General features: G+C 66.7%; 96 protein-coding genes, 1 tRNA gene, 1 other RNA gene, 3 pseudogenes and 1 CRISPR repeat array (1 of these 102 running past the window's edge). Of the genes and pseudogenes, 29 read left to right on the forward strand and 72 right to left on the reverse strand.

Annotated features, from left to right (window positions below; genetic code table 11):
• The first annotated feature begins 426 nt into the window (after positions 1–426).
• Positions 427–946: direct repeats of the CRISPR family, unit length 29 nt; unit sequence CGGTTCATCCCCGCGCATGCGGGGAACAG.
• 76 nt (positions 947–1,022) lie between these two features.
• From cas2e to ACT54L_RS22675, 10 genes and pseudogenes are all read right to left on the reverse strand, one after another.
• Positions 1,023–1,250: pseudogene (cas2e, locus tag ACT54L_RS22630) on the reverse strand (type I-E CRISPR-associated endoribonuclease Cas2e); the annotation flags it as partial.
• A gap of 15 nt (positions 1,251–1,265) precedes the next feature.
• Positions 1,266–2,006 (reverse strand): type I-E CRISPR-associated protein Cas6/Cse3/CasE, encoded by a 741-nt coding sequence (gene cas6e, locus ACT54L_RS22635; protein WP_476087923.1) that lies wholly within the window; start codon positions 2,004–2,006, stop codon positions 1,266–1,268.
• Positions 2,003–2,698, reverse strand: coding sequence for a type I-E CRISPR-associated protein Cas5/CasD (gene cas5e, locus ACT54L_RS22640; RefSeq protein WP_476087924.1), 696 nt, complete (start codon positions 2,696–2,698; stop codon positions 2,003–2,005). Before cas5e ends, cas6e begins: the two co-directional genes overlap by 4 nt.
• Positions 2,691–3,767, reverse strand: coding sequence for a type I-E CRISPR-associated protein Cas7/Cse4/CasC (gene cas7e, locus ACT54L_RS22645; RefSeq protein ID WP_476087925.1), 1,077 nt, complete (start codon positions 3,765–3,767; stop codon positions 2,691–2,693). Before cas7e ends, cas5e begins: the two co-directional genes overlap by 8 nt.
• Positions 3,764–4,285 (reverse strand): type I-E CRISPR-associated protein Cse2/CasB, encoded by a 522-nt coding sequence (gene casB / locus ACT54L_RS22650; protein WP_476087926.1) that lies wholly within the window; start codon positions 4,283–4,285, stop codon positions 3,764–3,766. Before casB ends, cas7e begins: the two co-directional genes overlap by 4 nt.
• Positions 4,282–5,772 carry a type I-E CRISPR-associated protein Cse1/CasA gene (gene casA / locus ACT54L_RS22655; protein WP_476087927.1) on the reverse strand — a complete coding sequence of 497 codons (1,491 nt, stop codon included), beginning with the start codon at positions 5,770–5,772 and terminating at the stop codon, positions 4,282–4,284. Before casA ends, casB begins: the two co-directional genes overlap by 4 nt.
• A gap of 445 nt (positions 5,773–6,217) precedes the next feature.
• Positions 6,218–8,704: a CRISPR-associated helicase Cas3' gene (cas3, locus tag ACT54L_RS22660; protein ID WP_476087928.1), complete on the reverse strand. Its 2,487-nt coding sequence runs from the start codon at positions 8,702–8,704 to the stop codon at positions 6,218–6,220.
• Positions 8,705–8,883: 179 nt separating this feature from the next.
• Positions 8,884–9,258: a hypothetical protein gene (locus ACT54L_RS22665; protein ID WP_476087929.1), complete on the reverse strand. Its 375-nt coding sequence runs from the start codon at positions 9,256–9,258 to the stop codon at positions 8,884–8,886.
• A gap of 261 nt (positions 9,259–9,519) precedes the next feature.
• Positions 9,520–9,738: a hypothetical protein gene (locus tag ACT54L_RS22670; RefSeq protein WP_476087930.1), complete on the reverse strand. Its 219-nt coding sequence runs from the start codon at positions 9,736–9,738 to the stop codon at positions 9,520–9,522.
• An 11-nt stretch (positions 9,739–9,749) separates the two neighbouring features.
• Complete coding sequence (locus ACT54L_RS22675) at positions 9,750–10,109, reverse strand: hypothetical protein (protein ID WP_476087931.1); 360 nt, start codon at positions 10,107–10,109, stop codon at positions 9,750–9,752.
• Positions 10,110–10,196: 87 nt separating this feature from the next.
• Between ACT54L_RS22675 and ACT54L_RS22680 the strand changes: the two genes are divergently transcribed.
• A complete protein-coding gene (locus tag ACT54L_RS22680; RefSeq protein ID WP_476087932.1) occupies positions 10,197–10,457 on the forward strand; it encodes a helix-turn-helix domain-containing protein in 261 nt (86 codons plus the stop codon).
• Positions 10,458–10,459: 2 nt separating this feature from the next.
• Here the strand turns inward: ACT54L_RS22680 and ACT54L_RS22685 are convergent, their stop codons facing one another.
• From ACT54L_RS22685 to ACT54L_RS22735, 11 genes are all read right to left on the reverse strand, one after another.
• A complete protein-coding gene (locus ACT54L_RS22685) occupies positions 10,460–10,765 on the reverse strand; it encodes a hypothetical protein (protein WP_476087933.1) in 306 nt (101 codons plus the stop codon).
• Between the two features lie 135 nt (positions 10,766–10,900).
• On the reverse strand, positions 10,901–11,449 hold the full coding sequence (locus ACT54L_RS22690) for a PWWP domain-containing protein (RefSeq protein ID WP_476087934.1): 549 nt from the start codon (positions 11,447–11,449) through the stop codon (positions 10,901–10,903).
• Between the two features lie 554 nt (positions 11,450–12,003).
• Positions 12,004–13,338: an McrC family protein gene (locus tag ACT54L_RS22695; protein WP_476087935.1), complete on the reverse strand. Its 1,335-nt coding sequence runs from the start codon at positions 13,336–13,338 to the stop codon at positions 12,004–12,006.
• Positions 13,335–15,524 carry an AAA family ATPase gene (locus tag ACT54L_RS22700; RefSeq protein ID WP_476087936.1) on the reverse strand — a complete coding sequence of 730 codons (2,190 nt, stop codon included), beginning with the start codon at positions 15,522–15,524 and terminating at the stop codon, positions 13,335–13,337. The genes ACT54L_RS22695 and ACT54L_RS22700 overlap by 4 nt, the downstream gene beginning before the upstream one ends.
• Before the next feature lie 50 nt (positions 15,525–15,574).
• Positions 15,575–16,660, reverse strand: a complete 1,086-nt coding sequence (locus ACT54L_RS22705; protein ID WP_476087937.1) for a phospholipase D family protein — start codon at positions 16,658–16,660, stop codon at positions 15,575–15,577.
• Between the two features lie 234 nt (positions 16,661–16,894).
• Entirely contained in the window at positions 16,895–18,490 is a 1,596-nt protein-coding gene (locus ACT54L_RS22710) for a hypothetical protein (protein ID WP_476087938.1), read from the reverse strand.
• 52 nt (positions 18,491–18,542) lie between these two features.
• Positions 18,543–19,418, reverse strand: a complete 876-nt coding sequence (locus ACT54L_RS22715; protein WP_476087939.1) for a hypothetical protein — start codon at positions 19,416–19,418, stop codon at positions 18,543–18,545.
• Positions 19,419–19,449: 31 nt separating this feature from the next.
• The gene (locus ACT54L_RS22720; RefSeq protein ID WP_476087940.1) at positions 19,450–19,932 is read right to left on the reverse strand and encodes a hypothetical protein; all 483 of its coding nucleotides are present in this window, start codon (positions 19,930–19,932) and stop codon (positions 19,450–19,452) included.
• A complete protein-coding gene (locus tag ACT54L_RS22725; RefSeq protein WP_476087941.1) occupies positions 19,929–21,077 on the reverse strand; it encodes a restriction endonuclease subunit S in 1,149 nt (382 codons plus the stop codon). The genes ACT54L_RS22720 and ACT54L_RS22725 overlap by 4 nt, the downstream gene beginning before the upstream one ends.
• Entirely contained in the window at positions 21,074–22,699 is a 1,626-nt protein-coding gene (locus ACT54L_RS22730; RefSeq protein WP_476087942.1) for an HsdM family class I SAM-dependent methyltransferase, read from the reverse strand. The genes ACT54L_RS22725 and ACT54L_RS22730 overlap by 4 nt, the downstream gene beginning before the upstream one ends.
• A gap of 9 nt (positions 22,700–22,708) precedes the next feature.
• Complete coding sequence (locus tag ACT54L_RS22735) at positions 22,709–24,853, reverse strand: DEAD/DEAH box helicase family protein (protein WP_476087943.1); 2,145 nt, start codon at positions 24,851–24,853, stop codon at positions 22,709–22,711.
• A gap of 394 nt (positions 24,854–25,247) precedes the next feature.
• On the opposite strand from ACT54L_RS22735, the gene ACT54L_RS22740 reads away from it, so the two are divergent.
• The 5 genes from ACT54L_RS22740 to ACT54L_RS22760 all read left to right on the forward strand — a co-directional run bounded on the left by ACT54L_RS22740 (position 25,248) and on the right by ACT54L_RS22760 (position 29,591).
• Positions 25,248–26,336 carry an IS110 family RNA-guided transposase gene (locus ACT54L_RS22740; protein WP_476087944.1) on the forward strand — a complete coding sequence of 363 codons (1,089 nt, stop codon included), beginning with the start codon at positions 25,248–25,250 and terminating at the stop codon, positions 26,334–26,336.
• Positions 26,337–27,017: 681 nt separating this feature from the next.
• Positions 27,018–27,242 carry an antitoxin MazE family protein gene (locus ACT54L_RS22745; protein WP_476087945.1) on the forward strand — a complete coding sequence of 75 codons (225 nt, stop codon included), beginning with the start codon at positions 27,018–27,020 and terminating at the stop codon, positions 27,240–27,242.
• Entirely contained in the window at positions 27,239–27,601 is a 363-nt protein-coding gene (locus ACT54L_RS22750) for a type II toxin-antitoxin system PemK/MazF family toxin (RefSeq protein WP_476087946.1), read from the forward strand. The genes ACT54L_RS22745 and ACT54L_RS22750 overlap by 4 nt, the downstream gene beginning before the upstream one ends.
• A 109-nt stretch (positions 27,602–27,710) precedes the next feature.
• Positions 27,711–27,935, forward strand: coding sequence for a hypothetical protein (locus ACT54L_RS22755; RefSeq protein ID WP_476087947.1), 225 nt, complete (start codon positions 27,711–27,713; stop codon positions 27,933–27,935).
• A 21-nt stretch (positions 27,936–27,956) separates the two neighbouring features.
• Positions 27,957–29,591 carry a recombinase family protein gene (locus ACT54L_RS22760; protein ID WP_476087948.1) on the forward strand — a complete coding sequence of 545 codons (1,635 nt, stop codon included), beginning with the start codon at positions 27,957–27,959 and terminating at the stop codon, positions 29,589–29,591.
• A gap of 345 nt (positions 29,592–29,936) precedes the next feature.
• Here ACT54L_RS22760 and ACT54L_RS22765 read toward each other — a convergent pair whose 3' ends face one another.
• Entirely contained in the window at positions 29,937–30,947 is a 1,011-nt protein-coding gene (locus tag ACT54L_RS22765; protein ID WP_476087949.1) for a hypothetical protein, read from the reverse strand.
• A gap of 481 nt (positions 30,948–31,428) precedes the next feature.
• Between ACT54L_RS22765 and ACT54L_RS22770 the strand changes: the two genes are divergently transcribed.
• Positions 31,429–32,325, forward strand: coding sequence for a hypothetical protein (locus ACT54L_RS22770; RefSeq protein WP_476087950.1), 897 nt, complete (start codon positions 31,429–31,431; stop codon positions 32,323–32,325).
• Positions 32,326–32,519: 194 nt separating this feature from the next.
• Here the strand turns inward: ACT54L_RS22770 and ACT54L_RS22775 are convergent.
• The 15 genes and pseudogenes from ACT54L_RS22775 to ACT54L_RS22845 form a co-directional block, all read right to left on the reverse strand.
• A pseudogene (locus tag ACT54L_RS22775) lies at positions 32,520–33,640 on the reverse strand (IS3 family transposase).
• 115 nt (positions 33,641–33,755) lie between these two features.
• On the reverse strand, positions 33,756–34,751 hold the full coding sequence (locus ACT54L_RS22780; protein ID WP_476087951.1) for a DNA cytosine methyltransferase: 996 nt from the start codon (positions 34,749–34,751) through the stop codon (positions 33,756–33,758).
• A gap of 81 nt (positions 34,752–34,832) precedes the next feature.
• A complete protein-coding gene (locus ACT54L_RS22785; protein WP_476087952.1) occupies positions 34,833–35,303 on the reverse strand; it encodes a very short patch repair endonuclease in 471 nt (156 codons plus the stop codon).
• Positions 35,304–37,157, reverse strand: coding sequence for a DrmB family protein (drmB, locus tag ACT54L_RS22790; RefSeq protein WP_476087953.1), 1,854 nt, complete (start codon positions 37,155–37,157; stop codon positions 35,304–35,306).
• Positions 37,154–40,582: a helicase-related protein gene (locus ACT54L_RS22795; RefSeq protein WP_476087954.1), complete on the reverse strand. Its 3,429-nt coding sequence runs from the start codon at positions 40,580–40,582 to the stop codon at positions 37,154–37,156. Before ACT54L_RS22795 ends, drmB begins: the two co-directional genes overlap by 4 nt.
• Positions 40,579–42,324 carry an ATP-binding domain-containing protein gene (locus tag ACT54L_RS22800; protein ID WP_476087955.1) on the reverse strand — a complete coding sequence of 582 codons (1,746 nt, stop codon included), beginning with the start codon at positions 42,322–42,324 and terminating at the stop codon, positions 40,579–40,581. The genes ACT54L_RS22795 and ACT54L_RS22800 overlap by 4 nt, the downstream gene beginning before the upstream one ends.
• The gene (locus ACT54L_RS22805) at positions 42,324–45,059 is read right to left on the reverse strand and encodes a hypothetical protein (protein WP_476087956.1); all 2,736 of its coding nucleotides are present in this window, start codon (positions 45,057–45,059) and stop codon (positions 42,324–42,326) included. The genes ACT54L_RS22800 and ACT54L_RS22805 overlap by 1 nt, the downstream gene beginning before the upstream one ends.
• Positions 45,060–45,469: 410 nt before the next feature.
• Complete coding sequence (locus ACT54L_RS22810; protein ID WP_476087957.1) at positions 45,470–46,396, reverse strand: hypothetical protein; 927 nt, start codon at positions 46,394–46,396, stop codon at positions 45,470–45,472.
• 117 nt (positions 46,397–46,513) lie between these two features.
• Positions 46,514–48,010: a hypothetical protein gene (locus tag ACT54L_RS22815; protein WP_476087958.1), complete on the reverse strand. Its 1,497-nt coding sequence runs from the start codon at positions 48,008–48,010 to the stop codon at positions 46,514–46,516.
• A complete protein-coding gene (locus ACT54L_RS22820; RefSeq protein WP_476087959.1) occupies positions 48,010–48,186 on the reverse strand; it encodes a hypothetical protein in 177 nt (58 codons plus the stop codon). Before ACT54L_RS22820 ends, ACT54L_RS22815 begins: the two co-directional genes overlap by 1 nt.
• A gap of 69 nt (positions 48,187–48,255) precedes the next feature.
• Complete coding sequence (locus ACT54L_RS22825) at positions 48,256–48,462, reverse strand: helix-turn-helix domain-containing protein (RefSeq protein ID WP_476087960.1); 207 nt, start codon at positions 48,460–48,462, stop codon at positions 48,256–48,258.
• A 198-nt stretch (positions 48,463–48,660) separates the two neighbouring features.
• Positions 48,661–49,914: a tyrosine-type recombinase/integrase gene (locus tag ACT54L_RS22830; RefSeq protein ID WP_476087961.1), complete on the reverse strand. Its 1,254-nt coding sequence runs from the start codon at positions 49,912–49,914 to the stop codon at positions 48,661–48,663.
• A 168-nt stretch (positions 49,915–50,082) separates the two neighbouring features.
• Positions 50,083–50,172 (reverse strand) — tRNA-Ser (locus ACT54L_RS22835).
• A gap of 922 nt (positions 50,173–51,094) precedes the next feature.
• Positions 51,095–51,958 (reverse strand): 2,3,4,5-tetrahydropyridine-2,6-dicarboxylate N-succinyltransferase, encoded by an 864-nt coding sequence (gene dapD, locus ACT54L_RS22840; RefSeq protein WP_476087962.1) that lies wholly within the window; start codon positions 51,956–51,958, stop codon positions 51,095–51,097.
• 45 nt (positions 51,959–52,003) lie between these two features.
• A complete protein-coding gene (locus ACT54L_RS22845; RefSeq protein WP_476087963.1) occupies positions 52,004–53,623 on the reverse strand; it encodes a peptide chain release factor 3 in 1,620 nt (539 codons plus the stop codon).
• A gap of 119 nt (positions 53,624–53,742) precedes the next feature.
• Here ACT54L_RS22845 and ACT54L_RS22850 point away from each other — a divergent pair, with 119 nt between their 5' ends.
• Positions 53,743–54,144: a hypothetical protein gene (locus ACT54L_RS22850; protein WP_476087964.1), complete on the forward strand. Its 402-nt coding sequence runs from the start codon at positions 53,743–53,745 to the stop codon at positions 54,142–54,144.
• 58 nt (positions 54,145–54,202) lie between these two features.
• Here the strand turns inward: ACT54L_RS22850 and fdxA are convergent, their stop codons facing one another.
• The 4 genes from fdxA to ACT54L_RS22870 form a co-directional block, all read right to left on the reverse strand.
• Positions 54,203–54,538, reverse strand: coding sequence for a ferredoxin FdxA (fdxA, locus tag ACT54L_RS22855; RefSeq protein WP_476087965.1), 336 nt, complete (start codon positions 54,536–54,538; stop codon positions 54,203–54,205).
• An 82-nt stretch (positions 54,539–54,620) separates the two neighbouring features.
• Positions 54,621–54,914, reverse strand: coding sequence for an RNA-binding S4 domain-containing protein (locus ACT54L_RS22860; RefSeq protein WP_476087966.1), 294 nt, complete (start codon positions 54,912–54,914; stop codon positions 54,621–54,623).
• On the reverse strand, positions 54,915–58,253 hold the full coding sequence (locus ACT54L_RS22865) for a helicase-related protein (RefSeq protein WP_476087967.1): 3,339 nt from the start codon (positions 58,251–58,253) through the stop codon (positions 54,915–54,917).
• A 315-nt stretch (positions 58,254–58,568) separates the two neighbouring features.
• Positions 58,569–59,297, reverse strand: a complete 729-nt coding sequence (locus ACT54L_RS22870) for a class I SAM-dependent methyltransferase (RefSeq protein WP_476087968.1) — start codon at positions 59,295–59,297, stop codon at positions 58,569–58,571.
• 160 nt (positions 59,298–59,457) lie between these two features.
• Between ACT54L_RS22870 and gloB the strand changes: the two genes are divergently transcribed.
• Genes gloB through ACT54L_RS22885 form a run of 3 tightly spaced genes read left to right on the forward strand, consistent with a single transcriptional unit; the run spans position 59,458 to position 60,903 of the window.
• Positions 59,458–60,231: a hydroxyacylglutathione hydrolase gene (gloB, locus tag ACT54L_RS22875; protein WP_476088103.1), complete on the forward strand. Its 774-nt coding sequence runs from the start codon at positions 59,458–59,460 to the stop codon at positions 60,229–60,231.
• A 2-nt stretch (positions 60,232–60,233) separates the two neighbouring features.
• Positions 60,234–60,659, forward strand: coding sequence for a cupin domain-containing protein (locus ACT54L_RS22880; protein WP_476087969.1), 426 nt, complete (start codon positions 60,234–60,236; stop codon positions 60,657–60,659).
• A 43-nt stretch (positions 60,660–60,702) separates the two neighbouring features.
• Positions 60,703–60,903, forward strand: coding sequence for a hypothetical protein (locus ACT54L_RS22885; RefSeq protein WP_476087970.1), 201 nt, complete (start codon positions 60,703–60,705; stop codon positions 60,901–60,903).
• A 404-nt stretch (positions 60,904–61,307) separates the two neighbouring features.
• Here the strand turns inward: ACT54L_RS22885 and ACT54L_RS22890 are convergent, their stop codons facing one another.
• Entirely contained in the window at positions 61,308–63,317 is a 2,010-nt protein-coding gene (locus ACT54L_RS22890) for a c-type cytochrome (RefSeq protein ID WP_476087971.1), read from the reverse strand.
• Positions 63,318–63,451: 134 nt separating this feature from the next.
• On the opposite strand from ACT54L_RS22890, the gene ligA reads away from it, so the two are divergent.
• Positions 63,452–65,899, forward strand: coding sequence for an NAD-dependent DNA ligase LigA (gene ligA, locus ACT54L_RS22895; protein WP_476087972.1), 2,448 nt, complete (start codon positions 63,452–63,454; stop codon positions 65,897–65,899).
• Between the two features lie 239 nt (positions 65,900–66,138).
• Positions 66,139–66,636, forward strand: a complete 498-nt coding sequence (locus tag ACT54L_RS22900; RefSeq protein WP_476087973.1) for a ferritin — start codon at positions 66,139–66,141, stop codon at positions 66,634–66,636.
• Between the two features lie 25 nt (positions 66,637–66,661).
• On the opposite strand, the gene recR is transcribed toward ACT54L_RS22900, so the two are convergent.
• A complete protein-coding gene (recR, locus tag ACT54L_RS22905; protein WP_476087974.1) occupies positions 66,662–67,267 on the reverse strand; it encodes a recombination mediator RecR in 606 nt (201 codons plus the stop codon).
• A gap of 384 nt (positions 67,268–67,651) precedes the next feature.
• Between recR and ACT54L_RS22910 the strand changes: the two genes are divergently transcribed.
• Complete coding sequence (locus ACT54L_RS22910; RefSeq protein WP_476087975.1) at positions 67,652–68,854, forward strand: HPP family protein; 1,203 nt, start codon at positions 67,652–67,654, stop codon at positions 68,852–68,854.
• Position 68,855: 1 nt separating this feature from the next.
• Positions 68,856–69,266 carry a group III truncated hemoglobin gene (locus ACT54L_RS22915; protein ID WP_476087976.1) on the forward strand — a complete coding sequence of 137 codons (411 nt, stop codon included), beginning with the start codon at positions 68,856–68,858 and terminating at the stop codon, positions 69,264–69,266.
• A 216-nt stretch (positions 69,267–69,482) separates the two neighbouring features.
• On the opposite strand, the gene ACT54L_RS22920 is transcribed toward ACT54L_RS22915, so the two are convergent.
• The 4 genes from ACT54L_RS22920 to ACT54L_RS22935 all read right to left on the reverse strand — a co-directional run bounded on the left by ACT54L_RS22920 (position 69,483) and on the right by ACT54L_RS22935 (position 72,834).
• On the reverse strand, positions 69,483–70,376 hold the full coding sequence (locus ACT54L_RS22920) for a type 1 glutamine amidotransferase (RefSeq protein WP_476087977.1): 894 nt from the start codon (positions 70,374–70,376) through the stop codon (positions 69,483–69,485).
• An 85-nt stretch (positions 70,377–70,461) separates the two neighbouring features.
• Positions 70,462–71,376 (reverse strand): DMT family transporter, encoded by a 915-nt coding sequence (locus ACT54L_RS22925; RefSeq protein ID WP_476087978.1) that lies wholly within the window; start codon positions 71,374–71,376, stop codon positions 70,462–70,464.
• A 47-nt stretch (positions 71,377–71,423) separates the two neighbouring features.
• Positions 71,424–72,176: an SDR family NAD(P)-dependent oxidoreductase gene (locus ACT54L_RS22930; protein ID WP_476087979.1), complete on the reverse strand. Its 753-nt coding sequence runs from the start codon at positions 72,174–72,176 to the stop codon at positions 71,424–71,426.
• 166 nt (positions 72,177–72,342) lie between these two features.
• The gene (locus tag ACT54L_RS22935; protein WP_476087980.1) at positions 72,343–72,834 is read right to left on the reverse strand and encodes a MarR family winged helix-turn-helix transcriptional regulator; all 492 of its coding nucleotides are present in this window, start codon (positions 72,832–72,834) and stop codon (positions 72,343–72,345) included.
• Between the two features lie 352 nt (positions 72,835–73,186).
• Between ACT54L_RS22935 and ACT54L_RS22940 the strand changes: the two genes are divergently transcribed.
• The 3 genes from ACT54L_RS22940 to ACT54L_RS22950 are packed head-to-tail and all read left to right on the forward strand — an operon-like array spanning position 73,187 to position 75,623.
• Complete coding sequence (locus ACT54L_RS22940; RefSeq protein ID WP_476087981.1) at positions 73,187–74,002, forward strand: creatininase family protein; 816 nt, start codon at positions 73,187–73,189, stop codon at positions 74,000–74,002.
• On the forward strand, positions 73,999–75,033 hold the full coding sequence (locus ACT54L_RS22945) for an Ldh family oxidoreductase (RefSeq protein ID WP_476087982.1): 1,035 nt from the start codon (positions 73,999–74,001) through the stop codon (positions 75,031–75,033). Before ACT54L_RS22940 ends, ACT54L_RS22945 begins: the two co-directional genes overlap by 4 nt.
• Positions 75,034–75,038: 5 nt before the next feature.
• The gene (locus ACT54L_RS22950; protein WP_476087983.1) at positions 75,039–75,623 is read left to right on the forward strand and encodes a DNA-3-methyladenine glycosylase I; all 585 of its coding nucleotides are present in this window, start codon (positions 75,039–75,041) and stop codon (positions 75,621–75,623) included.
• 6 nt (positions 75,624–75,629) lie between these two features.
• On the opposite strand, the gene ACT54L_RS22955 is transcribed toward ACT54L_RS22950, so the two are convergent.
• Positions 75,630–76,505, reverse strand: a complete 876-nt coding sequence (locus tag ACT54L_RS22955; RefSeq protein ID WP_476087984.1) for a LysR substrate-binding domain-containing protein — start codon at positions 76,503–76,505, stop codon at positions 75,630–75,632.
• A 99-nt stretch (positions 76,506–76,604) separates the two neighbouring features.
• Between ACT54L_RS22955 and ACT54L_RS22960 the strand changes: the two genes are divergently transcribed.
• Entirely contained in the window at positions 76,605–77,579 is a 975-nt protein-coding gene (locus ACT54L_RS22960) for an NAD(P)H-dependent flavin oxidoreductase (protein ID WP_476087985.1), read from the forward strand.
• Positions 77,580–77,685: 106 nt separating this feature from the next.
• Here the strand turns inward: ACT54L_RS22960 and ACT54L_RS22965 are convergent, their stop codons facing one another.
• Positions 77,686–78,132: a GNAT family acetyltransferase gene (locus ACT54L_RS22965; protein WP_476087986.1), complete on the reverse strand. Its 447-nt coding sequence runs from the start codon at positions 78,130–78,132 to the stop codon at positions 77,686–77,688.
• A 2-nt stretch (positions 78,133–78,134) separates the two neighbouring features.
• Positions 78,135–79,166 carry an L-threonylcarbamoyladenylate synthase gene (locus tag ACT54L_RS22970; RefSeq protein WP_476087987.1) on the reverse strand — a complete coding sequence of 344 codons (1,032 nt, stop codon included), beginning with the start codon at positions 79,164–79,166 and terminating at the stop codon, positions 78,135–78,137.
• Between the two features lie 221 nt (positions 79,167–79,387).
• On the opposite strand from ACT54L_RS22970, the gene ACT54L_RS22975 reads away from it, so the two are divergent.
• Positions 79,388–81,184, forward strand: coding sequence for an acyl-CoA dehydrogenase (locus ACT54L_RS22975; protein ID WP_476087988.1), 1,797 nt, complete (start codon positions 79,388–79,390; stop codon positions 81,182–81,184).
• A gap of 251 nt (positions 81,185–81,435) precedes the next feature.
• Here ACT54L_RS22975 and ACT54L_RS22980 read toward each other — a convergent pair whose 3' ends face one another.
• On the reverse strand, positions 81,436–81,846 hold the full coding sequence (locus ACT54L_RS22980; RefSeq protein ID WP_476087989.1) for an HIT family protein: 411 nt from the start codon (positions 81,844–81,846) through the stop codon (positions 81,436–81,438).
• Positions 81,847–81,973: 127 nt separating this feature from the next.
• Between ACT54L_RS22980 and ffs the strand changes: the two genes are divergently transcribed.
• The 4 genes from ffs (at position 81,974) to ACT54L_RS23000 (ending at position 84,817) form a co-directional block, all read left to right on the forward strand.
• An RNA gene (gene ffs, locus ACT54L_RS22985) (signal recognition particle sRNA small type) lies at positions 81,974–82,072 on the forward strand.
• Positions 82,073–82,205: 133 nt separating this feature from the next.
• Positions 82,206–82,430: a hypothetical protein gene (locus ACT54L_RS22990; protein ID WP_476087990.1), complete on the forward strand. Its 225-nt coding sequence runs from the start codon at positions 82,206–82,208 to the stop codon at positions 82,428–82,430.
• A gap of 89 nt (positions 82,431–82,519) precedes the next feature.
• Positions 82,520–84,400: a DNA polymerase III subunit gamma/tau gene (locus ACT54L_RS22995; RefSeq protein WP_476087991.1), complete on the forward strand. Its 1,881-nt coding sequence runs from the start codon at positions 82,520–82,522 to the stop codon at positions 84,398–84,400.
• Positions 84,401–84,496: 96 nt separating this feature from the next.
• Complete coding sequence (locus ACT54L_RS23000) at positions 84,497–84,817, forward strand: YbaB/EbfC family nucleoid-associated protein (RefSeq protein WP_476087992.1); 321 nt, start codon at positions 84,497–84,499, stop codon at positions 84,815–84,817.
• Positions 84,818–84,929: 112 nt separating this feature from the next.
• On the opposite strand, the gene ACT54L_RS23005 is transcribed toward ACT54L_RS23000, so the two are convergent.
• On the reverse strand, positions 84,930–88,748 hold the full coding sequence (locus ACT54L_RS23005) for an AsmA family protein (protein ID WP_476087993.1): 3,819 nt from the start codon (positions 88,746–88,748) through the stop codon (positions 84,930–84,932).
• A gap of 201 nt (positions 88,749–88,949) precedes the next feature.
• Entirely contained in the window at positions 88,950–90,362 is a 1,413-nt protein-coding gene (locus ACT54L_RS23010; protein ID WP_476087994.1) for an FAD-binding oxidoreductase, read from the reverse strand.
• Between the two features lie 277 nt (positions 90,363–90,639).
• Between ACT54L_RS23010 and ACT54L_RS23015 the strand changes: the two genes are divergently transcribed.
• Positions 90,640–91,110, forward strand: coding sequence for a thioesterase family protein (locus ACT54L_RS23015; RefSeq protein ID WP_476087995.1), 471 nt, complete (start codon positions 90,640–90,642; stop codon positions 91,108–91,110).
• Positions 91,111–91,305: 195 nt separating this feature from the next.
• Positions 91,306–91,476, forward strand: coding sequence for a hypothetical protein (locus tag ACT54L_RS23020; RefSeq protein WP_476087996.1), 171 nt, complete (start codon positions 91,306–91,308; stop codon positions 91,474–91,476).
• A gap of 359 nt (positions 91,477–91,835) precedes the next feature.
• Here the strand turns inward: ACT54L_RS23020 and ACT54L_RS23025 are convergent, their stop codons facing one another.
• The 7 genes from ACT54L_RS23025 to ACT54L_RS23055 all read right to left on the reverse strand — a co-directional run bounded on the left by ACT54L_RS23025 (position 91,836) and on the right by ACT54L_RS23055 (position 100,674).
• Entirely contained in the window at positions 91,836–92,783 is a 948-nt protein-coding gene (locus ACT54L_RS23025) for a 50S ribosomal protein L11 methyltransferase (RefSeq protein ID WP_476087997.1), read from the reverse strand.
• 32 nt (positions 92,784–92,815) lie between these two features.
• Positions 92,816–94,033, reverse strand: a complete 1,218-nt coding sequence (locus ACT54L_RS23030) for a GGDEF domain-containing protein (protein WP_476087998.1) — start codon at positions 94,031–94,033, stop codon at positions 92,816–92,818.
• Positions 94,034–94,183: 150 nt separating this feature from the next.
• Positions 94,184–96,613 carry an ATP-dependent helicase gene (locus ACT54L_RS23035; RefSeq protein WP_476087999.1) on the reverse strand — a complete coding sequence of 810 codons (2,430 nt, stop codon included), beginning with the start codon at positions 96,611–96,613 and terminating at the stop codon, positions 94,184–94,186.
• 113 nt (positions 96,614–96,726) lie between these two features.
• Positions 96,727–97,380, reverse strand: coding sequence for a hypothetical protein (locus tag ACT54L_RS23040; RefSeq protein WP_476088000.1), 654 nt, complete (start codon positions 97,378–97,380; stop codon positions 96,727–96,729).
• 167 nt (positions 97,381–97,547) lie between these two features.
• Complete coding sequence (nikR, locus tag ACT54L_RS23045; protein ID WP_476088001.1) at positions 97,548–98,069, reverse strand: nickel-responsive transcriptional regulator NikR; 522 nt, start codon at positions 98,067–98,069, stop codon at positions 97,548–97,550.
• A 98-nt stretch (positions 98,070–98,167) separates the two neighbouring features.
• Positions 98,168–99,175 carry a Bug family tripartite tricarboxylate transporter substrate binding protein gene (locus tag ACT54L_RS23050; protein ID WP_476088002.1) on the reverse strand — a complete coding sequence of 336 codons (1,008 nt, stop codon included), beginning with the start codon at positions 99,173–99,175 and terminating at the stop codon, positions 98,168–98,170.
• Between the two features lie 359 nt (positions 99,176–99,534).
• Positions 99,535–100,674, reverse strand: coding sequence for an alpha/beta hydrolase (locus ACT54L_RS23055; protein WP_476088003.1), 1,140 nt, complete (start codon positions 100,672–100,674; stop codon positions 99,535–99,537).
• Positions 100,675–100,823: 149 nt separating this feature from the next.
• Here ACT54L_RS23055 and ACT54L_RS23060 point away from each other — a divergent pair, with 149 nt between their 5' ends.
• The gene (locus tag ACT54L_RS23060) at positions 100,824–101,894 is read left to right on the forward strand and encodes an AI-2E family transporter (RefSeq protein ID WP_476088004.1); all 1,071 of its coding nucleotides are present in this window, start codon (positions 100,824–100,826) and stop codon (positions 101,892–101,894) included.
• 6 nt (positions 101,895–101,900) lie between these two features.
• Here the strand turns inward: ACT54L_RS23060 and ACT54L_RS23065 are convergent, their stop codons facing one another.
• The 9 genes and pseudogenes from ACT54L_RS23065 to ACT54L_RS23105 form a co-directional block, all read right to left on the reverse strand.
• Positions 101,901–102,683: an SDR family oxidoreductase gene (locus ACT54L_RS23065; protein WP_476088005.1), complete on the reverse strand. Its 783-nt coding sequence runs from the start codon at positions 102,681–102,683 to the stop codon at positions 101,901–101,903.
• A complete protein-coding gene (leuD, locus tag ACT54L_RS23070; protein ID WP_476088006.1) occupies positions 102,673–103,347 on the reverse strand; it encodes a 3-isopropylmalate dehydratase small subunit in 675 nt (224 codons plus the stop codon). The genes ACT54L_RS23065 and leuD overlap by 11 nt, the downstream gene beginning before the upstream one ends.
• Positions 103,344–104,768 carry a 3-isopropylmalate dehydratase large subunit gene (gene leuC / locus ACT54L_RS23075; protein ID WP_476088007.1) on the reverse strand — a complete coding sequence of 475 codons (1,425 nt, stop codon included), beginning with the start codon at positions 104,766–104,768 and terminating at the stop codon, positions 103,344–103,346. The genes leuD and leuC overlap by 4 nt, the downstream gene beginning before the upstream one ends.
• 10 nt (positions 104,769–104,778) lie before the next feature.
• On the reverse strand, positions 104,779–105,777 hold the full coding sequence (locus ACT54L_RS23080; RefSeq protein WP_476088008.1) for a Bug family tripartite tricarboxylate transporter substrate binding protein: 999 nt from the start codon (positions 105,775–105,777) through the stop codon (positions 104,779–104,781).
• A 973-nt stretch (positions 105,778–106,750) separates the two neighbouring features.
• Positions 106,751–108,127, reverse strand: coding sequence for an MmgE/PrpD family protein (locus ACT54L_RS23085; protein ID WP_476088009.1), 1,377 nt, complete (start codon positions 108,125–108,127; stop codon positions 106,751–106,753).
• A gap of 38 nt (positions 108,128–108,165) precedes the next feature.
• The gene (locus tag ACT54L_RS23090; RefSeq protein ID WP_476088104.1) at positions 108,166–108,624 is read right to left on the reverse strand and encodes an NAD-binding protein; all 459 of its coding nucleotides are present in this window, start codon (positions 108,622–108,624) and stop codon (positions 108,166–108,168) included.
• A pseudogene (locus ACT54L_RS23095) lies at positions 108,601–109,080 on the reverse strand (NAD(P)-dependent oxidoreductase); the annotation flags it as partial. The gene ACT54L_RS23090 and the pseudogene ACT54L_RS23095, both read right to left, overlap by 24 nt.
• 27 nt (positions 109,081–109,107) lie before the next feature.
• Positions 109,108–109,902: an SDR family oxidoreductase gene (locus ACT54L_RS23100; protein WP_476088010.1), complete on the reverse strand. Its 795-nt coding sequence runs from the start codon at positions 109,900–109,902 to the stop codon at positions 109,108–109,110.
• 3 nt (positions 109,903–109,905) lie between these two features.
• The gene (locus tag ACT54L_RS23105) at positions 109,906–110,715 is read right to left on the reverse strand and encodes an N-acyl homoserine lactonase family protein (protein WP_476088011.1); all 810 of its coding nucleotides are present in this window, start codon (positions 110,713–110,715) and stop codon (positions 109,906–109,908) included.
• Positions 110,716–110,929: 214 nt separating this feature from the next.
• Between ACT54L_RS23105 and ACT54L_RS23110 the strand changes: the two genes are divergently transcribed.
• Positions 110,930–111,340 (forward strand): carboxymuconolactone decarboxylase family protein, encoded by a 411-nt coding sequence (locus ACT54L_RS23110; protein ID WP_476088012.1) that lies wholly within the window; start codon positions 110,930–110,932, stop codon positions 111,338–111,340.
• A gap of 987 nt (positions 111,341–112,327) precedes the next feature.
• Positions 112,328–113,044, forward strand: coding sequence for a GntR family transcriptional regulator (locus ACT54L_RS23115; RefSeq protein WP_476088013.1), 717 nt, complete (start codon positions 112,328–112,330; stop codon positions 113,042–113,044).
• On the opposite strand, the gene ACT54L_RS23120 is transcribed toward ACT54L_RS23115, so the two are convergent.
• The 3 genes in view from ACT54L_RS23120 to ACT54L_RS23130 are tightly spaced (each overlapping or abutting the next) and all read right to left on the reverse strand, a layout consistent with a single transcriptional unit that may run on beyond the window.
• Positions 113,023–114,120 (reverse strand): DMT family transporter, encoded by a 1,098-nt coding sequence (locus ACT54L_RS23120; RefSeq protein WP_476088105.1) that lies wholly within the window; start codon positions 114,118–114,120, stop codon positions 113,023–113,025. The two genes, ACT54L_RS23115 and ACT54L_RS23120, sit on opposite strands and share 22 nt — an antisense overlap.
• A complete protein-coding gene (locus ACT54L_RS23125; protein ID WP_476088014.1) occupies positions 114,003–114,860 on the reverse strand; it encodes an ABC transporter permease in 858 nt (285 codons plus the stop codon). Before ACT54L_RS23125 ends, ACT54L_RS23120 begins: the two co-directional genes overlap by 118 nt.
• Positions 114,857–115,343, reverse strand: the 3' portion of a protein-coding gene (locus tag ACT54L_RS23130; RefSeq protein ID WP_274776939.1) for an ABC transporter ATP-binding protein. 293 nt of this gene lie beyond the right edge of the window; the window shows 487 of its 780 coding nt (coding positions 294–780); the start codon falls outside the window, past its right edge; its stop codon occupies positions 114,857–114,859. The genes ACT54L_RS23125 and ACT54L_RS23130 overlap by 4 nt, the downstream gene beginning before the upstream one ends.

Genomic DNA, 115,343 nt, shown 5'->3' on the forward strand with positions numbered 1-115,343 from the left:
AGGGCAGTCAATATACGAGCGAGCAGTTCCAGCGACTGATGGCCGACCATGGCATCACCTGTTCGATGAGCCGGTCGCATCAGCGAAGGGAGTTTTTCAGGTTTGACCTGACGGGTTCGGAATGACTGGGATGGGGGCGCAAAGCGGACGTCGCTGAAAGGGCTGTGAACGAGCAGCGGAGAGTCAGAGGCGGAAGCAGTGTGAGGCAGCAAGAATGCTGTCTCGTTTTGAGACTAAATTCTGAGACGCGTAACGGCTTGAAAAGGCTGAGGCTGCCATGCGTCTCATAATTTTTGAATTTCGAGACACATCGTATCGGCTAGCCGTGCTTCAATGTGTTTTTCGATGCTGAGATGCTCCTGAAAGATGTTGTCTCTTCCGGAGCGGGGAGCAGTGCTAAACGTGTGTCTAGCCTCTGACTTGGACAGGCTCACCCCCGCGCATGCGGGGAACAGGTCAGATCCTCAGCCACATTGTCGATGGAGATCGGTTCATCCCCGCGCATGCGGGGAACAGCGGGGCTTCAAGCTCCGCCTCATCAACGACAGCGGTTCATCCCCGCGCATGCGGGGAACAGCGCGACGCTGCGGCCCGGGGCGATCCCTGCATCGGTTCATCCCCGCGCATGCGGGGAACAGTGGTCCGGCATCGTGGCGCGGAAGACGGTCAACGGTTCATCCCCGCGCATGCGGGGAACAGTCATCGTCGCCGCAGGTAAGCACATCCGCTCCCGGTTCATCCCCGCGCATGCGGGGAACAGACCACACTCCACACCGCGCGGCCCATCACCATCGGTTCATCCCCGCGCATGCGGGGAACAGGAGCCGGCGACGAAGATCTGTGCGAGCGTCGTCGGTTCATCCCCGCGCATGCGGGGAACAGGTGGGCGCCAACGTGGGAGGCACCGCCGCCGAGATCGGTTCATCCCCGCGCATGCGGGGAACAGTCCAATTGGAGGGCATTGAATTACATTGAGAATTTCGAGCCTGGTCAATCTACCGATTTTTCGGAGCGGATAATTCTCACTCTTGCGGGCTGAAGGCCACCAGCTTGAGGCCGTCAAAATCGACGGGCATGCGGCGATTGGCGCCGACCGTGAGGAAGTCGAATCCCTGGTCAGTGGCGGCACGCCAGACCATCACTGCGTCGCCGTGCTCGATAGAGGCAACCACCTGCTCCCAGATGCGCTCTCGTGTGCGAGCCGAATAGTCTCCCACATAGACCCCGGCGCGCACCTCCCGCAGGCAGGCCGCGAGATTACCGCCTCAGGCGCGCCGCACCAGCATGAGGCCACATCCGAACGCCTTGGCGCGGCCGAAGCCCTTCCCAAGGCCGTCGAGGAGAAGGGCTGGATCGCGCACCTCAATCTGTCCGGACAGCTCAAGCACACCGAACTGGGGCTGGCGGGCACGAGATCCGGCATGAGCGGGGAGGGGAACCACCGAATAGTCAGAGACCGCCGCCTCAACCACCGTAAAGCCAGCCTTGGTGCCCTGTTGCTCCAGCCACTGGCGCCCGGCCGTCTGGGCCGCATCCATTCGCGCCGCGCGGCGATCGCCGCTGGTCTTGCCCGAGGGCAAAGCATGGATGGCATCCATCACCACATCCACCCGCGCCCCCCGTGCCTTGGGGTCGGCCGAAGTCTTGCGGGTGCGGGTCGCGTTGGCGCGCAGAATGAAGGCGAGGCGGTCCCCTTCGCGCAGGTCGGGCGCGAAATCCTTTGTCTCCGGCGGTTCGAACAGTCCAGCGCCATCCGCTGCCGGCGCGCGGGAGGACAGCACGAGAAAGCGGCCCTTTCCTTCCGAGCGCCAGAGAAAGTCGCGCTCCCGCTCCGGAGTGTCGGCGAAGACGGACCAGATCAGCCGATGGTGGGCATCCATGATGCGTCCTTGCGCCGGATCATGCAGGCGGTCGCGTCCCGGCTCCGGCAGCGGATCGATCAAGGCGCGGATGGCGCTGGCCGCGGGCGTCTTCGCGATGGTGAGACGCGACAGATAAAGGGTCATCCTGCCGTTCCCCCCTCCGCCGGCCGATGCATAAAGACGCGGCGGGCGGCGAAATGCCACTTGCCACGGTCGATGGCCAAATCGTTGCGGCTGTCCTCCACGTCGTCCGGCTCGATCCGCTCGTCCGATGCCACAAGGGCCAGCCGTGCCGGCTTTTGAAACGGCGGCAGCGTGGCCTGCTGGAGGGCCGCGACCACATCGTCCGCCTGGACGCGGCGCGGTGCCGGCGGAGCCGAGAGCGGGCAGGACTTGCGGCCGAAATACAACGTGAAGGCCGGGCGCTGGAGCGCTTCGGCGAGGCCCTCCAACGGCGCCCCCCAAAGTGCCACCGCATAGGCGACACCGACGCGATAATCCCGCAGTGTGATGGTGGTGTTGAGGCCCAAACGCCCTGCGGTCGCGAGGGCGGCCGGGCGGCTGTCGGGGCGCTTGGCGGCGGCCGTGGGCACCGTCTGCACCGTGTGATAGTCGCGCATTGGCTCCCCCGCATCGAGAATGCCCACGGCCACGCGCAATGTCTCGAGACGCGCCAGAGCCTGCGCATCGTCGCGCCGAATGCCCTTGGCTGCGGCCAGCAAGCCCAGCACGGCGGACCGCCCCGGCCAGGCGAGGGTGCCGCGCCGCTCGTGGCCAGCCAGATCGCCCATGGCGGCCATGGCGGCGCTCAAGGTAAAGACGAGATACTCAGTCATCCCGGCGCACCGCCGAGGCGGCAAACGCCACGATCTCGTCCAGCGTTCCCTCGCCTGCGGACACGTTCATGACCGCCCGCCGCTCGGCAGCGGGGCCATAGGCGGCGTCGATCCGATCCGCCATGTCCTCCAAGGCGCCGATGGACGCCTCAAGCAGATGGTCGCCGGCGATCGCCTTCAGGAAGGCTCCGGTCAGGTCGCGCGGCGCCTCTGCTCCGATCTCGGCCCGGATGTAGCCGGCGCGGGGATGATGGGCGTGGCTGTTCTGCTTACCGCTGGGCGTCGCCGTGGCCAGGGCCCGAACGAGTGCCTCGACACCCTTGCGGGCCAGGGCCGCATCGTTCTGCAAGTTCTCCACCAGAAGATCACAGTTCACGCAGGCATAGAGATAATAGACGCCCGAGCCGAACGCATGCTCGCCGAGATGGGCGCCGCCGGCATCCTCATCGCGGGTCTTGAGATCGTCCACGGCGGTGAAGAAGTCATCCTCTGCTTCCGCCCGGTGGGTGGTGATGGCATGGCCCACCTGGACCGCCGCTTCCCGGCTGAATTCAGGATTGTCAGCCAGCATGCGCCCGAACATGGCGATGTCCACCGCGCCATCGGCGCTGCGGAGGACCGTCTTGGCCAGATCCTTCTCGGTGGGCAGCTTTTTGCCAGCGACGGCGCTCTCCGCCAGTTCCAGCGCCAGATTGCGCTCGTCGGGCGAGATGAAAGCCAAGGTCGTGCCTTGCACCCATTCCGGGCGCTTCTTGTCCTGCGGCGTGATCTTGCCGAACGCGGCGGCGACCTTCTCAGCGACCTCGCGCGCCTGGTCGGGGACGATGCCCTTCGCCTCCAGATGCTCCCGGATCACATTGCCGATGAGCTTGGTCCGCTGGGCGAGATGGCCGGCCAGCCCTTGCTGGAACGCCGGCGACAGGCGCACCGCCCGCTTGATCGACTGGCTCGACAGCCGCAGTCGCCGCGTCCCGCCGAAACGGGCTTCCTTGGGAAACCCCTGGTCGTCGCGGTTTGGATTGGACGGGGGGTAAACGGTCAGCAGATGCAGTTGCAGAAACGTCGTCACGCGGTTTCCTCCAAATGGGCGCTGGCTTGCGACGTCTCGGCCGACGCCTTGCCGAAATAGTCGAGGCACCAACGGATGCGCACGCGCTCATTCCACCCCAGGAAGTCCTCGCTGAGAGCGGCAATGTTGCAGGCGTGCTCGACCCGTGGCAGAGCGCGTCGCAGGGCGGTCGCCAGTTCTCCAGGATCGCAGGAGCGGATCAGCCGCTGAAAGCGCAGCTCCGAAAGGGCCGGGCTTTCCCCCATGCCAAAGAGCCGCGCGATCCTGCGCGGATCATGCCTCTCAACCGACGCCAGCACCGGCAGCAGGGCAGCAAAGGTCGTGGCATCCACGCGTCGGTCGAGGGCGTCGTAGAGTGCGATGGCGTTCGGCTCGGCCAGAGCGTCAACGGCATGAACCGCGCGCCGCAGCCGGGCGCGAAGCCCGCGCGCAAGGCCCGTGTCCGTCTGCGGACGCAAAGTCTCGTGCCACCAGCTCTGAATGATCGAGCCGGCCTTCTTCTCCGCTTTGTCCGTCATGCGGCCTCCCGGCTTTTCCTTTCGCGCGGCGGCAGGCCGAGCTTGGCATAGGCCTCCCCGCCCGGCTTGCGCCAGCCCGCAAAGACCGCGCGCAAATCGCCGTGCTCCCGCACGATCTCGTTCATGTCCTTGGGCCTTTTCTGGTCGAGACCCAGCAGCGCTTCCTGCTCGAATATACGCAGCGCAACCCGTTCCATGGCGCGGACCCAGGCGCTTGCAATGTCCACCGGCGGCTCGCCGCGCAGGAGGGCGGTGACACCGGCCTCGAACGCCGCCTGGGTGTCGATGAAGAAGGTCTCGCGTAGTTGCTCCAGCGCACTGCCCTCACCGACAGAGGATTTCAGCGCGCCCCGCAACACCGAGCCGAATGTCTCAGCGGTCTCGATCATGGCCGTGAGTGTCAAAGCCGCGTCGCTGTTGAGCGGGAGAAGCGGCTGGCGTGACTGGATGAAGTCGCGCGGCTTCATGTTGTCCATGGACCAGCCAGCAACAAGGAGGCTCGCCGCGGAGCTTTCTTCCAGCGGGTCGCGGCTGGCATAGTCGTCCACGGCAGGGGCACGGCGCCCCAGGTCCGCCCGATGGTCGGGCATGGCGGTCACCACGCCGAGCCAGTTTCGATAACCAAATTGTCCGGCGCGCGGATGGAGCGGCAACCACTCGGCCCCCGCCTTCTGCTTGTAGTAGGGGGTTAGCGGATGGATCCAGCCGGCATAATTGGTGCCGTATGGCCGCTGGATGACGCCCGTTACATGTTCCGCCTCCGACACCAGACGCAGCCGGCGTGGCATGCCGAAAAAGGCCTCGGCCGGGTGACCGTGGCGAGGGTACGTTTCCGATCCCTTCGTCTCGGACGTTCGCGTGGGTTTCGTCCACGGGAGGACATCAAGGGAGGCTGGCTTGCCATAAGGCACGTTCGCCCAGACCAGATCCCACAGCCGGCCTGTCCCGGGATCGACCAGCGTTACCAAGGGGCCGCCGCCCCGCATGGACGTGCGATTGCCCGCCCCTCCGGAGGGGGCGTGGGCCTGGAGGAGATACAGCGCCATGGCCGCCATTGGCAGGTCGAGCCTGGGGTAGCGATCCCGCCGAACCATCAGGTCGGCATTGTTGCGCGCGGTATTGCCGCCGGCTGAATCGATGAACAGCATATCCGGCGCATTTGGCTCGCCTTGCAGCGGCTCAAGGTCCTGGAGGAAGAGCGGCCCTTCGCCGACCATGTTGAACGCCGGGGCGAAGGGGGCGAACGCCATGCGCAGGCGCTCGGCATCCGGCTCCCGGCGCGCGATCCAATCGTCCAGATCGGCCGGCGGGTCGGCCAGAAAGACCAGTCCGATCAGCAATTCCAGGCAGGCAATGTTGAGATCCGCGCGGGGCCAATCGGGGAAGGCGATGAGCGGATCCGCAAGGTCATGAGGGCGGATCAGCGACCGGCCGCCATCACGGCGGCGCACGGGAATCCAGGGATCATCGATGAGATTGAGGGGCACGCGATTCTCCCCGAAGCGGCCAAGCTAGCTAAATCGCGTAAGTTGTGTCCGTCAACCCAAGGGCGAGAGGGGGAGGGCGGGCAGACTGGAACATGAATGGGGAATTATGCGCCATGTGCTGGGAAGGGCGGCGAATGGCTTGCCCCATCCTGAGCGAAGGCTGTAAAACCCTCGCTCAGGAAGGGCCTGCACAGGTATTTCAAGCATTGTGCCAACCCCTCTGCTTCTCGCCGCGGCAACGGCGGGTTGACCTCGACTTTTACGGCGGGCCGGATTTCCGAGCCCGCCGTAACTGCATTTGGGGCGTTCAAACCAAAAATGTCCAGCATTTTTTAAGAGTGACGTGATGATCAAATTCACTTGTGATCCCCGCAAATGCGAGGAACGCTCTTCTACCGAGTGGCGTGAGGTTCATATTCACGGGCCATCCCCGCGAACGCAGGGATTAAATCAATAGGCCTTCAAATGGGTCGTAACGCAAGCCCTCCGTGATCGCGCCGTTCTCACCCACGGGGCACAGAGTGGCCGTGGCCTGACGCCAGTCCGGCCACGCCTTCTTCACTTCGGCGATCTCCGGGGCATTCTGGTCGGGCAAGGCCAGCCGCGCGAGCTTTCCGGCGTCGGCCTGCACCTCCGACAGCATCCATCCTTCAGCGGAAGCGCTGTCATAGCCGTCCGCCCAGGGCACAAGGGCCCCCTCTTGCCGGCGGGCCAACACCAAGGTGCGTGTCTCTCGGCCCAGGCGGGTGGGAAAGTGCGTATCGTCGGCGCCCGCGCCCGCGCGACGATAGCCTGCGGCAAAATCCATCAGATTGTGATCGGCCCGGTTGGTCTCGGCATAGCCCTTGCCGATGCGCTCACACTCCGCCGCTTCCAGAGGCGGCGGCACCGGCTTTGCCTCCGAGCGCACGGCCTCGATCAGGTCACGCAGGCCACCGGGTGCAACTATGACGCCGGTGCGGAAGAGCACCTCTGCCGTGCGCCATTGATCAGGCACCGGATAGACCCAGGCACCGCTCCCCAGCACCTGGGTGAGCCAGCTTTCATTCAAGACGTCAGCCGGATCGGGAGAAAGCACATGCAACACCGGCTCGGCCGTCGGGCGCTGCTGGCGTGGGCGCTCCTGCATATGGCGCCACAGGCGGCCGGCCCGCTGGATCAGCGCAGCCACCGGCGCGAGATCCGACACCATGACATCGAAGTCGAGATCAAGGCTGGATTCCACAATCTGGGTGGCGACCAGCACGCGGCCAGCCCCACCTTCCCGTCGACGGCCGAAGCGGGTCAGTTCCTCCGCTTCGATCCGCTTGCGATCGCAAAGGGCAAAACGGGCGTGGAGCAAGGATGCGGGCACGCCACGCGCTCTCAGGGCCTCAACCGCATCAATAGCCTCGTCGACCGCATTTCTCACGAAGACGCAGGCCGCTCCTCGCGCCGCTGCGGCTGCCAGAAGGTCGATGGCCTCCTCCGCCGCCGCCAATCGCGCCACTTTCACGGGTCCTTTCGGGCTCGGCGCCGGATGGGCGTTCCGCCAGGCCTCGCCCCCCGGTATGGACAAGGCCGGATAAGAGCGGTCCGCATTCGCCTCCCAGTCACGTCCCGCGCCATCGGCAAAAGCGCGGCTGAGGGCGGCGCGATCCTCAAGGGGCAAGGTGGCCGTGAGCAGGATCGCCGACCCGCCCTGCGCCGCGTGGGCGCGCAGAAGCGCGGCAAGCAATTGCGCCATGTAATTGTCACCAGAGACCTCGTGCGCCTCGTCGACGATGAGAATCTTTGAAGACAGCCCCCACAGGCGCAAAGTGCAAAAGCGGGTGGGCATCACCGCAAGAAGCGCTTGGTCGATGGTTCCGACCCCGACATCCGCCAGTAGGGCGCGCCGGCGGTTGTCCGCCAGCCATGGCGAGCAGGTGACGTCATCGCTCGGGGACGCTTGGCCCACCAGATCGCGAAAGGGATTGGACAGGCTGGCGCGTCCGTGGGCGAGCGTCAGCGATGGTGTTTCGAGCATCCGCCCGATGGCGGATCGGGCACGGGCGAACATGGCATCTGCCGTCGCCATGGTTGGCAAGGCAAAGTAGAGGCCCCGTCCTTTGCCCGCCGCAAGCATGCGCTGTGCAAGGATCAGCGCCGCTTCCGTCTTGCCGGAGCCTGTCTCGTCTTCGATGAAGGCGAGCATCGGCCCTTCGGGAAGTGCAATGTCGCGCGCCGCCTGCTGCATCGGACGCAAGGTGAAATCAAAGAGGGTCTCTTTGCGCACGCACGCCGGTTGTAAGCCTGCCTTCTGAACCGCATGGGCCGCCTGCGTGCGGGCAAGGGCCAGATATTCCGGCAAGCCAATGTTGGGGGCGCGCGGAGGAAACCAAGCGGGATTTGAACCCACCCAGTCCGCCGCAACCGTCAGGCCGGCGAGCCACCAACTGAGCCGTGTCGCTTCACGCGCCGAGAGGCCGGCAAGGGATGCCTGCGGCCAGAGGGAGGCGAGGTCCTCAATCACACGCGGAATGTCACGCGCGGCCTCCGAGCCTGAGGTGGCGCAATAGCGTCCGAAGTATCTCACATCCTGTTTGGAGGGCCGCCCGTGGTGGCCGGCGATGGCGGACACCACGTCTCGCCACACGGGCAGACTGGCTCCGAGGCGTTGCCTCAAGGCCGCATGGCCCCACAACCAGGCTTCGGTCAACTCCCAGTGACGAAGATCCTGGTGCCGGGCCGCCCCTCGGATCATCTTGCGAAAGCTGTCTCCGATCTTGCCGAGGTCGTGGAGCGCGAGGAGGAGCGTTATGGCGCTCTTGAGCTCAACGAAGAATGGACTCTGCGCCAACAGCCGTTCACCGACAGCTGCCACGTCGAGCATGTGATAGACAGCCGGATGCTCAGGCCCTGTGTCCGTCGCGCTCTTGCCCGGCCATCTGGCAAGATAGTCTCGCACCATAGATGGCCCCCATTTGTCGCGCGCTGGCAGACGAGCCAACCCCAGAATTCTATCAGCCTGTGATTCGGCGAACGGTCACAGAGCAAAGTAAACATCGGCATACTGGAACGGGAGTCGCGACGTTGTGGCCTGAGCCAAGAGCGGACGCCGCCCGCTCTTGGCTCATTTAATCCTTCCCTTCACACAAACCCCCATTTCCGCTTCGCCAACTGCGTCTCCAGGCTGTCCGGGTTAGCAAACGTCCATCCCTTGTCGATGAGGCGCTTGGCGGTCAATGCGTTGCCTTTGATGGCGATGATGAGGAGGGCGGCGAGCTGGATGCCGAAGCTGAGGGTGAAGGCGATGAAGACCTCCCGGTCCGTCTCGGCATTGGCAAGGTCCATGGCGAAGGGGGAGAGCAGGCTGATGGCGAGGAAGAGGGCCGCCCAGCCATAGAGCTTGCGCAGCATGAGCGGGATGCCGAAGAAGCCGGCGAAGAGGAACAAGGTCCAGCTGAAGCCGACCTTGATGGCCTTCAGTTCTCCGGTGCGGGGATTGATGAGTTGCACTTTCATGGGGTCTCCAGGGGGTGATGGGGGTATGAAAACGGGTGCCGACGGTGCCAGTGCTTGGGGCTGCGGCAGCGACGGCAAGGGCGCGGCACAGGCGGCAAGGAAGCGGTCGGCATCGATGCTGAAGGGGGGCGATGGCGCCTCAGCGGGCATCGCTGCCGCGACCTGAGAGAGATCAGGAACTTGCCAGCCGCGCAGAGCGAGGCGGAGGGTCGGGGCTGAGGGCTCGGCAAAGCGCCAACCTTGCATCAGGTGGCGCCGGCCTCAGTGCCCGTTGAATTCGCGGCCGAAATAGATCGCGAAGGCCAGGATGATGCCGTTCGCGGATGAACCGCGCAGGCCGCCGCCACGGCCGTCAATGGCGAGGAAAAGCACCGTCCAGCAGAGCCAAAGGCCAAAGCCCAGGGCGAGGATCGGCCAGTTGAAGCCGATGCCGACGCGCGTATGAGCCCCCGTGAAGGGATGAACCAGTCGAACATGCATGGCGTTGCCCTTCAGTGAGCCCGTTTGGCTGCGGGAGACAGCCACGCGAGGTCTCCGAGCGTGGCGAAGCGCCAGCCGCCCTTGCCGTTCGGCAGTTGCAGTGCCCGGAAGGCCAGCTCCAGCCAAGGCTTGTGGTGCACGAAACGGTAGGTGGCGAAGCCCGAGCAGACCTGCGCTTCCCAGCCGGGAAAACGGTTCTCGATGTCGCCGAGATCGGCCGCAGTGGGCGTGCGCCAGACGGGACCATCGGGCGCGAAGGCTTCCACGTGGAGAGCGATGTAGGTGCCGCGCCAGGTGGTGTGGGGAACGAGGCGGGTGCGCCCCGTGACGAGGAAGGAGGGATGCTGTGCCATGCGACGTGCGGCGTCCATGCGCCTTTCAGTTGTGGCGAAGCTAGCGAATAATGAGGGCTATGGCCAGTGGTTTGATAGGCGCCGCAATCCCCAGCATGCGCGCCCATGAAGGGACGTGCCGTTCTGGCCTGGAATGTGCGGGCCCTGCGGGTTGAGCGGGGATTGTCGCAAGAGCGCCTGGCGGCGGATGCCGGGATCGATCGGGCGTATCTGGGCGGCATCGAGCGGCAGGTGGAAAACCCCACCATCGATCTCCTGGACCGCCTCGCTCAGGTGCTGGACGTGACCTTGAGCGACCTGGTGCGCCTGCCGGCGGAGGGGGCGACGCCTCCGGTGCCGCTGAAGCGCGGGCGCAAGAAGGCCTGAACTTACAGGCGGCTCTGGCCTGCCCGTCGCAGGCAAAGGTCGGCCCGGACCTCGTCCGCAAAGCGGGCGATCAGCGCGGCTTCGAGATCCGACAGCAGGCCCATGCGGCGCGAGACCATCACCGGCAGAATGCGCGCCTTGGCCTCAAGGCCGAGCGATGTGCATGCCTCGCGCCCTGCGATGCGCTCCAGCGCCCGTTCGGCGCGCCGCAGATGCCTCATGCCAAGGGCGCCAGCATAGCGCCCATCTGTATCCGGATCGGCCTCATAGCCGGCCTGGAGCGCCGCCACCGCCTGCGCATAGAGCACGCAGTCGCGAATAAGGGCGCAATCTTTCGCGGCCTGCCTGCGGCGCCGACGGCGCCTGTTTCTCTGTCCCATGTGAGGCTCCCTTTTGCACGGTCGAAGAGAGGGGAGACGCCGCGATGCGGCGCCTCCACGTCGTCAGCCGGCATGCATGGGGTGCAGAAGGGCGAGCTCGGTGATCTGGCGCGAGAGGTGGCCCATTTCCTCGTAGTCGATGTAGACGCAGCTCGCCCGTCCCTCCACAAGGGTGATGACCTTGGCGGGCCACCAGCCCTGGAACTCGCCTTCCGAATAATCGGCCATGAGCACGACGTCGCCGACAGCGATGGCGCGCCAGAGGCGATCATCGACTTGTTTGGTGTCGACCTTCTCGGCAAGAGGGGTGGCCGTCGCGTTTCCGGGAGCGGGCGGCTTGGCCGCCACGGGCGCCTCAATGGTGGCACGCTGCGCGTCAGGGACGGGCGCGATGTTCTTGGCGGCAGCTTTACTCTCAGCCGCCTCCGCCGTGGCAGCGACAGCCGCCTCTTCAACAGAGGGCGCGGCGCCGTCAAAAGCTGCCTGAGCGGCCTCCGATGCCTCGCCAGCGGCCGGCAGTGCCTTTTCGTCGACAGGCGTGGCCGTCGCGCCTTTCTTCGCCTCAGCGGCCTTCGGAGCGGTCTTGACGTTGATACGCCTGATCGAAGCCATGATGTGTCCTTTCATAGAGGGCTTGCGCCAGCAAAAGGTATCATAACACTACAGGAATGTCAAGCGAACCGTTGCCACACCACGATTTCGGGCACGAAACCGCTCCAAAAACGCAAGGTGCGCTGGAGGGCTTAGAGACGCGTTTTTGGTGGGATTTGGCGCCGATACCCCCTCGGCACCTGGGTGGCATATGGCGCCCAATTGCTTCACGCGGTGCGAAAGGGCTGCGCTTCAGCCGTGGCGCCGTGCGTCTGGCTGCCGCCAGTTCAGACGGCCCTCGCGCGCGCGTGGTCAGCGTTTTTGAGATGTGGGGACGAATGAGGGGAAGGGAAGCGGCTAAACTTCCAAGTCATTGAAAAATAAAGGATATTTCCGTGAATTGGCGGGCCGCGTCAGAACCAGATGAGAACTACGTCTTCGCCATAGCCCTCTAAAGCCCGCTTTTGGACTTTGTGCTCCGTCAGCTTTGGAGCGCGAATATGCCCTAAGCTGACGCTCATTATGGGGCATCTGCTCTCCCGGCTCGTCGACTTAAAGCCCGCCATTGGCAGATTTCAGCCGGGAACGAGCGGATGCTCTGCCTTCCAAAACTGGAACATCGCCGCGAGGTCCGCCACGATTCCAACCTCGTGTTGCGCGACGTCGATGCTCCGTAGATGCAGCCGATCCATCCTTCCGTGGATCAGGTAATCCGTCGCGAACGGCGCTGATCCAAGACCTAAATGGTGCGGATAGAGGAGAAGGAGGTCGGGGCAGGCATAGAGCCGCCCATAGGCCATCATCTGATAGACATCGGTCTGACTGACGCCGTGCTTGGCATCCTCGATCGCAGGAGACAGACGCTTCCATTTCGTATCCACGATCGCGATCGGCGCGTTGCTTTGCCGGTCCCGAACAATGATGTCGGGCCGGGTCTGGAATCGACGGCGCCCTTGGCCTCCCTCCTCGATCAGGCAAAACAGCCGGCCTCCCTGCATCTGAACAGTGAACCCGGCAGGAAGCAGGCTCCTTCGCATTAGAATTGCGATATAGGCCTCGAACAGGTCGTTCATCGGGAAGAGGAGCGTGATCCCTTGTCCGGCGGACCGATCATGATGGGTCGCTTGCCAGTCGCGCTTCAGGAACAGCCGGGCGAGCCCGAACAACGCCTCCCAGCGCCGATTGGTCCGATCGATGCGCACCGCGTGCCAAGGCAAAGCGGCGACGGTCACATCAGCGATGTCGGAGAGCACGAACCGCAATTCGTCGAGCTTGCGCACAGTCTCAGCAGCACGGGCATGGCCGCGCAGGGCGAGTACGCACGCTTTCATGATCTGCAACAGCGGAATGTCGCTCGCCAGCGCGTCGAAGCGGCAGGCGAGTCGGTCGGGTCGCACCGCATGTGCAGTGAACTGCCGCACCACGTTCAGCCGACCACGCAGTGCGGGAAGATCGTCTTCGTGCTGGAGATAGGCCCGGGGAAGCCCCCGGCGCGTTTCAGTGAGGAGCTTGTCCGCGAATAGGCGTATCAGAATGTCGAGGAGGCCCTCTCTCTGCCTCGCCATCGCCGACGCAGCACCGTCGCCGATGTCGAGGCCCAATGCCACGTCGAGCATACGCACCAGCCGTTCGCGGACGGTACGTCGCCCCTCGTCCGACGCGGTGTCAAGCCGATCGATCTTAGGAAGGATCTCGAGGCTACACCCGGGCGTTGCGATCACGCCAACCATCTGACCGACCGTCAGGTGCCGGAAATGATCCCGCAGAATGGAGGTGCCCTCTTCCCCGCCAAGGGGATGGGCGCGCGCCGCAGCGATCATTGCATTGGCCTGCGTCCGGGTGAAGCCTCCTTCTCCCGGTCGATCAAGGACTGCGATGCGTCCCCACTCGCTGACAGCAAGATGGCTCATTCGGTCGACGCGCCAGCGCTACTGCCCCCGTTCAGCCGTTTGAAGGCGTCCTCCGGAAACGGGTCGCGCACAAACCAGCTATCGCGGTCGTCACCCTCAAAGCCCGGGGGTGGGGCGATCTTACGCGATCCGATGAAGCCATCGCCGAGGACAGCCTCAATGCGTCCCCAATCTTCGAAGAAGTATTCCTGGAGAAGGGGAATGACCTTATCGCGCATGACGAGGTCGATCGTCTCGCGATTTTGACACCCCATGAAGAAGGCATGGCCGATGCGATGTTCGCGGTCGATCAGATACTCGATCCTATCGTTGATGGCGGTAAGCGCCGCTCGCAGGTCGATCCCGTCTACGGTGCCGAGCAGGTCGACGCGCGGCGCCATCTCCCGAAACGTGAACCGGCGCCTGAGCGCGGTGTCGAGCAGCGCAATCGAGCGATCCGCAGTGTTCATCGTTCCGACGATGTGAAGATTTGCCGGGACACCGAAATCGCGCCTCTTCGAATAAGGCAAGGTGAGGCGTAGCGCGTTGGCCATGCCGAGACGCTTGTCGGGCTCGATCAGTGTGATGAGTTCGCCGAAAACCTTTGAAATATTCGCCCGATTGATCTCGTCGATGATCAGCACGAACTGCTCCGGCTCGTTGGCCACCGCTTCTGCCGGGGTGGCGTCCTCGCCACCGGCGATCAGGCGTGCCAGCGCCGACAGGTTCACCCGCTTCGTAGCGATTGGATAGAGCGTGCGCATTGTGAAGCTGCCATCGACGATCGTGTCGAGCGGCAAGGGTTTCTCGAGCGTGAGCAACCAGCGCACGTCGCGGCGGTGTGCGTAGAAGCCCTCGGGCTCGGGAGCATAACGATAGTCGCCAGTGACCTCGGCAACGGCCCGGAATGCGGAGTTGCCGTAGGGCACGATAACGATGTCGCCGATCTTCATTTCGGCACGGAACAGCGAAGTCTGCGTCCAGTTGCTCGGGGTCGGGTCATCCGGTTTCTTGTCCAGCCACTCCGCCTTAATGGCGTCGAGGGACGAAAAACGCTCAGCGCTCCAATCGATCGTTCCGCCCCAACCGAGCGCGATGTATCGATTTGCCATCGCCGCGTCATAGACTTCGTCTTCGCCGCCAGTCGCGCCCTGGCTCATCTTCCAGAAGCGGCGGCCGGAAAAGTCGAAGCCGGCCGCGCTCGCTGCTTGCACGGGTCGAGTCCGGGCCTGATCGGCAAGTTCACAGATGTCGTGGAAGACGCCGGCCCAGGCCTTAAGGCGGAAGCCTGCCGAGTTGTCCCCTGCTTCGCCGGTCTCCGGACGCAAACCCTCGACGAAGCTCTCGTAGTCATAGTTCTGGTGGAAGGTGACAAAGGCGATCCGCTTTTCCGCTTCGAGCTGCCGATATCGGTGGAGCAGTGCTTGGCGGCCTTCAGGCGATTCGTCGGACGCCACAGTGCCATCGCACAGCAAGACGGCCTCATAGGCAGTGCGGTAGGTTTTGCCCGTTCCGGGAGGACCGTAGAGGATCAGGTTGGTCGGCGACTGTTTCGGCTTGGTCACGCTCTCGGTCTCCGTCGCCAACGAGTAGGTCAGCTTCCGCGTCGTGCTCAGCTTCGGCCCTTCCGCCGCCGGCGCCGGGACGTTCGCGAGCTGCAAGAATAATCGACCTTCGAGCGCCTGGCAGATGTTCGGCCAGGCCATGTGAAGGCCCATCTCGTTATTCAGCGCACCGATGGTGAGGCTGACGGTCGCATCGCCCCGGAGGCGGGCCGGCCTGATGTAGTTTTCCAGGACGTACCGGCGGATTTCGTCGGCCTGGCTTTCGCCACCATCATCTTCGTCCGCGACGCCTGCGATCGAATAATTGGGATCACGCCCTTCACGAAAATAGCCATATTGTCGCAGGTTGGCGATCATGTTGCCGAGCTGGCCCCTGGGATCTTCGGCTTGGGGGACGACCGCGCGCACGATCGCCATGTCAGGATCAGGATCGCTTGCTAGCGTCGTCAACTGCGCGAGCAATCTGTCCCATCCTCCATCGTCGAACACCTCGTCCAGCGTGGATTGGGAATAGCCGAGACCACGCAGTCCGCGCTCGGCCCGCAGGCTGCGGCGCACGCGCGTATCAATAGCCTTCTTCGTTAACGGCTCTCCCTTCCAGAGCCGCTTGCCAAGCCAGTTCTTGAACTCCTGTTCTTTCATCGCTACTCCGCAGTGATAGGCAAGCAACGCGATTATCGCCGGTCGGATCTTTACGCCACAAGATTGGCATTCACCGATCTATCGGAATCGACATCGGCGAGTAACTGGCCGAGATGCACGGGGCTCTCACACAGTCGGTAGCCGATTTCATCAGGTCCGGCGACTGAGTCGAGGTGCATGAATATCTGTTCGAGAAGCTCATCCTCGGCGCGGGCGCTCTGCCGCGGGGTGTCCGTCAACCCGATACGCGATCGCAACTCCGGGGACCGTTCGGCGAATATCGACCATTCGTCCTGATCGAGCTTCACCTCGAAGAATCGCGAATAGCACCAGTAGGAATATGCCCCGCGCGCGCCACGGTGCGCGCAGAGGAACAGCCTGGGCCAGGCGTTTGCGTCCGCATCCGACCAGCCGGTAAACAAATTTCCCTTCGGCCAGTTCGGCAGGCGGGCGATCTCTTCCTTCGTCAACTTCGGCTTGCCGCGCTTGCCCTCGACCGCCATCGCTGCCTCGGCTGCGTGCTCGACATCTTCGCGATCGGCCTCGCCCGACGAGAAGACCACGCCGATCCCTCGATAGCGGTCCGGGTCAGCCGCGATGGTCCGCAGCAGGGTGTCGGATGCAGCGGTTGAGGGCGTGCCTTTAGGGGCACCGGGCCGCGGTCGCTTTACCCAGGCTGCGCGAGCTGTGGCGAGGGCCTGGGGATCGACTACGTCGGCTTTCCCCCAGATTGCCTCGAACCACTTCGCGCCTTTGCGGAACACGGTCGTATCGTTCTGATGAAATGTGCCGCACTCGGTCAGCGCGGGTGACTCGGCAAAGCCAATGCCACGATTCGAGGCATTGGCCGAGGTGACGACTATGCCGGCACTTGAAAGGTACAGTTTCGCGTGTAATCCCCTTAGATGCTTGAGTTGGGGATTGTCGGGCGCCCCGAGCAGCACCAGTTCCTCGGGGTTGGTGCCGCCCATCGAGAGGTCGCAGATGATCCGCGCCTTGGAGGCACGCTTCTTGGAGCCGAACAGCGCTTTGAGCGCGCCATCACCCCAGAACGCGACGGCGCATCTGACGTCGTCACCCGCGATAACAGTCTGGACTGCGCTGCGCACCTGCTTGTGATCGAGGAACTGCGCCATTTTCCCTCCCGTGCCGTTCGTGAAGTCCGCAACCCGCCCGCAAAGTCGGGAATAAGGCCGCCGGGTCAGTCCGGCTTCTTGCTCTGCTCGACAGCTATCCACTCAACATTATTCCGGGAGACGTCGCCGGCGTCCATCACGTTGAGCTGCCGTTTGAGCATCATACGGGTAACTCAGGATAACCTGCATCGTTTGATGCAGGACTTAAACAGTCATCAGCTGTGTGTGACCAAATCAACTTGCACCGTTTTTCCGATGGGCGGGCATGTCAGCAACGATAACCTGCTGCGTCTGATCATCCCAGCCATAATAAATGCGTAAGCAATTCTCGGGTGCACGCGTATTTCCACCCGTTTTCACGTGCCAAGCTGCAGTTAAGCGCTGCGATTGCCAATCGAACGTGAACTCATCGCCGCCACACGCGGCGTTCCGAATTCCGTCTTCAATGGGCTCGTCGCGGAGCGATCCGCCCCCCTCCAGGAGGCGCGTGCGACATTCGGTGGCCAACCACAGCAGGCAGCGTGCGGCCTGTTCGACATCAGCATACAGAGCCTTTTTGCAGCCACGTCTTGCTGCGCTTGTAAGGGAAACGCGTCCCACCAGTGCAGAGTCACACCAATCTTCGAAGTATTCCCAATTTTTTGGAAGGGCTTGGGCGTCGTTGCCAACCCCGCCGGCATCGGACAACCTTTGCAGGAGCATTTGGATCTGGGCCGTCGCGTTCCGTTCGCGGCTTTCGGCTTCTTCGGCGCGAAGCTGCGCTTTGCTCGCCTCCTCCAGCGCGTATTGCTCCATATCTTTGGCTTCGGTCAGTTCCTTCGTGATTGCGGCGATCCGGCTTTCTGCTGCCGACAGCTTCTCGGTATCGCTTGCTCCACTACTCACAAGGCGTTCTTGTTCCGCTTTCCGGGTGTAGCTGCGGAGTTGGGCGAATGGCAGGATGTCTTGCCCTAGGCGGACAGCTCGCGTGCTGTACTGTGCGACGCGCCCGCGGATCTGCCGATCCACCAAGTTCGCGCCGTCAAAGTTGGCTAATCGCGCGCCGAGCCACAGCGGGTGTCCGAACGGATCAGCATCATCGTCGAACCCGGGCATATAGATTCGAACGGCTCGGTCGAACACTGACAGCCGCTTGCCGAACTGCTCTGTCAACGCCCACGACGTTTCCGGCAGGATTGCCACAACGTGCGCCAGCCCACAGAGACCCGCCGCGAGCTTCTCGATATCGAGTGTCAGTTCCGGATTGGCCCTGTCCATCACCGAGACGGTGACCACCGGCAGACGGCGGGCTGGAGAGGCCAGTAGGTCCAGAAAGGTATCCTGCGCCTGTTGGTCTCCGACGTACCAAGGAAGCGAGGACAGCGCCTGTCCTCCGCTTGTCAGGCCTATCGTATCAATGAGTTGCCGAACGTAACCGGGCGCCGCCGGGGCAATATCAAGTTCGGCCTCTCCACTGCCGACGATCAATCGGGCTGCAAAGCGCGGGGGGTGGTCCGGCGTCCGCCACAGAATCGCTTCCGACGTCCAGATGCGCCCTGCGATCTGCTTATCGGGGTCTTCTTGACGCAGTGCCCAAGCGTGGATTTCCGGAAGATCGACCTCCACTGCACTGCTGTTGCGACCTGCCACCAACAAATCGAAACCGCGCCCCGCCATGGCATCGCTCGGGAGCTTTCCGCCGCTGCGCCTCTGCGCCCATTTCAGGATTTCGCTACGCGCCCGATCAATCGCGCCATCGTCTTGCGGAAGGTCGGCGGCAATGTGGAGGACTTGATGCTCGCGGATCATGCGCGCGGATAGCGGCGCCAATGCATCCCGAAAGTTCCTCATCTCACTTCCCCCTCGCTCAGCCAGTTTGTTAGTTTCCTTATAGGTAAACCGATCATCCCCCGTCGTCACAGAGATCATGAGCGCAGGCGGACAGACCGACGAACACAAGAGCCGCTAGAACGGCATCCTCCCGCCGCAAGTCGCGTTTTACACAATCGGGATCGCCGGGGTGACGGATGTTGGGATAGGTGTTGGCGAAGGTGTAAGCGCGCTCGAAGATGTTCGCAAAATCGTTGCTGGGGAAACGGTTTCCGTTCCGCATCCGCGTTAAGGCGCGGCTGAATTCACGCTCCCGTCCCGCTGATGCCGAGGTCAGCATGTTCTCCGCCAAAAGCGATGCCGTGCGGATTGCCTCCTTCGCATTGATCTGGCTCCAATCGACAGACTGACGGTGCCAGGCGTTTTCAAACCCAGTCAGCGCCTCCGCCAATTGCGGACTAGACGCGGCACGAACGAGCAGGCTGCGATAAAGCGCGTCAACTTCTCCATGGAGTAACGGCAGCAGCCTCACGGGCTCGACATCAATGCGGTAGGGGAGTGCGTGGCGTCGGATGAATTGTTCGAGGCGGGTGCGGTACGCTTCCTCCAAATCAGGGTTGCCGTATTCTTCGAGTGCGACCGCGATGTCCGCCAGAAGGATTGCGATGGCACGTCCGTCGATGAAGAACTCTGGTTTGATACGGCGCAGGGCCGCACGGGCATCTGCAACGCTATCAAGAGAGGTCGCCGCGTCCGCGTGAAGCGTATCAAGCGTGGGATACCGGCCGGCTTCAACAAATATCTGTGCCATGCCGCGCGGGCGGACCAGCAGGGTGCGAACGACTTCGACCGGTAGGTCGGAGTGGGCATGCCCGAATTGGGCGAACAGGGGCCGCCACAGCTCTGCTCCGACATAGCGCCAAGCAGCTTGCAGGCGATCGGTCGTCATCCAAACACCTCGGTGGCAAGAGGGGCGTGCATCATTCGCGGAACTTCCACAGGTCGACGGCGCTCGCTTCACGGCTGAGCATGGTGCGGAGCATGGTCATCATGGCGTCGATGTTGATGGTGCCGACGGTTTCCGCCTGTTCCCGCTCGTCCCAGTCGTCGATGGCCCATAGGGTCAGCAAGACGGCTTCCTGTTGGGGCAGTGCCTCGATGGCGGCGCGGAGGAAGGGGGCGATCGTGCTATCGGAGGCGTAGGAGACGCCCGGCAGTTCTATTTCGTCCGGATCGCTGAACAGCCCGTCATCAAACGGGCCATCCTGCACCTCGACGCAGATTTCATCCCACAGGGTGCGGCAGGTGTAATCATCGCCGAAGATGCCGGTGGCCGGGATGCGCCGCAGGCGCCAGATCAGGCGGGAGGTGAGTTGGCCGAAGCGCAGGGCGGCGAATTGCAGGGCGGCGTGGCGGGTGGCCTCAAGAATGGCGTCCTCGGGCGCGGAGTCGGGGGCGTTCATCCGAACACCTCGGCGGAGAGCGCGGCGGCCATGGCCTCGGCCTTGGCGGCGGCGGCGTCCAGCGCGCGGGCGAGCGCGTCCAGGCGGTTGGCCTGTTCGGCGAAGGCGGTTTGCAGGGGGAGCGGGGGAAGCACTATCGGAAGCTTTGCGAACCTGCTGGCTCCAAGGTGCGCAACATTCGACGTCTTACTTGCGATCTTTGACAGTTGCCCATCTCGGTACATTCGCAAAAATGCTGCCAGAGCGAACTCTGGAAGAATTTGTGCTCGGTCGCATCTGAAACGAACAAGGGTGTTCTGAAAACAGCAGTCTTCCACCTCACTTCGCCACATTGCCGGGCGACCCACTAATTCGATGCTCTGACCCTCGTTCAGCAGAATATCGCCATAGGACAGTCGATACGTTTCAAAATCCCGATTGTCGAAATCCATCGAAAGCAAGTCTGAAATATCGATCCGGTCTTCAAAGACGTTCGCAACACGTACATATGGCCGCGTGAAATTGCCCGACTGATATCTGGGAGCCCGTTGACGCCCGAGCTTCACTTCTCCTGCATCTCCAACCGTCGTAACCGCCCACCCCTTCGGATTGGTCGCCGGGTCGCCGAACATGTCGAGAAAGAGGGCGGGGATGATGGTGCGGGCCTTGGCGCGAGCGGCGTCGGCGCGGCGCCTGATCTCTGCCGCCCGGTCCAACAGCCCCACGATCCGACGCTGCTCGTCCAGCGGCGGGAGAGGGATTTGCAGGGCTGCGAGGTCACCACGGTTAATTGCCGTGAACGTACTACCATTACCTTTTCGTTCTAATGCAGGCCGTGCGGCGATAACGGCCCAATGAACAAACCCACTATCCGCCTTAAGAGGGTTAGGTCGAATCGCCGCTAATCCTCGCCCGATGCAACATTTTTCGGCTGCGAGATTGGTAGGTCCAACGGGAGCTCGCACAGAGATCAGTATATCCCCGACCTCGGCCAGCTTGGCTGGTGCCGTGCACCATTTTGTAGGTTTCGGGTAAACGTCGCCAAACTCGGCTTTACCCTGAAAAAAGGGGAGACCTTGTCCCTGACTATTATAGCTGCTGCCGGGGGGCGACTGTCCGGCAACGATGGTCGCAATGCTTCCGAGCTCGACAAGATGGCGCTTCACGTCACCGGCTCCCCAAGCTCAGCCGCCAGAGCCTCGATATCGCCGAGGATCGCCGCCGTCTCGTCGCGCAGCTCCGCCAGCAAGGCGCGGGGATCGCGGTGCTCCGCCGCCTCGCGGCTCTCGGGCCGGTAGCGGGAAGCGGAGAGGTTCCAGTCCTCGCGCTCGATTGTTGCGGCGTCGGCGAACCACCAGTTTTCCGTCCAGGGTTGGCTCTCGTCCCGCGCCAGCCAGTCCTCCCGCATCTCGCCGCGGCTGTTGAAGGCGGCGATGAGGCCAGGGAGATCGTCGGCTTCGATGGGCTGGTCGTGGTTGGCGTCCAGCTTGAAGCCGTCATTGCTGGCGTGGAGGAACATCACCTCCTGCGTGCGCCCGCCGCGCGCGAACACCAGCACGCTGGTCTTCACCCCGGAATAGGGCTGAAACACCCCGCCGGGCAATGACAGCACCGCCTCCACCCGGTTGTTCTGCATCAGCATGCGGCGCAATTCCTTGTGCGCCCCGGTGGAGCCGAACAGCACGCCCTCCGGCACGATGACGCCGCAGCGCCCGCCCGGCTTCAGATTGTCGATCATGTATTTCACGAACAGAAGTTCGGTGGCGGTGCTGGTGCCGATCCGCACATCATCGACGATGCGGTCGCGGTCGATCCGGCCGGAGAAGGGCGGGTTGGCGAGGATCACGTCATAGCCGTCGAGCGGCAGGTTCCGCTCCATCTTCGCCTGCCGGTCGAAGGAGGAGGTGAGCACGTTCCGCTTCAGGATGCGCACATCCGGCAGGCCGCGCAGCGCCAGATTCATGCTGGCGAGGCTGACCATTTTGGGGTCGACGTCATTGCCGTAGAAGGTTTCGGCCTGGAGCTTGCGCCATTGCGCGGCGTTCAGCCGGTCGCCAAAGCCGCGCTCGAAACTCTTACCCTCCAGCTCCGCCACCTCCCGCCCATTGGCCGAGGAATTGGCGAGTCGGATATGCTCATAGGCCGCCACCAGGAATCCGGCGGTGCCGGCGGCGGGGTCATAGACCGTCTCGCCGATCTTCGGGTCCACCAGATCGACAATGGCGCGGATGATGTGGCGCGGGGTGCGGAACTGGCCCAGCTCGCCCGCCTGCTTGATCTGGCGCAGCACATGCTCGAACAGGTCGCCCTTGGTGTCGGGGTCCGCGTCCTCCAGTTTCAGCTCGTTCACGAGCGTCACGATCTGGGTGAGCACGGTTGGCTCGTCGATGACAAGGCGCGCCTGCGCCATGAAGCTGAGGCCGAACTCATCGCCGATGGCGGCGAAGAAGGGAAACACCTCGTCTCGGACGAAGGTGACGAGCGGCTCGCCCGACATGGCATTGGCCCAGCTGGACCAGCGCATGCGTTCGCGCGGGATGCTCTCCACTCCCTTGGCCGGGGCGTTCAGCGGGTTGCGCAAGGTCCAGTCGCCGGAGAACAGCGAGGTGTAGCCGCGCCCCGTGGCCCTGGACTGGCGCACATTGGCGGCGTCGATGCCCTCGATCATGTAGAAGAAAAACAGGAAGCTGAGCTGTTCGGCGTTGGACAGCGGGTCGGGATAGCCGCCACCGTAAAGATAGTCGCGGATCTGATCGACCTTGCGGCGCATATCGGGCGTAAAGGGCATACTCGGCCTTCAATTGGCGGGTTGGTCTGGGTTTTCCGGATCGGGCGTGCGGCCCGTGCCATCGATGCCGAACACGCTCGCGTTCAGGCTGGAGAGCACCCGCTCCAGCTCGCTCTCGCCGCCGAACACCGCGCAGCCACGGGCAAATCCGCCATTCATGGCAAGCGGCGGCTGGTCAAAGCGCCAGCTTTCGAAGCTGGTGAGTTCGGCCGCATTGGCCTTGATCTGCTCCTTGATGAGATGCAGCAGCCGCAACTGGTCGGTGTCGAACGACTGGCCATCCAGCCAGGTCTCGAACGCTGCCCCAAGAGCCTCGGCGCGGGCTTCCTCCGGGTCCATGAACGCGCGCCCGGTTTCATCCACCGTCACCCATTCGCGGGTGGCGGGGTCGATCTCATCATGCACATCCAGCGTCAGCATGCGGCGCGGCTGGCCCTGCGGCCGTTCCGCAGGGCGCACCACAACCGCCCCGCCTTCGCCCGGCGCCTCGTCATCACCATGGCGCAGGGTGACGCCGGTGAAATCCCACAAAGTGAAACGATCCTTACCCGGCGCCTGCCGTGTGCCCCGGCCGCGCATCTGCTGGTAGAGGATCGAAGAATGGGTGAAGCGCGCCATCACCAGATTGCGGACCTCCGGGCAATCGAAACCGGTGTCCAGCATGTTCACGCTGACGAGGATCTGCGGAAACGGTTCGTTCTTGAACCGCTTGATCTTGGCGTTGCCGTCCACGCTGTCGTCCGGCCCCATGCCTGACACGACGAAGTCGGCATAGCGCGTGGTGGGGCTCGGCTTCTTGTCGGCGAAGACATCATCAAACATGCGCGCCAGCGTCTCTGCATGGCGCTTGGTGACCGCGAACACGATGGTCTTGCCCCATTCCGGCGCACGGCGAATCCCGCTCGGCGCGGTATAGCCGTTCTCCAGCACCTCGCGAAACTCGCGCACCATGGCGCGGTTGCGCTCGGGGATGGTGAACTTGCGCTCAAGCGCGGTGGGGTCGACGGTGAGCGGATCATGATCCGCAAACAGGGCTTCCAGTTCGGCGCGGGTCTCCGCATCCAGCGCGCGCCAATCAATGTCGGTGCGCGCAACCGTGAAGCCGTCGGTGGCCGCCGTGCGGGCGGTCATGGCGCGATAGATCTCATAGGGAACGAGATGGCCGTCCGCGATCGCCTCGGCCATGCTGTAGCTGTAGGTCGGGCGATCCACCTCGAAGAAGCGCAGGGTATCGCGGATGGCGGCGCGGTCCTCCTCGTCCACATCCGGCGCGTCCCGCATGACGCAGGGTGTGGCGGTGAGGCCGATCTTGATGCCGTCAAAATGGTCCAGCGCACGGCGCCACTGGCCGTAAATGCTGCGGTGGCATTCATCGATGAGGATGAGGTCGAAATAGCCGGCGGAATATTTCTCATACTCGTTCACGAGCGTCTGGAGCGTGACGATCGTGACCCGCTTTTCATCCTGAAAGCGGCGCCCGGTACGCGGCACGCGGTAGCACGGGAGATGCGGCAGATGCTCGGCGAAGGCGTCCTCCGCCTGAATGGCGAGGGTGTTGCGATCGACCACGAACAGCGCGCGCGTTGACCAGTTGGCATCGAACAGGCGCTTGATCAGCGCGGCCGCCGTGCGCGTCTTTCCGGTGCCGGTTGCCATCTCGACCAGCATTTTCCGCCGTCCGCTGACGATCCCTCGGCAGAGGGTTTCGATGCAGGCGCTTTGATGGTGGCGCCCGCCGCCGCCGGCAATGCGGCTGTCGATCGGGATGTCGAGCGGATTGCGACGGATGTCGCGCGCTGCCTTTCGGCGCACGAGATCATCCTGACTGAAAACGGTCTCCACTCGGCGGAAGTGCGCATCCTGCCCCTTGTCGCAGAACCAGATTTCTTCGCCGTTGGAGAGAAAGATAAAGGGCACGCCGAGCAGATCGGCATAGCGCCGCCCCTGCGCCTCACCCGCCGTCAGGCTGACACTCGTGCTCTTCGCTTCCAGCACGGCAACCGCACGGCCGAGGCGATCGAACAGCACATAGTCCGCTCGGCCGCCATCATCGAGCGGGTATTCATATCTGACGCTGCGACCGTCCGTCAGGCGCCATGCGGCATCCTTCAGGAGCTGGTCGATCTTGATCCGGGCGAACGCTTCGTTGGTCAATTCCGTGTCGCCCCGATCTCCTGTTGCATAGCAGTCCTCATGCACCGACTCGGCGCGTCGGGCGCACATTTTCCGCCGTCACATCGCTGCGCGCGGTGCGGTGGAAGAGCGCACATGCTGCACCCGCAACGCATCCAGGTCCGCATGAAATCCCTTCAACAGCCGGCAAGTCATCCGTGCATGTGTTGAAGGTATCGCGACGATCCACCCCCGCGCCAGTGGGGCCGTACGGCGGATTTCCCTTAGGGCGGTCGGCGGCGATTTCAAAGGGCACCGGCGTAGGGGCTTGAGTGCCGCCCGTAATCGGCGGGCCGCGCCAGCCCCGGTACCCTCGCCTGCGAGCGACGCCGCAACCGCTAGACTGCCCACCGTCACACCACGCAGGAGGCGGCTGATGGAGTATTTTTGCGGGCTGGACGTGGCGATCGAGGAAACGGCGGTGTGCGTCGTCGACGATCGGGGCGAGGTGCATCTGACGGTGAAGGTCGCGACCGAACCGGAGGCGCTGGCGGCGGTGCTCAAGCCGTTCGTCGGACGGCTGCGGCGCGTCGGGCACGAGGCCGGCGCACTTTCGCCCTGGCTGCACCCCGAGTTGCTGAAGCTGGGCCTGCCGGCGATCTGCCTGGAGACCAAGCACGTGCGCGCGGCAATGTCGGCGCAGCGCAACAAGACCGACGAGAAGGACGCGCTCGGCCTCGCACACATCATGCGCACCGGCTGGTTCCGCCAGGCACATGTGAAGACGGAAGGCTGCTATCGGATGCGCCTGCTGCTGACGCACCGGCGCAATCTGAAGCGCAAGTTCCTCGATCTGGAGAACGCCATCCGCCACTCGCTCAAGAGCTTCGGCGTGAAGCTGGGAGGCACCTCGCGGGGCAAATTTGACCAGGCCGTACGCGAGGCGGCGGCGGACGATCCGCTCACTGCCGAGTTGATGGACGCCATGCTGACGGCGCGCGCGGCGCTGTGGAAACAGTATGTGCGGCTGCACGATCTGGTCGTGAAGATGGTGGCTGGCAGCGAGCTGTGTCGCCGTTTCATGGCGATCCCCGGCGTCGGTCCGGTGACGGCCCTATCGTTCATGACCGCGATCGACGACCCGTCGCGCTTCCGCCGCTCGCGCGACGTTGCAGCGTACTTCGGGCTGACCTCCCGGCGCTGGCAGTCGGGCACGTCGATCGACGTGAAAGGGCGAATCTCCAAGGCCGGCGACGCCGATGTCCGATGTGCGCTCTACGAGGCGGCGTCGGCGCTGATGACGCGGTTCAAGGGGCGCGACAAGGTCCAGACCTGGGGCAAGGAGATCGCCAAACGCTCCTGCCACCGCAAGGCGGTGGTCGCGGTGGCGCGCAAGCTGTCGGTGATCATGCACGCCATGTGGAGCGACGGAACCTTCTACGTCGGCGATCCGACGGCGAGCGAAGCGGACCGCGCCGCACGCGCCCAGATCAAGGACGGCAAGCTGCTGGGGGCGCACGCATGACCGGCCCACGACGAAACAACCGCAGCGCGACCGCTCGATAACGGTCGCCGACTGATCACGCGAGCTCCGCCACGGCGGATGAGGACCGATGCAGACCATCAACGACGGGACGCACGATATCTTGCCTGCGGCCGTACCGGCGGACAGCCGGTCGGACCGCGCCCGAGTGCCTGTGACGATGCCCCGTCAGACCGATGGAAAAATGCACCTCGACGGTTCGGGCGCTGCCAAAGGGCAGCCGGAATACCCCGTCGACGAGCGCGGAAGAGTGCAAGGCACATCGCAACTCGAAAGCCGCAAGGAGAAAGCGTGTCATGGCGAACGACAGAGTATATTCTCGTATCCTGAAGTATAAATGACGATGCCTAGAAGATCGGCGAAAACACAACCGATTAAGAGGGCAGGATAAAAGCCCACACATTGCGCGTTGGGTCGGTCGTTGTTTTTCCGTGACTTAGCGTTCGCGGGGGCAATGTACGGGGAGATTTCCCAATGTGCCCTGAGGCGCGGAAACCGTAATTTTCACCGTGTCTTCAGGGAGATGTCCAAAAGGTGCGTTCCGCCGAACGTGCGCCATGGCTCCCAGCCTTCAGGAGCCCTGTAGAAGCCGTTTTCCATCCAGACGGACTGGTCAGAAGGGCCTCCCTATGCTAGTTACATGTAACTTTTGAGGAGGCTGCCATGTCATCCGCACCCGGGCCCAAGCCTTCGCGCGTGAAGGTCGGTGAGCATCGCGCGCGATTGCGGGCCCAGGGGCTTCGGCCGATCCAGATCTGGGTGCCGGATGTGCGGGCACCTGCGTTCCGAGCGGAAGCGCGGCGCCAGTCGCTGGCCGTCGCGTCGAGCGCGCAGGCCGGCGATGATCAGGCCTTCATCGATGCCGTGTCCGACTGGGGCGACGAATGAGGCGCGGCGAGGTGTGGACCGTTGCCGGAGGGCAGGACTATGCGGGCAAGCTGCGCCCGGTGGTCATCGTGCAGGACGACAGTTTCGAGGGAACGGACTCTCTCACCATCTGTGCCTTCACGACCGACGAGACGGATGCCCCGCTGTTCCGTCTGGTTGTCCAGCCGAACGAGAGAAATGGCCTGCGCGCTGTCTGCCGCCTGATGGTCGACAAGATCACGACGGTTCCGAAGGCGAAGTTCGGGCAGCAGGTCGGTCGCCTGGACGACGAGGACATGGTCCGGCTCAATCAGGCGATGATCGTCTTCCTCGGGCTGGCCGCGTCGCCGCGGGCGAGCCGGAAAGGGAGTGAGCCATGATGCGCATCGCCCCCGCTGTTCGAGCGTCACGCGACGCGGGGCGAAACGGTGGGCTGTGGCGTGGATATCGGCCCTTCGTCCGCGCGCGGTCCCGGGCGAAGCTGGCGTCATGGCGAGAACGCGACGACATCCTCCTTCTGGCGCATCCGTCGAGCTTGAGGCGCTGCTGGGTTATGCGTGGCCGTTTGCGGGCCGACCACCGAAGCACGATCCCGCAACCTGGATCGTCACCGATGACTGGCCCGAAGCTGTGCCGGTCACAGAGGCCGAGATCGAGGTCTTCGAGCGTTGGTTCGGTGACCTGTTCGATGATCTGCTCGGCCGGGACAAATGATCCTCTCGGGAGATACCAGTCATGACCGCACCTTTGCGCGCCGCCCTCTATCTGCGCGTCTCGACGGTGCGCCAGGCCGAGCACGATGTCTCAATTCCCGACCAGAGACGCCAGGGGGAAGCCTGGTGCTCCGCGCGGGGCTACCAACTGATCGACACCTATGTGGAGCCGGGCGCATCGGCCACCAATGATCGCCGCCCCGAGTTCCAGCGGATGATCGAAGCGGGCACGTCCAAGCCCGCGCCATTCGACGTGGTGATCGTCCACTCGTTCAGCCGCTTCTTCCGCGATCATTTCGAGCTGGAATTCTACGTCCGCAAGCTGGCGAAGAACGGCGTGAAGCTCGTCTCGATCACGCAGGAAATGGGGGATGACCCCATGCACGTCATGATGCGGCAGATCATGGCGCTGTTCGACGAGTATCAGTCGAAGGAGAACGCCAAGCATGTGATGCGGGCCTTGAAGGAAAATGCCCGGCAAGGCTTCTGGAACGGCGCCCTGCCGCCGATCGGCTATCGCATCGTCGCGGCCGAGCAGCGCGGGGCAAAGACCAAGAAGAAGCTGGAGATCGACCCGCTCCACGCCGAGACCGTGCGGCTGATCTATCGTCTCGCCCTTGAAGGCGACGGCACCACCGGCCAGATGGGCGTCAAGAACATCGTCTCGTACCTCAACAAGCGGCGCATCTTCACCCGCGACGGTGGGCGCTGGGGCATCGGGCAGGTTCACCGCATCCTGACCCGCCGCACCTATATGGGCGAACATGAGTTCAACAAGCGGTCCAAGACCAAGGAGCTGAAGCCGGTCAGCGAGATCGTTGTCGTGCCGGTGCCGCCGATCATCAGCCGCGAGACCTTCGACACCGTGCAGGGGCTCCTCAAGGCGCGACATCCCAGGGTGACACCATCCGCCGTGATCAGCGGCCCGACCATGCTCACCGGCCTGATCCATTGCGCCAAATGCGGCGGCGCCATGACCATCCGCACCGGCAAGGGCGGACGCTACCGTTACTACGCCTGCTCCATGAAGGCGCGGCAGGGGCCGACCGCCTGCACCGGCATGGCGGTGCCGATGGAAAAGCTGGACGATCTTGTCGCCAGCCATCTGGAGGAACGCCTGCTCCAGCCGGAGCGGCTGGAAGCGATTCTCGCCACAGTGCTCGACCGGCGGCAGGAGCGATCCGAGCGCCAGCTCGAGCATATCGCCGAGCTGAACAGGCGTGCAGCCGAGTCTGAAGCCCGCCTCAGGCGGCTTTATGACGCCATAGAGGCCGGCGTCGCCGATCTGGACGACCCGGCACTGAAGGACCGCATTGCCAGCCTGAAAGCCATCCGCGATCAGGCTAAGGCTGATGCCGAACGCGCCGAGGCAATGCTCCAGAACGCCGGGAGCAAGGCCGTCACGCCGGAGATGCTGAGCAAATTCGCCGAAGCTGCACGTCAGCGTATCCGCCGAGAAGGCGGGGGCTATCGCCGCGACCATCTCCGCGCGCTTGCTCAGCGCGTCGAGGTTGCCGAGGGCGAGGTTCGGATCATGGGATCAAAATCCCGGCTGCTTCAGGCGCTGGTATCGGGGAACGGCGTAAACGCAGTGCCCACTCAGGGACTGAATTGGCGGAGAGAGAGTCCTCAGAACTTTTCGCATAACGCCTTATAGAAGAAAGGAAAACTCTCTACCGAATCACCATAACCCTAGCGCTGGCCCTAGCGAGATGCTCGGCGTCAGGACTCTGGTCTATGTTCGGGTAGGCTAGGCGGGGCAGTGCCCCTTCTTGGCCGAATAAGACGATAGCACGAAGGGCACGATAATTCCGCCGCCCACCCGTGGCAGTGCGAAGCGACCTTATTCAGGACTTGTCCATACGCCTTCATCGCTGAGAGACAGGCCTGACGCCAAGCAGTCCAGTGACGGCAAGGGCCGAGGCGAAGGCTTGTCTGACGCCATAGACCGCCCCAACACGTTACGAATGCTGGGGGACGCGAGCTTGGCGTCCGAGGACACCTAAATTCGAGACTTCTTTCGCCAGTTGCTCACGGTCTGGTGAGATACGCCGACAAAACGGGCAATCTCGCGGTCTGATAGTTCCGGCCGATGGCGAAGCATCGACATTACGTCAGCGCGTTTCTCGGCATTCGTCCGTTGACGAGTGGGCACGCCTGACTTGACCGCGCCATCAGACTTTTCGCAAGTCGCTTTTCGAAGGAGAGCGCAGTCAGCCTCGATCCGATCAAGAAACGAAACGTCACGTTCCTCTTTGTCAATCTCTTGTCGCTCGTACTCAAACCGCTTCCAGTCAAAGCGCGCCTGCAGGTCCTCCCATGAGGTGGCGGGCCGGCCAACTTCCAGTTCGTGTTCCAGCAGCAAAATCCTGCATTGGACCTCCGGGCAATGGGTCCACTCGCCTCGGCTGCCATCGGAGCCAAGGAACAGACCTCGATCCAGTGCCAATTGATCCCACTCCTTCACCTCCTGCAGGGCAGCGCTCAGATCAGAAGGCCAGGGATACGCTTCCGTCACCGCCTTCCGGATGGCCGGAGTGATTGCCGACACATGCCAGAAGTTGGCAGCCTTCCCATCAAGGGTCTCGGCTTGGCGGTATCTCACGCCATCGGTTCCGGTCCAGAAGCGCCAAGTCGCGATGGAGTCGATGGCGGCATCAAGCAAAGTCTCGTGCCTGGTGCGGGCGAAAAGGGCCTCCTGCGACCCGTATTTCTTTAGTACCTCAACGCGTCGGAGGGCATCCCTCTCATCGCGTGCCGCCCGCTCTGCCGTTTTCCTTGCCAGATAACCGGGCTCGCGCCTTTCCATCCAATCGTCGAACCCGTCGAAAAAGCTCGTGGGTTGAGACCTCGTTCCCCCACTGACCATCGCCTCCGCTTCGGACAGACTCATTCCAGCGCCACGGGCCATCGCTTCTGCCCCCCTCCGCGCGGCACTGCGCTCCCCAGCCGTAGCGCCGCGGTTCATGAGTTCCAGAACCTTGCGGAATCGTCCGATGTGCAATTTCGACACCTAAGCCTCCTGCCAAGGGTCAATTTTTGACAGGCTATATTGGACCGCCGCGGCGGTGTCAATTTTTGACATTCCAGCCAGGGGACCAGGACCGGAAGGCAGTGTCTTATTTTGGCGGCCATGCGCTAAAGCGGACCCTGCCGGACGTTTGCCGGACTGTCTGGTATGGGCCGGCAGCACAGTTGCCATCCCGCAGCCGGCCGCATCGCTGCCATTCGGGGTGACTTCCACGCCGACCAAAACCTGCCGTTCGTTCAGAGGGGCCTAGTGGAGAGTTGGGGTCCGGAGCAATCCGTCCGCATTCAAGGCATGAACTACACAACATCAGGTCGAAGCTGGCGGTTGCTTTTGGAGTGCATCCAACCGCACCTAAGCAAGCGATATGGGGGACGCGCAGCCGGCATTGAACTGGTATCGGCTTATCGGCACTGTTATTTGTTGAGCCATGGGACAAATACTATATCTCGATCAGAATGCATGGGTGGCGTTGGCGCGCGGCGCCTGGGACAAAGCAAGCTATTCGCAGGAGCATGCATGGTTAGTGAAAGTCGTCACAGCGCTTGAGCAGCAGCGCTTTATTATCCCACTGAGCTTTCCTAATATCTATGAAACATTGAAGATCAATAATCCCATCCGACGGGAACATTTGGCGGCAGTCCAAGCTACTGTCAGCCATGGTCACGTCTTTCGTGGTAGACGCCGGATATTGAGCGAGACGCTAGAAGTCTATCTGGCTGGCAAATTTTCGATCGAGCACGCGACGCCGAAGGAGCACTGGTTCCTGTCCGACATATGGTTCGAAGCTGTCGCCGATTATTCACCTGAAACGTTTGGCTTTACACTATCGGATAGAGTCCTCGAACATATGCGCTCCGATCCTGCAAGGGCGCTGTTCGATTATCTAACCGCCAGCGATGAGCGCGTGAGACTCGAGAGTGTCAGGCGCTTCAGCGCTGGCTCGGCCGATCTCGTCGCGAGAATCGAAGCACGACGGGCTATTATCGCTTCTGAACCTTTGGCGCGGCGCAAACGCGCTTATGGAGTGCGGCTGATGAACGACGAACTCGATTTCATTCTTGCAACTGGCCGAAAGCTCGGGTTGGACTGGAATGGTATTGCCGACATTGGATCGTCGTTGGTCCGTAGTATCCCTGTTGACGTACCGACCCTTGCTACCGAGAGGGAACTGGCTGTCAGACTCGAAGATCAGGCCAAGCCTATTTCAGAGAACGATCTGCGCGACATGGCAGCCTTCGCCACAGTCTTGCCGCTCGCCGATATCGTCATCGGAGAAAAGACGTTCGTCAATCTCGCCCGGCAAGCCCGGTTGGGCGAGACTTATGGCACGCAGCTTTTAACCTCGATTGAAGAACTCTGATCCGCAGGGCGCAGGATGTCATGCTGAAGAGCTGATCTCGGCTCAGGGCCGATGCCACTCGATGGGGCTCCGAGGCGATGCAACCAATCTAGGTCTGCCAATGCGGCGCCAAGCGTAGTCGTTTGAGGTGGCTGCTTCTAAGCCGCAGCAATCCTGATGCTGCCCCTGATCTTCTCCCGAAAAAGTGGACGGGGTTAAGCCGCTCTGCGTTCCATCTCGGCCGGGCTGATGTAGCCGAGGGCCGAGTGCAGGCGGCGGGAATTGTAGAAGCCCTCTATGTATCCGAACAGATCCCGCCGCGCCTCGGCCCGCGTGGCATAAAGGCGGTGGTGGACCCGCTCGGTTTTAGGGTGTGGAAGAAGCTCTCCATGGGCGCATTGTCCCAGCAATCACCCTTGCGGCTCATGGATGGGGTGATGCCCGCGGTGGCAAGCGCCCCGTGATAGGCCTCGGCAGCATATTGAATGCCGCGGTCCGAGTGGTGGATCAGACCGGGTGCCGGCCTCTGGCGCTCGATGGCCATGGCGAGGGCCTCCAGCGCGATCTGCGTGTGCAAGGTCTCGCGGATGGACCAACCGACCAGCTTGCGGGTGTGCATATCGAGTACGCCGGCAAGGGTGAGCCAGTCCTCGCCTGTGGGGATGTAGGTGAGATCCGCCAGCCCAATCTGGTTCGGGGCGCAGGTCATGAAGTTGCGGGCGAGCCTGTTGGGCGCGATCGGATAGGAATGGCGGCTGTCGATCGTCCGCGTGCGCCTTGGCACGGCGGCCAGGCCCCGGATGCCGGCGCGTCGCATCAGCCGCTCGATCCGGGACCGGCCCACGCGCCGACCGCTCCCCCCCGCAGCACCGCATGGATCCGGGGCGCGCCATAGGTCCCGCTGTTCTTCGCATGGATCAGCCGGATGTCATCGCCGCTGGCCGACAGCCCGAGGGCCGCGCACATCACACGAACCGGCCACACAGCGCGATGCTCATCGACGAACCCGAACGTCATCGGGAGGCCGCTCCGAAGATGAGCGCGGCTTTTTTTTTAGGATGTCGCGCTCCATCCGCAGGCGCTCGTTCTCCCGCCTGAGCCGGGCGTTCTCCGCAGCAAGGTCCGCCGGCGACGGGGCCGCCGCCTGCGGGATCGGGCGCCGCGCCGGCGCCCTCGCCCTCGCCTGGGGGGCGAAGTCTCTCACCAACCGCCGCAGCACCGTCTCGTGCAGCCCCAGCTCCTGTGCCACCTGAACGGTGGAAAGGCCGCTGGAGGTCACCCGGTCAACGGCCTCCCGCTTGAACGCCTCTGGAAAAACCCGACGCCGTGGGCCCATCGAACACTCCTGTGAAGCTCGCAAAAGCTAACATGGGTGTCCACAGAACCGAGGGAGGATCACAGAAGGGATCTGCCGCGACGCTCCGCGAATGGCTCCGCGCGGGACTACCCCCTCAGGCGGCCCGTCGGACTACACGGTGCTCTGGTCGGTCAGCGGTGGTACCTCTCGTCAACGTCCTGACCACCGCCTCCATAACGGGTCCGCAAACTCCGTTGCCGAGGATCTTGACCTGATCACGGCGCGAAACGTCGGCAAAGGAAAATTCGGGAGGGAGGCCCATGGCGCGTTTCAACTCTGGAATCTGAAGCATCCGAAGCATGGGCTCGCCATCGATCCATTCCACCAGACCAAACCGGTCGAGCGTGGTCAGGGTCCGCAGTGGTCGGTCGAGGGTCTGCCAACCACCAGCCTTATCGGAACCGTAGTAAACGATCAGGAAGTCGACGCCCTTGCCGAGCTTCCCGATCCCCGCCTCGGCACGGGCGAGCGTGTTGGACGAGCGGCCGGGAGAATACAGCGCCTTCGACTTCCACGTTCCGACGGGGTCGAGGATGGACCGCGCCGGCACGGGAGGCATGCCGGTCTTTTCCGGCAACTTGGGCTTCCGCTCGCGATCACCAATGATGAACAGCCTGCGCCGAGACTGAGGCACACCGAAATCGGCGGCATCCAACACCCCCCAATCCATCCTGTAATCGAGCTCGGCCATGGCGCCGACGAGCTCGTTGAACCCTGTCCAGTTTTTCAGCGCCGAAACGTTCTCAAGGACAAACCAGCGAGGCTTCAGCTTCCTCATCGCCTCCACAACGTACCAGCCGGAGCTGCGGCTCTCTTCATCACGCGGCTTCGCGCCTTTGGCGACGGAATGGTTGGTGCATTCCGGCGACGAAATGAGAAGATCGATAGGCCCGATGGAGGCAGGCAGAAGGTCCCTGACGCTATCGCGCGCCATTCGCTCGTTTACGACGAGCGCGCGCGGGAAGTTGACCTTGTAGGTGTCCGCCGCGGGCTTCCAGGCGTCGATTGAGGCGACGATTTCGGCTCCAGCCGCCATTGCGCCCCAGCCGCTGCATCCACCCCCACAGAACAGATCCAAAGTGCGAACCAACGCCGTCGTTCCTTTCGCAGAGGCCGGATGCGCCCGCGTCTACACTAGGCTGCCAGGTTGGCACGTATTAAGCAAACTTGGTCAGCTTTGAGGGTTAATCGAAGCGGTGCGCCTCGCGACGGCCGCAAGCACCCTCCTGGCGGCGCCCGCTGGGTCACGCCGTACCCGATGTTCCCATATCGTAAGGACCGACCACCCCGCAGCGCGAAGCGCTCGCCGGTTTCGGCGATCCCGCGTGATGTTGCCGGCGATCTTCTGTTCCCATTTTTCGGCAAGCTTCATTCGCCACTCGGCGAAGCGATGGCCATGCCAGAAGTCGCCGTCGACGAAGACGGCCACTCTTGAAGAGCGGAAAACGAAATCCGGTCTGCCGGGCAGATCCCTCGCATGGCGCTCGAAGTCGCCCCCCCGCGTCAGGAGCGCATCTTCGAGCAAACGCTCCGGCCCGGTGCCCTTACCCTTGATGCGCGACATCACGGCACTTCGAGTTTCGGGAGACATGATGTCTCCGCGGTGCCGACGATCCTCGTTTGCCGTCAGCCCCTTGCGCATTCAGAACTGGGTGCGGAAAGGCGCGTCGTGGAAAAAGCCCAAGGAGGGCTCGTCGATAGTGCCTACCAGTAACGCGCGATCAAGCAGGCGGTTGCCTTCTTCACAACTGGTCTCGGGGAGCAGCACGCATCCGTGGCATGCAGCCAGATTGGAACTGGCGAATACAGTGTCTGGACTTTCCATGCAGACCGGGTCGTTTGAGCACCAGGAGGCACGACGTAGGGCATCGTCAACGAGACGTTCGAAGTGACCGCTCGCCGCCTGCGAAACCAGACCGCCCAGCGTGCCCTCGGCGTCGCCAGAAGCAGTATAGATCAGGAACCCGTTCATCGGGCGCTCCGGATTCTCAAGGTTGCAGTAGAGCCGTTCACGCAACGACGAGGATCCGTAGCCGCAAGAGAACGTCAGTTCTTTGATGATAGCATGCGCCAAGGTATGCACCATCACGAACCGAGCGTCGACCCCCCGCCGCAACAAGCGCCTCGCAAGACGCTTGTCGTTGTAGTCTCTGATGAGATCGTCGACGCGACGAGCGGCTCCCGAATTTCTGGCCCACTGGTCGATGGCATCATTCCGCAACTGGATGAAGATGCCCTCACCACGTACAGCGATCGCCGGAAGCCATGGGATGTCGCGCTTGACGGAAAGCGGCTGGACGTTCGGATCGCCTCGATCCGTCTGTGGATTCAGCCGGGAGAAGCCGACGTGAACACGCGTCTCCCTCAGCTTGCGTACCAGCCCGACCTTCTCGACATATTTGGAGAGCCAGCCGAACGCGCTACCTGGCTCAGGTTCGACGAACAGATCATCCCGCGGCGAGCCGGCGCCCTTGCTGAGGACTTCGTATTCCTGACGACGGAACTCCTCCTCGGACGTGGCTATCACCGCAGAAGTCGAGCCCGAGATCCGCGCCTGCGCGGCTGCGGCGAGAGCTTCGGCGTCGACGCCCTGCTGCTTGGCGACAAACCTGCAGATTTCTGGGTGCACCTTTCCATCGACTAGAGCGGACGAAATGCCTTGCCATGTCATCGGATTATCGAGCACCCGCTGGATGGCCTCCGTCTCGGCTGTGCGGGTAGGCGGGATGAAGATTGAGCTCACTACCAGAGGAAAATAAACGTTCGCTCCGCCTCGCTGAACGGCGCGAAGCTGGTGTCCACATTGATGCTCGCCGTTAGCCTGTCCCAGCCATGGCTGGGCCCCTGAGCACGGCGTCGTGATCGCGTCTTCCTCGAAGGCACCCGCAAGCGAGCGGGTCCGGCCGCATTCCGCGCAGTCGATCTTGATGCCGGCGAGGCTGGCAGCGCTTCGTCCGGCCTTGAACGACAGTTTACGCTTTTCCGGTTCGCAGCCGCATCCGATCCAATCCTGGTAGGGAAAGTCCTCGATGTGACCGCCTTCGCAAATCGCGACTATGCGAACCGGGATCATCCTTCGTTTCGCGCCGCGGGTGGCGCAGTTGTCGCATTGCGGCTGCTGGCCGAACAACGTCGTCGACTTCATCTGGAAACATCGTGGACAGTAGTGCCAGAGCGGAAATCGGACATGGGGGATCTTCTGCTTCGAGATCCCCGTCCCCTCGCCGAAATCCGGCGGCTTGACGAAATGCGTGCAGCCAAGGCGGCCTTGAAGGCGCTCCTCCTCTATGATCAGGCTCTGCTCCGGAGGGGTCCGGAACCACATGTCGAGACCAGCACACATGAGCGCCTCGTCGTTCCGGAAGTCGTTAGACGATCCGACGCCGAACGGGCTGATAACCGCGGACCTGCGAATGGGTCGCCGCGGAGGCACCCTCTTGACCGCGCCTTTGCCGGCCTTGCCGGCTCCCTTGCCCTTAAAGCCGCCGCTTCTCACTGCTCGTCTCCAGACGCGTAGACCGGGATAGGAAGTGCCTCGCAATCCGCGTCGACGTTTCTCATGGATGTCGCTGTTGGGCGGATGATGCCCGAAAGGTGGTTGAGCTCGGGGAGCAGCTCCTTGCCGGCCGGCCAGATCAATGGGTCGTGGACGTTTCCGCTGAGATCCCCGTAGCTCTGCGGGCGTCTCCGGTTCCAGTCATCTAGGAAGAGGTCCAGCGCGGCCTTGGCCCTTGCGGTTTCCGCACTGTCGACGCTCTCGACCCGCGAGACGATGATCCGGGTGATCTCAGACCTCTGCTCCGCGCTCAAGCCATAGTGAGGGGACTTGCGCAATGCCGGGTAGCGGAACCGTGCAATAGAGATCGCTAATGCGTGAATGGCGCGATCACATACCGGGATCGAGAAGGGAGTGACGCTGGTGGCCTCCACGTGCCGGTAGGCATTCTCATGAAACGGTCTGAAGCTCTCGAAGTGGGAGCGATCGCGCGGCTTGTACGGATTGAAGTTGGTGACGACCAGCCCCGGGGTGTTGTGTCCCCGCCCGACGCGGCTGGAGGCCTGGATGTATTCCGACGCTCCCTTCGGTTGGCCAACGATCGACATGATGCTCAACCGGGGGACGTCCAAACCGACCTGGATCATGTTCGTGGCATAGCAAAGGTCAACGGCTTCCTTCTTCGGACGGGCGGTAAACAGCTTCTGAAGCACGGCCGGAATGTCCGTGCTTCGCATGCGGCTGGTCAGCTCGTCGAAGTTATTGATGAAGCGGCGCCGGTCGGCTGTCTGATTGGCGTGCAGCAGCCCCACGCCGATGCGATCCCACATCGCATTGAGGTATTCACGGATGTCGGCCTGAACCAGTGTCGAGGCCCGGCCGAGTTCCCTGAGGCTGTTGAAGTAGACGACGAGGGTCCAGTAGGGGTCGACGAAAGAGTCGATTTGCCCATTCGAGTTGGGCAACAGCATCGGAGCCTGTAGAAGAGTAGCCAACACTCGGACCTGTGCCGAAATGTGGGACGGGACGGCCGTCGCCAATATCCCGACGAACATGCGACCGGTCGCATCATACGCTTCGCGTGCGAAGAACGACTGCCCAGCTACAAGACCCTGAGGGGGAAAGAGAGCCGAGGGGCGACCGTAGACGGCCTTGATCTGTTCTTTCGCCCTGGCGATCGTAGCAGTGGACGCGATGATCTTCGCTGGGATGCGTCTGCCATGTCTGGTATCCGTGCAGAACTCGTCGATAACCGTCTCATAATGTCCGACCATCGAGCCCAGCGGTCCGGAGATCAGATGTAACTCGTCCTGGATGACGAGCTGCGGCGGTGATTGAGCCAGCGGAACGTCGATTCCGAAGACTGCCCTTGATTCGGGATTCCAGGGCATCATGGCGAACTTGTCCACTGTGCCAATCAGAAGCGTGGGAGGCTGCCGGTAGATCTCCTCGTCGATGACCGTAAGCGGCAGGCCGTCATCGTTAGAGAAGGGACAATCAACGTCCTCGCACTGGAAGCGAACGCGACGATGTCCATCGGCGGTCTTCGTCTTCTTGTAACCGAAGACCCGGGTCGAGGTGCCGTATTCCCGAGGACCCATGTCAATGCCACACCAGGGGCAGGACAGAACGATGAACGGGTTATCGCCGCTTCCACTTTCCACTTGGGCCAGCTGGATGACCGCTTGGTCGTTGTTATTGGGTGTAACTGCCCCACCAACCCATAGCCCGATTGAGATCGGCGTCGGACCGAACCGTGCCGGATCATTTCTGCGCAGCAGTTCCAGCGCGCAGATCAGCGAGGCGGCCCTCTGGAACTGCTGCGTCGTCAGTAGGCGCAGGGTGTAGCGCATCAGCACCTTAGTGCCGGCATCCTCGGGAATGGACAGGCGTCCAAAAAGGATCGCGAAACCCGCAAGACCGAGATAGGCCTCCGTCTTGCCGCCGCCCGTTGGAAACCAGATGACGTCGACGAGCGTGCGTTCCGAATGGAGGGGGTCCACGAAGCTTCTGACGTTCATGAGGACGAACGCGAGCTGGAAGGGACGCCACTTCGTGGAGACAGAATAGTCCGGCCTGACATACGGCTCCGAAGGCGACGCCTGTCCCGTCGTCATCTGCCAGTGACGGCGCTTCTTCTCCTCGGACGACAGCACGTAGTGGGCTCGCTGCTCCACCATGGCCCGGTTCATCAGCTTGAACGCGTCCATGGCGTTGTCGTTGGCCAGGAGCAGGTGAATGCCGTCCTCGATCCGGGCTAGGCAGACCTTGCATTTGCGCAGGTTGTCTTCGCCACATTCCCGAAGCTGCTGAGGTAAGGACACATCCCGGGCGAGTTCCCCCTCGCGCTCGGCGATCCATTCGCGGTAAGCCCCGGCTAGCGCACGGCACGACTGGGCAATCGTCGCGGCAGGCGCCTCGGACAGGACCTTCATGGAGAGCTGGACCAAGGGAATGCTATCGATAGGCACCACCGGCGCTTGCTCGAAAATTGGCAGGACCTCGGTCCTGACCCGCGCAACTTTGCCGTCCAGAATTTCCCAATCGGCGGCGCAGCCGTGCCCGACCGCAAAGTTCGGCCGATGACGATAGAGCAAGGCGAGCGTCCGCTCCTCTTCGTCCTGAAGAGCCGGGGGACGTTCGGGATACGGCAGGATCGCGCTCGCGCCGCGGGGGCTGACCGAAAACGCGCACTGGAAGAAGCAGTTCTCGTTGACCGGCTTCTTCACGGTCCCGGTGTTGATCATCGTAACTGTGACGAGACGCCTGCCGTTGGCCCACGGTCGGCTGACAATGTCAGCCTCAAGCCTCGCCGTTCCTCGGTCAGCGAGAATCTGGCGGGGCAAACGAAGAAGCTCGGAGGCCGCTCCAAGCTGTTGGGCGTTGAGGTCGATGGATATCGAACCTGCCGACCGGAACCACAGTTCGGCATCCCTCGCCATCCCGTCCTTGCTAAACGAAGGGAAACCTGGGACCGGCTCCTTGTCGTATGTGCCCCAACTGGCGGACAAGGTAATCCCGTCGACGGGGTCGATCAGAAAGCTCAATCCCATCGTGCTTGGCAGAAACATGGCCGACAGATCTACTTCGACATCTGTATCAGCGACATTGTCCTCGGCCATGTTCGAAAAGATATCGGCTTGATCGGCTGTCTGCTCGTCTCCGACGTCTTCGTCGACCGCTTGCGCCGTCTCGATGTCGGCGGCCTCGTCGGCCGCTCCGAGTGCAGAGGCAACGCCAACACCGCCCGGGAAGAGTATTCCAGATGAGTACCTGTAACGAGGCGGATCCTGGGGCCTCAGGATCTCCTCGCCATTCAGCTGGACAGCCGGATAGCCGGGAGACGGTCCTACCAGTTCCCTCCGAAGGACATCGACCACGTGATCGCGAACCTCCTTCGCGGAGGCGACCTGGCGGTCCATCATATCGAAACTCCCTGCGAGGCGATTAAGGCCGCGATCACACGCTTATCCAAGAGATCTCGAACGGCATCCGGCGCGACGACGAACAGTTTCAATCGTGCTCGTGACATTGCGACATAGAGCAGCGCGTCGGTGTCGTTGGCGGACGTGCCGAGGGCGTCGACCACGATGACGACTTGGCTCTCTAGGCCCTTGAAGGATTGGATGGTCGAGTAAGCCAGGACGTCCGACGAAGCCGGTCCATCGCGCAACGCCCACCCGGAGAGCGACTTCACATCGGTCAGGGAAGAGTGCTCAAGCCTTCTCGGCCCGAGCACCACGACGTCGGCCGGGCGAATTCCCGCCTCTCGAAGACCCCGTATGATCGCTTCCATCGAGGATCGGCAAGACGCGCTATCGCCGTAGAAGTGAATTCCAACGGCCTCGCCCTCCGGCTGGCGATCGCTGACCTTCTGGCCTTTGAAGCCGCTCAGGACTCCCGTCTGATAGTATATGTTCCTGGTGTTGCGGCAGTTGAGATGCAGACTGAACGTCGGGATCAAGCCGAACGACGCTTCGAGCGTCTTTTGCGATGAACTCGTGGGCGCGTAGAGGGCCTGTCGGACGAAATCGCCGAGCAGCAGAATCTTTGAGGTCGGGACATCGCCGGTCCATGCGTCGATGACATCCTTGAGGCCCGCCGAATGGAAGTCCTGCACCTCGTCAACGACGACGTAATCGAAACGCTCGTCGCTTTCCGTAATGGCGAGTGCGCCTAGCTCGAAATAGATCGTGTCGAAAACCTCCTCCCGGTCGGCGCCGCCTGCCTCTGCCGCTTTGAGGTCCTGTGCGAACGACGATCCCCTAATCCGTTCCCGAAGGAGGCCATGGAGGTGACCGGCAACTACACGCTGGCCGGCGATCCTACCCACCGTATCGGCTATCCAGCTGCCGAGACGGTGGTTAAAGCAGGTCACCAGAACGCGTCGGCCGGAGCCCGCGAACCGCCTCGCGCTTTCGAGCCCCAGCATTGTTTTACCCGTCCCCGCCGGTCCCTTGACCATGCACAGGCGGTTCTCCTCGATGCAGTCCAGCGCGGCGAACTGCTCCTCCGTCAGTTTCCGCAGACTCTCTTCTGTGTCCCAGGTCGACGAGGCGAGAGTCGGCACCCTATCGAACTCGGGACGCAGGAATTTCAGGATCTGGCCCGTTGCCCACGCGGTGGGGCGAACTAGGTCGTTGCGGCCCTCCAGGTTCTTGAGCGAGGGCGTCTCCAGGATGCGGATGCCGATATCGCTCTCCATGTCGAAGCGATCGATGATCTCGTCTCGCGTCGCTTCGGGGCTGGGGGGCGGGGCTGCGATATCCGGGAATACCACGAGCCATCCGATTGGGCACCGGCTCTCGATCGAGTTCATCCCGAACCGGCGCCTTATGGCCTCGAGTAGCTTCCACTGCCCGTCCTGAGCCTGCCGGTAGGGGCTTCGGGAAAGGCGATGGATCTCCCCATTGCGATCGCGCGTCGTCCACGTACCGTCTGAGACGGCGACGCCGCCTCCCTTGACCTCCAGGCACACGATGCCGAGGCCGGGAACGATAGCGACGAAGTCGATCTCGCCGAACTGCTTCGTCCACGAACTCGATAGACCGAGCGAGTGCAGCACGGTCCAGGTTTCGCTTCCCGAGGCAACTCGCAACGCCTCGAAGACCCTGCGCTCGGAGGCTGGCGTGGAGGGGGCCACGTGGGGAGGGATCATGACCGACATCACGCATTCTCCCGAATCGCGGAGGATCGGATGGCTCTATCTCTCCACGCGGGGTCGATCCAGTGAAGGCGATTAGCGAACGGTGCCGGACAGGGCCGGAGTTCCTCGTCGATTGCGGCGACCTCGACGATCCAGACCCTGCCAATCCCGAGGTCCACGCTCAATTCGACGTCGGATGCTTCGTGGACGGCAGTCCCGCAATGCCGCGCTACCAGATCGGTGAGCCGGTTGCCCGCGGAAATGTGTAGCGCACGCAGCTCTCGAATTGCGTTCCAGCATTCGGCCCAGTCCCGATCGCTGTAAGATGCCACTGGATAGGCTCGCGCGATGGCGTGGATGTCGTCCTCCGTCCTGGGACCGATAAGGTTTTTGCCGAAGACCCACGAACGGACCGTCTGGATGTTCCGGTGAAGGCCGATCTGCGCTAACTTGCGACTGACGATCGTCGGATGGTCCACGTGTCCGATTGCCTCCCGCCATATCGAGGCCTTCTTGCCAAGCTTGGCGTACTTAGCCTCGCCCACATGGCTCTCGGCTAGGGTACGGATGACGTCGCGGCTGGAGCCGTCGCGAAAAATAAGACGCGTGCCGACCTTAACTTCGGCTGCCGTGGTTTCCTCCACGATCGAGCGGTCGCCGGCCCCGGGTTGAAGCGCGAACACGCGGTGTTCGTCCGTGATCGCCGCCCAGGAGCGGCCATTGAATCGGACGACCCTTGCGGACACCGTCTGATCGTCGTCCCCGGCCGAAGGGATGGAGATCCTGGAAGCCCAATTCCAGGGGCGAACTGCCATATCGAAATCTTCGAGCCTCTTCGTTTCCTCGGCGGGCGGCGGCGGGACGGATTGGACTTTGGCGCGCGGCGGAGGGAATTCCTCGAACGACATGCCAGTCAAGACAGTCCGTGCCGCGCTGTTGAGGCAGCCGCGATACTTCAAGGCGGCGCGCCGGTTCAGCCGCCGGGCGAAACATTCGATCTCGAAATCGTATCCGGCGAACGTGATAGCTGAGGTTGGCCAGGGATCAACGAGCCTCGCGAAAAGGTCGCGCCTCATTACGTTGAGGGCCATCACGCTTCTGATGCCGGCCTGCTCGCGAAGTTCCGTTACATGAACACAACGAGCATCGATTCCGCGCCGAGCCAGGAATCCACGCAGATGGGACACGCTGCTGAGATTACCGGCCACAAAGACGTTGCCGGACGAGCCGCTCATGCCCTGCGCTGCTCGAAGGATCATACTTCCCTTCGGGGTCTGGCACCCTCCCTCGACCTTATCGAGAAACCGTTCAATAGAAGCCACGAATTCGCCAAGTGCTTCGCCTGCATCGGGCCCGAGAAACCTCGACAGATGAGGCTGCCGGGCCCGAAGGAGTTCCAGGTTCTCGCAGAGCTGCGCGAATTCGCTATCTTCCTCGAAATCGAGCAGTCCAGCCCCCTGAAAGAACGCCGACTGCGCCGCTCCGCGGACCTCCTGGAGGATCTCGTCGTGCTCAGCGGCCTCGGCGTCGAGAAAGTGAACGACCTTCATCAGCGCGGGCTCGGCGCTTTCCAGGCCCCGGTTTGGGCAGTGCAGGAAACCTGGATGTCTAGTTGTCTCTGCCCTGATTGCGCGCTCGATGACATCAATCCCTTGAATGCCGACCGTCACTTGCGGACGCGCGAGATGGGCGAGATCTTCCGGGGCTGGCTCCCAGACGGTCCAGCCATGTTCACGCAGTGCAAGAGCCTGCTCGCGATGCACAGCGGGGGCGAACATCACTAGGCGCTGCCGCTCGGCAATCCGCGCGGCCAGATCGAGGTCGCGCAGCACGATCTCAAGCCTGTCCGCTAGGAACAACCTGGACCACGGCTTCACGGCATGGGAAAGGGCCGCCTTGCCAAAATCGAGCAACTCATTTCCCAGGCAAACCATGGGTTGGCCGCCCGCCCCGTGTGGGGTCGAGACGTAGGGGCGCCCCTCGTCGTCAAGGCGCCCGAACGAAAAGAAGCGCGCCAGTGTCAAGGCCAACCGCTGCGTCTGATGCAGGGGGCAAAGCGGCAAAGCCTGAACGGTCCGCTCGAAAGCAGCCAGTGAACTGGTCAGAAACACGCGCGTCGTATTCAAGGCCGTGTTGCCATAGCTCCTCTCGCCAATGATCTCGTCAATGTCGTTGGGAGGCGGCACGGCTGCATGCTTTGTCTTCGCTGTAGCCGGTGGGGCAAGTCGGGTCGTAGGCTCGAACCAGTCGAACTCGCTCAGCTTCAGGAAAATTCGCGGCGAAGTTTCCCTGGCCTTTGTCTGGATGTGGTGCAGCCATAGGCCCTGCATGCCCTGAATGGACGTGCGTTTGGCAATCTTGAACACCTCTCCCGATGGGAGCATCCGCACGTGCTGGCCGATGGGCAAGCCCTCGGCTCGGAAGCGTGCTCGGGCCGAGGGAAGGTCCACCGCGTGCATCTCAAGCGCCGCAATTACGGCGACGACCGGAGCGATGTCCTCCACGGCCGGCAAAACGATGCAGATCGGGCCTTCCTCCCGAGATCGGAGCGCAGTCGACACCAGCATCTTTAGGAACGGCGGGATCGGGACGACCGTGCCGCCGACCAAAATGCCAGAGCGCTCGGCCGCCGTGAGCCTCTCAGCTAGCGGACGGCCACGGCGAACGGCTTCAGCACTACGATCTTTTGGATGGACCGCGTCGGGGAAACTTACTTCGTTGCCGGCCGTAGAGCTGCGTGGATTCACCTGCTGCACGGGTGTACTCCGCCAGCATTCCAGAGCCGTTCCGACACTCTACGACGCATCCTCTGAAGCCCCGCCGTCCCGCTTCCGCCCGCTCTTTCCATTTTGAACGCTGGGGGAAAGCAAGAGTCGCCCACTTACATGAGCATAACTCAAGGTTGCGGATTGGCTAGTCACCGAGGGCGTCTAGCTATCACGAGTTTCTCGTCAACGGCTGGAAGGCGGACGTCGCTAATACGGCCGTGCCCGTCAACGACAGGTGATGGCAGCCTCGCCGCGAGTCGTTAAGCAGGCCTGTTAGTGAAGCTGACGTTTCAGCCGTCCGATTCAGGTCATCGCGGAGCGACCAATGCCAAAAGACCTTCGTCGAAAGGACGGGAAGGATGGGGGGAGTGACCACCTCCTCTCCCCAGCCCTTAATGTCAAGCGGCGCTGGTGACGGGAACCTGCACCGGCATCAGCTCGGTCACGGTCTGGTCGGCCTCAGCGGCGATCTTGTACGTTTCGCGCTCTGCCTTCAGTTCGGCGAGCCGATTTCGGACGCAATCAGCGTCCGAAATAGCGGAGCTGCGCCAGTAAGGAGCATCGTCAGCGGAGAGCCCCGGCAGTTCAACGCGGCAGAGACGCTCACCGCTCACGCCGATCTTCTCGCGAATATACGTGATTTCGCGAAACCTCTTCTTCTCGAACTCCTCGAAGCGCTGGGGCGTGTTCTTGTCGGTGCGTTCGATCTCACGCCGGCCCTTCCCGCCACCGAGATCCTCGATGTTCGACTGGTCGGGATGCGGGCGGTCGTGATCGCGGAGGCACCACAGGTCCAGAAGCTTTTCGCTGAGGATGCGGCGCGGCTCATAGGGCCGGTCGCGGACAGCCGCCTCCGCACGGGGGAGAGGCAAGGCGCCTGCGGGCAAGTCGGCGTTCACCCGCTCGGCCAGGGAGTCAGCCTCCGCGATGGCAGCGATCAGTTCCACCAGTTCGGCGGCGAGCGCGGGATAACGCTCCCGCAGCTTCTTCTGAGCGGCCTCACTGACGCGGACGGCCTCGCCATAGGCCGCCTGCCGCGCGGCTTCCGCTTCTTTCGCGGCCTTCTCCGCCGCACGCTTGCGAAGAAGCGCGAGTGCGGTCTCCATGTCCTCGATCTCAATGCGAGTGCGCATGATGAGATTCCGGTGATTGATGCGTTCCTCGCCGCCGCGCATCAGGGCCGCTGGCATCTCTTCTTCCAGCGTGAAGAGCTTGGTGCGAGCAGCCTGAATGGCGGCTTCAATCTCACGCTCGCCAGCGATCAACTGTGTCTCGGTCGCCTTCGTGGAGCGCATGAGGGTGGAGAACTTCTCAAAGATCGACATCTTAAATCACCTCAAAGGTAGTGAATTTTGAGATATTTTACGCAAACAAAATGGAAATTATCGGACCGCAAAATCGCGAAAAGGGGGGACTGCCGCCGCCGCGCGGTCCGCAGCCTCTCAGGAGGACCCGAGCCGTTGGGGCCGGGGTGCCGAGGTGGAGACTGGGGGATGGTAGCGGGGCGGGCAGATGGTCCAGCTCGGCGCCGTCCTTGTCCCGAACACAATCCGTCGCACCGACAGCGTGGCCGCAGATGGCCTGGGAGTGGGCGTGGGAGGGGTTTTGCGATTAAGCATAGGTTGTGGCCTTTGAGTGTGAATGGGCGCCTGTGCCTTCCTGAACGCGTTGTGGGAGGGGGTGGCCATGGGGGCCGCCCCCCTTTCCATCGCGTCGGGGTGGGTTTGGGCGAGATTGATGTTGGATTGCCGGATCACGACCGGACCCGCGAGCGCACGAGAGTCAGCCGACTCTTGCGGAAAGAGATGGACGACGTTTCCGCTGCCCGGCTCGCTTTCCGACCTCCGCGTCCGAGCAGGATGGTGATGCACTGCGGAGGCGCCAACGCCCTGCCGCTCTTCAGAAAGCGCGCCGTCCACATACCGATCTCTTGGTCCGACCGATGTTTCACCACCGACATGAATGCGCGCTCCCGAATTCCCGATGGCCGGAATGCAGGGTCGGGCGGGCATGGAGCGAATGACATAGGCTTCGTCCTGGGGCTGGGGGGCGGGGGAAGTAGGCTCGCGCATGTCGGGCGCGAGGGGCGGGGATTTGGCAAGGCAAGGGGGAGTAGCTGGGGCGTAATGGCCACGGCCGACGCGCGTGATCTGCCCGGCCTTGGTGAGGCGGGACAGGAGCGGCTTGATTGTCTGAAGGGTCAGGCCGGTCGCGGTCGCAATGTCGATGAGGGAGGACGCGCCCGCCTCAATTGCGGCGCGGACCTGAGCACTCTGCGTCGAATGGAAAGTTGCAACCTGCCGTAACGCTACGTTCTTAAAATAAATAAGAGCGTCACGCTCGGCTGCAACTTTCTCACCAAACCGTTGCTGTGCAAGCCTTTCACGATACCGAGCGTTCCTGACCCGGGCCATCTCACGACGGCGAGAGGTGCGCCGCTGGGCGCGCGCCTCGGGGCTTTCGTCGATGGGGTGGAGAGTGACCACTCGCCCACGAGCGGCCATCTCGCGCACCTCTTCGACCCTGACTTCAAGGAGGCGGCCGGCCTTGCAATCGTCGAGAAGGCGATGCGTCCGGGAGGGAAGCACAGCGGCGTGGAGGACATCAAGGCTGATGTCCTCCACCCACTCCCTGGGCAGCACTTCAATGAGCCCGGGCACGTCGCAGTGCAGCCCGCCGACACCGTCCAATTTTGACAGAGCATCTGCCAGCACCTCGGCGACACCAGCCCGGCTGACAGGAAGCTCGCCCGCCTCAGAACGAAGCGAAGCGAGAGCGCGGATGTCAGCCAGCCTGCGAAGGGCGAACATCTGCGTCCGCGTGCTGCTCTGAGGGCGGCGGCTCGCATAGAGCCGATTGACTCGCATTCCAGTCCGCCCGCTGGCCATATGGGCGGGAGACCGCACAACGGCGGCTTCCATAGCGACGGCGGCGCTCATCAGCGCGCCTCCGCATAGATGGCGGCGCAGGCATCCTCGAAGGTCCGAAAGAAACCAGGGATCTGCTTAAGGAAATTGGCGCGATAGATGTAGGCAATAAAGCGCGTCTCATCGTCCACCACGACACCAACGTGTGTCTTCCGCGAAAACGGGCTTGCGATGCGATTACGGCTCATTTAATGTTTACTCGCTTATGTTCCTTGAATTGAAAAAGCCGCCCCTGCTCCGGGGCGGCTTTTTTGTGCTCAGTTGATTTCGGGCGAGATCTGAGCGCGCGGCGCCTCGGCGATCAGGCGGTCCACCGACTCGGCCGGGATGCGCACGGACTTGCCAATCTTGAGAGCCTCAATCCGGTGAGAACCGAGAAGGCGATAGACAGTAGAGCGCGAGACGCTCAACTTTTCGCTGACCTCCCCAATAGTAAGGAGTCGCCCATTAACACTGATAGACATAATGATCTCCGCTTATATACACGGAGAGAGGTAGGGATACGCCCAACACACGCAAGGTAAGCTATGCGTGCTCGCGGTGGAAAACTAGGCCCGGTTTGACATTGAGCGCGATGGAAAAATGGCAGAAAATATCTTGTTTCCCAATATCTTATCGATAGCCTCGGTGAGGCCTGCAATGTCAAATTGACCTGCTGCTCTTCACTTCGCCACCGAGGGATTTGCCGGGCTGGAACAGACGAACGCATCCCAGGCCTCCATCAACTCCCTGCGCTTTTCCAGTGCGTCCCCCCTGCGGTAGGCAAGCTCAGTCGCATCACCGACCGCGTGAGCCAAAGCAGCCTCCGCGACCTCGCGCGAGAAGGTGGTGGTGTCGCCTGCCCAGTCGCGGAAGGTTGACCTAAACCCGTGCGCCGTGGCGTTGACCTCCAGCCGCCGCAGAAGGGCTGTAAGGGCCATGTCGCTCAGTTGGCTGCCTTTGCGCTGGCCAGGGAAGACAAAAGCGTCAGGCTCCCTCCCAAGCTGCGCGACGGTCTCCAAGATTTCGACAGCGCGGACGGTCAAGGGAACACGATGCAGGCGACCGGCTTTCATGCGCTCGCCTGGGATCGTCCATAGGCGCGCGTCTAGGTCGATCTCTCTCCAACGGGCTCCTCGCACCTCGCCCGATCTTGCGGCGGTCAGGATGGCAAATTCGAGCGCGAAGCTGCTCATCCCCCGAACAAGCCGGAGTCGGCGGACGAATGCGGGCAACTCCGCATAGGCCAGAGCCGCATGGTTGCCGCGCTGGAGCTTCTGCCGTTTTGGCAGTGTGAGCGCGAGATGGCCCTTCCAGCGCGCCGGGTTCTCGCCCGCCCTGAGCCCCTTCGCCTTGGCCGCATCCAGTATAGCCTCAATGCGGCCCCGCACGCGGGAAGCGGTCTCGTTCTTGCTCACCCAGATGGGCGTCAGGATCGCGAGCACGTCCTCGGTGCTGACTTGGTCCACCGCCTTGTCGCGGATGGCCGCGCAATAGCCCCCGGCCTTGAAGCTCCCGTCTTCATCGCGCTCCAGGCTGAGCGTGTACCGCCACTGCGCTATGTGCTTCGCGTTCCGCCATGCAGGTTCCATCACCCGAATGTAAGCCTCTGCAACCTCCCCAAAGGTGGCCACGCTTTTTGCCGCCGCCTTCTTGCGGCGCTCCGCAATGGGATCAATTCCCCTAGCCACCTGCTCGCGCGCCTCGGCCGCGAGTTGCCGCGCTAGGGCGAGCGAGACCGCCCCTAGCGGTCCTAACCCCAGCTCCCGCATCTTCCCACCGCCGGGAGCGGAAGGGTCTGCCTTCCAGCGGAAGAAGAATGTCCAAGACTTTGAGCCGCTGGGAGACACCACAAGGTACAGGTTCCCCCCGTCCGCGTGGCGGCCCGGCTTCGTGATCGTGGCGACCGTCCGGGCGTTGAGTCTGTTGAGTTTCATGCCGATTGCTAGGGGCGCTTAGCTAGGGCGTCATTGCTCCTAGCCCTAACCCTAACACCGAACCGGGATTCAGGGGAATTTCGTGGCGCTTTCGGAGACCCGCTGCGAAACGGAATCTAGGAATTTCAACGCTTTTGGTAGGGTGTGGGAAAGCCTGGAACAGGCAATTGGCGGAGAGAGAGGGATTCGAACCCTCGATACGGTTTCCCGTATACACGCGTTCCAGGCGTGCGCCTTCAACCACTCGGCCACCTCTCCTCAGCGCGCGGGCGCGCTGCAGCCCTGGACTTCACCGGGGGCGGGCTGCGCCTCCCCGGGGCCGGCGGACCGGCGTGCGCACTTCACATGCGCGTCGCATGATCAGGCGAGGATCTGGACATCCCTCTGGACCCGAAGGCGTGAAGCCGAGGGGTCTGCCTGTGCGAACCTGCCGTGGCTGCGTTGTTTCCGACGCCAGCGCGGAGAACCGCGCCACCCAGGCAAGGCGGCGAAATATACCGAGCGGAGGGGCTCTGGCAAGCCGGAATTCGCGCCGTCCCCAATCATCCGTGCACAGGCCCTGCCGGGCTGCGGAACGCAGGCCTGCCAGCACCGGCCCTTCGGAGTGTCATGGCGAGGCTGAAGGCTACGCCTCCCCTGGCGGGCCCGCGTTTTCTCACCGCGCGCTGCGGTCGCATCGCACGGCCAACGTGCCGCGGCGACCAGCAGGAGCCGTGGCACCTGCTGCGGTCGTGGCGGGCGTCGCGGTCTCCTGGGATCAACCGCGCGGTCTGTTGGCGGAGGGGCCTTATTTCCCGAACGGGTGGCGCCGCTCCTGCGCATCAGGCGAAAGGGCGCGGCGATCAACGCTTGGCATGGCACGACGGGGGCTAGGTCCGCTTGTTCGGCGGTGCCCCGCCAGCTCCGCACCAGATCGTTGGCGGAGGGCTCTCTCGTCTTGGCGGGCCACCCATCCTGCCTGCGCGCGGCGGCCGCCCCGTGGCCTGGCGCGTTCGGAGAAAACGCCGGAAGGGACCCCACGGATTGGGGGCTGCGGCGCCTGCGGATCGATCCCACGGGACACCGTCAGCGGAAGGGCGCCCTTCCCCCGCGCCGGGGCTGGTAAAGGTGGCATCGCGCCCCGAGGAGGCGCCGCCGAAAGGGCGGCTCCAGGCGTGGGCGCCGGTTCTGGTGCCGGGGATCAGTCCCGCAGGAGGTCGTTGATGGAGGTCTTGGCGCGGGTCTGCTCGTCCACGCGCTTCACGATCACGGCGCAATAGAGCGAGGGGCCGGGACGGCCGTCGGGCAGCGGCTTGCCCGGCAGGGAGCCCGGCACCACCACGGAATAAGGCGGCACCTCGCCGATGAAGATGTCGCCGGTCTCCCGGTCGACGATCTTGGTGGAGGCGGAGATGAAGACGCCCATGGAGAGCACGGAGCCGCGGCGCACCACCACGCCTTCCACCACCTCGGAACGGGCGCCGATGAAGCAATTGTCCTCGATCACCACCGGGCCGGCCTGGAGCGGCTCCAGCACGCCGCCAATGCCGACGCCGCCCGACAGATGCACATGCTTGCCGATCTGGGCGCAGGAGCCGACGGTGGCCCAGGTGTCCACCATGGTGCCCTCGCCCACATGGGCGCCGAGATTGACGAAGGAGGGCATCAGCACCACGTTCGGCGCGATATAGGCCGAGCGGCGCACCACGGCGCCGGGCACGGCGCGGAAGCCGGCGGCGCGGAAGTCGTCTGAGTTCCAGCGCTCGAACTTGGAGGGTACCTTGTCCCACCAGGCCGCCCCGCCGGGACCGCCGGTGATGACTTCCATGTCGTTGAGGCGGAAGGACAAGAGCACCGCCTTCTTGAGCCATTGGTTCACTTGCCAGGTGCCGTCTTCCAGCGGCTCGGCCACGCGCACCTTGCCGGCGTCGAGCAGGGAGAGGGCCTCGTCGACGGCCTCGCGCACCGCGCCGCGGGTGGAGAAGCCGATCTCGGCGCGGTTCTCGAAGGCGGCGTTGATGACGATCTCAAGGTCGGGATTGGCCACGGCGGCGGTCTCAGACATGGGGTTCCTCTTTCGATGTTGGGGCGTGGACGTGGAAATGCGGGCTCAGCCGCGCTCTTTCACGGCCACGAATTTCAGCTTGGGCCATTCCTCGATGGCGCGGTCGAGCACCCATTGGCTGCGGGCGAGATAGACCGGGGCCTCGTCGCGGTCGCGGGCGATGGAGGAGCGGGAGGTCTCGATGAAGCGGTCGATCTCGGCCCGCTCGCCCACGATCCAGCGGGCGGTCACGAAGGAGACGGGCTCATAGCGGATGGGCACGCCATATTCCTTTTCCAGGCGCGAGGAGAGCACGTCCAGCTGGAGCGTGCCCACCACGCCGACGATGGGCGCGGGATCGGAGACCGGGCGCAGAACCTGCACCACGCCTTCTTCCGCCATGTCCTGGAGGGCTTTCGAGAGCTGCTTGGCCTTCATGGGATCGGACAGCAGCACCCGGCGCAGGATTTCCGGCGCGAAGTCGGGAATGCCCTCGAAGCGGATGGTCTCCCCTTCCGAGAGCGTGTCGCCCACCCGCAGCATGCCGTGGTTGGGAATGCCGATGATGTCGCCGGCCACCGCCTCGTCCACCGTCTCGCGCTCCTGGGCGAAGAAGAAGATGGGGTTGGCGATGGCCATGTTGCGCTTCTCGCGGGCATTGAACAGCTTCATGCCGCGCTTGAAGGTGCCCGAGCACAGGCGCACGAAGGCCACCCGGTCCCGGTGGTTGGGGTCCATATTGGCCTGGACCTTGAAGACGAAGCCGGAGACATGGTCTTCCTGTGGCTCCACCACCCGGCCGTTGGCCGTGCGCGGCAAGGGCGAGGGACCGAAGGTGCCGAGCCCCGTGAGCAGCTCCGCCACGCCGGCTTCCTTGATGGCGCTGCCGAAGAAGACGGGCGACAGATGGCCCTCGCGGAAGCTGTCCACCTCGAAGGCGGGCAGCACGCCGAGCGCGAGCGTCAGGCCCTCCACCGCATCGGCCAGGATGCGGCTGTCGAATTCATCGAGGCCGTCCATGCCGAGGAGGTCCTCCACCTCGTCGAACGGCACGATGCGGGTGAGCGGCCCGCCGCGCTCCTCGGCCAGCAGCGCCTGCTTGCCCTTCACGTCGATGAGGCCGCGAAAGTCCGTGCCCATGCCGATGGGCCAGGTGAAGGGGGTCAAATCAAGCGCCAGGGTGGCGGAGATGTCGTCCATCAGCGCCAGCGGGTCGATGCCCTCCCGGTCCACCTTGTTGATGAAGGTGAAGAAAGGAATGTCGCGCAGGCGGCAGACCTCGAACAGCTTGCGGGTCTGGCTCTCGATGCCCTTGGCGGCGTCGATCACCATCACCGCCGCGTCCACCGCCGACAGGGTGCGGTAGGTGTCTTCCGAGAAGTCGGAGTGGCCGGGCGTGTCCAGCAGGTTGAAGACGATGCCGTCGCGCTCGAAGGTCATCACCGAGGAGGTGACGGAGATGCCGCGCTGCTGCTCGATCTCCATCCAGTCCGAGCGGGTGCGCCGGCGCTCGCCGCGCGCCTTCACATGGCCGGCCATGCGGATGGCGCCGGAGGCCAGCAGCAGCTTCTCGGTGAGCGTGGTCTTGCCCGCGTCGGGATGCGAGATGATCGCGAAAGTCCGGCGGTGCGCATAATCGGGGAGGGCGGCAGTCGGCGCCGCGCCGGGTTCTGTCTGTTCGAGCATGGGCGCCTTATAGTCAAAAACGCCGCCGCACGGAACGGCGAAGCGTGCCGAAGACCGGCGGGACTGCAGAAGGAAAATGGCGGATGGAAATGCCTGTGGGAGCCCTGCGGACACGGCGGATGCGGGCCGCAGTCGCAGCCGCCGTGCTGTGCCTCGCCCTGCCGGCCCTGGTGCCCGACGCCCATGCGCTGCTGGCGCCGCAATATTACGAGCAGGCGCGCCGGGAGGCGGCGAGCGTGATCGTGCTGGAGGTCAGTGCCGTGACGCCGCCGGAGGGCGCCTTCGGCCTGTGCCAGGTGGCGGGCATCGTGCGGCGGGTGGAGCGGGGCACCGCGTTCGCGGCGGGCCAGGCAGCGACGGTGGGGGTGCCCTGCGCCACGCCGGACGCGCACCCGCCGCTGGGTGGCACGATCTACCAGGAGACGGCGCGTCTGAAGGCCGCGCCCTATGGGCGCGCCTATCTGGACGCGGCGGGCGGCCTGGCCCTGTCGCAATATGAGATGCTGGACGCCCTGCCCTAGGGGCGGACGGACCTTTCCGGTCGCCCACCTTGTTGCAGGGCCTCAGTGTTGCAGGACCTCAGTCGCCCTGGCCGGGCTCAGGGGAGAGCAGCTCTTCCTTGCCGGGCTTGCCGTCCCATTCCTTGGCGTCGGGCAGGGGATCGCGTTTCAGGGTGACGTTGGGCCAGGCCTGCGCATATTGGGCATTGACCGCCAGCCACTTCTCGAGGCCCGGCTCGGTGTCCGGCTTGATGGCCTCGGCCGGGCATTCCGGCTCGCACACCCCGCAATCGATGCATTCGTCGGGATGGATGACGAGGAAGTTCTCGCCCTCGTAGAAGCAATCCACCGGGCAGACCGAAACGCAGTCCATATATTTGCAACGGATGCAGTTCTCGGTGACGACGTAGGTCATGGCGGTTCCCTTTCGCGCGCCGCACTAGCGCAGGCCCCGTTCCCACGCAAGCGCGGGAGAGGCGGGGGAGCCATGCGGGGCGCTACTTTTCACTCTGATTTGATGTCAAATCTTCGAATATCTCGGCAGCTGCTGTAGCATTTCCCCTGCGGGGCGAAAAGTCGCGAATGCGCAGGACGCGCACGCCCGCATCCAGCGACACCGTCACCACTTGCCCGACGCGCACCGCATGCCCGGCGCTCACGATGCGGGCCCCGTCCACCCGCACATGGCCGGACCGCACCAGGGCGGTCGCGGCGCTGCGCGAGCGGACCACGCGGGCATGCCAGAGCCACAGATCCAGGCGCTGACGATCCTCGCGTTCGGCGACGAACACTCAGCTTCCCTTCTTCTCCGCCTCCAGGCGCGCCTTGAGCGCGGCGAGGGCGGCGAAGGGGCTGTCGGGGTCCATGGGCTTGTCGCGGCGGCGGTCCTGGTGGACCTGCACCCGCTCAGGCCGGGGGCCGCGCTGGCCCTCTCCCTCGCGGGGGCCGCGGAAGGGACGGTCCTGGCGGTCCTGCCGATCCTGGCGGGGCGGCCGCTGGCCGTGGGTCTCGGCGCGCTCGGTCGGCGCGTCACCGGAGGCGGGGGCCGCGGTGCGCTCCTGCGGGCGGTCGGAGCGGCGGTTCTGGAACCGGCCGCCATCCTTGCGCTCGCCGTCGCGGCGTTCGCCGCCCTTGCGCTCGCCACCCCGCTCGCGGCCTTCGCCGTGGCCCTGTCCCTGTCCCTGCCCCTGGCGCTGGCCTTCGCGGCCGGACCGCTCGCGGCGCGGCGCGCCCGGCGGACGTCCGGGACGCCACACTTCGATCAGCGCCGGCTCCAGCGCGGCGCCGTCAGCGGCGGCTTCCGTGCCCTCGGCGGCGATTGTCTCCGCCGCACCGGCCTCGGCAACGACAGCCTCGCCCCCTGCGACAGCGGCCTCGGCCGTCGCTTCGGCGCTGGCCACCAGCTCGGCGGTGGTGTCTTCGGCCTCTGCATTTTCCGCCGGGGCGTCTTCAGCCTGGGCGTCCTGAGCGTCGACGCCGTCCGCAGGGGCTTCCGCCGCTTCCACCGCGTCGGGGGCATCCGCCTCGGGCGCGGGGGCGATGTCACCCTCGCTCGCGGCGGGGGCTTCCACCGGATCGAACAGCAGGTCCGCCTCGATGGCGCCTTCCGGCGCCGGGGCAAGCTCAGGCGCGGCAGCTTCCGACACCGGCGCATCCGGCGGCGGGGCCGCCCGGCGCTCCATGCGATAGCCCAGCGAGCGCAGGATGGAGGCGAAATCCTCGCCGGAGCAGCCGGCGAGCGAGGTCATGCCCACGGTCACCGTGAAGCCACGGCCGTCCACGGCGCCGGCGGGCTTGGGCCCGGGCGACTGGGGACGCCAGGCCAGCGCCGGGCGGATGAGGTCGGCGAGGCGCTCCAGAATGTCCACGCGCACCGCCCGCTCGCCGCACACGCGGAAGCCCACGGCCCGGTAGAGGCCCTTGTGGATTTCCGGGTCCACCGGAATGGAGGTGCGCCCGCTCGCCGCCAGATGCGGCAGTTCGTCCAGGCCCTTCTGGGCGAGGCCGCCATGCTTGAGCGCATAAAGCTCGGCCGCCAGCGCGCGGGGCGCGGGCTTCAGCAGGCCGGGCAGATAGATGTGATGGGCGCCGAAGCGCACGCCATAGCCGCGCAGCGTGGCGCGCGCGGCCTGGTCGAGGGTCTTCATCTCCTCGGCGACGCGGGCGCGCTCCAGCACGCCGAGGGCCTCGACGATCTGGAAGGCGATGCCCCGGCCGATGCCGGTGATGTCCTCGGCCTCGGCGAGCTTCAGGAGCGGGCCCAGGAGCTTGTCCACATGGGCCTTCAGCCACAAGGCGAGGCGGGCCTCCACCTGGTCGCGGGCGGCGCCCGTGAGGTGCTCGTCGGCGATGATCTTGAAGCGGGGCTTCAGGACCTCATCGCCGGGAATGAGCTTGGCCACCGGCTCGCCGGTCCAGCGGATGGTGCCGTCGGCGGTGAGGACGAAGGCCTCGTCCACCGCCATGCCGACACGCGTCGCGCGGGCCTCGATCTCGCCCGCCAGGGCCTTTTGTGCGGCGGCGCGCAGGGCCTTTGCCTCCTCGCCACCCGCCGTCGGATCGGGTGCGAACTGGAAGCCCTGCAGATGGCCGATCACATGGCCTTCCACGGTGACATCGCCGGTCTTGCTGATCTCAGTTTCGAGCATCGTTTTCTCTCGCAGGCGCCGCATGAGCACGCTGGTTCTGCGGTCCACGAACCGCTGAGCCAGCCGTTCGTGCAGCGCGTCGGACAGCTTGTCCTCGACCCCTCTCGTGACGCCTTGCCAGTGCCCCGGATCCTTCAACCAATCGGGACGGTTGGCAACGAAGGTGAGGGTCCTCACCTGCGCAATCCGTCTCGACAGCGTGTCGATGTCGCCTTCTGGGCGATCGGTCAAGGCGATTTGACGCGCGAACCACGTATCGGGGATAAATCCACCCGTTCCCACATGGTGAAAGAGCCCCCGCACCAGGTCCGCATGGGCACCGGGGGAGATCTTGCGATAGTCCGGCACCTGGCACGTCTCCCACAGCCGCTCGATGACGGTGGGGGAGGTGGCGATGGCCGCCACATCGGCGTCAGCGCTCATGATTTCGAGCACTTGCACGTCGTCGGCGGTGGGTGCGCGGGTCAGTCCGTCCTCCCGTGGGGGAAGGCCGAGGCTGTCCTTCAGCGCCGCCAGGGAGGTGTAATCGGGGACAGCGTTGCGCCATTGCAACACCTTGGCGGTGTCGAACACATGGGCTTCCAGCCGCTCCACCAATTCAGGCTCAAACGGCGGGCAGCGGCCGGTGGTGCCGAACGTGCCGTCCCGCTGCGCGCGGCCGGCGCGGCCGGCGATCTGGGCCATTTCGGAGGGGTTGAGGCGGCGGAACTGCCAGCCGTCGAACTTGCGGTCCGAGGCGAAGGCCACATGGTCCACGTCCAGATTGAGGCCCATGCCGATGGCGTCGGTGGCCACCAGATAGTCCACGTCGCCGGATTGATAGAGTTCCACCTGGGCGTTGCGGGTGCGCGGCGAGAGCGCCCCCATCACCACCGCCGCCCCGCCCCTCTGGCGGCGGATCAGCTCGGCGATGGCATAGACCTCCTCCGCCGAGAAGGCGACGATGGCCGAGCGGGGCGGCAGGCGCGTGATCTTGCGCTCGCCCATGAAGGACAAGGTGGACAGGCGCGGCCGGACCTGGACGTTGATGCCGGGCATCAACCGCTCCAGGAGGGGACGCATGGTGGCCGCGCCGAGAATCAGCGTCTCGAAGCGCCCGCGCCGGTTGAGCAGGCGGTTGGTGAAGACGTGGCCCCGATCAAGGTCGGTGGCCAGCTGGATCTCGTCGATGGCGACGAACGCCACGTCCAGGTCGCGCGGCATGGCCTCGACGGTGGCCACCCAATAGCGCGCGTTCGGCGGCTTGATCTTCTCCTCGCCGGTGACGAGGGCCACCTTGTCCGCGCCCACCCGCTCGACAATGCGCTGATAGACCTCGCGGGCGAGCAGGCGCAGCGGCAGGCCGATGATCCCGCTCTCGTGTCCGAGCATGCGCTCGATGGCCAGATGCGTCTTGCCGGTATTGGTGGGACCCAAGACCGCCGTCACACCTCGCGCACGGATGGAGCGCGGGAGAACGGCGAGCTTCGTGACATCATCCATGAGCGCCAGAACTGCCCGCTGCGAGAAGAGTGGATCTGTATCATATCGGGGCGCCAATGCCAGAATGCCACCCTGAGGCGAGAACGGGCCGAGAACGAAGCGGGTGCGAATCGGTTGAGTCGGCAGGTCAGCGATTCGTTCCGCCCTGTCCCGCTCTGGCACAGGCCGGCGCAGGGGGTGAGAACACAGGCGGATCAAACCGTGCGCGAATCGCGGCGGGGCGCAGGGTCGCGGTCCGTTCTCCCACCGCGTCCATGCGGCTCGCCTGGGCGGGGCGGGGATGAATAGCCGGCGAAAGATCTGTGATTCGCCGGCTTACCCCGCGGGCACGCCCTGACCGAACACCGGCTCCAGCACCGGCGAGAAGGCCGGGCGGCGCACCAGGGCGGGGCGATGCAGCTGCTTGGTGGCCTCCACCAGGATCGCGCCCGAGAAGGGCAGGGAGAGGCCGGAGCCCACCCGCTCCCAGGCATGGGCGGTGCGCAGCAGCCAGCGGGAGGACACCGGCGGGAAGTACAGCGCCTCGCCCCAGCCCACGGGCGTGAACAGGGTTTCCCGCAGCAGCCGCACCACCTGCCCGCGCGAGAACGGCCGGCCATTGCCGAACGGAGTGGTATCGAGCCGCGCCCACACGCCCCGGCGGTTGGGCACCACCGCCAGCAGCCGCCCGCCGGGGGCGAGGATGCGCCAGACCTCCCGCAGCATCTCCGCCGCGTCGGGCGTCATTTCCAGCAGATGGACCGCCACCACCCGGTCGATGGAGGCATTGGGCAAGGGCAGGGCGGTCTCATCGGCCAGGGCCGCCAGCGTGGGCGCCGCAGAGGGCCAGCGCACCACGCCCTGGGCGGCGGGCATGACGGCGATGCACCGTTCCGCCTCTTCCCGGAAGGCGCCCAGATAGGGCGTCGCATAGCCCAGGCCCAGCACGGAGAGGCCCTGGACGTCAGCGAAGCGGGCCCGGATGGCGCGGCCCAAGATGCGGCGCGTCACCACGCCCAGCGGCTGGGCATAGAAGCTGCGCAGGTCCACGACGTCGAGAAACATGGTCTCCCCTCTCCGGCGCACAGCTTATAACATGGGACACGTTCGATCCCTGCCATATGGCTGCCGCGCGCAGCCGGTATGGCGTTCTTCCCCGGGCCCCTGCGCCCGCGCGGCCCTGCCGAGACGACCTATGGGAAACACCGCCATGTCCGCCGAGATCATGTCCGCCGAGATAAGGATCGTTCCCTGCCTCAATGACAATTATGCCGTGCTGCTGCACGACCCGACGACCGAGGCGACGGCGGTGATCGACGTGCCGGAGACGGCGCCCGTGCTGGCGGCGCTTGGGCGGGAAGGCTGGGATCTCACCCATATCCTGGTGACCCACCACCATTCCGATCATGTGGCGGGGGTGGAAACGCTCAAAGCCCAGTTCGGCGCCACGGTGGTGGGGCCGAAGGCCGAGGCCGCCGGCATTCCCGGCATCGACGTGGAAGTGGTGGACGGCGATCCGGTGGCGGTGGGCGCCTTCGTGGGCCGCGTCATGGAGACGCCGGGCCACACCGCCGGCCATGTGGTCTATCTGTTCGAGCGCGAGCATCTGCTGTTTGCCGGCGACACCCTGTTCGTCATGGGCTGCGGCCGGCCCATCGAATGCGATCCGCCGGTGCTCTGGCGCTCTTTGCTGCGCCTGCGCAGCCTGCCCGACGACCTCCAGGTCTATTGCGGCCACGAATATACGGTGGCCAATGCCCTCTTCGCCCTCTCGGTGGACCCGGAGAACGGCGCCCTGCGCGGCCGTTTTGCCGAGGCGGAACGGGCGCGGCGGGAGGGCAAGCCCACCATCCCGACCCTGCTGGGCGATGAGCGGCTCACCAATCCCTTCCTGCGGGCTGATGATCCGGGCATGGCGGAGCGGCTGGGCCTGGGCGAATCCGATCCGGCCGCCGTCTTCACCGAGCTGCGCGCCCGCAAGAATGTGTTCAAGGCCTGAGAATGGCAGACCTGACCGCCGCCGAGATCATCGCCCTGCTCGGCCTCCAGCCCCATCCTGAGGGCGGGCATTTCCGCGAGACGTTTCGCGAGGCCGGGGAGGGCGGCGGGCGCGGCGCCTCCACCGCCATTTACTTTTTGCTGGCGGCGGGGGAACGCTCCCATTGGCATCGGGTGGATGCCAGCGAGACCTGGCACTTCTATGCCGGCGCGCCGCTGCGGCTGTCCATTGCGGAGGCGGGCGGGGCGCCCCGCCATCTCACGCTCGGCGCCGATCTCCTGGCCGGCGAGCGGCCCCAAGGCGTGGTGCCGCCTTTGGCTTGGCAGGCGGCTGAGAGCCTGGGGGCCTGGACGCTGGTGGGCTGCACCGTTGCCCCGGCCTTCCGGTTCGAGGGGTTTGAGCTGGCCCCGCCCGGCTGGGCGCCCTGAGGCGGCGTCTTCAGGCGTTCAGTCCCGCTGGAAATGGCCGGGGGTGAAGACCCACACCACCAATCCCTTCATCTCGACCCTCGGGGCGACCCATCGCGGCGACAGGGGCGGGGCCGGCGTCGCGCCGGCCTCCGCGCGTGCGCTGGCGGTGGAGGCCGCCCGTGCCTTTGCCGGAGCCGCCTGGACCTTGTCCTTGGCGCTGGCTCCCGCCGCCGCGTGGCGCGCTGGCCGCGCGGAAGCCTGATCCGGCGCGGGCTGGCTTGAAGCCGAACGGGGCAAGGCCTCCCCCGCCTGCGCCGGCCCCACAAGGGCCAAGGCCGGCAGAAGCGAGAGCGCGCATGTGACGAGGGTCAGGCGCATGGGACCTTTTTCTCCGTCCCGGTCCGAAGCGCCGGCGGCGGAGGGCAGAATGCCGCAAGGGGAGGGGTTTGGGAAGGCGCGACGGCGCCGTTCCGGGTGAGCGCCCCGGCCGGAGCGGGTCCAAAGGCGCGGCGGTGTCATCCCTCAGCTTTTCCGCGAGTCGCCCCGACCGGTGGCCGTCGACGCGCGCGGGCGCGGGGCCCTCAAAGCGGCTGCACCCGGCCACCGCGCAGGCGGGCCGGGTGCAGGAGCATGGTCGCGCGTCCGGGCGCCGCGGCCCGGCTGGCCCTATTTGCCGGCGCTGAACTGCGGCTGCTGGAGCTGCAGCGTCTGGATGACCTGCTGGCCGAAGCTGCTGAGCAGGGCATATTGGTTGGCCACCGAATTGTTCGGCTGCGCCACCACTTGCGGGCAATAGGCGGTGATGAGGGCGTTGGCCACGTCCGCCTTCTTGGCCTTGGGATTCTGCTGGGCAAGCGTAGTGGCGAACTGGGTCGCCGCATCGCCGCTCACCGGCGGGGTCACCTTGCCGACGAGGGTGGTGGCCGCGTCCACGAGGGCCTTGGGCACCAGCTTGCCGTTCGCATCGGGGCAGGTGAGCTTGGCGGCCATGGAGGTGGGCTGGCGGGCCACCAGCGAAGTGCCGGTGGGCGTCGCCCAGATGGTGGCCACGTCCGGCATGGGAATGGCGGCAACCCCCGGCGAGACGGTGGCCGCCGCCTGCAGGGTGAAGCGCCTGAGCTCATTGGCCTTCTGCCAGTCGGGCAAGGTGGTGGCCGCCACCACCGGGCAATAGGCGGCGGTCAGCGCGTCCACCACCGTGCCGGGGGAGGCATCGCTGTCGGCGGCCTTGTAGGCGTCGGCCAGCATCTGGGTGCCCCGCTCGCCGCCCTGCATCATCTTGGTGAGCGCTGCCACCGCCTGCGGGTCCGGCCCGGTGGCGCCGGGCGCGCCGCCCACCTTGGGGCAATCGAAGGCGGAGGCCTGCTGAGTGCCGAAGTCCGGCACATGGGCGGTGGCGCGCCAGGCGGCGACCATGCCGGCGCTCACATTGGGATCGGCGGTGTTGCCCCAGGAGGTGCGCACATAATTGGCGAGGCTCGCCACCTGCTGGTCGGAGAGGCGCCCGGCGAAGGAGGGCATGGGGCCATAGGTGCCGCCCGCCGGCAGGCCGCCCAGGATGGCCATGATGACATTATAGGGCTCGGCCGCATTCACCGCCGGATTGCCCGCCAGCGGCGGGATGATGTCGGTGGAGCCGGAGCCCTTGGACTGGTGGCAGGGCGCGCAATTGTCCACATAGAGCTTGGCGCCGCGCTGGAACTCGGCCGGCGAGAGGCGCGAGGCCGCCTGCGGGGCAGGCTGGTCCTTGGGCGGCGGGCTGTCGAGGAGATAGGTGACGAGAGCTTCCCGGTCCGCCGGGGTGAGATAGGCGAGGCTGTCGCGCACCACTTCCGCCATGGGGCCGAACACCGAGGTCTTGCCCGGCGCCGAGCCGTCGGTGAAGAACTTGGTGAGCGTGTCCTTGGTCCAGCCGTCCTTCTTGAGCTGCGCGGCGTCGATGCTGGGCGCCCAATAGCCGTCCACATCGGCGCCGAGGAACTGCTCCTTCCCCTTCACCGCGCCCATGATGTTGCGGGGCGTGTGGCAGTCGGCGCAATGGCCGAGCACTTCGGCCAGATAGGCGCCGCGGTTCCACTGGTCGCTCTTGCCGACGGTGGGCTTGAAATAGGCCGCCTCGAAGAACAATTCGCGCCAGGCCAGGAGGCCGAGGCGGATGTTGAAGGGGAAGTTGAGCTCGTTCTCCTTGCGCGCCACCGGCTGGGCGGGGATGCGCCGCACGAAGGCCCACAGGGCTTTCAGGTCATCCTCGCCGATGCCCGTATACGAGTCGAACGGCATGGCCGGATAGAGATAGGCGCCGTCGGCGCGGATGCCGTTGTGGAGCGCGTTCTTGAACTGGTCGAACGTCCAGGTGCCGATGCCGTTTACCGGGTCGGAGGTGATGTTCACCGAATACATGGTGCCGAACGGGGTCTTGAACGGCAGGTTGCCCGCATAAGGCGTCTTGGGATCGCCGGTGTGGCAGGGCATGCAATCGGCCGCGCGGGCGAGATAGGCGCCCCGCTCCACCAGGGCGTCGTCGCCGGTGGCGGTGGCGGGAGCCGCAGAGGCAGGAGCCGCAGAGGCGGCAGGAGCAGCGGCGGCGGGTGCCGCCGGCTGTTGGGCGAAGGAGGGACCCGCCGCTGCGAGAGCCGCAACGGAAGCCGCTGCCATCATCAGTTCGCGCAGGCCCATGAGCTACCCCCTTCGATTTCTTTCTCACTTAGTCTGGACATCTTACAAAAAGGCGACGGCTTGGCATCCCCCGTTCGCGTGCTTGACCTGCGGCCTGTTGCCGGGGAGGGCGCATTGGGCCAAAACGTCACGCCATGACCACTGCTCCGCGCCCCGCTTCCCCGCTCCGCGACCTGCCGGTTGACCAGCTCGACCGCGTCGCCGCCGCCAACGAGCATGCCGCGCTCGCCGACGAGATCGCCGGGCATGACCGGCGCTACTACCAGGACGATGCGCCGCAGGTGTCGGACGCGGAATACGACGCCCTGCGCCGCCGCTACGAGGAAATCGAGGCGCGCTTTCCCGAACTGCGCACGGGGGAGAGCCTCTCCGAGCGGGTGGGGGCGGCGCCCTCGAGCCGCTTCGCGAAGATCGCCCACACCGTGCCCATGCTGTCGCTGGCCAACGCCTTCTCCGACGAGGAGGTGGAGGAATTCGTCGGTCGCGTGCGGCGCTTCCTCGACCTGGCGGAGGGGGACGAGGTGGCGTTCACCGCCGAGCCGAAGATTGACGGCTTGTCCTGCTCGCTGCGCTATGAGCGGGGCGAGCTGAAGAGCGCGGGGACGCGCGGCGATGGCTCGGTGGGCGAGGATGTCACCGCCAATGTGCGCACCATCGCGGAAATCCCCCACCGGCTCGATGCCCCCGATGTGCCTGAGATCATAGACATTCGCGGCGAAGTCTATATGGACGCCGCCGACTTCCAGGCGCTGAATGCGCGCCAGGAAGAAGCAGGCAAGCCGGTCTTCGCCAATCCCCGCAACGCCGCTGCCGGCTCGCTGCGCCAGCTCGATCCGGCGGTGACCGCCAGCCGGCCGCTGCGCTTCTTCGCTTATGCCTGGGGCGAAGCCTCGGCGCTGCCGGCGGACACGCAGAAGGGCGTGGTGGATGCCTTCGCCCGCTGGGGGCTGCCCACCAATCCGCTGACCATCCTCGCCACCGACACCAAGGGCCTGCTGGACCATTATCGCAGCATCGGCGCCCAGCGTGCCGAACTCGGCTATGACATTGACGGCGTAGTCTACAAGGTGAACCGGCTGGACCTCCAGCGGCGCCTCGGCTTCATCTCCCGCTCCCCCCGCTGGGCGCTGGCGCACAAGTTTCCGGCCCAGCAGGCGGTGACCGAGCTTCTCGACATCGAGATCCAGGTGGGCCGCACCGGCGCGCTGACCCCCGTCGCGCGGCTGAAGCCCATCACGGTGGGCGGCGTGGTGGTGGCCAATGCCACCTTGCACAACGAGGATTACATCCACGGCATCGGCAATGACGGCGCGCCCCTCCGCGAGGGGCGCGACATCCGGGTGGGCGATTTTGTCATCATCCAGCGCGCCGGCGACGTGATCCCGCAAGTGGTGGACGTGGTGCTGGACAAGCGCCCCGCCGATGCCCGCCCCTATGCCTTCCCCCACACCTGCCCGGCCTGCGGCTCCCACGCGGTGCGCGAGGAGGACGGCTCGGTGCGCCGCTGCACCGGCGGCCTCATCTGCCCCGCCCAGGCGGTGGAGCGCATCCGCCATTTCGTCTCCCGCAACGCCTTGGACATCGAGGGGCTGGGCGACGAGAATGTGCAGCTCCTGTTCGACGCCGGCCTCCTGCGCACCCCCGCCGACATCTTCCGCCTGCACACCCATGCGGAGGCCGTGCGCCGCGCCTTCCTGGAGGCCCGCGAGGAGCGCGCGCAGAAGCGCGAGGCGGAGACGGGGCGCACCCGCAAGAAGGTGCTGAGCGAGGAGGATCGCCAGTTCCTGGGCGTCGACAAGCTGTTCGCCGCCATCGAGGATCGCCGCACGGTGCCGCTCGCCCGCTTCCTCTATGGGCTCGGCATCCGCCATGTGGGCGAGGTGACCGCCAAGGCGTTGGCCAAGGCTTTCCGCTCCATGGAGGTCTTCGTCTCGGCGCTGGAAAAGGCCGTGCCGGCGCGGCCCGGAGAGGCCTGGCAGCGGCTTCTCGGCGTGCCCTCCGTGGGGGCCAAGCGGGCGGAAGCGCTGGCGCTGGCGAGCGAGGGCGTGGAGAGCGCCGATCCCGAGGCGGTGGTGCGCGAGCTGTTCAACCGCGCGGCCATCAATGCCCGCCAGCGCGTCGCCCTGCGCACCGCCTATGGCGAGGATGCGGCCCTGCTCGCCGCCGTCGTCGCGGCTCGCCAGGCCCTCCCGGGGGCGGACTTCCTGGAACTGGCGGCGGTGCCGGACGTGGGCACGGTGGCGGCCACCTCCCTGTGCGAATTCTATGCGGAAGACCACAATCGCACCTTGCTGGCGGCTCTGCTCGCCGAGGTGAAGGTGGCCGACGCGGAAGTGGCCCAGCCGCCGGCCTCCTCCCCGGTGGCCGGCAAGACGGTGGTGTTCACCGGATCGCTGGAGCGCATGACCCGCGAGGAGGCCAAGGAGATGGCCGAGCGGCTCGGCGCCAAGGTGGCGGGCTCGGTGTCGGCCAAGACGGACCTGGTGGTGGCCGGCCCCGGCGCCGGTTCCAAGCTGGAGAAGGCGCGCAGCCTCGGCGTGGAGGTCATCACCGAGGATGAGTGGTTCGATCGCACCACCTGACCCGGCGGGCGGCGCGCGCGCCGCCCCGCGGGACCTTGAAGGTCGGAACGATTCCAGGAAGCCGCGCGCGCCCGTGCGGCAGCTGCATTTCCGGCCAAGTGCTTGAACTGGAATAATGATTATCTAAGCCTCTGCCGCTTTCGCGCAATTGATCGGTCAAGGCCAGGCTGTAGGGTCGCGCCCGTGACCGGACCGGCGCCGCCGCGTCACGCCCAGTTTCAAGCATCCTGGAGCGTAAAATGGTTAGCGAGAAGCTCGAAGCGAAGTTGAATGACCTGCTCAACGGCGAGCTTGAGGCCCATCACATCTATCTGCAGGCGGCGGCCTGGGCGTCTGGAAACAATCTGGAAGGCACCAAGGACTTCCTCCTGAAGCATGCGGCCGAGGAATTGACGCACATGCTGAAGTTCTTCGCCTTCCTGGATGATCTCGGCGCCCCCATTTCCCTGAAGGCGCTGCCCAAGCCGGAAATCCTCGCCAACGACATCACTGGCCTGTTCAAGCGCATCCAGGAGGAGGAGCGCAAGGTCAGCCGCAACATCTTCGAGGTGATCGACCTCGCTCGGGTCGAGCACAGCCACGAGACCGACCAGTTCCTGCAATGGTTCGCCGCCGAGCAGCACGAGGAAGAGAAGCTGTGCCGGCAGATCCTCGACAAGATCGCGCTCATCGGCGATGGCCCGAACTCGCTCTATCTGGCCGATCGCGAGCTGGCGCACCTGTCCAAGGCCCATTGAGGCGAAGGGCCGCCGCGCCCGCGCCTCACAGGGGCGTGCGGGCGCGGATGGCGGCGGACAAGGTGCCTTCGTCGAGATAATCCAGTTCGCCGCCCACCGGCACGCCCTGGGCGAGGCGCGTGACCTTCACGGGCGCCTCGCGCAGGAGGTCGGTGATGTAATGGGCGGTGGTCTGGGCATCCACGGTCGCGCCCAGCGCCAGGATCACCTCGGTGACCCCCTCCCGATGCACGCGCTCCACCAGGGACGCCAGGTTCAGGTCGTCCGGCCCCACTCCGTCCAGCGGCGAGAGCACGCCGCCGAGCACGTGATACTTGCCGCTCACCGCGCCCGAGCGCTCCAGCGCCCACAGGTCCGCCACTTCCGCCACCACCACCAGCAGGCTGCCATCGCGGGAGGTGTCGCGGCAGACCGTGCAGGGGTCGCACACATCCACGTTTCCGCAGGTGCGGCACACGATGATCTTGTCGAGCGTGTCCTGGAGCGCGGCGGTCAGCGGCGCCATCAGGCCCTCGCGCTTCTTGATGAGGGTGAGGGCCGCCCGCCGGGCCGAACGCGGCCCCAGGCCCGGCAGCCGGGCCAGGAGCTGGATGAGGCGTTCGATCTCGGGGCCGGCGACGGCGCGGGGCATGCGGGGGCCTTGCGGGAATCCTGGACGGGTCCCCTGATGTAGCCTGCCGGTGGCGGTCGCGCCATGCCCCCGGTCCGACAGCCCCTCCCGCCCTGCCGTCACAGATCCGCGCCCCGTGCAGGGCGGCGGCACCGTGCCTGCGGCGGGAGATGGTTGCCGAAACAATGAGCGGACCGCTAAACAAATAGGCAACAATACGCGCCCGGAGGGGAAGCCGGACTGGAGCAGGCTGGACACGCTCAGCGGCCATGCGGCTTCGGACCTCCGTTTCCCGTCCATGAGAGCGAGAGATGCCGCCCCCGGATGGGCTCATCCGGGGGATCATCCCTCGCCCCTGGGACGCAGGCGCGGCGCAGGGGTCATGCGCCGCCGTGGGAGACCGCCATGTCCTCTTCCCCCCGCAGCGTCGCATCGCTCCGCGGTGCCCTTGCGCGCTATGTGCCCTTGCCGGCGGTCAGCCCGGTGGAAAAGCTGCGCGCCGGCCTTGGCGCCTGCCTCGGCCTCGTGCTCACCGGCTTCGTCACCGTGCTGGCGGTGGGGCCGGGATCGGCGGTGCCCTGGCTGATCGCGCCTATGGGGGCCTCCTCCGTGCTGCTGTTCGCGGTCCCCTCCAGCCCGCTGGCCCAGCCCTGGTCGATCCTGGGCGGAAACCTGGTGGCGGCGATCGTGGGCGTCACGGCGGGTATGTTGGTGCCCTCGCCCCTGCTGGCGGCGGGGCTGGCGGCGGGGATCGCCATCGCCGCCATGCTGTGGCTGCGCTGCCTGCATCCGCCGAGCGGGGCAGTGGCGCTCACCGCCGTGCTGGGCGGCAGCCAGGTTCATGCGCTCGGCTATGGCTTCGTGCTGTGGCCGGTGATGGTCAATTCCATCCTGCTGCTGGCGGCGGCCCTGGCCTATAACCGCCTCACCGGCCGCGACTATCCCCACCTCGCCCCCTCCCCCGCGCCGGCGGCGAAGCAGGCGGCCGCGCCGTCCGCCCGGCTCGGCTTCACCGGGGCGGATCTCGACGCCGTGCTCGCCACCTATGACCAGCTGCTCGACGTGAACCGCGCCGACATCGACCGGGTGGTGCGCCTCGCGCAGGTGCGCGCCTTCGGGCGGCGTTGGGGCGAGATCCGCTGCGCCGACATCATGACCCGGGATGTGACGGCGGTGTCCCCCGACACCTCCATCCGCGAGGCCCATGCCCTCATGCGCGCTCATCGGGTGAAGGCCCTGCCGGTGACCGACGAGCAGGCGCGGGTGCTGGGCATCGTCACCCAGACCGACCTTTTGGACAAAGCCAGCTGGGGGGCGCGGGGGCCGAGCGTCAGCTTCACCCATCGCCTGCGCCATGCGGTGCGCCTGGCCCGCGCGCCGCAGGGGTCCGTGCAGGAGATCATGAGCACGCGCCTCATCGCCGCCCGGCCCCAGATGCTCATCGCCGATCTGGTGCCGCTCATGAGCGATGCGCATATTCACGCCTTGCCCGTGCTGGACGATCGCGACAAGCTGACGGGCATCGTCACCCAGTCCGACCTCATCGCCGGCCTGTTCCATGGCCGGCTGACGGAGGATGTGTCGGACCAGGAAAGGGAAGACGCCTGACTTGGCCGAGCATCTGGACGCGCCGCTGGACGAGACCCGCATCCGCCATCTGGTGGAGCGCTTCTATGACCGCGTCCGCGCCGATGCCGCGCTTGGCCCGGTGTTCGAGGCGGCGGTGGAGGATTGGGACGCCCACCTGTCCATTCTCACCGACTTCTGGTGCTCGGTGATGCTGGCGGCGGGGCGCTACAAGGGCAATCCGCTGGCGGTCCATGGCGCCCTGCCGCTGCCGCCGGAGCGCTTCGAGGCGCTGTTTCCCCTCTGGCTGGACCTGTGGCGGGCCACCACGGCGGAGCTGTTCGCCCCCGACATTGCCGGGCTGTTCGCGGAAAAGGCGGAGCGCATCGCCAGGAGCCTCCAGGCGGGCCTGTTCTTCGATCCCGCCAAGGCCGGGCGCGGGCGCCCGGGGTGAGGGGGGCGCTGCAAGGCGCGCCGAGGCGCAGTGCCGTCATCGTCCGCTGTGATCGCGCGCGTCATGGCCGGGCGTGTCCCGGTCCTCCACGGGCTGGGGCCGGGCGAGACGCTCCGGCCGGTGCACGCGCGGCGCGGCGGGGATGCCCGGGACAAGCCCGGGCATGACGGCCCAAGGAAATGGCCGTCGTTCGGCCCCTTGAACGCCGCCGGCCCCTTAGCCGCGGCCGCGGGCGGCGCGGGTGGGGATGACCTGGTGGCGGACCCAGTTGCGGATTTCCATGGTCCGCAGGTCCTTGGAGATGACCGCCCCGTCCACCCCGTGACGCCAGACGAGCGCATGGTTGGCCGGGTCGCGCTCCAGGGCTTCCAGGTCGCCGATGAAGCTCTGTTCTTCCTCCTCGTCCAGGAAGAAGCCCTCGGCCACCAGGGAGGGGCTGAGGCGGCGGAAGATGGCGGCCATTTCCCGGAATGGATATTCGGGATGGTATTGCACGCCCCACGCCATGGCCTTGCCGCAGGGAATCTCGGCCGCCTGGACCTGGGAGTGCTCATTGGTGGCCAGCAGCCGCGCGCCTTCGGGCAAGGTTTCCACCTCGTCCAGATGCACCGTCATGGCCTCGAAGACCGGGGGCTTCTCGTCGAACAGGAGATGGCCGGTGCCCGCGTCGGTGAGGCGGATGCGGCGGCCGAAGCCCACTTCGCGGCCGCGCGGATTGCGCCGCACCACGCCGCCGGCGGCCACCGTGATGAGCTGCAGGCCCCAGCAGCTGCCGAAAATGGGCGTGCCGGTGTCGAAGGCCGCGCGCAGCAGGTCGATCTGCTGCTGGATGGGCGGGCCGCCGTGATAGATGTTGAGCGAGGAGCCGGTGATGGCGATGCCGTCATAGCTCTCCAGGCCGCCGCGATCGGGCAGGTTGGCGCCGGGATCGGCGGGATAGCAGATGTCCACCACCGCGTCGGGGAAGAGTTCGCGCAGCAAGCGGGCATAGCCCTCGCTGGCGGCCTCGCCGCCGAACTGCACCTGGCGGGCGCGGGCTTCGGCAGTGTTGCCTTCCATCACGAGGAGGCGCGCGGAATGGGAACGGGACGGCGTAGCGGACGACGACATGGCACACGGCATCTGATTGCTGTGCCCTGCACAATAGCCGGCATTTTGACAAAAGCGAGGTTAGAGGCGCTTTTGCGAGGCGATATCAGCCCTGCTTGCGGCGCAGAAGATGCGCCTGGCGCTCCTGGAACAGCAGATAGATGCCGGAGGCCACCACGATGGCGGCGCCGCACACCGTCCAGAGGCTCGGCACATCCCCGAACACCAGCCAGCCCAGCGCCACCATGGCAAGGATCTGAGCATAGATGAAGGGGGCGAGGGTGGCCGCCGGCGCCCGGGCATGGGCCATGATGAGCAGAAAATGCCCGCCCCCTGCCACCATGCCCAGCGCCAGCATGCCGCCGTAGACGGCGGGACTGGCGGGCGTCTCCCACACGAACGGCAAGGGCAGGCTCGCCACCACCGATCCCACGAGGGAGGAATAGAACAAGGTCGTGGGCGAGGAATCCACGCTCGCCAGCATGCGGGTGATGATGCCGTAGAGCGCATAGCAGACCGCCGCGCCCACGGAGAGGAGCGCCGCCGGATGGATGCCGCCGGCCCCGGGCTTGGCCACCAACAGGATGCCGGCAAAGCCCACCATGATGGCGGCCCAGCGCTTGGCCCCCACCCATTCGCCCAGCATGGGCCCGGCGAACAAGGCGACGAAGAAGGGCGCCGAGAACATGATGGAGACGGTCTGGTCCAGCTGCAGGAATTGCAGCGCCGCGAAATTCAGCGCCGTGCAGGCAAACAGCAGACCGGAGCGGATCAGTTGCAGCCCCGGGCGGCGGGTGCGCAGGAGGCCCGGCACCGTCCAGGGGTTGAAGATGATGAGCGAGACCACGAAGTGGACCACATAACGGGCCCACACCACCACCATCACATTGATCTGCAGGCTCAGCCATTTGGCGATGGTGTCGGTGAAGGCGAAGCTCATCACCGCGATGCACATCAGGCCGATGCCGGCGAAGACCCCTCCGGGCGCCCCCTTGGGGGTGGGGCCGCCGGGAGCGCGCACGGGGGCGGCTCCGCCGTCTTCGGAGGGGACTCGCATGGCACTCGCGATCAGTAGGTGGCGCGTCCGCCCGAAATATCGAACACGGCGCCGGTGGTGAAGGAGCAATCGGCGGAGGCGGCAAAGGCGATGGTGGCGGCCACCTCTTCCACCTTCACGAATCGCGCCCGCGGGATCTTGGAGAGCATGTAGGCCACATGCTCCTCGGTCATCTGGTCGAAGATGGCGGTCTTGGCCACGGCCGGGGTCACGCAATTGACCGCGATGTCATGCTCGGCCAGCTCCTTGCCCAGCGACTTGGTGAGCGCGATCAGACCGCCCTTGGAGGCCGAATAGGCGGAGGCGTTGGGATTGCCCTCCTTGCCGGCGATGGAGGCCACATTGACGATGCGGCCGTAATTCTGCGCGATCATGGTGGGCACCACGGCGCGGCAGCAATTGAACGGGCCGATCAGGTTGATGTTGACCACCTGCATCCAGGCCTCGGGAGGATACTCCCACAACTTGGTGTTGGGCCCGGAAATGCCGGCATTGTTGACGAGGATGTCGATGCGCCCGAAGGCGGCCAGGGTCTCGCGGGTGGCGCGTTCGACGGCGGCGAGGTCGGTGACATCCACCTGGACCGGGAGCACCTTGTCGAGCCCCAGCTCCCCCGCCGTGCGGTGGGCCAGCTCCCCGTCCATGTCCCAGATGGCGACCTTGGCGCCGGAGGCGAGGAAGCGCTCCACCACGGCGCGGCCGATGCCCTGCGCGCCACCGGTGACGACGGCGCAGCGGGATTCCAGATCGATGGCGTTGGGCATGCTCCCCCCCGATGTTCGGGCCTCCGCCAGACCGCCCGGCGGATCGACCCTAATCGTTTGAAAGAAGGCATACCGCGCCCGTCCCGATGGTGGGAAGGGCAATTTCACGCATGCGCCGCGCGCCCGCTCATGCGCGGAGCGCGGGGCGTGTGCAGCAAGGCCCGGATCAGGCCTCGTCGTCGTCCTCGGTGCCTTCGGGGTCCTCGTCAACCCCGCCATCGGCGCCGAGCCGCACGGCAAGATTCTTCTCCACCTTGCGCAGCAGCTTGCGCAGGCGCTTGCGGTCCTTGCCGTCGAGGCCGGCGACCATCTCGCCTTCCAGCGTGTCCCAGATCTTGTCGATGGAGCCGCCCCGCTCGCGGCCGGCGGCGGTGAGGAACACCCGCACCAGGCGCCCGTCGCCATCCATGGTGCGCCGTTCAACCAGGCCCTGGGTGGTGAGGCGGGCAATGGTCTTGGAGGCCGTGGGCGGGCGCACGCGCAGCGCGTTGGCAAGGTCGCCCATGGTGCGGCCGTCCTGCTCGATCAGCAGCTTGAGGACGGATTCCTGTCCGGGAAACAGCCCCAGCTCCGACAGCAGCCGGGCCGACAGGGCCTTCTGCAGCCGGGCCGTATGGGTGAGCCGATAACCGATGGTCTTCGCAATCGGGTCCTTCATCTCGTCCCCCTGACGCGACCGCACACCGTCGCTGGCGGCGATTCGGTTTCGCGGCTCCACTGGAATATAGCCGGGCCAGCACCTTGCCTGACGCAAACGTGCGAAGGCCATGCCCTTTACACCGCGCCGGCTTACAATTTTGCGAAGGCTGCAAGGCAGGATCACGACAAAGCACAGGCATGACGGCTGCGGCCCGAAGGCGCCGGCTTGAAAGCGACAATCTGCAGGCGACAATCTGAAAGCCACAACTTGGCCCCGGCATGCAGCGCCGGGCCATGGCCCTGCGCCCGACGCGCTTTCCCTGCGCAGCCCCCGGCGATATGGTCGCCCCGCTTCACCCGGAAGGTGTCCCATGACCGCCTCGCTCTGGGCCGAGCTCTCCTCGCCCCAGCTTGCGGCGTTGCGCGGCCCTTCCACCATTGCCGTGCTGCCGGTGGCTGCCGTGGAGCAGCATGGCCCCCATCTGCCTGTTGGCACCGACCTGTTCATCGCGCAGGGCTATCTCGCCCGCATCCGGCCCTTGGTGCCGGACGAATTGAAGGTGGTGATCCTGCCCATCCAGGCGGTGGGCAAGTCGGACGAGCACCAAGCCTATGCGGGCACGCTGACGCTGGAGCCGGAGACCGCGCTTCGCGCCTGGATCGAGCTGGCCACCGCCGTGCACCGGGCCGGCATCCGCCGCCTCGTGCTCATGAACACCCATGGTGGCAATGTGCCGGTGATCGACCTCGTCGCCCGCACGCTCCGGGTGCGCTTCGGCCTGCTGGTGGCCATGGCCTCCATGCACCGCTTCGGCTACCCGGACGGCCTGTTCGATCCGGCCGAGCGGGCGCACGGCATTCATGGCGGGGACATCGAGACCTCGCTCATGCTGGCCTTCCGCCCCGATCTGGTGGACATGGGGAGAGCCCGCAATTTCGCGCCCTGGAGCATCGGCATGGAGACCGAATTCGTCCAGCTGCGCGCCAACCATCCCATCGGCTTTGCCTGGATGAGCCAGGATCTCTCCCCCGCCGGGGCCATGGGCGATGCCCGCCCCGCCACCGCCGCCAAGGGGGAGGCCGCCGCCGCTCATGGGGCGAACGCTTTCATCGCGCTGCTCCAGGATGTGGCGCGCTTCGATCTCACCCGACTTGAAAACCGCCCGGAAGGGGAAGACCTGCCATGAGCGCCGGCCACCGGATCTCCATCGCCCAAGCCCGCGCCTATGCCGCCGAGGTTCTGGAATATTTCGGCACTGCCCCCGCCAATGCGGACATCGTGGCCCAGGCGCTGGTGGCCGCCGAGGCCGACGGCCTGCCCAGCCACGGCCTGGCCCGCCTGCCCAGCTATGGGGTGATGGTGCGCGCCGGCAAGATCGACGGCACCGCCGTGCCCACCTTGCGCCGCGCCGCCCCTTCCGTGGTGGCGGTGGATGCGGCCAATGGCTTTGCCTATCCCGCCGTGCATCTGGCCGAGGAAGCCCTGGTTCCGGTGGTGCGTGAGATGGGCATCGCCATTGCCGGCGTGCGCCGCTCCAGCCATTTCGGTGTCGCCGGCCATCCGGTGGAGCGCCTCGCCGAAGCCGGTTTCGTGGCCATGGCCTTCACCAATGCGCCGGCCTCCATCGCGCCCTGGGGCGGCAGCGCGCCGGTGTTCGGCACCAATCCCATCGCCTTTGCCACTCCCGTGCCCGGCGCCCCGCCGGCGGTGGTGGATCTGTCCGTCTCCAAGGTGGCGCGCGGCTATATTCTGGCCGCCGCCCAGAAGGGCGAGCCCATTCCCGAGGGCTGGGCGCTGGATACCGACGGCAAGCCCACCACGGACGCCAAGGCGGGCCTTGCCGGCACCATGGTGCCCATGGGCGAGGCCAAGGGCACGGCGCTCGCCTTCATGGTGGAGGTGCTCTCGGCGGCGGTGAATGCGGCCACGTTTTCGCTGGATGCGTCCTCTTTCTTCGACGGCAAGGGGCCGCCGCCGGCCATCGGCCAGACCATCATCGCCTTCGACCCCTCCCGCACCGCCGGGCCGGGCTATCTCGGCCATTTGCGGCGGCTCGTCGAGGCCATCGAGGGCCAGGAGGGCGCCCGCCTGCCGGGCACCCGTCGCATTGCGGCCCGCGCCAAGGCGGAAGCCGAGGGCGTGCTGGTGACGCCGGCGCTGGAGCGCGAGCTGGCGGGGCTCGGCTTTGCCGGCACCCGTTTCCACACCGAGGCCTGACGCCCGTGCGCCCCGCCCACCTTCATGCCGATGGCCGCCATCGGTGCCCCTGGTGCGGCACCGATCCCCTCTATGTGGCCTATCACGATGAGGAATGGGGCGTGCCGGAATACGATTCCCGCGCCTTGTTCGAGAAGCTGCTGCTGGATGGCTTCCAGGCCGGGCTCGCCTGGATCACCATCCTGCGCAAGCGCGACAATTTCCGCCGCGCCTTCGACGGCTTCGAGCCGGAGACCATCGCCCGCTACGACGCCGCCAAGGTGGAGGCGCTGATGCAGGATGCCGGCATCGTGCGCAACCGCGCCAAGATCGAGGGGGCGGTGCTCTCCGCCCGCGCCTATCTGGCGCTCCGGGACAAGGGGGTCGATTTCTCCGACTTCCTGTGGGAGAGCGTCGGCGGCACCCCCTTCGTGCGCCGTCCGCGCACCCTTGGTGACGTGCCGGCCGAGACGCCGGAATCCCGCGCCTTGTCCAAGCGCCTGAAGGCCGCCGGCTTCAAATTCTGCGGCCCCACCATCGTCTACGCCGCCATGCAGGCCTGCGGGCTGGTGGACGACCATCTGGAGGAATGCTGGCGGGCGCGGGGGTAACGTCCCTCACGCCGCCTGCCGCTGCCCCTCCCACATCCCCCGTGCGCAGGCGATGAAGCGCTCAAGCGCGCGGGACATGAAGGCGTCGTGGCGGGTGATGAAGGTGGTGGTGACGTGCGCCTCGTCGGGCGGCAGGGCCTGGAGGTGGACCTGCCCGGCGCGCGCCGCGGGTTCCGCCACCGCGCGGGGCAGGAGGGTGAGGCCGAGGCCGGCGCCGACGCAGCCCAAGATGCCGTCCAGCGTGCCGAATTCCATCAGCCGCACCTGCACCGCGCCCCGCGCCGCCAGCAGCGCCTCCAGCCGCTGGCGGTAGGAGCAGCCGGCGCGGAAGACCAGGATCTTGGCCTCCCCGGTGGGGCGCTCCAGGGGCGCCGGGGGGGTCACCAGCACCAGTTCCTCGGCCATCATGGGCAGAGCGTGCAGGTCGGGATGGTTGATGGGCCCGCACACGAAGGCGCCCTCCAGCTCGCGGGTGAGCACGCGGGCGACCAGGGCCTGCGTCGGCCCCGTCTCCACATGCACGTCCACCTTCGGGCATTGCCTCACATAGGCGGTGAGGAGGGGCGGCAGGCGGAGTGCGGCGGTGGTCTCCATGGCGCCGATGCGCAGCTCCCCGCCCGGTTCCTCGCCATCCAGCGCCGCCCGCTTCGCCTCGGCGAGGAGCTGGCCCACCTTCTCCGCATAGGGCAGCAGGCGCTCCCCCGCCTCGGTCAGCACCACGCCCCGGCTGTGGCGGTGGAAGAGGGGCGTGCCCAATTCCGCCTCCAGGCTCCGCAGGCGGGTGGTGACGTTGGACTGCACCGTATTGAGCATCTGTGCCGCCCGCCCGATGCCGCCAGAGCGCGCCACGGCGGCGAAGAAGCGCAGGTCCAGATCATTCATTCTGGCATCTCCAATCCAGATGCCTTTGTTCCAGATTAATCATTTTTCCGCAAGGCAGGGGCGGACTAGCGTGGCCGCACCTTTCCGCTGGAGGCCGCCATGGCGCATCTGCTTGAGACCCGCTTCACCCGCCGCTTCGGCATCGACCTGCCCATCGTGCTCGCGCCCATGGACCCGGCTTCCGGCGGGGCGCTGGCGGGGGCGGTGAGCGCGGCCGGGGGGCTCGGGCTCATCGGCGGGGGCTATGCGGAGACCGAGCGGTTGGAGCGGGAGTTTCCGCTGGCGGGCAATCATCGGGTGGGCTGCGGCTTCATCACCTGGGCGCTGGCGCGAAATCCGGGCCTTCTGGACATGGCGCTCGCCCGCAAGCCCGCCGCCCTCATGCTCTCCTTTTCCGATCCCGCCCCCTTTGCCGGCGCCATCAAGGCGGCCGGCGTTCCCCTCATCTGCCAGGTCCAGACCCTGGAGCATGCGCGCCGGGCGCTGGACGTGGGCGCCGACGTGATCGTGGCGCAAGGCACGGAAGCCGGCGGCCACGGCCAGGCGGCCCGCTCCACCTTGCCCTTCGTGCCGGCGGTGGCCGATCTCATCGCCCAGCGCGCGCCCGACTGCCTGCTGCTGGCGGCCGGCGGCATCGCCGATGGGCGGGGTCTCGCGGCGGTCCTGATGCTGGGCGCGGACGGGGCGCTGATGGGCTCGCGCTTCTGGGCGACGCGCGAGGCGCTCATCCATCCCAACGCCCAGGCCATGGCGGTGGCCGCCGATGGCGACGACACCGTGCGCACCCGCGTCTATGACATCGTGCGCCAGAAGGCATGGCCCGCGGCCTATACGGGCCGTCTGTTGCGCAACGGCTTCATTTCCCGCTGGCACGGTCGGGAGGCGGAGCTGGAAGCCTTGAAGCACGAGGAGATGCGGCAAGTGGAGGCCGCCCTGGAGGAGGGCGACTTCGACATGGGCAATGTGACGGTCGGCGAGGCCATCGGCCTCGTGCGCGACGTGCCCCCGGCCGGCGACCTCGTCCGCCGTATTGCCGCCGAGGCGCAGGCGTGCCTCACGCGGTTTGCGGCTTGAAGCGGTTCCAAGCGAAGCGGGGTCCGGTTCGCGTTAAGGAAATGCGTCGAAGCAAGAAATGAGGGAGTTTCCAGCGGTTCGATGAAGCGCTGGACGATCCCGAGCCTTATTTTCCGTCGAGGCGCTTGGAGAAGATGATGCGCGGCTCTTCGATATAGCCGGCGGCATCATAGAAGGCCTGCACCTTCTCATTCTCCGGTCGCACCATGAGCATGAGCTTGGGCACGCCGCGCGCGCGCAGCCAGTCCTCGGCGGCCCGGGTCAGCGCCGTGCCGAGGCCCTGGCGGGCGCGCTCGGGGGCCACGGCCAGATAATAGATCCAGCCCCGATGGCCATCATGGCCCACCATGGCCGAGCCGATCACGGCTCCGTCCGCGCGGGCGACCAGGATGGTGGAATGGGGTCCGCGCCGGGCGAGCGCGATGTCGGCGCGCGGATCGTTCCAGGGGCGGATGAGGCCGGTGGCGGTCCACAGCGCCACGAGGGCGTCTTCCTCGCCCTCGCGCATATGGCCGATGGGGTGTGCGGTCTCGGTGGATACGGCCTGGTCCATCCTCAATCCCCTTCAATCTCAACGGGGCGCGGCGCCGCCGCGCGGCCGAGCCGGTCGGCGATGGCTTCCCCGAGACCCGTGCGGGGGAGGGGTACCACGGCAATGCCCGCAACGCCCAGCCCATCCAGGCGCCGCAGGGCGCCATAAAGATGGGCGGCGGCCTCCTCCAAATCCCCGGCGGGGCTGAGATCGATGATGCAGGCGGCCCGATCGCTGCCGGGCGGGCGAAGCCCTCCGAAGGTCAAAAGCGCCTCGCCGGGCGCCACATGCTCGGCCGCCAGCCGCACGGATGCGCGCGGGGCATAATGGGAGGCGAGCCGCCCCGGGGCGGAGGGGCGGTCGGCGTCGAGGTGCGGGGCATCCAGCAGCGCATGGCCGAGCACCGCTTCGATCTTCTCCCGCGACAGGCCGCCGGGCCGCAGCAAGGTGGGCACGGCCTCCAGGCACGAGACGATGGTGGATTCCACCCCCACTTGCGTCGCCCCGGCATCGAGGATGGCGTCGATCCGCCCGTTCAGGTCCTCCGCCACATGGCCCGCATCGGTGGGCGAGACATGGCCGGAGCGGTTGGCGCTCGGCCCCACCACCGGGCAGCCGGCTTCCTTCAGGAAGGCCTGGGCCACGGGATGGGCGGGCACCCGCACCGCCAGCGAGGTCAGGCCCGCGCGGGCCAGATCGCACATGGCCTCCATGTCGATGCAGGGCAGGACCAAAGTGAGCGGCCCCGGCCAGAAGGCGGCGGCGAGCCGCTCGGCCGCCGGCGTGAAGGCGCCGAGGCGCGCGGCGTGCGCGGCATTGGCCACATGGGCGATGAGCGGATTGAAGCTGGGGCGCCCTTTCGCCGCATAGACCCCGGCCACGGCGCGCGGATTGCCCGCATCGGCGCCGAGGCCATAGACCGTCTCGGTGGGAAAGGCGACGACCCCGCCAGCCCGGATGAGGGCGCCGGCCTTGGCGATCTGCCCGTCTTCATGGGCGTGAAGACGCTGCGTCTGCCGCTCGGGAAGGGTGGGGGGCTTGCTCAGCGGAGCCATGTCTGGCCCCCTTTTGCCGCGTCGCTGCAGCGGGAAGTGGCTGGGGGCATGCCCCTGGCGAAGGTCATATGCGACGAAAGCCTGTCTGTCCGGGTCTTGACGAAAGCCGTAGCTCGTTCCGAATTGTCGCCCGCCCGAAGCGTCAGGCTCTAGAGCCGAACACGGGTCAAGGTCAATGTGGCGCTCGCCCGGGCGCTGTAACGAGAAGCGGAGGCCGTCCCATGCCCTATCGTGCGCCGGTGGAAGATGTGGCTTTCTTCCTGAAGCACTGCACCTCCCTGCCCAAGCTGATGGATGAAGGTCTCGTGGACCTGTCCTTCGATTTGGTGGACAGCGTGCTGGAAGAGGCCGGCAAGTTCGCGGCGCAGGAGATCGAGCCCCTCGACCGCGTTGGCGACAAGACTGGAAACGTGCTGAAGGACGGCGTGGTCACCACCGCTCCCGGCTGGCGCGAGACCTATAAGGCCTGGTCCGAGGCCGGCTGGAACGCGGTGGCGGCGGAGGAAGCCTTTGGCGGCCAGCATCTGCCCACCTCGGTGACCACGGCTCTGGTGGAATTCTGGAACAGCGCCTCGCCCGCCTTCGGCATCGGCCCGGTGCTGACCATGGGCGCCATCGAGGCACTCACCGCCCACGGCTCCAAGGCGCTCCAGGACACCTATCTCCACAATCTGGTCTCGGGCACCTGGACCGGCACCATGAACCTCACCGAGCCGCAGGCGGGCTCCGACCTTGCCGCGCTGCGCACCCGCGCCGAGCGGCGCGACGACGGCACCTACCGCATCTTCGGCACCAAGATCTTCATTTCCTATGGCGAGCACGACATCGCCGAGAACATCATCCACCTGGTTTTGGCCCGCCTGCCCGACGCGCCCGCCGGCACGCGCGGCATCTCGCTGTTCGTGGTGCCGAAATTCCTGGTGAATGCCGATGGCAGCCTCGGCGCCCGTAATGATGTGAAGGCGGTGGGCCTGGAGCACAAGATGGGCCTCCACGGCTCGCCCACCTGCACCATGAGCTTCGGCGATTCGGGCGAGGGGGCGGTGGGCTATCTGGTGGGCGAGGAAAATCGCGGCCTCGCCTGCATGTTCACCATGATGAACAATGCGCGCCTCGCGGTGGCCGTCCAGGGCGTCGCGGTGGCCGAGCGCGCCACCCAGCGCGCCGTCGCCTTCGCCCAGGACCGCCGCCAGGGCAAGGCGCCCGGCGCCTCCGGGGGCGAGATGAGCCCCATCATCGCCCATCCCGACGTGCAGCGCATGCTGCTCACCATGCGCGCCGAGACCGATGCCGCCCGCACGCTCTGCCTGAAGACGGCGGATGCCCTGGACCGCGCCCATCGCCTGGCGGACCCTTCCGCCAAGGCGGCGGCGCTGGCGGAGGCGAGCCTGCTCACCCCCGTGGCCAAGGCGTTTTCCACCGATGCGGGCATCAAGGTGGCCTCCATCGGCATCCAGGTGCATGGCGGCATGGGCTATATCGAGGAGACCGGCGCCGCCCAGCACCTGCGCGATGCCCGCATCTTCGCCATCTATGAGGGCACCAACGGCATCCAGGCCATCGACCTCGTCACCCGCAAGATCAGCCAGGGCAATGGCGACGTGGTGGAAGCCCTGATCGCCGACTGCCGCGACACCGCCCGCGAGGTGTCCGCCCTCAACGCCCCCGCCTTCGGCCGCACCGGAGAGAAGTTGGCCGAGGCCACCGAGGCCTTCGCCCGTGCCACCCGCGTGATGCTGGACTGGCTGGCCGATAATGAGCAGGTGAAGGTGCTGGCGGGCGCGACGCCTTATCTGGCCCTGTTCGCCCGCGCGGCGGGGGGCGCCTATCTCGCCCGCATCGCCCTTGCGGCCCATGCGGAGGCGGCCGGCGGCAACAGCGACCCGCGCCAGGCGGCCCGCATCGCCATTGCCCGCTTCTTCGCCGAAAATCTGGCGGTGGAGGCCTCGGGCCTGGAGCAGGCGGTGGTCTCCGGCGGGGCGGTGCTGAACGACGCGGCCACCGTGTTCGCCGCCTGAGCGGCAGGGCGGAGCTGAAGTTACCAGGCGCAGGTGATTTCGGACTCCTCCAAACGTCATGCCCGGGCTTGTCCCGGGCATCCACGCCTCTCCCCTTGTGACCGCGCTCACGGAACCCCATGGGTGGCCGGGACAATCCCGGCCATGGCGGCAATGAGCGGGAGCGCCAAGGACGTGTGCAACTCCGTTTGCAAGGGCGTGCGAAGGTCGCTTGCTCTCCTTCCGTCTGAAAAGAGACCTTTGACCGAGCCTTAAAGACCCAGCGCCGCCCTCACCCTCTCGGCGCGGGCGGAGCGCGCGTCGCCCAGGGGCTGGCGGGTGCCGGCGCCGAAGACGGGGCCGGGCCAGGCGGCATCGCCGGGCGTGCGGCCGACAATGTGCACATGAAGCTGCGGCACCATGTTGCCCAGCGCCGCCACATTCAGCTTGGAGCAGCCGCTCACCGTCTTCAGGGCGGCGCCGGCGGCGGCGATTTCTTCCACCAGCACCGCCCGATCGGCGGCGGTAAGGTCGAAAATTTCAACGCAACCCGCCCGGCGGGGCACCAGCACGATCCAGAAGAAGCGGGCATCGTCCACCAGCCGCACATGGCAAAGCGGCAAGTCGCCGAGGGCGGGGCCGTCGGCTTCAAGGCGCGGATCGAGCTGGAACGGGAGGGTCATGTCAGGTCGGCCTTCGCGAAAATCGGGACGCGGACAGGAGCTTATGCACAGCCGCGGCGCAAGCCCTCCCCAGCAGGGTGCATGTGCGGTGCTTGCCAAACCGATCCTTTGCCACGATATAGAGCGCGGGAGGTTGGCGGTGGACGAGCCACTCGCCAACCGGGTCAGGTCCGGAAGGAAGCAGCCCCAACGAGCCCGGTCTCGGGTCTCTGTCCAGCCTCCCACCCTCTTGCCTTCCGATCGGCGCTTCCGGTGCGCCCTTCTTTCGGCGCACTCCCCCGCAATATCCCGCCCCGGCGTTCCCAGCGAAGGCGATCCCTTCGCTTGCGGGAAGCGCCTCAAATGGCAGGAGTTTGCGCATGTGGGCCGTGGTCGTGATTCTTCTGCACGCCTTGTCGGGACCGGAGACCCATGTGGTCACCCAAGCCGGCATCTATTCCACCGAGGACAAGTGCAAGGCCGGCATCGCCGCCTCCGTGCCCGGCCGCCTGGAAGGCGAGCCGCTGCAGCAGTTCAAGGACGGCTATCGCCGCTATGTCTGCGTGCGGGTGGAAGGGGCCGACCTGTTCAAATCGCCCAAATGAGCCGGCCGCGCGGTCTACGCCCGGAATTCTTGCGGGCAAGGCCCGTGCTGGCCTGACGCATCGGGCAGGCGGGATGCTATGAAGGCCCCATGAGCGCGGACCATCAGGACCCCACCCCGCCGGCGGCGGATGAACCCTCCCTCGGCTTCGACCTCGGCGCGGCGCCCGCGCCGGCGGCGAACGCTGTCGCGGCGCCGGCGCCCTATCGCGTGCTGGCGCGCAAATACCGGCCGCAGACGTTCGACGACCTCATCGGCCAGGAGGCCATGGTCCGGACGCTCTCCAATGCCTTCGCCTCCGGGCGCATCGCCCAGGCCTATATCCTGACCGGCGTGCGCGGGGTGGGAAAGACCACCACCGCCCGCATCCTCGCCCGCGCCCTGAATTACGAGCCCATGTCGGGGGGAGGCGGGCCGACCCTCGACCTCTCGGTGATGGGCAAGCACTGCAAGGACATCATCGAATCCCGCCATGTGGACGTGCTGGAGATGGACGCCGCGTCCAACACCTCCATCAACGACATCCGCGAGATCATCGAGGGCGCCCGCTACCGCCCGGTGATGGCGCGATACAAGGTCTACATCATCGACGAAGTGCACATGCTCTCCACAGCGGCCTTCAACGGCCTGCTCAAGACGCTGGAGGAGCCGCCGGAGCATGTGAAGTTCGTGTTCGCCACCACCGAAATCCGCAAGGTGCCGGTGACCGTGCTCTCCCGCTGCCAGCGCTTCGATTTGCGGCGGGTGGATGCGGGCGTGCTGGCGGCGCACCTGTCCCGCATCTGCGCCAAGGAAGGCGTGGAGGTGGAGGCCGAAGCGCTGTCCACCGTGGCCCGCGCGGCGGAAGGCTCGGTGCGCGATTCGCTCTCCCTGCTGGATCAGGCCATCGCCCATGGCGGCGGCAAGGTGAGCGGCGAGGAAGTGCGCCGGCTGCTGGGCCTTGCCGACCGGGCGCGCGTCATCGATTTGTTCGAGGCGCTCATGAAGGGCGACATCGCCCGCGCCTTGGCCGAGTTCCGCGACCAGTATGATGCCGGCGCCGATCCGGCCGTGATCCTCACCGACCTCGCTGAATTCACCCATCTCGTCACCCGCCTGAAAGTGGTGCCGGAGACCGCTTCCGACGCGGCCCTTGTGGAAGCCGAGCGGGTGCGCGGCTCTGAAATGGCCTCGGCCCTGTCCATGCGCGTGCTGGCGCGGGCGTGGCAGATGCTCTCCAAGGCCATTGCCGAGGTGCAGGCCGCCAACAAGCCGGCCCAGGCGGCGGAAATGGCGCTGGTGCGCCTGGCCTATGCGGCGGATCTGCCCACGCCGGACGATGCCCTGCGGCGCCTCAAGGAAATGGCCCAGTCGGGCACGCCCATGACCGGCGGTGGTGGCGGTGGCGGCGCGCCGTCCGGCGGGGGTGCCATGGCCGCCTCGGGCGGCGGCGCGCGGCTGGCCATTGCGGCCCGCTCCGAGGCGCCCCAGCCGGCCATGGCGCCGCGCGCCAGCGCCCGCGCCCAGCCCGTGGAATCGGAAGGCCCGCGCCTTGGCTCGCTCCAGGATGTGGTCAATCTGGCCGTCTCCAAGCGCGACCTCCTGCTGAAGCACGCGCTGGAGACCCAGGCCCGTCTCGTCCATTTCGAGGAGGGGCGGATCGAGATCGCCCTCGTGCCGGGGTCCAGCGGGTCCCTGGTGCAGGAACTGTCCCGTAAGCTCAGCGAATGGACCGGCCAGCGCTGGCTCGTCTCGCTCTCCAACCGGGAGGGCGAGCCGACGCTCGCCGAGGTGGCGGCCCTCGCCCGCAACGAGCGGGAGGACGGCCTGCGCGCCGATCCGCTGGTGGCCGCGGTGCTCGCGCGCTTTCCCGGTGCGCAGATCGTCGACGTGCGCACCCGCGACGACGAGCCGCCGGAAGAGGTCCTCGCCCCCGTGCTGGAAGAGGACAATTGGTTCGGCCCCGGCCCGGACGATGAGATCGAATTCTGACGGCGGGCGGCCTGCCCCCGGCAGGCGGCGGCCTTTTCCGCCGCGCCCGTCACCCTTATCTGTGACGCACGTCACACCTAGCAGAGGACCCCGACCATGCGCGACCTGATGGGCATCATGAAGCAGGCGAAAGAGCTTCAGGAGCGCATGCAGCAGATGCAGCAGGAGCTGGAGACCATCGAGGTGGAAGGGTCCTCCGGCGGCGGGCTGGTGCAGGTGCGCGTCACCGCTAAGGGCGAGACCAAGGCGGTGCGCATCGATCCGAGCCTCCTGAAGGCCGATGAAGGCGAGATCCTGGAAGACCTGATCGTCGCCGCCCTCTCCGATGCCCGCGCCAAGTCCGAGCGCGTGATGCAGGAGAAGATGCAGTCGGTGACCGGCGGCCTGCCCATTCCTCCCGGCCTCAAGCTGTTCTGAGCCGCCGGCCTGGGGGCCGCGGCCTCTCCCGTCCCGGCGCCGGCGGGGCGCCTGCGGGCGGCGGACACCGTCGAGCCGGCGCCCCGGGATCGACGCGGCCCCCCGCGTGCATCTACTCGCCCGGCAGGAGCCCCGGCGGGCGCAGGATGATGCCCCAGCCGGAGGCCGGGGGCAGGCGGCTGCTGTCGTTCTGGTTCTGGTTCTGGTTCTGGTTCTGGCGCGCCGGCTGCGTGCGGTTGCTCGGTCCGATGTCCACCGGCGGCGGCAGGGCCGGGGCGGTGGCCCGTCCCTCCGCCTGACGGGGCTGGCTCTGCCGGGCTGCCGCCGGCGCCTGGCCCTGGGCGGGTTGCGCGCCGGTGTCGTTTGCCCGCGCCGGCGCCGCATTGGCGCCCGATGTTCCCTCATCCCCCGTGGAGACACCCGCGCCGGGCGCGGAGAGGGGGGCGACCGGAGCGCTCGTGTCCGGCGTGGCCTGTGGCACGGGCGGCAGTGGCGCGCTCTGGACGGGCGCGCTCTGGACGGTGGGATTGGCGGCGGCGGGCGCGGTTGAGGTCGGCGGGGGTGAGGCGGGCGTTTGCGCGGGCGTCTGGGCCGGGCTTTGAACGGGCGGCTGAGATGCGTTGGGCGCCGGCTCGGCGCCGATGGATTGCCGATCTTCCAGGCGCTTGGTTTCCCGCTCGATGGCGCGCATGGCGATGACCGCGGTCAGCGGGGCGGCGGTCACCTGCCGGTCGGGGGCGGCCAGCGGCCCGCGCCAGGTGATGGTGCCGCCCGGCGCCGCGCCGGCGGTCTCCAGGGATTCCATGTCCAGCGTGGCGTCGAGGGTGAGGCGCGCCAGATCCAGATTGCCCGACAAGGTGGTGCGCAGGCCCGCCGCCTGGGTGCGGGCCGGCGAGGCGCGCACGATGCCGTTGACCACGCCGAGCGTGGTCTCCACGCTCTTGAGGCGCAGCGGGCCGCGCGTCATGGCCCGGTCGAGAAACTGGGCGGTGCGCCGTTCATCCGGAGGCGGGCCCATGGTGGTGGCCACCAGCACCGCATCAATGGCGGTGGGGTCGGCGGAGGGGATTTCCAGGTCCGTGAGCGTCGCCGTGCCCTGGCCCACCAGGCTCTGCACCAGCTGGAGCGGCGTGCGCCCCGTTCCCAGCAGGTCCACGACGAGGCTCACCTTTGCACGCGGGGGATTGCGCGGCTGGGGGGTGAGCGGCAGCAGGATCGCGGCGGAATCCACGCCGTCCAAGGTCAGATGGCCATCCGCCGCCAGCGTGTCGGGGCGACGGCGCAAGGTGAGCGTGCCGGAGACCTGCCCGCCGCCGAGGCGGCCGGAGAGGTCGCGCACCTCCAGGCTCGGCCCGGTGGAGATGAGGCGCAGCCCGCCTTCCGCGAGGCGATAGCTGTCGGAGACGGCGAGCCGCTTGGCGCGGATCTCCAGGTCCGCGGCGATGCCGGGGCCGGGGAGCTGGGTGAAGCGGGCGGCGGACCAGGGGCCGGTGCCCACGTCCGGCCCGATGCTGCGGGCGCCCCACACACCGATCAGGCGGGGCACCGACACCTCGTCCAGCTCCAGCCGGCCGGTGAGGCGGGGCATCTGGCCGGGCTCGATGCCGACCGTGCCGGCCAGCGGCGCGCCGGCCACCGTGCCGGTGAGGCCGTCCAGCTGCCAGCGCCCGTCCGGTCGCGACAAGGTGAAGGCGAGGCTCGCGGGCAGCGCCCCGGCATCGGCGCCGACGGCGGCAAACAGGCGGGCGAGGTCCGCATTGGACAAGCGCAGCGCCAGATTGGGCTGGAGGCTGCCGGCGCCGTCACGGGCGAGCGTGCCCTGGCCTTCGAGCAGGGCCTCGCCCAAGGCGAGGCGGCCCTCCAGGGTGCTGCCGCCGGTCTCGGCGCCGCGCACGGAGACATCCAGCCGGCCGGCGCCCTGGCCCGGCTTCAGGCCGGCAAGGCCGATGGCCTCCAGCACCCGGGCGCCATCAACCGCCGCCAGCGAGAGGTCGGCGCTTTCGGGGGCGCCATGGGCGGACCGGCGCACGGCGAGCAGGCCGGAGATCTGGCCGAGCTGCCCCTCGGTGCGCACCGTCCGTTGGCCGCCATCGGCCCATTCCGCGTAGGCATTGAGCTTTACGGGCGCGGCCACCGGAAGCAGCCGCTGGATCACATCCGCCGCCTCCGGCCCCGAGACGATGCGGGTGACGGGCACCAGGCCGTCGGCGCGGGCGCCGGAGATCGCCACGTCCACCCGTCCCGCCACCGGCTCCACCAGGCGGGCGAACTGGCCCTTGCCGTCGAGGCGCAGGCCCGCGAGGTCGTCCAGCTGGAGGCGCGAGAGGGTCCAGGCGCCGTCCCGCCCGCTGGCGGACACTGACAGCGCGCCCAGCGGCAGGCCGGACAGCACGAGGTTGCGCCCGGTGATGGCGATGTCGCCGGCGAAGGGAATGTCCGTGGCGAGCGTCAGCCGCGCCGCCGCCAGCAGCGGGTCGAGATCGAAGCCGTCAAGGGCCAGCGACACGTCAAGGCGCGTCGGCGTGCCCGTGGCATAGGCAGCCGATCCCGTGGCGCGGGCGGTGCCCAGCGCCAGGGAGAGATTGGCCACCGACAGGCCGCTCTCGGTGGCATTGATGCGGCCGGACAGGCGCACGGGGCCGCGCAGGGCCGCCCCATAATCATTGGGCGCGCGCGGGGCGGCCCAGCGCAGAAGGGCCACCGGGTCTTCGCTGGAAAAGGTCACGTCGCCGAGGAAGCTCGATCCCGCCCGGGCGGCGGCGGGCGTGCCGGCGAGGCGCACCAGGGTCTGGCCGGGCAGCTTGGCTTCCGCCGTGTCGATGCGCCAGGCGGCGCCGTCGGCGCTCAGGTCCAGGCGCGCGTCGCGCACCACCGTGCCGCCCACCGTGAGCTGGTCGACGCCAATGCCGATGCGCACGGGGAAATCCGTGGGCTCCAGGTCGCCGAAGGCCCCGGCGAGGTCCGCCACCGTCTCGGCCGGGCTGCTACTGGTCGCGCCGGTGCGGGGCATGAGCAGGTCGGCATCCAGGGTGCGGGCGTTCAGCACCGCGTCGAGCCCCATGGCGCGGCCGAGCGCAAGCCGCGCCGAGCCGGACAATTGCACCGGACGGGCCTCGTCGCCGGCGGTCAGGTCGAGGCTCTCCGCCACCAGCGCCTCGGGACTGGCGCGCAAGGTACCGGCGAGCTTCCAGCCGTCGTTGCCGGCGGCGCCGGGCTTGCGGGTGAGGGCGGCCCGCCCTTCATAGCGGGGCGTGCCCTGGTCCAGCCGGAAGGTACCGTCGAGATCGACGCTGAGGGGGCGGCTGCGATCATCGGCGATGAGGCGCAGGCGTGCCGGATCGGTGCCGGCCTTGCCGAGGCTGAGGCGCACCCCATAGCGCCGCCCGCCGGTCTCCACTTCGCCTTCCAGGCGGAATGGCCCGGCGAGGCTGCGCGCCTCGCCCTTCAGGTCGAGGTCGGTGAGGCGGACAGTGCGGTCGGCGCCCCGGTCCAGAATGTCCAGGCTGCCATTGTCCACGGTGAGCTGGCTGATGCCGAGGCCGGCGGGGGCGCCGGCGCCGGTGGGCAGCGCGATGCGGCCGGCGCTGTCGAGGACGACCCGCAGCTGCGGCTGGACGAGGCGCAGCGCGCTGGCCTCGAAGGCCCCGCGCATGAGCGCGCCGAGGGCGAAGTCCGCCCGCACCTCGGCAATGGTGCCGCCGGTGGAGATGGCATCGGCACCCACGGACACGTTCCGCAGGACCACGCGCGGCACGGGCAGCAATTCCGCGTCGATCTTGCCGCGGATGAGCACGGGCGCGCCGATGGTGCGGCTCGCCTCGCTCTCGAAGGCGGCGCGCCATGCGTTCCAGTCCACCACCAGAGGGGCGGCGAAGGCCGCGACGATGGCCACTATGACCGCCGTTGCCAGCGTGATGAGGATGCCCTGCACCGTGGTCCTCGCTAGAGCCGGATCCGAGCGCATGGAAACGCAAGGACGTTCGATGTGCGCGGTGAAGCCGCCTCGCTTCGATGAAGGAAAGGGCGATGTCCCGTTCCGGGGCAGGCCCCGCAGCGGATCGCGCTCTCTTATGCCGTCCTCGTCCCCGGACGGCGTCAGCCTGCCCCCTGTCTCCCTTGTTCGGCCCGTGCCTCAGAGGGCGACGATCTTGCCGGGATTCATGATGTCCTGCGGATCGAGCGCCCGCTTGACCGCCCGCATGGCATCCAGCGTCGCCTCGCCATGCTCGGCGGCAAGATACTTCATCTTGCCCTGCCCGACACCGTGTTCTCCGGTGCAGGTGCCCTCCATGGCCAGCGCCCGGTCCACCAAGCGGGACATGAACAGCTTGGCCTTGGCCAGATCCTCCGGGTCGCTCACGTCCACCATCAGCGTGGTGTGGAAATTGCCGTCGCCCACATGGCCGACGATGGGGGCGATGAGGCCCATGTCGACGATGTCGCGCTTGGTCTCCATGACGCATTCGGCGAGGCGGGAAATGGGCACGCACACGTCGGTGGCCACCGCCTTGGCGCCGGGGCGCAGGGGCAGGACGGACCAATAGGCATCATGGCGTGCCTGCCAGAGCCGGGTGCGGTCCTCGGGCTTGGCCGCCCAGGCGAAGGGGCCACCGGAGAATTCCGCCGCAATCTCGCCGAAGCGCTGGGCCTGCTCGGCCGCGCCCGCCTCCGTGCCGTGGAATTCCAGGAACAGATGGGGCGTCTCCACCAGGTCGAGCTTGGCATAGGCGTTGGAGGCGCGCACCTGCATCTCGTCGAGCAGCTCGATGCGGGCCACCGGGATGCCGGACTGGATGGTGGCGATCACCGCGTTGCAGGCATCCTCGATGGTGGGGAAGGGGCACACCCCCGCCGTGATGGCTTCCGGGATGCCATAGAGGCGCAGCGTGATCTCGGTGATGATGCCGAGCGTGCCCTCGGCGCCCACGAACAGGCGGGTGAGGTCATAGCCGGCGGAGGATTTCTTGGCCCGGCGGGAGGTGGTGATGACCTCGCCATTGGCCAGCACCACTTTGAGGGACAGGACATTGTCCTTCATGGTGCCGTAGCGCACCGCATTGGTGCCGGACGCGCGGGTGGAGACCATGCCGCCCAGCGAGGCATCGGCGCCGGGATCGATGGGGAAGAAAACGCCCTGGTCGCGCAATTCCTCGTTCAGCCGCTTGCGGGTGACGCCGGGCTCGATCACGCAGTCCAGATCCTCCGCATGCACGGCCAGGATGCGGTTCATGCGGGACATGTCGATGCACACGCCGCCGCGCGGGGCATTCACCTGGCCTTCCAGCGACGTGCCCGCGCCCCAGGCTATCACCGGCATGGAATGGGCCGCGCAGATGCGCACGACGGCCTGCACATCCTCTGTGCACTCGGCGAACACCACCGCATTTGCCGGCTCATTGGGCAAGTACGTGGTAATATTGGCATGTTGCTCGCGGACAGCTTGCGAGATCACGACTTTGTTACCAAGCGCGGCGGTGAGAGCTTCAAGTGCCCCGGCGAATTGGGACAGGGAGGCGGGCTCTACCTCGGCAGCGACGGCAACCATCTAAAAATCCTCTAAAAACGTCGTGTTCATGCGCGGCGCGCCGTGCAGATTAGCCATCCCCGCGCCCGCGGCAAAGGCCCAATCTGGTGGGAGATGAGGCTCTGCCGCTGCACAGTTGCTCCGCAGCAGCGACATTCTTGCGCCACTTCGGAAGTGACCAATGTCCCAAGACGCGTCACACTGCGTCTTCACCGTGCATTCATCAGCAATGACGGGGATTTCCATGCGGAACCGGATCGACTTTGAACCTGTGTTCTTTGCCCCTTTCGTGTCGTCGATGATGACGATCGATGGCGCGTGGATCGACCCTCATGGTCTCGTGAAGCCGTCCTATTTCAATGTATTGTTCGAGCGCGGGCTGGAAGAGGCCCTGCGTCTGCTCGGGCAGGATGGCGGGCCGCGCCGGGATGACATCCTGGGAGAGGACCGGGCCGAATTCATCGCCAGCGAAGCGCATGTGCGCTACCTGCAGGATCTGCCGGGAGACGGGCCTGTGCGCGTCACCGTCCGGCTGATCGACTATGACAACGTGCACATCCACGTCTATCTCAGCCTCCATCACGGCACCGAGGGCTGGCTGTGCGCCACCTCCGAACAGATCCTGTCCCATGTGGATGCGGACCTGCGGCGCGAATTGCCCATTCCCGATTCCATGCTGGAGCGGGTGGCCGGGATGAAGGCGGTGCATGGCGCCCTGCCGGAGCCCGAGGATCTCGGCCGGCGGGTGGAGATTTTCCCGCGCAGCTGAACGGCTTAGGGCGAGAGCCGGCGCGCTGTCGCCGGCCGGTGCCGGCGTCCCCGCCGCTTGGGAGGACGCATGTGAGCCATGCATAAGGCGGCAGGACAGCTATGCTGACCTATCGCTTCTATTGCGGTGCAAACCGACCTATCTTGCAATGCAACACGGATCGCAAGAGGCGATCCGGCATCTGGAGATACGGTCATGAGCGTCGTCGCGCTTCCTTCCGTAAAGGGTCTGTCCAAGGCGTCCGAAGCGGCCCGCAAGCCGTTCCTGCGCCGTGTCTATGAGGCCATCGTCGCCGCCCGCATGGCGCAGGCCGAGCGCGAGCTGTCCTTCTACATCCAGCGCACCGGCAACGACCCGCGCAAGTGATTGATGCAAGGAAGCCTTGCAAGGGACCTCCGTAAGGGATCTTTGCAAGCGGCACGCCGGGGGCGCCTTTTGGGGTGTGACCTTCGGATGTGTCCGTTTCGGGGGGCGGTGAGCGGCGCGCGCGGGTGAACGCCCGCGCTCCCGACCCTCTTGCCCCGCCAAAACGACACCGTGTTCGGCTGCGGCACGGCTCGACCCGTGTCAGCCCAAGCCTGGGCTCTGACGGAGGGGTGTCGCGCATCGCGCGCCGTTTTCGGCGCACGCCCTTCAGGCCGTGCGCTCGATCGTTCCTTTTCTCACGTGAGGCCCCGCCTTCGCGCCCGAGCGGCCGGGAAGGCCAAGGTCCCCGACGTCCCCGCTCAGCGCCAGCCGCGCCGCGCCACGGGCACGGCGCTCGCCCCCGAATCCGCCAGCGTCAGCGTGGTCCAGCCGTCAATGTCACGGCGCCGCACCAGCTTCAGCCCCTGCGCCCGATAGGCTGCCAGGGCCGCAGCCGCATGGGACGGCAGGAGGCCCGACAGGACCAGCCGGCCGCCCGGCGCCAGCAGCGGGCGAATGGGTTTCGCCAGCCGCTTCAGCGGCGGCAGCAGGATATTGGCCAGGATGAGGTCATAGGGCCCGTCGGCCCGGATCTCGCCGGAATCCACGCCGGCCGCCAGGACCGCCCGCACGAAGGGGGCCGCCTTGTTGGCGCGGGCGTTTTCGCGGGCCGTGAGCACCGCCACCCCATCCAGATCCCCCGCCATGACCGCGCGATGGAACTTGCGCGCCGCGGCGATGGCCAGCACGCCCGTGCCCGTGCCCACATCCAGGATGCGCCGGGGCCAGGCGCTGCCACTGCCCACCTTGGCGGCGTCCATGATGGCGTGGAGGCAGCCTTGCGTGGTGCCGTGGTGCCCGGTGCCGAAGGCCAGCGCCGCCTCGATCTCGATGCCGATGCCGTTGGGCGGCACCCGGCCCCGGTCATGGGAGCCATGGACGTGGAAGACGCCCACTTTCACCGGCGCCAGTCCCTCCAGCGAGGCGGCCACCCAATCCTTCTTCTGCAATTCGCCGAAGGTCAGGGTCTGGGCGAGGGCCTCGCCGCCCGCCACCGCCACCAGCTCGCGCAGGAAGTCGGGATCGAAGGCGGAGCCGGCATAGACCTCGACCGCCCAGACGCCCTCCGCCTCCTCGAAACTGGCCACCGCCACCTCGGCCGGGTCGAAGCTCTCCGACAGGAAGTCGGAGACGCGGCGCGCCTCGGCCTCCGAGGTGACCAGGCGCATGAAATGGGTGGCGTCGGAGGGCAGCAGGCCTTCGAGCATGGGGGTCTCATCTTTGAAAGGCGGGGCCTGGATCAGGCTTCGGTGGCGCCGACGACCCGATCAAGGCCGGCGACCTTGGCGGCATAGACCCGCTGGTCGGCCGTGGACAAGAGGGCGGCGGGCGTTTCTCCATCGGCGGGCGAGGTGGCCACCCCGATGGCCAGGGTGATTTCGCCCTGTCCGTCCTCCCGGGCGGCCGCCAGGGCGCGGTCCCGCAGCATGGTGGCCACCTGCATGGCGGCCAGGTGCGGCAGGCCCGGCGCCAGCACCAGCAAGGTGTGGCCCTCCCGCCGGATCAGCAGGTCGGCCACCCGCAAGCTGGCGGTCACGATGCGCGCCACCTGGAGCAGCGCGGCATCCGCCGCCGAAGGCTCTGCGCGCTCCCGGGTCTCCCGCGTGGCCTGGACTTCCAGCAGGATGAGGCTCACCGGCCGGGCGGAGGCCGCCGCCACGTTCAACAGGTTGCGGGCCAGGCTCTCGAACCGGGAATTCTCGATGGCGCCGGTGAGGGGATCGACGCGCAGCGCCCGCTCATCGCCGCGCATGGCCGCGAGCCCCTCGTCGACGGGCACCCGCTCGGCATATTTCAAGAAGGCCACCACCGCCCCGGCATGCAGCGCGGACAGCACGATGGAGGCGAGCCAATTGTCCCAGGCGATCGACACGGGCACCTCGAACGCCACCCGCAGCGCCGGGAAATAGAGCAATTGGGCGAGCGTGCCCACCATGAGCACGGCCAGCCAGATGGCCAGCCAGAGGTTTGCCCGCAAGCGCGCCAGCAGCGCATCGAAAAGCGGGAAGATCAGCACGGCGCTCAGGAAAATGATCAGCGCGCACCACATGTTGAGGATCATCGCCTGGCCGAGGCGGGGCAGGTCCGCCATGTGCGCCAGATGCGCCCGCCCCCGCTCCAGGCCGGAAAGCCCGAGCATGATGGCGAGGAGAAAGCAGCCGAACAGCAGCCCATAGACCGGCTGCCAGGCGGCCGCGCGGCCCTCGCGCAGATAGACCAGCAGCAGAATGCTCAGCAGGCCGGAATAAAGGATGACGCCGCTGGGGGTGACGGCGAGTCCGAAGGGCAAGGTCAGGTAGAATGTCAGGCTCAGATAGACCGCCATGACATGGATGACGCCCATGGCACTGAACATGGCGCCCAGCCCCACGATGCGCCGCACCCTGAACAGGCCCAGCATGGTGCCGAGATAAAGCAGCATCTCGACGGCGAGCAGGAGAGTATTGATCGCGCTCATGGCACCGGAACGGTGGCGGACAGGGACCTTTTACGGTCGGCAGGTCCGTTGTTACCACCGCCGCACTCTCATGCGAAGACGGGCCGCTGCCGCCCCCGATCAAGCCTTCATGATCTCAGGCCCGCGGCCCCCGGCCGGCGGGCGTCTCGTTCACGGCTTTTCGAGAAAGCTGTCCAGGACGCGCTTCTCGCCGGCCTTCTCGAAATCCACGGTGAGCTTGTTGCCGTCCACTTCGCGCACGGTGCCGTAGCCGAACTTGATGTGGAACACCCGCTCGCCCAGCTTGAACGCGGATTCGACGCCGGTGGAGGAAGCGATCAGCGCGCCCTCAATGACCGTGCCGCGCGATCCGCCCGAGCGGCCATAGCTGGAGCCCCGCTCCGAGAAGCCCGAGCCGCCGCCGGAGCCCCGCGCCGCCTGGGCGCGGCCCCAGCCGGGGGTGGAATAGGACGAGGTGGAGAAGGGCTCCACCGTGGCCGCGCGATCAAACCGGCTCTGGCCATAGGAGGAGCCGCCCCAGCCGAAGCCGCCGCGCGATTCCTGCACTTCCACATGGGCGTCGGGCAGTTCGTCCAGGAAACGGCTGGGCACGGTGGAATTCCACATGCCGTGAATGCGCCGGTTGGAGGCGAAATAGACCCGCGCGCTCGCCCGCGCCCGGGTGAGGCCCACATAGGCCAGGCGCCGCTCTTCCTCCAGGCCCGCCTTGCCCTGCTCGTCCAGCGCCCGCTGGTGGGGGAAGAGGCCCTCTTCCCAGCCGGGCAGGAAGACGGTGTCGAATTCCAGCCCCTTGGCGGAATGCAGCGTCATCACCTGCACGGCGTCCTCGCCGGCGCCATTGTCCACGTCCATGACGAGGGAGATGTGCTCCAGGAAGCCCTGGAGATTCTCGAACGCCTCCATGGAGCGCACCAGCTCTTTGAGGTTTTCCAGCCGTCCCGCCGCCTCGGCGGAGCGGTCCTTCTGCCACATCTCCGTATAGCCGCTCTCGTCGAGGACGATCTCGGCCAATTCGGTGTGCGGCAAGGCGCGGGCCTGCTCGCGCCAGCGGTCGAAGGATTGGAGGAGGCCGCGCAGCGTGCCGCGCACCTTCGGCTTCAATTCCTCGCTCTCGGTCAGCACGCGGGCGGCATCCTGCAAGGGGACGGCGGCGGCGCGGGCCACATCGTGGATCTGCTTGACGGTGGCGTCCCCGATGCCGCGCTTGGGCACATTCACGATGCGCTCGAAGGCGAGGTCGTCGGCGGGGGAGAGCACGCAGCGCAGATAGGCCAGCGCATCGCGGATCTCCGCGCGCTCATAGAAGCGCGGGCCGCCAATGACCCGATAGGGCAGGCCGAGCGTCACGAACCGGTCCTCGAACTCGCGCATCTGGAAGGAGGCGCGCACGAGGATGGCGATCTGGGAGAGGGTGTGGCCGGCGCGGTGGAGCGCCTCGATTTCGTCGCCGATGGCGCGGGCTTCCTCGCCCGAATCCCAGGCGCCGGTGACCGCCACCTTCTCGCCCATCTCGCCTTCGGAGAACAGCGTCTTGCCGAGCCGGCCCTCATTGTTGGCGATCACATGGGCGGCGGCGCCGAGAATATGGCCCGTGGACCGGTAGTTGCGTTCGAGCCGGATGACGGTGGCGCCGGGAAAATCGCTCTCGAATCGCAGGATGTTGTCCACTTCCGCGCCGCGCCAGCCATAGATGGACTGGTCGTCATCGCCCACGCAGCACACGTTGCGCGAGCCCTGCGCCAGCAGGCGCAGCCACAGATACTGGGCGACGTTGGTGTCCTGGTACTCATCCACCAGCAGGTACTTGAACCGCCGGTGATAATCGGCGAGCACGTCCGGGTGCTCGCGGAACAGGCGGATGCCCTCCAGGAGCAGGTCGCCGAAATCCACCGCGTTCAGCGCCTTCAGCCGCGCCTGATAGGCGGCATAAAGGCTCTTGCCGCGGCCATTGGCGAAGGCGGAGCCTTCCCCCGCCGGAACGTGCTCGGGCGAGAGGCCGCGATTCTTCCAGCCGTCGATGGTGGCGGCCAGCAGCCGGGCCGGCCAGCGCTTCTCGTCGATGCTCTCGGCGGCGAGCAATTGCTTCAGCAGGCGGATCTGGTCGTCGGTGTCGAGGATGGTGAAGCTGCTGGTCAGCCCCACCAGTTCGCAATGCCGGCGCAGGATGCGCACGCCGATGGAGTGGAAGGTGCCGAGCCAGGGCATGCCCTCCACGGCGTCACCCACCATGGAATGGATGCGCTCCTTCATCTCCCGCGCGGCCTTGTTGGTGAAGGTCACGGCGAGGATCTGGGAGGGGAAGGCGCGGCCGGTGGCCAGGATATGGGCGATGCGGGTGGTCAGCACCCGCGTCTTGCCGGTGCCGGCGCCGGCGAGCACCAGAACCGGGCCGTCCACCGTCTCCACCGCCGCTCGCTGCTCGGGATTAAGGCCGGCCAGATACGGCCGCACCGGGGCCGCACCCGCGCGCGCCCGCTCGGCGATGCCGCCGGGGCGGGGGGCGGGGGCCTCGACGGTGCCCCGTGCGCGGGGGCCCTTAGGTTCGGCGGGAATGGACAAAGAAGCGGTCTCGTCTCGCATCAGTGATTCTCATGCGAGAACAAAATGGCACCGGCAGGGCCGGATTGCGAGGGGCGCGCCTCTCGCAATCCGGTCGCCCATAGGTCGGAGGTAGGATGAGGGGTCTTCCGACCTCACCAGGCGGCGCGGCAGACGCGCTGGACCCAATAGGGGCTCCACCAGCACTTCAGGAAGGTGCCGTTGCGCTCCATGGGACGATAGACGGTGGGGGCGGTGACGATGTTCACCGGGCCGCCGCTGGCGGGCAGGTCGCCGTCGAGCAGGCCGGCATGGAAGGTCAGCGTGGTGCCTTCCTGGGTGACGGTGCCCAGTTCCACCACCACCTGCGCAGGGGTCGGGCCAAGCACGGTCAAGGCGGCGTTCGGCGGGTCGTTCTTGAGCACCTGGACCGTGGCGTTCCACAGCTTGACGAACTGCTCGGTGGTCATGGTGCCGCCGATGCGCTCGGGACGGTCCACGGCGAAGGCGGTGACCGGGGGAACGCCGGTCAAGGTAAGCACCTTGCCGTCGAAGGTCATGCCGGCCGCCTGCTGGATGATGACCATCTCAATGGGGCGGGCGATGGTGACTTCGGGGCGCCGGGGCGTTCCGGCGGCGGACAGGCCGTTATCCTGGCCGGCGGGCGCCGCACTGCCCTGCGCGGGCGCGGCAGGGGTCTGGGCAGCGGGGGCCGGCGTGGCGGAGGGCTGGGCCGGAGCCGTCTGCGCCAAGGCGGCGCATGCGGAAGCCGCCAGGACGAGTGCTGCCATGGGTGCAATGAAACGCATGGACCTGTCTTCCTTCGTGTGTCGTCGCCCCTCGCCCCCGCGGTGCCCCTGTCCCTCGTCTCGCCTTATGCGACAGGAGGGACACGGGCTCGGCATGGGAGCGCGCGCGACCCTATACCGGAACCGGCGGCCAAACAAACCGCCCGAACGCCTCTTCCGCTCCGCCGCTAGCTTTCCCCATGGTCTTGTCCATCGTCCCGCCCGTGCGGGGCGGCGTGGGAATGCGAATGGGCTTTGGAATGGGAATGGCCGTGCCCGTGCCCGTGCCCGTGCCCGTGCTCATGGGGCGGGTCGGCGGGAATGAGCACCAGGCGGCCGTGGCGCACGCCGCGCTCGGCGATCAGATGCTCGGAGAAATGCCGCAGGTCCGGCGTCGCGCCGCGCAGCAGCGCCACTTCCAGGCATTGGTCGTGGTCAAGATGCATGTGCATGGTGCACACGGACAAATCATGGTGCTGGTGGTGCGCCTCGGTCAGGCGCTTGGCCATGTTCCGCGCCTCGTGGTCATAGAGATAGACCAGGGCGCCGACGCTGTGCTGGCTCTCGTCGGCCTGTTCGGTGGCCTCCCGCAGGCCGGAGCGCACGAGATCGCGCACCGCCTCGGAGCGGTTCTGATAGCCCCGCGTCTCGATGAAGCGGTCGAGTTCGGCCACCAGGTCTTCGTCCAGCGTCACCGTCACGCGCTGCATGGCGTCCCCCGCAGGTGAGGCGGGGCACGGCCCGCTTTCCCCTAGTTAGGCGAAGGCGGGCCGGTAGGTCCATGGGGCAAAGGGCCGGCGGCGGGGCCTCACTCCACGGTGATGTTGGCGTCCTTGGCGATGGCCGACCACTTGGCCACGTCCGCCTTGATGAAGGCGCCGAACTCCGCCGGCGTATCGCCCACCGCTTCGGTGGCCTGGGCGGCGAGCAGGGCCTTGGTCTCGGGATCGGCCAGGATCTTCACGATGGCGCCGTTCAGCTTGGCGACGATGTCGGCGGGCGTGCCGGCGGGGGCGAGGATGCCGTGCCAGCCCACCGCGTCGAACTCGGGAAAGCCGCTCTGGGCCAAGGTCGGCACGTCCGGCAGCACGGGCGAGCGGTTCTTGCCGGTCACCGCGATGGCGCGCAGCTTTCCGGCGCGCACATTGGCGAGCGCCGAGAAGGGATCGGAGAAGACGAGATCCAGCTGGCCGCTCATCAGATCGGTGACGGCGGGCGCCGTGCCGCGATAGGGCACATGCAGCAGCTTGATGCCGGCGGTGGCCGCGAACATCTCCGCCACCAGATGGTTGGCCCCGCCAATGCCGTAGCTGCCGAAGGTCACCGCGCCGGGCTTGGCCTTGGCGGCCGCCACCAGCGCCTGCACCGTGGTGTAGGGCGAAGTGCCGTTGACCACCATCACATAGGGATATTCGGTGAGCCGGACCACCGGCGCGAAATCCTTGATGGGATCGTATTTCAGGTCCTTGTAGACGGCGGGATTGATGGAGATGGGGCCGGACTGGCCGAGCAGGAGCGTGTAGCCGTCGGGCTTGGCGCGGGCCACCGCCTGCGTCCCGATGATGGCGGCGGCGCCCGTGCGGTTCTCCACCACCACGGGCTGGCCGAGCTTGTCGCCGAGGCGTTGGGCGACGATGCGGGCCACCGCATCCGCCCCGCCGCCGGCAGCGAACGGCACGATGAGGGTGATGGCGCGGGTGGGATAATCCTCGGCGCGCGCGGCCTCGGTGAGGAAGGGAGCCGCCACAAAGGCGGCGAGGGCGGCGCCCAGGATCGCGGCGCGGCGGCCGGCGCGGGCCAGCAGGGTCGGGTGCATGAGCATGTCCTCCCGTGCCCTTGTGCTTGGTGCCGCCGGGAGGGGCACGGACGATCCCCGGCGCGTGGGCATGAGCCTTAAAGCAGGTGATACGGTAATTCAATCATACAATCCAGCCTCCGCGCGGGTGTCCATGGGATGCGGCCGCCGGCGGATGCGACGTCGGTCCGCCCCGCGCGGCGAAGGGCTGGACGCGCGCGAAACGCGGGCGAGTGGGGACGGCGCGGGAGGGGCGGCGCCGGGCGCACGAAAGGGGAGCGTGACGGGCCGCGCGGCCGGGGCGGCCCGTCCTGGTCCGCTCGGGCAGGTGCGGCGGGCGCGGCGGCCTGCGCGCGGTGGGGCCGGTGCCCCCCGGCGGGTCAGTTCCGCGCGCCGGCCGTGAAGACGGTGATGGGGGCCGTGACCACCGCGCCGATCACCCCGCCCACCGTCTCTGCGGCGGTGGCGCCGGTCAATTCCTGATCGGAAATGGTCTGGCCCTGCATCATGCGGTTGCCGAGGATCTGCACCATCTCGGGCGTGGTGGCGAACTTGGAATGGTTGAGCGCGTCGCCCCCCTGCAAGGCGGTGAGGTCGAGCACCACGATGCCCTGTGTCGATTCAAGTTGTGACTTGTAGGGCTCCTGCGACAGGTCCACCGCCCCCACGCGCGTGACATTGCCGGAAATGGCCCGGGACAGGCTGAGCGCATGGTCGTTGCGCGACACGAAAATGGTCATGGTGGGCCGGTTCGGCCCCATCTCCGTCACCTGGCGGCGGAACACGTCGATGTCGAGGTCGGGGGAGGCGAGCACCACGGACGTGAGCTTCTTGGGAATGCGCCCGTCGGTGAGCGCCATCTGCCGCAGCGCTTCCACGGTGAGCCAGGCGCCCATGGAATGGGCCATCACCACAACCTCGTCCACCAGCGGGCTCATCGCCGCCGCGCGCAGCACATAGGCGAGGTCCGAGCGGGAGAAATTGGCGCTTTCCCGGTCGTACATATAGTCGAACACGCTGCCGCGGGACGGCCAGGAGAACAGCACCGGCACCCAGCGCGAGCCGGTGTCGTGGACGATCTGGGCGAAGCGGAACACCGAGGCGTCAAAGCGCGTGTTGAAGCCGTGCACGAACACCAGCACGCGCCTCTTGCCGCCCGCATGGGCCTTGAACCAGGGCAGGACGCCGGCGCGGGGCAGGGCGGAAATCTCGGTGACCGCGAATTCCCGCGCCGGATCGCCCGGCCCCTGGCGCGGCCATTGGATGGAGCCCACCGGCCGGTCGGGCGGCACGGAGACCACCACATTGGTGAAGGCAAGGGTGTCGCTGCGCTCGCCCGTGAACACCTCGCCGGGCGCGTCGGAGGGGGCGCGGGTGGTGGCCACCAGCATGTCCACCTTGTCGGTGGCGCCGGCGGGATCGGCCACGGGGAGTAGGACGCCCTGGGGGCGTGCGCAGGCGGACAGCGCGAGCACCAGCCCCGCCATTGCGATGCCCCGGATCACGGCTGCCGCCTTCACATGTTCCTCGCTTCCCGTTCCGCGCCTTCTTCCTATCTCATGGCGCAGGGGAAATGAACGGCGTCCCAACGGCCGGGAGGCAGCCGGCTCCGGTTGACAAGAGGTCAGCCGGCTCACACTGGTGCATCCGGGATCTGGAGGGGGTGGGCATGTCGGGAGTGGATCGGGGCGCCAGCGTGGCGGTGGCCCTCATTGCGGCCATCCTGATCTTCGGCGCGCTGGCGCTGGCGCAGGCCATCGTGGTGCCGCTGGCCTTCGCGCTCTTCACCATCGCCATCGTCTGGCCGCTCCAGCGGGCGTTGCAGAAGCATCTTCCGAACCTTCTCGCGGTGGCGCTCACGCTGGTGATCACGCTGGTGGTGGTGGCCTCGGTGACCGGCGCGGTGGTCTGGGGCTTCGGCCGGGTGGCGCAATGGATCTTCGCCAATGTGGGGCGCTTCCAGCTGCTCTATGGCCAGGCCTCCGACTGGCTGGAGGGCCATGGCTTCTTGCTGGCCTCCGTCTTTTCCGAGAATTTCGACGTGCGCTGGATGCTGCGCCTGGTGCAGGAGGTGTCGGGGCGACTCCAGGGGCTCGCCTCCTTCCTCATCATCACGCTGGTCTATGTGCTGCTGGGCCTCCTGGAGGTGAATGCCTTCAAGAGCCAGGTGGCGCGCCTGAAGCGCCAGGACATCGCCGCCTATCTGACCGAGACCGGTGCCCATATCGCCGCCCGCTTCCAGAAATACATGGCCGTGCGCACCTTCATGAGCATCGCCACGGGCGCGGTGGTGTGGGCCTTCACGCTGGCGGCGGGCATGGAACTGGCCACCGCCTGGGGCGCCATCGCCTTCGCGCTGAACTATATCCCCTTCATCGGGCCGTTCGTGGCCACCTTCCTGCCCACCGTCTTCGCCCTCGCCCAGTTCGAATCCTGGCAGATGGCGCTCCTGGTGTTCGCCTGCCTGAACGTGATCCAGTTCCTCTCCGGCAGCTATCTGGAGCCGCGCATGGCCGGCAAGGCGGTGGCCGTCTCGCCGGTCATGGTGCTGTTCTCGGTCTTCTTCTGGGCCTTCCTGTGGGGGCTGCCGGGGGCCTTCATCGGCGTGCCCATCGTCATCGCCGCGCTCACCGCCTGCGCCCATGCCAGTTCCGCGCGCTGGATCGCCGATCTCCTGTCCGGCGAGGTCGCCCCGCCCCCCGCGGGCGAGGCGCCAACGGGCGAGGCTTCTGCGGGCTGAAGCCCCTCAGATCCCCCGGCGCGCGCCGGCATCGATCTCGATGGCCGAGCCGTTGAGATAGTCCGCGCGGCGCGAGAGCAGGAAGGCGGTCAGTTCGCCCACTTCCGCCGGCTCGCCGAAGCGGCGCACGCCCAGCTTCTGCAGCAGCACGGTTTCCGCCTCTTCCGGCGCGCAGCCGGTCTGCTCCACGGTGGCCCGCAGGGAATGGGCGAGGCGGTCGGTGCGGAAAAAGCCGGGATTGATGGCATTCACCCGCACGCCGTCCCGGATGCCCACTTCCGAGAGCGCTTTGGTGAAGTTGAGCAGCGCGCCGTTCACCGAGGCGCCGATGGTGAAATCACCCGATGGCATGCGCGCGCCGAGGCCGGCAATGTTCACGATGGCGCCGCCACTTTCCTTCAGGCGCGGCCACAGCGCCCGCGACAGCCGCACGGCGGCGCGCAGCTTCAGGTCATAGCCGGTGTCCCAGTCCGCCTCGTTAAGCGAGAAGAAGTCGCCGCGCTTGGTGGCGCCCGCGCAATTGACGAGGCCATGGAGCGCGCCCTGCGCCTCAGCCGCCCGCGCCGCGCCTTCCACGCCCTCCAGCGTGGACAGGTCCGCCCCGTGGGTGGCCACGCTCACGCCGAAGGTCTCGGCCAGCTCCGCCCCGAAGCGGGCGAGGGCCGCGCCGTCGCGGGCGAGCAGCACGAGGTTCATGCCCTCCTTGGCCAGCTCCCGCGCGATGGCCGCGCCGAGGCCCCGGCTTCCGCCGGTGATGACGGCGCGGCGGCCCTTCAGCTCAAGATCCATGGGTCTCGTCCTCATGTCTGTTCCGGCCGGCCAGCCAGGGAGTGTCCCGGAAATGGCGGTCCTCGAAGGCCAGGATGTCGTCTTCGTAGCGCAGGGTATCGGCGATGTCGTCGATGCCCTCCAGGAGGCGATGGCGGGCGAGCGGGCTCACCTCGAACGGCAGGGCGCGGCCATCGGCCAGCCGGACCACCTGCGCCTCAAGGTCCACCTCCACCTCTTCGCCGGCCTCCGCCGCCGCCATCACGGCGTCCAGCTGCGGGCGGGGCAGGGGCACGGGCAGAAGGCGGTTCTTGATGCAATTGTTCTGGAAGATCTCGGCGAAGGAGGGCGCGATCACCGCCCGGATGCCGAAATCCGCCAGTGCCCAGGCCGCATGCTCGCGGGATGAGCCGCAGCCGAAATTCTCGTGCGCCACCAGGAGGGCGGCGTGCCGCCAGGGCTCCCGGTTCAGCACGAAGTCCGGCCGCTCCCGGCCCTCGCCATCAAAGCGATAGGGCCGCAGCAGGCCCCAGCCGAGCCCCTTGCGGGTCACCGCGCGCATGAGGTCCTTGGGGGCGATGATGTCGGTGTTCACATTGGCGATGGGCAGAGGCGCGGCAATGCCCTTCAGGCGCGTGAAGCGGCGCTCGGCGGGAACCGTCTCGCTTAAGGGGGGGTCGCTCATGGGGCCAGCGTCCTCACATCCACGAAATGGCCGGCCAGCGCGGCGGCGGCGGCCATGGGCGGACTGACGAGATGGGTCAGCCCCTCCGGCCCCTGGCGCCCCTCGAAATTGCGGTTGGAGGTGGAGGCGCAGCGTTCTCCCGGCTTCAGGCGGTCCGCGTTCAGGCCGATGCACATGGAACAGCCCGCCTCCCGCCACTCGAACCCGGCCTCCTTCAGGATGGCGGCGATGCCCTCTTCCTCCGCCCGCCGCTTCACCTGAGCCGAGCCGGGCACCACCAGAGCGGTCACCCGTGGGTTCACCTTGCGGCCCTTCGCCACCGCCGCCACCGCCCGCAGATCCTCGATGCGGGCATTGGTGCACGAGCCGATGAAGACCTTGTCCACGGGGATGTCGGCGATGCGCTGGCCGGGGGTGAGGCGCATGTAAGAAAGCGCCCGCTCCATGGCCTCGGCCTCCCCCGGGCGCGTCGCGCGGGCGGGATCGGGCACCCGGCCGGAGACGGGCACCACATCGTCGGGGCTGGTGCCCCAGGTGACCATGGGTTCCACGGTGGCCGCATCGATGGCCACTTCCCGATCGAATTCCGCGTCAGTGTCCGAGAAGAGGTGGCTCCATTTTTCCACCGCGCGGTCGAAGTCCGCGCCCTGCGGCGCGAAGGGGCGGCCCTTGAGATAGGCGAAGGTGGTGTCGTCCGGCGCGATCATGCCCGCCCGCGCCCCGGCCTCGATGGCCATGCTGGACAAAGTCAGCCGGCCCTCCATGGACAGGCCCGCCACCGTCTCGCCGGCAAATTCCACCACATGCCCCGTGGCGCCCGCCGCTCCGATGCGGCCGATGACGGCGAGGATGAGGTCTTTCGCCGTCACCCCCAGCCCCAGGCGCCCGTCGGCGCGGATGCGCAAGGTGCGGGCGCGCTTCTGGAGCAAGGTCTGGGTGGCCAGGATATGCTCCACCTCGGAGGTGCCCACCCCCACCGCATAGGCGCCGAACGCCCCGTGGGTGGGCGTGTGGCTGTCGCCGCAGGCAATGGTCAGGCCCGGCTGGGTGAGGCCCAGTTCCGGGCCGATCACATGGACGATGCCCTGGCGGGGGTCCTTCATGTCGAAATAGGAAATGCCGAACTCGGCGGTGTTCGCCCGCAGCAAGGCGAGCTGGGCGCGCCCGTCTGCCTCGCCGCTGTCGTCAGACCGGCCGGGGAGGGTGGGGATATTGTGGTCGGCCACGGCGAAGGTGGCCTGCGGCCGGCGCACCCGCCGCCCGGCCTCCCGCAGGGCCTCGAAGGCCTGCGGGCTGGTCACCTCGAACACGAAGTGGCGGTCCACATAGAGAAGGCAGGAGCCGTCCTCATAGGTGCGGATCACATGGGCGTCCCACACCTTGTCATAAAGCGTGCGGGGCCGGGGGGAGGGGGCGCTCATCGGTCGGTCCTCACTCCAGCTTGATGCCGGCCTTCTCCACCACGCCGGACCAGACCTTCAATTCGCTGGCGGTGTAGGCGCCCAGTTCCTTGGGGCCCATATAGACCGCATAGGAGCCGCTCTGTTCCGCCGCGTCCTGGAACTCCTTGGTCTCAACCACTTTCTTCACCGCCCCGGCCAGCTTCTCGATGATGGCGGGCGGCGTGCCGGCGGGGGCATAGAGGGCGTACCAGGCCTCAAGCTGAAGGTTGGGCAGGCCGGCTTCCACCACGGTGGGAATGTCCTTCACCATGGGCAGGCGCTGGTCGCTGGTCACGGCGAGGCCGCGCACCGTGCCGTTCTGGAGGAAGCCCACCAGGGACTGGGGCGTGTTGATGAAGAGATCCACATTGCCCGCCACCAGGTCCGTCACCGCCGGGCCCGAGCCGCGATAGGGCACATGGGTCATGGTCACGCCGGTCTGCTGGGAGAACATCTCGCCGCCAATATGGCTGAGCGAGCCCTGGCCCACGGAGGCATAATTGAGCTTGCCGGGATTGGCCTTGCCATAGGCGATGAGGTCGGCGAGCGTCTTCACCGGCAGGCTGGCCTTCACGGTGATGATGTGCGGCGCCTTCAGCACCAAGGCAATGGGCGCGAAGCTCTTGATGGGGTCCCACTGGAGCGAGGTGGGAAAGAGCGAGGGGTTCACCACCTGATAGCCCGAATAGGCCATCAGCAGCGTGTAGCCATCGGGCGCCGCGCGGGCCACCGCCCCGGTGCCGATATTGCCGGAGGCGCCACCCTTATTCTCCACCACGAAGGGCTGGCCCAGCTCCTTCTGGAGCCCGGACGCCACCAGCCGCCCCACCATGTCCGTTCCGCCGCCCGGGGGCGAGCCCACCACGATGGTCACGGGGCGGGTGGGATAATCGAGCGCCAGGGCCGGGCTTGCCGCACAGATGGCGCCGAGGGTGGCGGCCGCGAGCACACCTAAGGCGCGGCGGCGGGTGAGGGGATGAAGGGTCATTGGCGTTTCCTCCTGGGCGCGACGGTTCTTGATTGTGTCGGTCCGGGTGACCCGGCCGTCGCCGCGCGGGTGATGGATGTACCGTCAGAGTGGTCTTATGATCATACAATCAGACATGAAGATCAAGCCGGCGCTGGATTCCCGCATCGCGCAACTCTGCTCCCTCCGACGCGCCGCGCCCCCTCTCCCGCGAAGCGGGGGAGGGTGGGGGAGGGGGCGAAAGGGCCAGGGGCGAAAGGCGGGCCGGTGTCGCGCTGAACGTGGGACCTGGCAAGGAGAAGACGAAGCCCGGCGCCGACGCGCCCGCCGGTCCCCGCGCGCCCCCTCCCCAGCCCTCCCCCGCAAGCGGGAGAGGGAGCGGGGCCGGCCAGCGGCGCGGGCGTGGAGCGTGTCGGCGGGATGCTTCTCGCTTGAGAAGACACGAGGCGCCGAACCTCCGGCCGCCTTGCCAAAGCCGACGCGCGGCTCTCCACCCGGCGCACCAGACTCCCTCTCCCGCGAAGCGGGGGAGGGCAGGGGAGGGGGCGAAAGGGCGACCGCGCCACCAAGGCAACGCTGAAGAACCAGGCAAGGCGAAAGCGGGCCGCCGCGCCGGCCCTTCCCCGCGCTCCCCCCTCCCCACCCCTCCCCCGCAAGCGGGAGAGGGAGCGGGGCGGGCCAGCGGCGCGGGCGTGGAGCGTGTCGGCGGGATGCTTCTCGCTTGAGAAGACACGAGGCGCCGAACTTCCGGCCGCCTTGCCAAAGCCTACGCGCGGCTCTCCACCCGGCGCACCAGACTCCCTCTCCCGCGAAGCGGGGGAGGGGTGGGGAGGGGGCGAAAGAGCCACCGCGCTACCAAGGCAACGCTGAAGCACCGGGCAAGGCGAAAGCGGGCCGCCGCGCCGGCCCTTCCCCGCGCGCCCCCCTCCCCAGCCCTCCCCCGCAAGCGGGAGAGGGAGCAGGGCCGGCGAGCGGGCGGCGAATGGCCCCCGCCTCACGGCCGCGCATGGCGCAGGAGGGTGGCGGCGTCGGGGAGGTCTTCCAGGCTCCACACCGCGTCGATGAGCGCATCGGGTGCGCAACCCTCGGCGAGGGGGGCGAGGGTGCGCAGCTTGTGCTCCAGGTCGGCGTCCGAGAGCGGGCGGCCCCGGCTGCCCAGCGCGTGGGCGACCACCTCGGTCACGGTGCGGCCGTCGGCGAAGCGGATGGAGACGACGGCGGCCTCCACTTCCATGGCCGGATCATCCTCCATGCGCACCTTGGCGCGCAGGGCCTGGAGCGCGGGGTCGCAGACCCGGGCGGTGGTGTATTGGGCGAGGCCCGCCGCCCCGTCGAGAAGCGCGGCGGCGACCGTGTGATGGGCGCTGACCTGGGCCTCGCGTCCCGTGCTCACGTTCGGCCGGTCGGTGCGCTGGCGCAGCAGGGGATGGCCGCGCACGACGATTTCGGCAATGGCCGACACATCAAAGCCCGGCGCCGCCCGTAAGGCGAGGCAGGCATCGGTGACGGGGTGCAGCACCACGCCGGAGGGATAGGGCTTGTAGGTGTTCTTGGCCAATTCCCAGGTCTCGCCCAGCCCCACGGTGAGGTCCTCCGGCCGGGGATCGTCGCAGGTGAGGTTGAGGAAGCCGCGCTCCCCATCCAGCGGGCGGGCGGGGCCATAGGCGCCGTTGCGGGCGGCGAAGGCGGAGATGAGGCCGTTGCGGGCAGAATTGCCCACCCCGAAACTTTTGGCCGGCGTGCCCAGCGCCTCCACCAGCCCGCAGGCCTGCGCCGCCGCATGGCCGAAGGCGTCGCGCACCCGGAGCGCATCGAGCCCCAGCGCCCGGCCGGAGGCGGCGGCCGCGCCGAACACGCCGCAGGTGGCGGTGATGTGCCAGCCCCGCGCATAATGGCCGGGCGAGACCGCATTGCCGATCCGGCATTCCACCTCCACGCCCAGGATGAAGGCGGCGAGGAAATCCCGCCCGCTCATCACCCGCCCGTCCGGCCGCAATTCGGCGAGCGCCAGCAAGGCCGGGGCGACAGGGGCGGTGGGGTGGATGACGGTGCCGGGATGGGTGTCGTCGAAGTCGAACACATTGGCGGCGGCGGCATTCAGGAAGGCGGCGGTGGGCGCATCCACCCGTCCGCCGCGCCCGATCTGGGTGGCCACCTGCGGCCCGCAGAAGGGGGCGAGCGCCCCCCACAGGCTTTCAATGGCCGGGTCGCAGGCCCCCGCAAAGGCAGTGGCGAACATGTTGAGCAGCGAGCGGCGCGCCTCGTGCCGCACGGCGGGGGGAATGGCCTCATAGGAATAATCCGCCACGAACGCGGCGAGGCGGTCGCTGGCGGAGAGGGAGGCGACGGGAACCGGGTCTGCGGGCGACATCGACGCCTCCTTCGGGTTGGCGGGTGAGGGGGGAGGGGTCAGGCCTTGGCGGCCTTGCCGCGCACTTCCGCACCGGCCCATTCCTCCACGGTGCGCACCATGTTGGTCATGTCCGCGTCCGCCCCGAACTTCTCCCGCGTGATGGTGAGGAGCTGGCGCACCGCGCTGCCCACGATCATGGGCACGCCCAAGGCTTCCGCCTCGTCGAGGCAGAGGCGGATGTCCTTGGAGGACAGGCCCACCGCGAAGCCGAAGTCGAAGGTGCGGGGCAGGACGAAATTGGGGATCTTGTCGGTGGTGGCGCTGTTGCGGCCGCTGCCGGCGTTCAAGACGTCGATCATCACGTCCGCGTCGAGGCCGGCCTTGGCGCCCATGACCATCACCTCGGACGAGATGGCCAGCGCCGCCACCGAGGCCATGTTGTTGATGACCTTCATGGTCTGCGCCATGCCGGGCTCCTGGCCCACATGGAACACCTTGCCCAGGTTCAAGAGCATGGGCTTGACGGTCTCGAACACCTCGGTCCGCCCCGCCGCCATCATGGCCAGCGTGCCCTTGCGGGCGCCGGCCACCCCGCCGCTCACCGGGCAGTCCACGGTGTCGACGCCCTTCTCCTTCAGCGCGCGGGCGACCTCCGCCTCGGCGCGAGGGCCGGTGGTGGAGAGGTCCACGAAGATGCGCATGGCGCCGCCCGAAGACAGGCCGTCAGCCCCGAGCGCCACGGCCTTCACCACGTCGGGGGTGGGCAGCGAGACGAAAACGATGCGGGCGGCCGCGCCCACCTCGGCGGGGGAGGCCGCCTTGCGGGCGCCGCGCTCCACCAGGGGGGCGAGGGCGGCGGGGCTGGGGTCGAACACCACGAGGTCATAGCCCGCATCCAGAAGGCGGCCCGCCATGGGTCCGCCCATGCGGCCCGTGCCCACAAATCCGATGGTCTTGTCGTTCACGTCGTCCTCCGGGACCTTCTGAAACTCTGGAAATCAGCTGGCGAGCCAGGCGCCATCCACCGGCAGCACGGCGCCATTGATGTCGCGGGCGGCGGGGCTGCACAGGAAGGCCACCAGCGCCGCCACCGCCTCCATGGAGGCAAAGCGCCCGCTGGGATGGCGGTCGGCGAGATAAGCGCGGGTGGCTTCCTCCACGCTCACCCCTTCGTCCCGCGCGATGCCGGCGATCTTGCCGGTGATGGCGGGGGTGGGCAGCACGCCGGGGCAGACCGCGTTGCAGGTGATCTCGTCCGTCGCCACCTCCAGCGCCACCGTGCGGGTGAGGCCAAGGAGGCCGGTCTTGGTGGTCACATAATCCACCCGGTTGGCGATGCCCTTGAAGCTATAGACCGAGGCCACGTTGAGGATGCGTCCGAAGCTCTTCTCCCGCATGCCCGGCAGCACCCGGCGGATGGCATGGAAGGGCGCGGAGAGATTCACCGCCAGCGCCAGCTCCCACTTTTCGGGCGGATAGGCTTCGATGGGGGAGGTGTGCCGCACCACGGCGTTGTTGACGAGGATGTCCACGGCGCCATGCCGCTCCTGCGCCCCATCGATGAGGGCGACGAGCGCGGCGGGGTCGGAAATATCGGCAGGCTCATAGGCCGCCGCGCCGCCCAGCGTGTTCAGGCGGGCGATCTCGTCCGCCATCTCCGCCGTGGGCAGGAGGCCGGTGAGCATGACGCGGGCGCCCTGGGCCACCAGATGGGCGGCGATGGCGTGGCCGAGGCCGCCAGTGGAGCCGGTGACAAGGGCGCTGCGGCCGGCGAGGGGGAGAGGGGCGCTCACCGCTCAGCCCCGCGCCCGGGGCGGCACGTCGAGGCGGACGACGATGCCCTCCAGTTCCGGCGCGGGCGGGGGATAAAGGCTCATCACCAACGGGTCATGGCCGGGGATCACATGGTCCGGCGAGGCGGCGAGGCGATAGAGGGTCTCGTAGCCTTCCATCAGGTCCTCGATGGAATGGACCACCGGGAAGGCGAGGCGGCCTTCCATGTTCTGGTAGAGGTGCGACGCGTCCGAGGCCACCACCACATAGCCGCGCTTGGTGAGCACCCGCACCACCTGGAGGCCCTTGGCATGGCCACCCGTGCGGTGGACGGTGAGGCCGGGCACGATCTCCTCCGCCCCCTCGTGGAAGGCAACGCGGCCGGCATAGACGCAGCGCACGAAGGAGACCACATGCTCCACGTCATAAGCGTGGCGCAGCGGCTCGTGGCACATGCACCGCCCGGTGGCAAAGCTCACCTCGCCGTCCTGCACATGGAAGCGGGCGCGGGGGAAGTCTCCCAGCGTGCCCGCATGGTCGAAATGCAGATGGGTGATGATGACATGGTCGATGGCCTTGGCATCGATGCCCAGCAGGGCCAGGGCATCGGCGGGCCGGCGCAGCACTGTGCGCTTGCGGGCATCGGCGGTGGCCTGGTCCATGCCGGTGTCGATGACGAACACCGCGTCCGAGCGGCGGGCCACCCAGACATAATAAGAAAGGTCCGATCCCATCTTGTCGGGGGCGCCGCCCAGCACATTCTGGCATTCCAGGCGCCCGGAATTGGTGCCGTAGCGGATGGCGAACAGCTCGAACGGCTCGATGGCGGTCATGGGGCTTTCCTCCCGCCGGCGTCCCGGCGCTTTCCGCTGGAAGTCTTGTATTCCAACGTTTCTTTTGCGTATTACCGTATGCCTATCATACAATTTTCTTGACGGTCAATGGCTCTCGTCGTAAGCGGGAAGGGTTCAAAACGGGGTGCCGTGTTGCGCCCCCACCGGCCAATCGGGCGCCGATCCGGGCCGGTCAAACCATAAGAGGCTTGGCATGGCGATGCGTCCCGAATTTGAAACCGAGATGTTCCAGAAGGGCCTCGCCGTGCGGCGCGAAGTGCTGGGCTCCGCCTATGTGGACCGCTCGGTGGCCAATGCCGACGATTTCACCGCTCCGCTCCAGAAGCTCGTCACCGAATGGTGCTGGGGCGAGATCTGGAACCGCCCGGGCCTCGACCGGCGCACCCGCTCCTTCCTGAACCTCGCCATGCTCACGGCGCTGAACCGCCCCCATGAGATCCGCCTGCATGTGCGCGGCGCCATCAATAATGGCCTGACCCAGGAAGAGCTGAAGGAAATCGTGCTCCAGGCCGCCATCTATTGCGGCGTGCCGGCGGCGCTGGACGCCATGAAGGTGGTGGTCGAGGTCGTCAATGAGATGAAGGCGGCGGGCGAGCTGAAGTAGGCCTGCCCGGGCGCGCCGAAGCGCCCCCTCCCCAGCCCTCCCCCGCCTGGCGGGAGAGGGGGCCGGTCGCGCTGGGGGAGAGGTTGGGACGGTGGACGCCGAGGCTGATTCAGAGCAGAGCGCCGCCCCGACCGGGCGCGCCGAAGCTCCTTTCCCCCTCCCCAACCCTCCCCCGCCTTGCGGGAGAGGTGGCCTGTGGCGCTGGGGGAGAGGTTGGGATGATGAACGCCGAGGCTGAGCAGAGCCATCGCCCCGACTGGGCGCACGGAAGTCCCCTCTCCCGCGAAGCGGGGGAGGGATAGGGAGGGGGCAGGGCGAGAGCCTCCAATTACTCCGTCTAAGAAAAATATCCTAGACCATATTCCTATCTCCTTGAGCCTCTGCTATGGTGTCCTCACCTGGCACCAAGGAGGGGCGCGTCCGGAGCGGCCTGACGTGTGGTGTCGGGGGCGGGTGTCCGACGGGACGGGGAATAACGCCCCCCGAACCGTTAGCAGAGGAGGCTGAAGGCCCAGGCGCACCGATCCGGCAGTGGTTCGGCCGGTGCTGATGGGAGAACCTGTCGCCCACGCGGCGCGGGGCCGAGGTCAGAAATCCCCGCGCGGGAGCGGACGGAGCCCGGCTCCACCTCATCCCACACGTTTACGGCGCGCCGCCGCGCGCCGGCCGCTCCCGCATCCCTCCACCCCTGCCTTTGGCGGGGATGTTGGTGCTGGGGGCGTCAGAGGGGCGCGCAGGGTGTTGGCGTTGCGTCTTCCCCCTCCCCAACCCTCCCCCGCTTCGCGGGAGAGGGGGCCGGTTCCGCTGGGGGGAGAGGTCAGGATGACAGACGCCCATCACGCCCAGCTACCGCCCCGCCCTGGCGCACCAAAGTCCCCTCTCCCGCAAGGCGGGGGAGGGATAGGGAGGGGGCAAAGGGAGGAGGCAAAAAGCGCAAGGCAGAAGCCGGGACACATCGCACAGGAGGAAAGGACCAGGAGCGCAGCCATGGATCAGACCACAGCCTCAGGGGCCACCAGCGATGACGGCTTCAAGGTGGCCCGCTTCGCCGCGCCGCTGCGCCATGGCGTGGTGGAAAGCATCCGCACCGCCATCGCGCTGGGCCGCTTCCGCGCCGGCCAGCGGCTGCCCGAGCGCGCCTTGTGCGATTTGACAGGGGTAAGCCGCACCTTGGTGCGGGAAGCCCTCCGGCAGCTGGAATCCGAAGGGCTGGTGAAGGTGCTGCCCCATCGCGGCCCCATCGTCGCGGGCCTCACGCCCGAACAGGCGGAAGGCATCTATGAGGTGCGCTGCGAACTGGAGGGACTTGCCAGCCTCCTGTTCGCGCAGCGGGCCGATGCGCAAGCCCGCGCGGCGCTGCAGGCGGCGCTGGAGGGCCTGAAGTCCGCCAGCCTTGCCGCCGACCCCATCGCCTGGCTCACCGCCAAGACCCATTTCTATGACTGCCTCATCGCCGGATCGGGCAATGCGGCGGTGGGGCAGAGCCTGCATCTGCTGAATTGCCGCATCACCGTGCTGCGGGCCACCTCGCTGGAGGCGCCGGGGCGGGCCGCGCAGTCGGTCGCGGAGCTGGAGGCCTTGGTGGCGGCGCTCCTGGCGCGGGATGGCGCGGCGGCGCGGGACGCGGCACGCCATCATGTGCGCATGGCGGCAAGCGTCGCCATCGCCCATCTGCGCCGCCCTCAGGGAGAGGGCATGGCTTGAGGTGGCGCCCCTCGGTTGGACAGGATGAGCCCGCCCACGATGGCGGCGGCGCCCACCAGTTGGAACAGCGCCAGCGGCTCGCCCAGCAATGTGACGGACAAAACCAGCGAGGCGAGCGGCATCAGATAAAGGAACGGCCCCGCCCGCGCCGCGCCGAGCCGGGACGCGCCGAAGATCCAGAACAGATTGCCCACCAGGGTCGGCCCGAATGCGATATAGGCGGTGGCCGCCGCCACCTCGGTGGGGGGATGGAGGGAGAGCAGCGGATCGGCGCCGCCCAGCAGCAGGAAGCCCGCATAGACGGGCAGGATGATGAAGATGAAGCCGCTGCCCGCCGTCAGCGTGGTCAGCCCAAGGGCGGGAAGCGGCACCGGCCGGGCGCCGAGCGCCAGGGTGTACCAGGCAAAGACCATGGCCCCGAGCAGGGACCAGAGATTGCCGATCCGGAACTCGAAGCCCGAAAGGCCGGCGAGCGAGCCCTTCATGAGGATCACCACCACGCCGGCCAAAGCGAGGAGCACGCCAGCGATCTGCCGGGCCGTGACCTTGGGCGCGCCGGCCAGCGCCGTGAGCACCACCACCCAGACGGGCGTGGTGGCATTCAGCAGCCCCACTTCCAAGGCGAGGCTGTAATAGGCCCCGGCATAGAGAAAGAGCGAGAACAGGCCGACGCCCAGGATGCCCAGCAGCGCGATCCGCCGGGCATGGGCGCGCACCACGGCCCGGTGCCGCCACAGGCCGGGCACGGCGAAGGGAAGCAGCACAGCCAAGGCGAGGCCCCAGCGCCAGAAGATCAGCGAGGCCAGCGGCAGCCCCTCATGGATGGCCCGCGCCGCCACATGGTTGCTGCCCCACAAGATAGCGGTGGCAATCAGCGCCAGGCGCGCGGAAACGGCCTGCGGCCGGAGGGTCGCCCGTCCGGCCGCAGCTGGGGTCGCTATGGGTGTCCCCCGCCCGCTCAGTGTCCGCCCCCATGAGCCGCGCGCTGGGAGACGTGCCAGGGCAGGAGCAGGGTCTCCAGGCCCTCCACGATATAGAAGAGCAAGGTGCCGAGAAGGCCGAGCAGGATCAGGCAGACGAAGACGCGCGGCGTGTCGAACTGGCCCTGCGCGGTGAGGATGGCAAAGCCGAGCCCCTCCGATCCCGCCACGAACTCGCCCACGATGGCCCCCACCAGCGCGAAGGAGATGGCCACCTTCAGCCCGGCGAAGACGCTGGGCAAGGCATTGGGAAAGCGGATCTTGCGCAGGATGTCGAAGGTGGAGGCGCGGCTCGCCTTGGCGAGATTGACCATGTCCGGGTCGACGGTGCGCAGGCCCAGCACCGCGTCGATCACCACCGAGAACAAGGCCAGCATCAAAGCGATGGCGATCTTGGGCTCGATGCCGGTGCCCATCCAGATGACGAAGAGCGGCGCCAGCGCCACCTTCGGCACGGAATTGAGCGCCACCAGCAGCGTATAGACCGTGCGCTCCAGGAAGCGGGAATGCACGATGCCCACCGCCAGCGTCAGGCCCAGCACCACCGCAAGGCCAAAGCCGGCCAGCGTCGTATAGAGCGTGAACAGGGTCTGGCGCAGGAAATAGCTGGGCGCTTGCAGGAACTCCTCCAGGATCAAGGCCGGGGAGGGCAGGATGATGGGCGCCGGCTGGAAGAGGCGCACCGCGCCCTCCCACAGCACGAGCACGCCGAGGATGAGCCCGACCACCATGCCCGCCTCGCGCAGCGCCGCCAGCAGGCGGGGCACGACGCGGCTGGGCATCTGGCTGGGGGCTTCCTGGCTGGCGGGCATGACGGCAGTCTCCGGTCCGCTCATGAGGCATCATCCTTCAGCACGCCGAGGCTGGCAAACAGATGGCGGATATGGGCGGTGTAGCGCCCGAACTCCGGCGTCTCGCGCAAGGCGAGGTGGCGGGGGCGGGGCAGGTCGATGTCGATGATCTCCACCACCCGGCCGGGATTGCGGTCCATCATCACCACCCGGTCGGACAGGAAGACGGCTTCCGCAATGCCGTGGGTGACGAAGACCACGGTCTTGCGGGTATCCTGCCAGATGCGCGCCAGCTCCAAATTGAGGTCGTCCCGGGTCATGGCGTCGAGGGCGCCGAACGGCTCGTCCATGAGCAGGAGCTTGGGGTCGCACAGCAACGCCCGGCAAATCGCCGCCCGCTGGCGCATGCCGCCGGACAATTCCCACGGGTGCCGGTTCTCGAACCCGCCGAGCCCGAACCGCTGGAGCAATTGCCCTGCCCGCTCGCGCATGGCGGCACGGTTAAGCCCGGCAAACTCGGCGGTGATG

Source organism: Aquabacter sp. DMC10, from assembly GCF_056314145.1.

Bases quoted from the DNA above. Each gene is read 5' to 3' on its own strand.
- cas6e (WP_476087923.1), bottom strand. From the start codon at position 2,006: ATGACCCTTTATCTGTCGCGTCTCACCATCGCGAAGACGCCCGCGGCC.
- cas5e (WP_476087924.1), bottom strand. From the start codon at position 2,698: ATGACTGAGTATCTCGTCTTTACCTTGAGCGCCGCCATGGCCGCCATG.
- casB (WP_476087926.1), bottom strand. From the start codon at position 4,285: ATGACGGACAAAGCGGAGAAGAAGGCCGGCTCGATCATTCAGAGCTGG.
- cas3 (WP_476087928.1), bottom strand. From the start codon at position 8,704: ATGGTGCGAGACTATCTTGCCAGATGGCCGGGCAAGAGCGCGACGGAC.
- ACT54L_RS22665 (WP_476087929.1), bottom strand. From the start codon at position 9,258: ATGAAAGTGCAACTCATCAATCCCCGCACCGGAGAACTGAAGGCCATC.
- ACT54L_RS22670 (WP_476087930.1), bottom strand. From the start codon at position 9,738: ATGCATGTTCGACTGGTTCATCCCTTCACGGGGGCTCATACGCGCGTC.
- ACT54L_RS22675 (WP_476087931.1), bottom strand. From the start codon at position 10,109: ATGGACGCCGCACGTCGCATGGCACAGCATCCCTCCTTCCTCGTCACG.
- ACT54L_RS22680 (WP_476087932.1), top strand. From the start codon at position 10,197: ATGAAGGGACGTGCCGTTCTGGCCTGGAATGTGCGGGCCCTGCGGGTT.
- ACT54L_RS22690 (WP_476087934.1), bottom strand. From the start codon at position 11,449: ATGGCTTCGATCAGGCGTATCAACGTCAAGACCGCTCCGAAGGCCGCT.
- ACT54L_RS22695 (WP_476087935.1), bottom strand. From the start codon at position 13,338: ATGAGCCATCTTGCTGTCAGCGAGTGGGGACGCATCGCAGTCCTTGAT.
- ACT54L_RS22700 (WP_476087936.1), bottom strand. From the start codon at position 15,524: ATGAAAGAACAGGAGTTCAAGAACTGGCTTGGCAAGCGGCTCTGGAAG.
- ACT54L_RS22705 (WP_476087937.1), bottom strand. From the start codon at position 16,660: ATGGCGCAGTTCCTCGATCACAAGCAGGTGCGCAGCGCAGTCCAGACT.
- ACT54L_RS22710 (WP_476087938.1), bottom strand. From the start codon at position 18,490: ATGAGGAACTTTCGGGATGCATTGGCGCCGCTATCCGCGCGCATGATC.
- ACT54L_RS22715 (WP_476087939.1), bottom strand. From the start codon at position 19,418: ATGACGACCGATCGCCTGCAAGCTGCTTGGCGCTATGTCGGAGCAGAG.
- ACT54L_RS22720 (WP_476087940.1), bottom strand. From the start codon at position 19,932: ATGAACGCCCCCGACTCCGCGCCCGAGGACGCCATTCTTGAGGCCACC.
- ACT54L_RS22730 (WP_476087942.1), bottom strand. From the start codon at position 22,699: ATGCCCTTTACGCCCGATATGCGCCGCAAGGTCGATCAGATCCGCGAC.
- ACT54L_RS22740 (WP_476087944.1), top strand. From the start codon at position 25,248: ATGGAGTATTTTTGCGGGCTGGACGTGGCGATCGAGGAAACGGCGGTG.
- ACT54L_RS22745 (WP_476087945.1), top strand. From the start codon at position 27,018: ATGTCATCCGCACCCGGGCCCAAGCCTTCGCGCGTGAAGGTCGGTGAG.
- ACT54L_RS22750 (WP_476087946.1), top strand. From the start codon at position 27,239: ATGAGGCGCGGCGAGGTGTGGACCGTTGCCGGAGGGCAGGACTATGCG.
- ACT54L_RS22755 (WP_476087947.1), top strand. From the start codon at position 27,711: ATGGCGAGAACGCGACGACATCCTCCTTCTGGCGCATCCGTCGAGCTT.
- ACT54L_RS22760 (WP_476087948.1), top strand. From the start codon at position 27,957: ATGACCGCACCTTTGCGCGCCGCCCTCTATCTGCGCGTCTCGACGGTG.
- ACT54L_RS22785 (WP_476087952.1), bottom strand. From the start codon at position 35,303: ATGCGCAAGGGGCTGACGGCAAACGAGGATCGTCGGCACCGCGGAGAC.
- ACT54L_RS22795 (WP_476087954.1), bottom strand. From the start codon at position 40,582: ATGATGGACCGCCAGGTCGCCTCCGCGAAGGAGGTTCGCGATCACGTG.
- ACT54L_RS22800 (WP_476087955.1), bottom strand. From the start codon at position 42,324: ATGTCGGTCATGATCCCTCCCCACGTGGCCCCCTCCACGCCAGCCTCC.
- ACT54L_RS22810 (WP_476087957.1), bottom strand. From the start codon at position 46,396: ATGTCGATCTTTGAGAAGTTCTCCACCCTCATGCGCTCCACGAAGGCG.
- ACT54L_RS22815 (WP_476087958.1), bottom strand. From the start codon at position 48,010: ATGAGCGCCGCCGTCGCTATGGAAGCCGCCGTTGTGCGGTCTCCCGCC.
- ACT54L_RS22820 (WP_476087959.1), bottom strand. From the start codon at position 48,186: ATGAGCCGTAATCGCATCGCAAGCCCGTTTTCGCGGAAGACACACGTT.
- ACT54L_RS22825 (WP_476087960.1), bottom strand. From the start codon at position 48,462: ATGTCTATCAGTGTTAATGGGCGACTCCTTACTATTGGGGAGGTCAGC.
- ACT54L_RS22830 (WP_476087961.1), bottom strand. From the start codon at position 49,914: ATGAAACTCAACAGACTCAACGCCCGGACGGTCGCCACGATCACGAAG.
- dapD (WP_476087962.1), bottom strand. From the start codon at position 51,958: ATGTCTGAGACCGCCGCCGTGGCCAATCCCGACCTTGAGATCGTCATC.
- ACT54L_RS22845 (WP_476087963.1), bottom strand. From the start codon at position 53,623: ATGCTCGAACAGACAGAACCCGGCGCGGCGCCGACTGCCGCCCTCCCC.
- ACT54L_RS22850 (WP_476087964.1), top strand. From the start codon at position 53,743: ATGCGGGCCGCAGTCGCAGCCGCCGTGCTGTGCCTCGCCCTGCCGGCC.
- fdxA (WP_476087965.1), bottom strand. From the start codon at position 54,538: ATGACCTACGTCGTCACCGAGAACTGCATCCGTTGCAAATATATGGAC.
- ACT54L_RS22865 (WP_476087967.1), bottom strand. From the start codon at position 58,253: ATGGATGATGTCACGAAGCTCGCCGTTCTCCCGCGCTCCATCCGTGCG.
- ACT54L_RS22870 (WP_476087968.1), bottom strand. From the start codon at position 59,297: ATGTTTCTCGACGTCGTGGACCTGCGCAGCTTCTATGCCCAGCCGCTG.
- gloB (WP_476088103.1), top strand. From the start codon at position 59,458: ATGTCCGCCGAGATAAGGATCGTTCCCTGCCTCAATGACAATTATGCC.
- ACT54L_RS22880 (WP_476087969.1), top strand. From the start codon at position 60,234: ATGGCAGACCTGACCGCCGCCGAGATCATCGCCCTGCTCGGCCTCCAG.
- ACT54L_RS22890 (WP_476087971.1), bottom strand. From the start codon at position 63,317: ATGGGCCTGCGCGAACTGATGATGGCAGCGGCTTCCGTTGCGGCTCTC.
- ligA (WP_476087972.1), top strand. From the start codon at position 63,452: ATGACCACTGCTCCGCGCCCCGCTTCCCCGCTCCGCGACCTGCCGGTT.
- ACT54L_RS22900 (WP_476087973.1), top strand. From the start codon at position 66,139: ATGGTTAGCGAGAAGCTCGAAGCGAAGTTGAATGACCTGCTCAACGGC.
- recR (WP_476087974.1), bottom strand. From the start codon at position 67,267: ATGCCCCGCGCCGTCGCCGGCCCCGAGATCGAACGCCTCATCCAGCTC.
- ACT54L_RS22910 (WP_476087975.1), top strand. From the start codon at position 67,652: ATGTCCTCTTCCCCCCGCAGCGTCGCATCGCTCCGCGGTGCCCTTGCG.
- ACT54L_RS22920 (WP_476087977.1), bottom strand. From the start codon at position 70,376: ATGTCGTCGTCCGCTACGCCGTCCCGTTCCCATTCCGCGCGCCTCCTC.
- ACT54L_RS22930 (WP_476087979.1), bottom strand. From the start codon at position 72,176: ATGCCCAACGCCATCGATCTGGAATCCCGCTGCGCCGTCGTCACCGGT.
- ACT54L_RS22935 (WP_476087980.1), bottom strand. From the start codon at position 72,834: ATGAAGGACCCGATTGCGAAGACCATCGGTTATCGGCTCACCCATACG.
- ACT54L_RS22940 (WP_476087981.1), top strand. From the start codon at position 73,187: ATGACCGCCTCGCTCTGGGCCGAGCTCTCCTCGCCCCAGCTTGCGGCG.
- ACT54L_RS22945 (WP_476087982.1), top strand. From the start codon at position 73,999: ATGAGCGCCGGCCACCGGATCTCCATCGCCCAAGCCCGCGCCTATGCC.
- ACT54L_RS22955 (WP_476087984.1), bottom strand. From the start codon at position 76,505: ATGAATGATCTGGACCTGCGCTTCTTCGCCGCCGTGGCGCGCTCTGGC.
- ACT54L_RS22960 (WP_476087985.1), top strand. From the start codon at position 76,605: ATGGCGCATCTGCTTGAGACCCGCTTCACCCGCCGCTTCGGCATCGAC.
- ACT54L_RS22965 (WP_476087986.1), bottom strand. From the start codon at position 78,132: ATGGACCAGGCCGTATCCACCGAGACCGCACACCCCATCGGCCATATG.
- ACT54L_RS22970 (WP_476087987.1), bottom strand. From the start codon at position 79,166: ATGGCTCCGCTGAGCAAGCCCCCCACCCTTCCCGAGCGGCAGACGCAG.
- ACT54L_RS22975 (WP_476087988.1), top strand. From the start codon at position 79,388: ATGCCCTATCGTGCGCCGGTGGAAGATGTGGCTTTCTTCCTGAAGCAC.
- ACT54L_RS22980 (WP_476087989.1), bottom strand. From the start codon at position 81,846: ATGACCCTCCCGTTCCAGCTCGATCCGCGCCTTGAAGCCGACGGCCCC.
- ACT54L_RS22990 (WP_476087990.1), top strand. From the start codon at position 82,206: ATGTGGGCCGTGGTCGTGATTCTTCTGCACGCCTTGTCGGGACCGGAG.
- ACT54L_RS22995 (WP_476087991.1), top strand. From the start codon at position 82,520: ATGAGCGCGGACCATCAGGACCCCACCCCGCCGGCGGCGGATGAACCC.
- ACT54L_RS23000 (WP_476087992.1), top strand. From the start codon at position 84,497: ATGCGCGACCTGATGGGCATCATGAAGCAGGCGAAAGAGCTTCAGGAG.
- ACT54L_RS23010 (WP_476087994.1), bottom strand. From the start codon at position 90,362: ATGGTTGCCGTCGCTGCCGAGGTAGAGCCCGCCTCCCTGTCCCAATTC.
- ACT54L_RS23015 (WP_476087995.1), top strand. From the start codon at position 90,640: ATGATGACGATCGATGGCGCGTGGATCGACCCTCATGGTCTCGTGAAG.
- ACT54L_RS23020 (WP_476087996.1), top strand. From the start codon at position 91,306: ATGAGCGTCGTCGCGCTTCCTTCCGTAAAGGGTCTGTCCAAGGCGTCC.
- ACT54L_RS23025 (WP_476087997.1), bottom strand. From the start codon at position 92,783: ATGCTCGAAGGCCTGCTGCCCTCCGACGCCACCCATTTCATGCGCCTG.
- ACT54L_RS23030 (WP_476087998.1), bottom strand. From the start codon at position 94,033: ATGAGCGCGATCAATACTCTCCTGCTCGCCGTCGAGATGCTGCTTTAT.
- ACT54L_RS23035 (WP_476087999.1), bottom strand. From the start codon at position 96,613: ATGCGAGACGAGACCGCTTCTTTGTCCATTCCCGCCGAACCTAAGGGC.
- ACT54L_RS23040 (WP_476088000.1), bottom strand. From the start codon at position 97,380: ATGCGTTTCATTGCACCCATGGCAGCACTCGTCCTGGCGGCTTCCGCA.
- nikR (WP_476088001.1), bottom strand. From the start codon at position 98,069: ATGCAGCGCGTGACGGTGACGCTGGACGAAGACCTGGTGGCCGAACTC.
- ACT54L_RS23050 (WP_476088002.1), bottom strand. From the start codon at position 99,175: ATGCACCCGACCCTGCTGGCCCGCGCCGGCCGCCGCGCCGCGATCCTG.
- ACT54L_RS23060 (WP_476088004.1), top strand. From the start codon at position 100,824: ATGTCGGGAGTGGATCGGGGCGCCAGCGTGGCGGTGGCCCTCATTGCG.
- ACT54L_RS23065 (WP_476088005.1), bottom strand. From the start codon at position 102,683: ATGGATCTTGAGCTGAAGGGCCGCCGCGCCGTCATCACCGGCGGAAGC.
- leuD (WP_476088006.1), bottom strand. From the start codon at position 103,347: ATGAGCGACCCCCCCTTAAGCGAGACGGTTCCCGCCGAGCGCCGCTTC.
- leuC (WP_476088007.1), bottom strand. From the start codon at position 104,768: ATGAGCGCCCCCTCCCCCCGGCCCCGCACGCTTTATGACAAGGTGTGG.
- ACT54L_RS23080 (WP_476088008.1), bottom strand. From the start codon at position 105,777: ATGACCCTTCATCCCCTCACCCGCCGCCGCGCCTTAGGTGTGCTCGCG.
- ACT54L_RS23085 (WP_476088009.1), bottom strand. From the start codon at position 108,127: ATGTCGCCCGCAGACCCGGTTCCCGTCGCCTCCCTCTCCGCCAGCGAC.
- ACT54L_RS23090 (WP_476088104.1), bottom strand. From the start codon at position 108,624: ATGCTCTTGAACCTGGGCAAGGTGTTCCATGTGGGCCAGGAGCCCGGC.
- ACT54L_RS23105 (WP_476088011.1), bottom strand. From the start codon at position 110,715: ATGACCGCCATCGAGCCGTTCGAGCTGTTCGCCATCCGCTACGGCACC.
- ACT54L_RS23110 (WP_476088012.1), top strand. From the start codon at position 110,930: ATGGCGATGCGTCCCGAATTTGAAACCGAGATGTTCCAGAAGGGCCTC.
- ACT54L_RS23115 (WP_476088013.1), top strand. From the start codon at position 112,328: ATGGATCAGACCACAGCCTCAGGGGCCACCAGCGATGACGGCTTCAAG.
- ACT54L_RS23125 (WP_476088014.1), bottom strand. From the start codon at position 114,860: ATGAGCGGACCGGAGACTGCCGTCATGCCCGCCAGCCAGGAAGCCCCC.